The following is a 107,309-nucleotide window of genomic DNA, read 5'->3' on the forward strand; positions in this document are numbered from 1 at the left end:
AGCACCAGCACCAGCACCAGCACCAGCACCAGCACCAGCACCAGCACCAGCACCAGCACCAGCACCAGCACCAGCACCAGCACCAGCACCAGCACCAGCACCAGCACCAGCACCAGCACCAGCGCCAGCGCCAGCGCCAGCGCCAGCGCCAGCGCCAGCGCCAGCACCGGCACCGGCACCGGCACCGGCACCGGCACCGGCACCGGCACCGGCACCCGCACCCGCACCAACGCCGCCACCTTCAGGCGCATTCCTGGCCAATGAGGGACAAAGCTTCACCGTCTCGGCCCCCACCGTCGTGAGGTACGGCGCGGACACGCGCTGGGTGGAGAAGACGGTCAACGGCACGGTGCCTTGCACCAATGCCTTCTTCGGCACCGACCCGGCGCTCTATGTCATCAAGTCGTGCCGCGTCGCCTGACGGTCAACAGAAAGCATTTGCCGGGGGTCAGCTGCGCACCGCAGGTTGGAGTGCACCCAGCTGCGTCCTGGCCGCTTCCTGCTCTAGCCAACACGTGCGATGCAACATCGTCAGCAACATCACCCCACCGAACAGTTGATACGACTGCAAGAAATTCATGGCGCTCGCAGCCGAGGCATTGACGACGGGCGATAGATTCACCGCGATCAGCAGATAGGAAAGCATCAGCACTGCGACCTGCCCCCAACGCCGCTCGCTGAACGCCAACCATCGCGGGAAAACAAGCGCCAGGATCGGCAACATCACCGCATAGTGATGGTCCCAGACGATTGGAGAAGCGAGTGTCAGCGTCGCAACGACCAGTGCGAGTGGCTCTGCGCGCCCGACTGTTGTGCGGGCGGTAAAGAAAACCGCCCCAAGCAGCGCGACCGAAGTCAGGGTGGTGGCAAGGTACACGGCAGGGTGGAACGGCGCGAAGGCATTGCCGAGCCACTCAAGGTTGTTCCCGTTGGACAGCAACCGATTCAGCAGGCCGTTGATGGATTGGTTGGCATAGAAGCTCTCACCGTGCAGTGCGACGTGCTTCAGCACGGGTAAGTAGTCGAAGAAGTTCTGGAATCCGTAGAGCAACATCGCCACCGCGCTGGAACAGGCGACCACTGCGGCCGCTGCGCCCGCAAAACGCCATTGGCGCGTCATGAGAGCCCAAAAAATGGCGAAGGCCCACTGGGGCTTGATGGTGCAACAAATCCCGATGAGTAGCCCCGCGGCGACGGGGCGCCCTCGCTGCTGCGCAAGCAACGCCAATGCCGCGACAAAGGTCAGGAGCGTTTGAATCTGCCCCAGGTGATCCCCGCGGGTTAGAGGATAGAAGAACAGCGCAGCGATGCCACCCAGCAGGAGAATGCTACGGGGAGGACGCGCCGTCAGCGCCGGCCAGGCCTGGGCAGTCGTGCGGGTTTGTTGTGCCCCGTACAGCAGAAGCACAGCAACTACCCCGGTCCCGATCACCGAGAATTTTGAGAGAAACCACATCACGCGAACCGGACTGACGCAGTTGCATGGATTCCTCACCAAGAGGTCGAGACTCAGCAGCGACGTCAGGGGGTACTGAAACTTGACCTGTTCCTTGAAGAACAGCTCGCCGTAGACATTGGCAGCCGACGGTCCATGGAGATGCCCCAGCGCACGCAGCATCGGCCCCCAAGAGTCCATGCCAACCGTCATGGAAAAGAAGTGCGCCGCGTACCCCAGCGTGCTCTCGGAAAACGTGCCAGCTGCCAGCGCGAACACCGCGTCGACCACGACGCAGGCGCCCATCATGAGAAACCAGCAATGCTGCACCTCCAGATGCCTGAAGAAGCCGGGAACTCTTCGCTGCAATCCGTCGCTTAGCTGCTGCCCGATTTCGGTGGAGGGCATCATCTAGACCGCTATGTCGCCGAAGACGGTATCGCTGGAATGATCGCGGCTTTGGTAGTCCGCAATCCACGCCAGAGCCTTGGTCAGCAGCACCTCGCGGATCTGCTCCAGGGTCATGTTCCCGACCTGATGCGAGAGCCGACACACCACCCTTTTTTTGTAGGTGAGCTCGGCGGTGAGCAAGTTCCCGCACTCGCTGCCGAAGAAGCGCAAGCCCCACTGGAGAAGAGAACGCTCATCTGCCATCGACATGGCGCAGAAACTCGATTGCTTCGGACTGGGTCTCGAACAGATGCGCGGCTCCCTGACGAGCGGACAACGATGAGCCAAGCTTCATTCGCATGAAGGCACTGGTCGTATAGCGTGTCGCGGTGCTGTAGTACTGCTCGTGCAGTTCTTCGACCATCGCGAAGTACGAATCGCTCAGGGATTCGTCGATCAGAAATCCGTCGTAGTTGGCGACGAGTGCCATCTTGCAACCCGCTTTCTGGTACAGCGCGGCAAGCACCCGGCGCACGCTGTCGACCCCGTCCTGATCCCGTATGACGTGACCCTGAAAGTTGACGAAGAGAATGTTTCGCTCGCCGTCGTAGCTGAGGCGCTCAGTCAACTGGAGGTCGAGCAGCGCCGCCGACAGGCCCATCGGGCCGGCGCGGTACAGCCGCGCATCCATGCATTTGACTTGCGCGATCAACGGCCGGAAATCCATGTGCGCCAGGATGTCGCGGTCGATGTCGATGCCTGGCGCCACCTCGGTCAACTGAAGTCCGCCCGGCTGCAGCGTGAAGACGCAGCGTTCGGTCACATAGTGCACTGACTGCCGCTTGCCCACGGCCTGAGGCCCGCTGAACGTGATCTGCTCCACCGCTGCGACGAACTTTGGAGCCTGGCCTTCGGTCACGATGCGCAGCTTTCCGCCTTCAATGACAACATCGAGGCCCCCCGCCGTGAAGGTCCCCGCAAAGACCACGCGGCGCGCGTTCTGGCTGATATTGATGAAGCCGCCCGCACCTGCCAGCCGCGTGCCGAACCGACTGACGTTGACATTACCGGCGCAATCGACCTGTGCCATGCCAAGGCAGGCCAGGTCGAGGCCACCGCCGTCGTAAAAATCGAACTGCTGGTTCTGGTGCAGCAAGGCCTGTGTGTTGACAGCGGCGCCGAAGTCCAGGCCACCTTTGGGCATTCCGCCGATCACGCCGGGCTCCGCTGTCAGCGTCAAGTGGTCGAGCACGCGCTCTTCGGCGGCCACAGCGCCCAGAATCTCCGGCACGCCGATGCCGAGGTTGATGACGCCTCCCAGCGGCAGTTCGAAGGCACACCGGCGCGCGATGAGCTTGCGTTCGTCCAGTGCCGCAACAGCGATCCTGTCGGCAGGGACACGCATCTCGCCAGAGAAGGCAGCGTTGTAGGCGGTGCCGTAGGTCTGATGGTGGAGCTCCGGTGACGCAACTACCACGCAGTCGACCATGACGCCCGGCACTACCACGCTACGCGGGTCGAGCGTTCCTGCGGCAGCGATGCGCTCGACCTGGGCGATGACCAGCCCGTTGGCGTTGTGCGCCGCCATGGCTGCCGCCTGCGCGTCGAGCAGCAGTGCTTCGTGCTCCATCGTGATGTTGCCGGCCGGGTCTGCGGTCGTGCCGCGGATCAGCGCGACATTGATCGGAAAGGCCTTGTAGAAAAGCCATTCCTCGCCATCGATCTCCATGACACGCACGAGCTCTTCCTGAGTGCGCTGGTTGATGCGCCCGCCGCTTTGCCGCGGATCAACGAAGGTGCCGAGACCGACCTTGCTCAGAGTGCCGGCGCGGTGCGCAGCGGCGTCACGGTAGAGATGTGAAATGGTGCCCAGCGGCAGGTTGTACGCCTCGATCAGGTTGTCGGTGGCCAGCTTGGCGAGTTGCGGCACCAGCGCCCAGTGGCCGCCGATCGCGCGCTTGATGAGGCCCTCGTAGGCCAGGCGGTTGACGCCGCGCACCTTGCCATCTCCCGGTGCGGCCGCAAAGACCAGCGTCAGGTCGCGCGGGCTCTGCGTCGTCACGAAGCGCCTTTCCAAGGCGACGATCAGTTCCTCCGGCGTTCCAATGCCGACGAAGCCGGAGCAGCTCACGCTATCCCCATCGCGGATGAGCGCGATGGCCTCATCGGCAGTGACCACTTTGTCCCGGTTCATCGCCTTGTTCAATCGAAAACGACGACCTGCCTTATGGCTTTTCCTTCGTGCAGAAGGTCGAAGCCAGTGTTGATGTCTTCGAGCGCGATGCGGCCGGTGAGGAGCTTGTCGACCGGCAGGCGCCCCTGTCGGTACAAGCTGATGTAGCGAGGAACGTCACGAGAAGGCACGCAGGTTCCGATATAGCTGCCCTTGAGCGTGCGCTCTTCCGCAACGAGATTGACAGCAGCCAACGGAAGAGTCGCATTCGATGGAGGCAGGCCAGCGGTCACGGTGGTGCCGCCGCGACGCGTGATGCGGTAAGCCAGATCAAGCGCCGGGATGGAACCGGCGAACTCGAAGGAGTACTCGACGCCGCCCGCGCTGAACTGTCGAACCTGCTCGAGCGCGTCGGGTTGCCCGGCATTCACCGTGTGCGTGGCGCCCAGTGCGCGTGCCTGCGCCAGCTTGTCGTCCGACAGGTCGATGGCGATGATCTGCCGAGCGCCGGCGGCCTGCGCGCCGATCAACGCGGCCAGGCCGACGCCGCCCAGGCCGACCACCGCAACCGATGCGCCCAACGGAACCTTGGCCGTGTTGACGACCGCGCCGACGCCCGTCAAGACGGCGCAGCCGAACAGCGCTGCCTCGTCCAGCGGTACCGAACTGTCGATCTTCACGAGCGAATGACGGGAGACGGTGGCGTATTCGGCAAACACGGAGCAACCGAGATGATGATGGAGTGTCTGCCCGACCTGCGAGATGCGCCGTGCGCCGGAAAGCAGCGTACCCGCACCATTTGCGGCGGCACCAGGTTCGCACAAGGCCGGCCGGCCTTCGGCGCATGGCGCGCAATGGCCGCAACTGGGCACGAACACCACGACCACGTGGTCGCCAACCTTCAAATCGGTGACACCATCACCCAGGCTTTCGACGACGCCGGCGGCTTCGTGGCCCAGCGCCATCGGCATGGGCCGCGGACGATCGCCATTGATGACAGAGAGGTCCGAATGACACAGGCCCGCGGCGCCTATCTTGATCAAAACCTCCCCCGGCCCCGGTGGCGCCAGATCGACCGTCTCGATCGAGAGCGGCCTGGACAATGCGTACGGCGGCGCGGTGCCCATCTGCCGAAGAACGGCGGCCTTGATCTTCATCAGAATGCTCCTGGTTGGGCGGCAGTTGCCGCAACGCGATTGCGCAGTTCGTCGACCAATACCCGGGTGTTCTCGGAGTAGTCGATCGGCACGGCGATGATCTGCACGCCCCCTTCGGAGAATGCTGTTTCGAGTGCGGGTGCCAGTCCTTCGGCGGTCTCTACGCGGCGCCCCTTCGCGCCGTACGCGTCCGCATACTTCACGAAATCGGGATTCCCGAAAGTCATGCCCCAGTCGGGAAACTGGTCAACCGACTGCTTCCAGCGAATCATCCCGTAGGCGTTGTCCACGATGATCAACACCACGAGATCGAGATTGAGCCGAATGGCAGTTTCGAGCTCCTGCGAATTCATCATGAAGCCGCCGTCGCCGCACACCGCCAATACCCGGCGCCCCGGATACAGCAGCGCGGCCATCATGGCCGACGGCAGACCGGCGCCCATCGTCGCCAGCGCATTGTCGAGCAGCAGTGCATTGGCTGTCCGCGTGGGATAGCAGCGAGCGAACCAGATCTTGTACATGCCGTTGTCGAGCGCGACGATGCCGTCATCGGGCATAACCTGGCGCACGTCGAAGACGATGCGTTGCGGCGTCAACGGAAAACGCGACTCGGTGGAGCGGCTCATGGTGCGCGCCAGGATTCCCTCTCGCTGCGGCAGCAAGGCTCCGGCGTTTGGAAGGCGGCCTTCGACGCGATCGGCCAACAGCGTCAGGCTCGGGCCGACGTCGCCCACCACCTCCGCATGCGGGAAGTACACCTGCTCGACTGCAGCCGGCATGTAGCCGACGTGGATCACCAGCGGGCCGTTGGGACCCATGATGAACGGCGGCTTTTCGATGGTGTCGTGGCCGATGGCGAGAATCACGTCGGCCCTGTCGATCGCTTCGTGTACGTAGTCGCGCTCCGTGAGTGCGGCGGTACCCATCCAGAACCCGGTCCTGCCTTCGGCGATGCCGCCGCCGGCGACCGTTCCCTTGCCCATCTGAGTGTTGAAGAAAGGAATACCGACGCGGCGGATGAAATCGGCCAACTGGCCGTTCAGCCGGGGGCGATTGCTCGCAGCGCCAAACATGACGAGCGGTCGCTCCGCCCGCAACAGCATTGCGGCGGCGCGTGCGATAGCGGCTTCATGGGCCACCGGCAGATCGATCGGGTGCACGGGAATGACGTCCACGTCGTTGCCCACCTCTTCGGCGGCAACGTCTTCCGGCAATTCGAGATGCACCGGGCCGGGCCGCTCTTCGGCGGCGACTCTGAACGCGTCGCGCACTACGGTGGGGATGCTTGAGGCACTGACGATCTGCCGCGATGCCTTCGTCAGCGGCTTCATCGTGGCGACGATGTCGACGATCTGGAATCGCGCCTGCCGCGCTGTCATGATGGCCTTCTGACCCGTGATCAACACCATCGGCATGGCGCCGAGATGCGCATAGGCTGCGCCCGTAACCAGGTTGAGCGCACCCGGCCCGAGTGTGGCCATGCACACGCCGGGCTGTCCGGTCAGGCGTCCATGGGTCGCAGCCATGAAGGCGGCAGATTGCTCATGCCGTGTAAGCACAAGTTCGATGCTGGATCGTCGCAACGATTCGACGAGATCGAGATTTTCTTCGCCGGGTACAGCGAAGATGCGCGTGACGCCCTCGTTCTCCAGCGCCTTGACGAAGAGGTCGGATGCTTTCATGGCAACCTCCGAATGCGGCGGCAGATCTTCGGAGCGCAAGTCATCGGCAACGACGGGTTCGCAAGATCAAGCTTCAATCTTTGCAAGTGCATTGGACGAGCTTTGCGCGACTGTCTCGCCGACTTTCGTGGCGTTGGCGGTCAAGGTATCGGACAGCTGCTTTGACGTCGTGTCCAAGCCTTTGTAGGCGTTGTTCGAAGCATCCACGGCGGATTGCACCAGTGCCATGATCTTCTCGGAGCCGGGGGCGTTCTTGAAGAAGCTGTTCACGGCCTCGAGGAGCTTGGCTTGCGCATCGGCAACGCCATCTTCGTAGGCGGCACGCCGCGCGGCGTCGAATGTGGCGAAGACCTCCTGCACCTGGCGGCCATACGCCAACGCCTTCAGGGGCACGGCTTGCAACGTCTCTGCCTGGAGTTGGATCAACTGCGCCGGGCTTCGTGTGGAACTGGCGATCCGGCTGTTCTCGTGGCTTTCGGCCATCAAGGTCTTGAGCGTCTGCAGGTTCAGTGCGACAAGTGTTTCCGCCCCTTCGAAAGCCTTGCTGGCTAGGCCGAACATCGTGTTGACGGAAGTGTGGGTGCTGGTGGCGAGTGCGGTCATGATGGCTTTCTGTGAAGTTGGAATCCCGCCGCAATACTTGTTGCACTGCAGCATGATGAAGTGTGAGGTAGGGTGGGTTGGAGACACAAGCAAAATGTGTTGTGCCGAAAGGGCATTAGAGGAGCGCACTTAAAGAGCAGGTCTCCGGACGAGCAAATTCTTCGGAGAAACCTGCTGCGGACCTGGTTTGCGTACCGAAGCCTAAAGTCTCCGTCTGTGCGATATCGAACATAGCGATCGCGCGTTACCAGCGTTACCAAAGAGCTACGTGGAGGACAGGTTTCGGCCCACCCGTGCCGCCTCTATCGCAGCGATGTCGATCTTTCTCATGGTCATCATCGCGTCGAACACGCGCTTGGCTGTTGCGGGATCGGTGTCGGCGATGCCCGCGAGGAGGGCGCGCGGGGTGATCTGCCATGACACTCCCCACCGATCCTTGCACCAGCCGCACTCGCTCTCCTGGCCGCCATTGCCGACGACCGCGTTCCACAGGCGGTCGGTTTCGGCCTGGTCGTCTGTCGCGATCTGAAAAGAGAAGGCCTCGCTGTGCTTGAAATGCGGGCCGCCGTTCAGCCCGATGCAGGGGATGCCGGTGACGGTGAACTCGACCGTCAGAACATCGCCCTGCTTACCATCCGGATAGTCGCCCGGTGCGCGGAGGACGGCGCCAACAGCGCTGTCCGGGAATGTTTCGGCGTAGAAGTTTGCGGCGTCAACGGCGGCGCTCTCGTACCACAGGCAGATCGTGTTCTTGCTGGCCATCGCGTGTCCTGAAGCGTTGAGATCATGGCATCCGCCATGTGCAGAAAAACTCCGATAGTCCTCATCACGGCATCCCGGTCTGTCAGATGAGGCTGATACCGTTGTACGAATCCGCAGATGCCGCACAGTCCCGCGGCGGTACCGCCCAGACGCCTCAGGGCTTCTCCACCTCGATCGACGTCACCGTCAACGTACCGTCCACTTTGTCTGCCGTGAACTTCACCTTGTCCCCGGCCTTCACCTTCAGAAGCAGGGCCGGATCCTTGACGCGGAACACCATGGTCATGGCGGGCATGTCGATGTTGGGAATGTCGCCGTGCTTCAGCGTGATGTTGCTCCTGTCGGGGTCGACCTTGCGCACTTCGGCCTCCACCGTGGGGAGCGTGGCTTGGGCAAAGGCGGCGATGGCCAGTGTGGCGGCGGCGAGGGTGGTCAGCAGATTCTTCATGTCGATGTCCTTTCCAGGATCAGCCGCGCGCATAGCGCTGGTACACGCGCGTGCTGCCATCGGCCAGCACCAGCAGCACGTCATAGGCATCGCGCTGCCCACCATAGGCCGGGCCATCCATGCCAGGCGAGCCGACCGGCATGCCGGGAACGGCGAGGCCGATCGCCTGCGGTTTTTCTTTCAGCAGGCGCTGGATCTCGCGCGCCGGCACGTGGCCTTCGAGCGCGTAGCCGGCCACCAGACCGGTGTGGCAGGAGCCGAGCGCGGCCGGTATGCGCAGGCGGGTACGCGCGGCCGCGTTGTTGCCGTCGTCATTGATGCGCGTGGCAATGCCGTTCTTGTTCAGGTGCTTCACCCAGTCCTGGCAGCAGCCGCAGTTCGGGTCTTTCCAGATCTCGACCTGAGGCGCGGCGGCAAGGGCCGCGAGCGGGGTGGTGGTGGTGAAGGCGAGCAGCGGGGCTGCGCGCAGGAGTGTTCGTCTTTGCATGGTGGTGGTTCTCCAGGTTCTTTGTCAGTTGCGGGCCGCCAGCACGCGGATGCGGCCGGCCATGCCCAGTTCGTAGTGATCCTTCACCAGGCAGGCGAAGTCGAAGTCGCCCGCGCGGTTGAAGTGCCATATGACCTCGCCGGTCTTGCCGGGCTGCACATGCGTCATCCAGGGTTCGTCGTGTTCCATGGTGGGGTGCTTCTTCATCAGGGCCGCATGGGTCTCGATTTCGGCGAGTGTGCCCAGCACCAGTTCATGCAGATCCTTGCCACGGTTCTTCAACCGCAGGCGCACCGTGTCGCCCTCGCGCACCTCGATGACCGACGGCGTGAAGCTCATGTCGTCGGCGGCAGCGATCTCGATGGTGCGGCGCACGGCACGCGGCTGGCCGGCAATGCCCCAGGCCTTCTGCTCGGCCGGCATCGCGGAAGACGTCGCCTTGCGCGGCGGGTGCTGCGCTTCATGGGAAAAAGCGGATGCGGCGCCCGTCAGTGCGGCGCATGCGGCGATGAATTTGAAAGTGTTCATGAGAAGAAATATCTCCGTTCAATGGTTGTGGGCGCCGTGGCCCGAGGGTTTGCGCACGGTGCCGTCGCCGCTGCCGGCTCCACCGGGTGCGGCGGGCGCAGCGCGCGCGGTGGGCGGCACGGCGCTGCCGGGAACTTCGCGTGCCACCGTTCCGGCCGGGTGTTTGAACCAGCCGGGGTCGCGGTAGTCGCCCGCCTTCTGGTCGCGCCGCACCTTCAGCAGCGTGAACATGCCGCCCATCTCGGCCGGGCCGAAGGGGCCCTGGCCGGCCATCATCGGCAGCGTGTTGTCGGGCAGCAGCATTTCCATCGCGCCCATGTCGGCCATGCCCTTGTCGCCCATCACCATGTAGTCGGGCACGAGCTTCCTGATCCTGTCGGCCACGTCCTTGTGGTCGACGCCGATCATGGTCGGCACCTCGTGGCCCATCGGGCCCATGGTGTGGTGCGCCTTGTGGCAATGCAGCGACCAGTCGCCTTCCTCGTCCGCGATGAACTCCATCTGCCGCATCTGGCCGACCGCGACGTCGACCGACACTTCGGGCCAGCGCGCGCTGCGCGGCACCGGGCCGCCATCGGTGCCGGTGACCTCGAACTCGTGGCCGTGGACGTGGATCGGGTGGTTGGTCATCGTCAGGTTGCCGACGCGGATGCGCACGCGGTCGTTCCTGCGCACATTGAGCGTGTCGATGCCGGGGAACACGCGGCTGTTGAAGGCCCAGGTGTTGAAGTCGGTCATGGTGTTGACCTTCGGCGTCTTGCTGCCGGGCTCTACGTCGAAGCTGCCGAGCAGAAAGCAGAAGTCGCGCTGAACTTCGCTGATCTGCGGATGCTTCTCTCTCGGGTGGGTGACCCAGAAGCCCATCATGCCCATCGCCATCTGCGTCATCTCGTCGGCATGCGGGTGGTACATGAAGGTGCCGGGCCGGCGCGCGGTGAACTCGTACACGAAGGTCTTGCCCGGCGGGATGTGCGGCTGGGTGATGCCGCCCACGCCATCCATGCCGTTCGGCAGTCGCTGGCCGTGCCAGTGCACCGTGGTGTGCTCCGGCAGCTTGTTGGTGACGAAGATGCGCAGCCGGTCGCCCTCGACAACCTCGATGGTCGGCCCCGGCGACTGGCCGTTGTAGCCCCACATGTTGACCTTGAAGCCCGGCGCCATCTCGCGCACCACGGGTTCGGCGACCAGATGGAATTCCTTGACGCCCGCATTCATGCGCCACGGCGCCGTCCAGCCGTTGAGGGTGACGACCGGGTTGTAGGCGCGGCCGGTCGGTGGCACCAGCGGCGGCGCGGTGGCGGTGGAGCCCTGCGTCACCGGTTCGGGCAGGGCGGCCATCGCAACGCGGCTGACCGAGGTGGCGGCGACAGCCGTGGCGGCGCCCGCGAAAAAGTTGCGGCGGTTCATGTTGCGCTCCCGGTCAACGCCAGCTGCAGGTCGGTGTCAGCCAGCCAGAAGTCGCGCTGGGCCTCGATCGCGGCGTTGACGGCCAGCATCGAGGCCCGCGTTTCACCGAGCAGCTCCCACACGCTCGACAGCATGCCGTTGTAGCGCAGCACCATCTCATCGTTGACCTGGCGCCGCAGCGGCAGCACCTCGTCCTGGTAGCGGCGTGCGATGGCGTAAGCGGTGTTCCAGTGTGCGAGCGATTCGCGCGCCTCGCTCGCGGCGCGCACGCCGGTCTCGCGCACGCGCGCTGCGGACTGCAGGTAGAGCGCCTCGGCCCGTGCGTTGCGGGCCTGGCCCCAGTCGAACAGCGGGATCGGCAGTTCCAGCTCGAAGCCACGCTCCGTTGTGCGGGCGCGATCCGGGCCGTTGCCGAACACGGTGTTGCGGACGGCGCCGAGTTCCATCGCGTTCACGAGGCCGGTGGCGCGCGTGAGGCCGAGCGAATTGGCCGTGGCGGTGTTCTGCATCTGCGCAGAACGCACATCGAGCCGGTCGCGCAATGCCAGCGCCTGCACGTCGCCGGCATCGGGTGCGGACGCGGGCAGCGCAGGCAGTCGATCGGGCAGCGTGTACGACGCGGACCGGGCGCCGCTCAGCCCCATCAGGCGCGTGAGCTGCTCGCGGCTTGCCACGGCGGTTTGTTCTGCGCGGGCGAGCTGGGCCGCCGCGTCGGCCAGCAGCAACTGCTCGCGCGTGCGTTGCAGCGCGCTCCAGTTGCCCACCTGCGCCATGCGGTGCGCGAGCTCGGCGCCGGCTTCGGCCGCATCCTTTGCGTCGCGCAGGTAGTTCACGCCTTGCCGCGCGGCCACCGCGCGCACCCAGGCGCGGCGCGTGTCGGCGGCCAGCGTCAGCACGCTTTGCGCGGCCTGCAGCTTGGCGACCTCGTGGCGCTCGCCGGCCCAGCGCGCCTGCCACGGCAGCGCGATCAGGTTCAGCACGTTGAAGCGCAGGGCCCGGTCGATTTCGAGTGCGCTGCCTTCCCGCAGGCGACTGAAGGCGAACACCGGATTCGGCAGGCTCGCGGCCTGCACGCGCTCGGCGTCGCTCAGTTGGAGCGTGGCAAACGCGTCCTGCATGCGCGGGCCGTTGACGAGTGCAATGCGCACGGCGGCCTCGGCATCGAGCGGCCGGGCGAGCAGCGCGTCGACCGCATCGGCCGAGCGCGCGTCGGGCGCGCGCTGCGCCCTGGCGCCACCTGTCAGCGGGTTGCCGGCCACCAGCGCCTGCACGTCGGCTCCGCCGCCGTCAGGGGACAGGCTGGCGCAGCCGGCGAGCACCAGCGCACCGCTCAACGCCACAGCGGCTTTTTTTATGGGAACAAGAAATTTCACGATTGATCTCCGCAAGCGAGAAAGCGGCCGCCGCAAGCCAGCAGGCCAACGGCGGACGGACTACGGGCAGGGAGATCAGAAAATGGGCGGCTTGAAGCCGCGCCCCGGCTCGGCGCTCGCAAAAACGACCGGCCGGAACGACGGGGACTCGCGCGGCGCGACGCCGAGCAGCGCAAGCTGGGGCTGCACCGTCATGGCGACCGAGTGGCAGAGCTGGCAATCGGTGCAGGTGGTCTTGCAGTCGGGGTTGGCGGGCGCGTGTGCGGCTGGGGGGTGCGATACATCGTCGTGCGCGATGTCAGTCATGTCGGCCATGTCGTGCATCGCATGCATCGCATGCATCGCGGCGCTGCCAGCCTCAGCCGACATCGTTGGCTGCGGCTGCACGTTCTGCAGTGCCATCGCGTCGCCCAGCCAGCCGCGCATCGGCAGCAGCAAGATCGTAAGGGCGAGGACGAGAACGCGCATGCCGTGATTTTAGGCGCCGCCCCGGGGCAATGGGCGTCCGCGTTCGCGCATCGCGTCGCGCAGCACATCGGGGAAATCGGTGATGACGCCATCCACGCCCATGTCGAGCAGCCGCAGCATGTCGGCACGCTGGTTCACCGTCCATGGCAGCACCGTCATGCCGAGCGCCTGCGCCTGCCGCACCTGGGCCGGCGTGAGGTCGGCGAACGCGGGCGACCAGATCACGGGCGCCTTGCCGGCGTTGCCCGCAGCGGCTTTGACCAGCAGCGGCGTCGACGCGAAATCGCCGGCGTTCAGGCCTTGCGTCCAGCGACTGTCGCGCAGGGTTCGTGCGGTTGTGAGGTAGGCGCGCGGCAGTTGCGGCGCCAGCTCGCCAGCCAGCGCAAGCGTTCGCCAGTCGAAGCTCTGGAGCGTGACGCGCCGGGCCATGCCGGCCTTGTCGATTTCGGCGAGCAGCGCGCGCAGCATCGGCTCGGGCGCCGCGGTTTCGTCGGGCTTGCCGGGGTCGAGCTTGGTCTCGATGTTGAAGCGAACCTGCTCGTTGCCGCGCGCCTTGACCATGGCGAACAGCGCAGCCAGCGTCGGAATGCGCTCGCCGTCGCGCGGCTGCTGGCCGGCGAAGGGCTTGCCATAGTTGCTGGCCGGGTTGAGGCGGCCCACGTCGTAGCCTTGAACCTGCGCCAGCGTCATCGAACGGATCGTCGGGCCGGTGGCTTGCAGCCATGCGCCGCCGGCGTCGCGCGTGTGGTCGGGGTTGAGCGCCGTGTCGTGCGAGATCACGACCACGTTGTCGGCGGTGAGGCCGACGTCGAGCTCGAGCGTGGTCACGCCGAGCTCGATCGCGTTGGCGAACGCGGCGAGCGTGTTCTCGGGCGCCAGGCCGCGGCCGCCGCGGTGCGCCTGCAGGTCAAAGCCGCGCACCGGATCGCCCCCCGGCGCCGCGCAACCCGCCACCAGTGCGGTCGCGAGCAGAAAAGGCCCGCAGCGAGCGGCCAGCGGACGCAAGGCGCCGTCAAGAAGCGAGCGAACCATGGTGACCATCTCCATCCTTGGCTACTTGAGTTGCACCGTGATGCCGTTGTCCTGAACCGTGATCGCACCGATCTCGTAGGTCTTGCGGCCGACGGTCAGCTCTTCGCGCCTGAAGGTGTGCAGCGGGTAGTCGCGCAGCAACTCCTGCGTGACCACGGAACCGATCTGCTGCAGGCGCTCCGCATCGCGCCCGCCCACGCCCTGCAACTCGATGCGCTCGGCCCGGGGCTGGTCGAGCCGCAGTGCGAGCGCCGCGGGGTCGTACTTCAGCGCGCTGCTGACCGACACGATGCCGCCGACCGTCGAAGGCTGCAGCAGCGGGCTCGAGATCGTGAGCAACGCCGTGATGGCTGCACGGTTGCCGCGTGCATCGAACGCGAGCTGCGGATCGCGCAGGCTGACCGTAAAGATCTCGGCATAGCGCTGCTGCACCGGAAAGCGGCGCGCGATCTGCGCCTGCAGTTCGTCGCGGCTGGCGGTGTACTCGCTGGTGAAAAAGTTGAAGCCGGCGAAGGCGCTGGTGGCGGGCAGTGTGGCGGCCAGCAGGGCGCCGTGAAGAAAGAGGCGGCGGGGCAGCGGCGACAAGGTCATGGGCGGGCGCGATCGGTCAGGTCGTTGCGAAAGAAGGTGTTGAGTTCGTCGCCCGAAGCAGCCTGGGCGAAACCGTCGAAGCTGCCTTGCTCCGCCATCAGGCGCGCAGCCTGGTTGAACGCGCCCCATGCCGTGCGCGCGAGCGCCCCGCCGACGCTGATACGCCGCACGCCGAGCGCGGCAGCATCCGCCAGCGTCAGCCCGGTGCCGGCCGACCCGATCAACAGGTTGACCGGCTTGGGCGCTACCGCGGCCACCACGGCCGCAATCTGCTCGCGGGTGCGGATGCCCGGCGCGTAGAGGCAGTCGGCTCCGGCCTGCGAGTAGGCCTGCAGCCGGCGGATGGTTTCGGCCAGATCGGGCACGCCCACCAGAAAGCATTCGGCGCGGCCGACCAGCAGCGTGTCGCCCCCGGCGGCGTCGATGGCGCGGCGCGCGGCAGCCATGCGTGCCACGGCGGTGTCGAGCTCGAACAGCGGCTGCGTTGCGTTGCCGGTGGAGTCCTCGATCGACACGCCCGCAATGCCGGTTTCGATGGCCAGCCGCACGCTCTCGGCCACATCGGCCGGCTCGCGTCCGAAGCCGCTCTCGAAGTCGGCGTTCACCGGCAAGTCGGTCGCTGCAACGATCTCGTGCAAATGCGCGAGCACCTCGTCGCGCGACGCGGCGCCGTCGGGTTGGCCCTGCGACCAGCCGAAGCCGGAGCTAGTGGTGGCCAGCGCCTTGAAGCCGAGGCCTTGCAGAAAGCGCGTGCTGCCGACGTCCCAGGGGTTGGGGATGACGAAGCAGCCGGGTTCTTCATGCAGCTGGCGGAACAGGCGACGCTTGTCGGCGATGGTCGGGTGGGCGGACGTGGGCATGGGAATATGGTGCCAGAAGCGTGGCAGCGTGCCCGCGCTGCGCCGCTCAGCCCACCAACATCGGATTGCGGCGGGCCTCGTCGATGCGCCGCTGGCGCACCGCATCTGCGCACGAACGGCTGCGCCCCAGCACAGGCTGCGCGCACGCGTTGTTCATGCAAACGGCGCGCGAAATGAAGTTCAGGCTGCCGCAACTTGCGAGCTGCCCCCAGGTGCTGCGGTCGCGCCCTCGCGCCGCGACGGCAACACCCGTTTCCGCCGCAGGCGTGCGCGGCAGAGTGGCGACCGACGCGGATCGGACGCGCGCGCGCGCGCTGGACGCGACCGCGGAAGGCGTGGGCTCGATGGCCGCGGCCGCGCTCTCGATCGGGGTCAAGGCCGCAGCCACCACGGGTGCCGGACCAAGCGAGACCGAAGCGGATTGCGTGGCGGACGGGTGGGTGCCCGGCCAGGGTGCCAGTGCGACGCAAACCAGCAACAAGCAGGCGGACACCAGCACCGCGCTCGGCGCGCGCGAACGGGGGGCAGGAGGCTTTGGTGTTTCGGGCGGCGCCTGCGTGACGGGCAAGCCGGCACGTTGCTTGACCTTCATCTCGTAGACCGCGAGCCGCGCAAACACCTTCAGATCCGCATCGGTCGGGCCCGCTCCGTTGCCCTCCAGCGCGGCCCTGAACGACTGGACGATCGCCGTGTGCGCAGACTCCCGCAATTGCGTCGCGAACCCCTCCATGGCATGCGCGCCCGCTCTTTGGGAATCTGGGGAAGAGGCGTCCATTTGCTCGGCATTTTCAGAAGATGCCGTAGTGTTTGGCACTACCCCCGGTTCCGCTGTCGGACAGCGCCTACCCTTGGTGACGAATTGGTAACGCCGATGTGGCGCCTGCCCCTCAGTCGTGAAGCGACGAAAGAAACTGTTTCAGCTCCGGCGTCTGCGGATTGTTGAACACCTCGGCCGGCGGGCCCATCTCGTGCACGCGGCCCTGGTGCATGAAGATCAGGCGGTCGCTGACCTTGCGGGCAAAACTCATCTCGTGCGTGACCATCAGCAGCGTCATGCCTTCGTCGGCCAGCGACTCGACCACACGCAGCACTTCGCCCACCAGTTCGGGGTCGAGCGCCGAGGTGATCTCGTCGCACAACAGCACGGCCGGCTCCATGGCCAGTGCGCGGGCGATCGCCACGCGTTGCTGCTGGCCGCCCGACAGCTGGTCGGGCATGGCGTCGAACTTTTCCGCGAGGCCGACGCGTGCCAGCAGCTTCTTGGCCTGTGCGGTGGCTTCGGCGCTCGAGCGTCTCTTGACCAGCGTGGGCGCCAGCATCACGTTCTTGCCGACGCTGAGGTGCGGAAACAGGTTGAAGCCCTGGAAGATCATGCCCACGCGCTGGCGCAGCTCGCGCATGGCCATCGCGCTCTCGTGCAGCAGCGGCTTGCCGTCGACCGTGAGGGCGCCTTCCTGGAACACCTCGAGCCCGTTGATGCAGCGCAGCAGCGTGCTCTTGCCGGAGCCGCTCTTGCCGATGATGGCAATGACCTCGCCGCGCTTGACCTGCAGATCGATGCCCTTGAGCACCTCGTTGCTGCCGTAGGACTTGCGCAGCGCCGTGATCTGCACGATCGGGCCGGAAGGCGCCGCGGTCGACGGTGCGGCAGATGTAGCAGACGTGGCTTCAGCGACGGTTGACATTGATTTTCCTTTCGAGGTGCTTGGCATACAAGCTGATCGGGAAGCACAGCGCGAAGTACAGCAGCGCAACGCAGCTGAACACCACGAAGGGCTTGAAGGTGGCGTTCGAAATCATGCTGCCGGCCTTGGTGAGTTCGACGAAGCCGATCACCGATGCCAGTGCCGTGCCCTTGACCACCTGCACCAGAAAGCCGACCGTCGGAGCGGTCGCGATCTTCACGGCCTGCGGCAGGATCACATGGCGCATCTGCTCGCCGAAGCTCAGCGCCAGGCTGCCCGACGCTTCCCACTGGCCCTTGGGGATGGAGGCCACGCAGCCGCGCCAGATCTCCGTGAGGTAGGCGCTGGTGTAGAGCGTGAGCGCGACGGTGGCCGCGGTCCAGGCCGACACCTCGACGCCCAGCAGCGCAATGCCGAAGTAGGCGAGGAACAACTGCATCAGCAGCGGCGTGCCCTGGAACAGCTGCACATACACGCTGATCGCGCGGTCCAGCCACTTGCCCGCACGCAGGCGCGCGAACAGCAGCAAGCCGCCGACCACGCCGCCACCGATGAAGGCAATCAGCGAGAGCACCACCGTCCAGCGCAACGCCATCAGCAGGTTGCGCAGGATGTCCCAGAGGGTGAACTCATTCATTGGCAGACCTTGCTGGATAGCGGTTTTTTCGGGAGGTGCCGCGGCGCCGGCTTTGCCGGGCCGCTGGCGCCGCCCTCTGCAAGGGGGTTGGCGTAGCGACACGAAGTGCGCGAAGACTGGGGGTGTGCCATGACTAGCGCCCGAAGAACCAGCGGGGGCCGGCCCAGTTGAGCAGGCGGCGCAGGCCGACCGACAGCGCCAGGTAGATCAGCGTCGCGATGATGAAAGCTTCGAACGCGCGGAAGTTGCGGCTCTGGATCAGGTTGGCGGCGTAGCTCAGTTCTTCAACCGAGATCTGCCCGCACACCGCCGAGCCCAGCATCACGATGATGATCTGGCTCACCATGGCGGGCCACACCTTCTTGAGCGCCGGCGGCAGCACCACGCGCATGAACACCTGCATCCTGTTGAGCGCCAGGCTCACCGCGGCTTCGATCTGGCCCTTGGGCGTGGCGTCGATCCCGGCGCGGATGATCTCGGTGGCGTAGGCGCCGAGGTTGGCCACCATCGCGATGATCGACGCCGTCTCCGGCGTGAGCTTGACGCCCGCCGCTGGCAAGCCGAAGAAGATGAAGAACAACTGGACGATGAACGGCGTGTTGCGGATCAGCTCCACATAGCTGCCGACCACCCAGCGCAGCCACAGCGGCCCGCTCGCCCGCGCCCAGGCACAGGCCACGCCCACCGCCATACCGATGACGGTGGCAATGGCCGTCAGCCCGATCGTCCATGCGATGCCCTTGGCAAGCAGCCGCCAGTCGACCAGCACAGCCCAAAAGTCGAACTCCATATCAAAGACTCCTTGGCGCCGCGCGCCATTCTTCGCTAGGCATGAACCGGTCAGAGCCAATTCGTGAAACACCGCGGAACCGGCTTGGACGGGCCGCCGGTGTTGCCCCCGGCAGGGGGTTGGCGAAGCGACACGAAGTGCGCGCAGCCTGGGGGTGAGTCAATCAAACCGGCAGGTCGCCGGCGGCCTTGCCGAGCCACTTCTTGGCCATGGCGTCGAGCGTGCCGTCCTTCTTGGCGGCGGCAATGATCTCGTTGACCTTGGTCTTCAGTGCGGTCTCGCCCTTGGCGATGCCGACGAAGCAGGGGCTGTCTTTCAGCAGCAGCTTGAACTCGGCGCTCACCTTGGGGTTCTTGGCGAGCATGTCGCCGGCCACCGCCGCACTGGTCGCGACCGTTTGCGTCTGGCCGGCCACGAAGGCGGCGATGGTCGCGTTGTTGTCCTCGAAGCGGCGGTAGTCGACGTTCGGGGGCGCCACCTTGTTGAGTTCCTGGTCTTCCATGGCGCCACGCGTCACGGCGACGGTCTTGCCGGCCATGTCGGCGAAGCTCGTGAGCTTCATGCTCTTGGCGGCATACACGGCCTGGAAGAAGGGCGCGTAGGCGGAAGAGAAGTCGATGACCTTCTCGCGTTCGGCGTTCTTGCCCAGCGTGGAAATGACGAGGTCGGCCTTCTTCGTTTGCAGGTACGGAATGCGGTTCGCGCTGGTGACCGGCACCAGCTCGACCTTGACGCCGAGCTTGGTGGCGATGAGCTGGGCCATTTCGATGTCGAGACCCTGCGGCGTCATGGTCTTGTCGACCGCGCCGTAGGGCGGGTAGTCGGTCGGCACCGCGATCTTGATGGTCTTGGACTTGAGGATGTTGTCGAGTGCAGCCTGGGCGTGCGCACCACCGGCGGCGAGCAGCGTGGCCGAGGCCAGCGCGAGCATGGCGAAGTGGCGTTTCGAGAAGGATTTCATAGCAAGGCTCCTAGGTAAGTCGATGGATCGTCGGTGGAAGGTTTTTTCTTCTTGCGGGCGGCCGGTTGCAAGACCTGTGCCCTGCCGGCCGGGCTGGTCTGCATCGGCGCCAGCGCATCGCGCAGTTGCGCCAGCGGGTCGGTCGCGGTCTGCACGCGCAGCGCCGATTGCACCGAGCCGATGTGCGCGGCCATCAGGGCCTCGGCCGCCGCCGTGTCGCCGCGCTCGAGTGCCGCGACGATCTGTACGTGGTCTTCGCACGATTGCGCCGCGTCATGCGACGACTGGTAGAGCATCGCGATCAGCGTGGTGCGAGCGGTGAAGTCGCGCAGCGTGTCGGCCAGCAAGGTGTTGCCCAGGCACTCGGCCAGGCACACATGAAAGTCGCCCAGCAGAAAGCTGCGCGTGCCGATGTCGTTGTCCTTGAGGGCCGCCTTTTCGCGCTGCAGGTGCGCCTTCAATTGGCGCAGGGCGGGCTTGTCGATGCGCTTGGCGCTGAGGATCAGGCCGCGCTCGATGACGTGGCGCGCCTCGAAGGCTTCACGCGCCTCTTCGTGCGAGGGCTCGATCACGAACCAGCCGCGCCGCGCGCTCACCGTGACGATGCCGCGCGCCGCCAGCCGCGTGAGCGCTTCGCGCACGATGGTGCGGCTGCAGTCGAACAGCATGGCGAGCTGCTGCTCGCCGAGGCGGGCGCCCGGGGCGAGCTTTTGCCCCATCACCGCTTCGACGATGCGTGCACTGATTTCGGAGGCGGTGATGGACATGGCGCTGCATATCAGCAGGTTTCATGCCTGCTGGTATGCAAGATTGATGCACCAAAGTGGTGGCGGAGCGGCCGGATTGGCCGTCCTGTGCCGCTTGCGATTGGTGCAAAGAGGCGCTCAGCCGCGCGAGGACGGCATCGCTGCTGTCTGCGACGTCTTGCTTCGCGGTGCCGGCGCTCAACCGAGGAGCGTCGCTTTCATCGTGATCTCGGGCACGCTCGCGAGCGCCTTCGACAGCGGGCACCCGGCCTTGGCGCCCGCAGCGATCTTCTGGAAAGTGGCCTCGTCGATGCCCGGGATGGCGGCCTCCAGTTCGAGCGCGATGCGGTCGATCTTGAAGCCGTCGCCATCCTTTACCAGGCGCACCGCGGCCTTGGTGTCGATCTTCGTGGCGGCCAGGCCGGCGCCTTCGAGCGCGAACGCAAAGGCCATCGTGAAGCAACCGGCGTGCGCGGCGCCGAGGATCTCCTCGGGGTTGGTGCCCTTGCGGTCGTCGCCGAAGCGGCTGGCGAAGCCGTAGGGGTAGTCTTTCAGCGCGCCGGTCTCGGTGCTGATCAGGCCCTTGCCGGTTTTGCCGGCGCCTTCCCAGTGAACGCTTGCAAGTTTTTCGGGCATGTGAGTTCCTCGGTGGGTTGAACGACCTGCGGTTTTAGGCCGTAACGGCGGCGCTGTCTGTAGTCGTGCGGCGCGTGCCGCGCCTGCTGTGCCTGTCGCTGGCGGGTCGCCAAGGTGACGCCTTCGGGGCTTCCCCGATGCAGGGCGGCGGCACCGCGGCGTAGGCTCTCCCGCTCTCTGGAGACCCAATGAACCGCCCGCATCACAAGTTCTGGCCGCAGCGCCTGCCGCACTCGATCACCGTTCCCGCCACCTCGCTCTGGCACAACCTCGCCACTTCCGCCGCGCGTTTTCCCGACAAGGCCGCGCTGGTGTTCTTTGGCAGCGTCATCACTTACCGCGAGTTCAAGGCGCAGACCGAGCGCCTGGCCGGCACCCTGCACGCGCTCGGCGTGAAGCGCGGCGACCGCGTGGTGCTGGACATGCAGAACTGTCCGCAACTGGTGATCGCCCATTTCGCGATCCTGCGTGCCAACGCGGTGGTGGTGCCGGTCAACCCGATGAACCGGGCCGAAGAGCTCAAGCACTACATCACCGACCCCGACGCGAAGGTGGCGATCACCACTGGCGACCTCGCGCCCGAGCTGGCCAAGGCCAGCAATGCGCTGGATGCGAAAGACCGGCTGGCACATCTGATCGTGACCCAGTTCACCGACGCCTTCGATGCCGGCGTGACGGGGGACGACGCGCCCGCCGCGGCCTGGCGCGACTGGCTGCTTGCGCGGCATCCGCTGCCCGAACTGGCTGACGGCCAGGTGATGCACTGGGCGGACGCACTGAGCGCCGGCCACACGCCGCCCGAGCACGTGGTCGGCGCCAACGACATGGCGCTGCTGCCCTACACCAGCGGCACCACCGGCCTGCCCAAGGGCTGCATCCACCACCATTCCAGCCCCAACCACAACGCCTTCGCGGGACAGCTCTGGGGCATGGGCTCGTCCGAGGCGGTGGTGCTGGCCGTGGTGCCGATGTTCCACATCACCGGCACGGTGAGCACGATGCACACGACGATCGTGCTGGGCGGCACGCTGGTGATCATGCCGCGCTGGGATCGTGATGTGGCCGGCCGCCTGATCTCGCGCTGGAAGGTCACGAGCTGGACGAACATTCCGACCATGGTGATCGATCTGCTGGCGAGCCCGAACTTCGCAAGCTACGACCTGCGCAGCCTCACCTACATCGGTGGTGGTGGCGCGGCAATGCCGCAGGCCGTCGCGCAGCGGCTGCTGGAGCAGTACGGCCTGAAGTACCTCGAAGGCTACGGCCTCACCGAAACCGCGGCGCCGTCGCACGCCAATCCGTTCGAGAACCCGAAGCAGCAGTGCCTCGGCATCCCGTACATGGGCACCGACTCGCGCGTGGTCGACCCCGACACGCTGAAGGAACTACCGCCCGGAGAATCCGGCGAGATCATCACGCACGGGCCCGAGGTGTTCCAGGGCTACTGGAAGCGGCCCGATGCCACGGCCGCGGCGTTTGTCGAATTCGAAGGCAAGCGCTTCTTCCGCACCGGCGACATGGGCCGCGTGGACGAGGACGGCTACTTCTTCATGACCGACCGCCTGAAACGCATGATCAACGCGAGCGGCTTCAAGGTCTGGCCGGCCGAGGTCGAGCTGCTGATGTTCAGGCACCCGGCGATCCAGGAAGCCTGCGTGATCTCGATGAAGGACGACTACCGCGGCGAGTCGGTCAAGGCCGTGGTGGTGCTGCGTGCCACGCACAAGGACACCACCGAGCAAGAGATCATCGACTGGTGCCGCGAGAACATGGCGGTCTACAAGATCCCGCGCAAGGTGCAGTTCGTCGACACGCTGCCCAAGAGCGGCAGCGGAAAGGTGATGTGGCGGCTGCTGCAGGAGGCCCAGGACACAGCGCCATCAAAGGGTTGAGCCCTCACCACTTGTCGTCGCTCTTTGCCTCTGCTGCGGGGGAAGGCCGAACGGTTGCGGCGGGCCGGGTTTGTGCCGGCCGAGGGGCGACATTTGCAGTCTCGGCTCCCGCAGCGGCTGTTTGAGCCTTCGCGATCGCGGCCACCTTGAGTTCTTCGCGCAGTTGCAGGGCACCGGCGGGAAGCTGTTCAAGATTCGAACGCATGTTTTCCAGCCGTCCGTACGACAGGTTGGGGGTGACACGTTCGACCACGAGTTCGCAGCAGGGAGACTCGACGCGTCCGAGGCTCTGACCCGTCTGCGGATCCTTCATCTCGGCACCCATGGTCGCCATTGCGTAGCGTGCGCCTTCCTTGAGCGCCTGGCCGCCCTGGCTCAGGATGACGTTCGTTCCGTCTTTCGACACGACAGTCACGGGGAACGTGCGCCGCAGAACCGAGGTCACGACCTGGTTGACCAGATCCGAACTCATGTCTTCGAGCACCTTGCCGCCGTCGACGCCACGTCCGAGCGTGGTCGGTTCGGTCGACGGTGCCGTCCCACGCAGCGCGCCGGACGACATCACCTGGCGCGTTGCCACGTTCACCAGCTTTTCGGTCAACGCCCATCCGCCGGAATAGCTCACCAGCTCGCGGTCGCTCGTCTTCAGTTGGCGGGCCTGCTTGTTGTAGGCAAGCCTGCTCACGCGCCCACTCCAGACGATGTCCGCGCTCGCCGCCTGCGAGAGTTTCGCGAGTTCGGCGCTCGGGGCCTGGCCGGATGAAATCATGTCGAGCTCGTCCTGGACATCGGGGCTCAGCTCACGGTCGAGCACCGCGAAACGACCCGTCTGTACGAGCGCGTCGCTGATGCGCTGGCGCAGGGTCGAACCCACTTCCGCCGCTGGAACCGAGCGGTCGCCCATCGCCAGGGTGGGGCTGTCAAAACGAATCTGGCCGATGACGAGCTTGACCTTCTGCATGTCCGCTGACGGCTGGAACTTTGCAATCTGGGCCTCGATGGTGGCCTTGTATTGCCTGCCGGGCAGCACGCCCGGTTCCTGCAGCTCCACGAGCTTGAAGTTCTGGATGACGCCGCCCGACTTCTGCGCGACGGCTTCTGCAAATGCACTCCCGCGCAGCGAAGCAGAGTCTTGGCCCAGACTGACGTCGAGGCCGTACTTGATGTTGACGCTCGCGGACTGAACTGCGGCGCCGTTCACCTGGAGGATGGCCAGCTTCATGGCTTCGCCGACAGCTTCGCCGGCAGAGGCGCCATACCCCAGTGCAGTGGTCTGCACATTCGAGACCTTGCCGACATCCGGCACTGGCGCCGCGACGCTCGCCGGCGCCGCCGGGGCTGTTGCCTTTTCAGGCTCGGGTTTGTTGCAGGCTGCCAGAAGCGCCGCGGATGCCACCGCGGTCACGCATAGAAGTTTGCGCATGTGTTTTCAGTCGCCGTTCACAGGGCCTTGAGCGCGTCGTTGGCATCCGTGGGAACCGGGATGTCCTGGCTCTGTGCGAACGCAATCGCGTTCTTCAATGCGCCGGTGACGTTGGTCATCGAGGTCGGGAAGTTCGAGACGATGTAGACCGCGGATTGCAGCTTTGGCAGTTGCAGCGGCGATGCGCTCTTCAGGCTCGAGCCCATGGTGGACACGTTCTTGCCCACGCCGGTGAACTTGTTGACGCCCGAGGCCAGAAGAATCAGGCCTTTGCCGTAGAGGGCCTTCGAATTCGCGTCCAACACGGGCTTCTTCGCCATCTCCGCGGCGACGGCGCTGGTGGATGCAGCGACGGCCTTGTTCGATTCCTCGAGGTTGTCCTTGGTTGCGCCCTCGGTGAGGGAGGCCGACGTTGCAGCGGACGTGGCCGCAGCCGTCTTCAGGCCCAAAGCGTTGGCCATGAGGCTGTTCGCGTCCAACACGTCCTTGTTCGCCGCCACATAGCCGCGAACCAGCCCGTCCTGCTGGCCGGTGAGGTCAGGGGCCGAGTTGGTTGCGCCGCCCAAGCCCTTGACGCCGGGGATCGAAGGCATGGAGAACTGCGCGTGTGCGGCGGTGCTGGCACCCAGTGCAAGGATGGCGCAGGCGATGGCGGTCTGAAATTTGTTCATTGTTCTGTCTTTCGGGAGATGCACGAGAAGGGGAGAGAGAAAGTCGATGGATGCAGGGGCTGCGCTCACTGCACCCGTTGCGATGTCAGCTGGCTGGTGAGTTCACGCGCAGCGTTGTTGGCAGCGAGCTTGAGTGCGCTGCCCCGTGCGGAGGCTTCGTCCGGACCGACGCCGGCAAACTGAACCGGGCCCACTGCGGCCTGCGTCGATGGAATGGCCTTGGAGACGTTGTAGACCTTGGCGTTGACCGTGACGCCGACGCGCACCAGACCCGTCGCCGGATCCGTGCCCGGAGCACCGATGTCCAGCGTGCCAAGCGCAACATAGGGAACGCCGGCGGCGCGCATGCCCGAGGCGATCGATTGCAGCGTGGCGGACTTCAAGTCATTGCCCGCCTGGTAGTCCTGCTCGACCTTGGCCACCGAGAAGCGGCCGCCGGTGCTCGGTTCGGCCATGCCGGCCTCAATCACCTCAAAGCCGGCTCGTGCGAACATGCCGGTGAACACGACGTTGAGGTCCGCGCTCGGATAAAGGCGATAGGTCGCCTCGCTGGATCGCTGCGTGGTGCTGCCTCCGGTTTCGATGCTTCGAGTGCGGTTGGCAGAGAGGTTGGCCTGCGCCGACATGGATTCGCTGGTGCGGATCTGGTTGCCGCGGATCGACTCACCCTCCGAGCCCGTGTTCGCGCTCGAGCCGCGCACATCGACACTGGCCTTTTCGTCGACCCGCTTGTAGACGCGATCGTCGAAGGACTTGACCGACGCCACCTGGCGCGACACGAAGACGAAAACGAGCTGGGACTTCTCGGTCGCACCGGCCTTGGCAACAGCCGAGTTCGCCTTGACCAGGTTGCGCAGGTTCGCGACGTTCAGGGCGATGCGGACGGCGACGGTGTACTGGCGCTTTTCAGGACTGTCCTCTTCGCCGAGCACGGTGGACTCCAGGATGTAGCGGTCCGGGTTGGCGAGGATCTTTTCGCGCACGGCGTCGAAGTTGTCGCTCTCGGATTCGCCCGCTTCGGCATAGAAGAACTCGACGGCCTTCAACTGTGCGGCCTGGGTCGCCTTGGCCTTGTCGTCGGCCGAGGCGGATCTGCCCTGGTAGGTCACCGACGCCTTGCCGCGGGCCTGCTGGACTTGAGCGAAGGACGTGGCTGCGAGGCATGCCAGGACGACGGCGATGAGGGAACGAGCTATTTGCATTGGGAAATCAGGACGTTGGTTTTCAGGATCTGTGCTTCGATGTCGGGCGCTGCGGCAGCCGCTTTCACCCAGGTCATCTCCTTGCTGGAGATGGCGGTCGCGAGCCGGGTGAAGAGGCCGTTCCACGAGTCGTAGTACGCGGGGAAGTCGTCGACGTAGGTCTGCGTCGACGGCACGACCTTGGTCTCGCCGTTCTTCAAGGCGGTGTTGAGGTAGGCTGTGCCCATCTGCGGCTGCTCGATCTTGACGGTCGCGTAGGTGCCGTAGATGAAGCTGTCGCCGGCGGCGACAGAGCCAAACTTGACCTTCTTGATGCCAGTGAGGTCGACCGAGATGGCGTAGTCGGGCTCCGGCAACTTCAGGCTGAAGACGGTGCCATCGGAGACCCACATCGGAAAGACGTTGCCCACGGCATAGCCTTGCGTGAACGGAATCAGCGGCACGCCGGCACGCGTGGAAATGGCCTCGCTCACCATGTCGGCCGCCCACGACTCCGCCATGCCCGGCTGGTCTTTGAGGTAGGCAGGAAGGCTCGCCACGACCGCAGGGTCAAGCGAGACCTTCGTGACCTTCAGCAAACGCGGCACCTGCGCCGGAATGGTGGCGACAGAGAGCACGTTCGCGTAGCGCCCGAAGATGCCAGGCTTGTTGGCGGCACCTTCGTAGACGCCTTGCACCCGGGCAAGGATTTCTGCCTTCGTGGGCTCGCGGTCGAACACGTCAATGTAGGCAAAGCTCAAGGGATACGACCGTATGACGGTCATGCTCTTGAAGTCGAAGAAGAGCGCCTGGGCCCGGATCAGGACGAACAGCTTGCGAAGGCTCCCGAAGCTCTCGACCGACACGGTTTCGGAATTGACGACCAGCGACGTCACCAAAGCCTGGTCGCGACCCTTGAGCTCGTCGATCATTCCTGCCGCAAGCTGGATGTTGCGCGGCGGAGCGGCTGCGATGGCTCGCTGGATGCGTGCGTACGCCCTGTCTCCAGATTGCTCGAGGCGCCTCTCGTATTCACGAGAAAAGGGGAAGCGTTGCTCCAGGCTTGCCGCGTCTCCGGAGAACGCGAGGCCGGCCAATGTGACCTGCGTCTCCTGGGCTTGGGAATAGGCTGGCAGCAAAAAGGCGAGCAGCGACAGCACACCGGGCGCCAAGGCCCGTACGTAGAACTTCAAGAGGACTCCCTAGAGTGGGCGGGTCTGATCGACACGCCGCGTGTTTTTATTAGCTACGCAGGTCAATGCGAGAGGTGACAGCTTCAGCGCCGCTGAATGTCAATCGTCAATTTAACGAACGTTTCCAAATGTACAAGAATTTTGTTGCGCACTTTGCGACAGACGAAGTTGTTCTCGACCGGGCAGCGGCGGCCCGTGCAGCCGGCGGGGCGGTCGCATAGACTGTCGGCCAGCCCCCTCACAACTGCCACCACCGCTCCACTCCGTTGAACGCTTCAGACCAACTCCGCTTCCGGGCCATGGTGGTCCACTTCAACAACCCCGAATCGATGGCGGGCACCGTCGCCCATCTGGCGCAGGTCGGCTTCGGCCGCGATCGCATCGTGGTCTACGACAACGGCAGCCAGGCCGCAAAGCGCGAGCAGGCCCGCGAGGCTTGCGCCGCACTGGGTTGTGAATTCGTCGCCTCGGCGGTGAATCATGGCTGGGGCGGGGCCATCAACGACTTCCTGCGCAGCCGCAGCTGGCAAGACGATGACCTGCTGCTCATCGCGGCGCACGATGCGCGCATCCTCGCCATCGACTTCGCCGAGATCGAACGCGAGTTCAGCCGGCCCGAGCGGCTGTTCGTGAGCCCCTGCACCGTCAACGACATGGAGGGCCTGTACAGCGCCGCCCGCGCCTTCTGGTTCCGCAAGGCTGCGCCGGACGCGGTGAGCGAGGTGCAGGTCGGCCATGCCACGGCCTGCTTCGCGCGCCCCTCAAGGCTTGGCGAAATTGGCTTCGACGAGGAATATTTCATCTACGGCTGCGAGTCCGAAGTGTTCCTGCGCGCGAACGACGCGGGCTACGTCACGACCATGCTGCGCAGCTTCGTCGTCGACAACGCCGCCACCGACAGCAGCAGCGATTTCTGCACCCGCGCATTTGCAATCAACAGCATGTACACGGCTTGGAAGCGGCATGGCCTCGGCGGTGCGCTGCAGCGCGCCGGTGCGCTGGCGGGCTCCGCACTGCGCCTGCGCCTGGCGGGCGACAGCAGCGGCAGCCGCATCAAGCTGGCTGCGGCGCTCTATGGCGTGACGCACCCACGCGTCGGGCTGCGAACCTACCTCCGGCAACGCGGGCGCGGCTGAGCGACGCGACTGCCCCTGGGGGTCGTCAGGATTCTTCCTTCCCCGGCACATCGGCCACCACCCGCGCGTGCCGCTGGAAACTCCAGTAGGCGCTGGCCCAGTCCATCAGCACCACGATGCGGTTGCGAAAACCGATCAGGAAGTACGCGTGCGCGAACAGCCAGAACAGCCATGCCAGCCGGCCGCTGAAACGCAGCGGGCCGAGCGGCGTGCCGAGGTCGACCACCGCCGAATTGCGGCCGATGGTGGCGAGGTTGCCGTAGTCGCGGTAGCGGAACGGCAGCGTGGGCCGGCCGGCGATGCGGCGCAAGACGTTGCCGGCCGCGGCGCGGCCCATCTGCTTGGCGCCGGGGGACACGCCCGGCACCGGCTTCGGCGCCTTGTCCGGCGCGTGGCTCATCGCGGCGGCCAGGTCGCCGACCACGCTGATCTCGGGGTGCCCGGCAAGGCTCAGGTCAGGCTGCACCTTGATGCGGCCCGCGCGGTCGACGTCGGACGCTGGCGCGCCGACCGCCCGGGCCAGCATCCGCCCCAGCGGCGACGCGGCCACGCCGGCGGCCCAGACCACGCAGTTGGTGTCGATCCGGTAGCTGTCCACGCTCGTCGCGTCCGCGCTGGAGGCCGATTCGACCTGCAGGCCGGCAGCATCGATGGCGGTCACCTTGGCGTTCAGCCGCACCTTGACGCCCAGCTTTTCCAGTTGCTCCAGTGCCTTGCGGCTCAGGCTTTCGGGCATGGCCTGCAGCACGCGCGGCCCGCCCTCGATCAGCAGCACCTCGGCGCTGCCGGGGTCGATGCGGCGGAACTCGCCCTCGAGAGTGTGGCGCGCAATCTCGGCCAGGGTACCGGCCATCTCGACGCCGGTGGGGCCGGCGCCGATCACGCAGAAGGTCAGCAGGGCGCGGCGCCGCGCCGGGTCGGCTTCGTTCTCGGCCGCCTCGAAAGACATCAGCACGCGCCGGCGGATGTCGAAGGCGTCGGCCAGCGTCTTGAGGCCGGGCGCCGATGCGGCCCATTCGTCGTGCCCGAAGTAGCTGTGGGTTGCACCGGCGGCCACGATCAGGTGGTCGTAGCCGATGCGGGTTCCGTTCGCGAGCTGCACCTCGCGGGTGGCGGGCGCGATATCGACCACTTCGCCCAGAAGTGTCGTGATGTTGGGCTGGTGGCGGAACAGCAGGCGCACCGGCGCCGCGATCGAAGGCGCCGCCAGTCCGGCCGTTGCCACCTGGTACAGCAGCGGCTGGAACAGGTGGTGGTTGGTCTTCTCGACCACCGTGACGTCGACGTCGGCCCGCTGCAGCGCGCGGGCCGCCTCGAGCCCGCCGAAGCCGCAGCCGATGATCACGATGCGGGGACGCGCTGCGGGGGAGGGAGAGGTGCTCATGGGCGGATTATCCGCAGCACCGGGTGGCCGCGGATTTGTCCTACGAGCAGCGATCGCCGCAATCGGCTAAAACCACGGTTTGCCCCGCAATGGAGACCGCATGAATCTGGACAGGCCTATCGCGCAGGCGGCAGACACGTTGCGCGAGCGGTACCGTGCGGTGCGGGCGCACAGCTTGGCGCTGGCAGCGCCGCTTTCCCCGGAAGACCAGTGCATCCAGTCGATGCCCGACGCGAGCCCGACCAAATGGCACCTTGCGCACACCACCTGGTTCTTCGAGACGGTGCTGCTGCAGCCGCACGCCAGCGGCTACGCGCCCTTCGACACCCGCTTTCACTACCTTTTCAACTCGTACTACGAAGCGCTCGGCCCGCGCCATCCGCGGCCGCAGCGCGGCCTGCTGACGCGGCCATCGGTCGACCAGGTGCATGCCTACCGCGCGCATGTGGACGAGGCCGTGCTGGCGCTGCTCGACAGTGCCAGCGGTTCGCTGTGGGCGCAGATCGAGCCGATCGTGGCACTCGGCCTGCAGCACGAACAGCAGCACCAGGAATTGCTGGTCACCGACATCCTGCATGCACTCTCGTGCAACCCGCTGCTGCCAGCCTACCGCCCGGCACCGGGCCCGTCGCTGCGGCTGGCGGCGCTGCCCGCGCCGGTGCGATGGCTCGCGCATGCCGGCGGACTGGCGCAGGTCGGCCACGCGGGCGAGGGCTTCGCGTTCGACAACGAGACGCCGCGCCACCAGCTTCTGCTGCAGCCCTTCGAGATCGCTGATCGGCTGGTGAGCTGCGGCGACTATGCACAGTTCATCGCCGACGGCGGCTACCAGCGCCCGGATCTCTGGCTCTCGGACGGGTGGGCCGCGGTGCAGGCGCAGGGCTGGCGTTGCCCCGCCTACTGGCTCGCGCCCGAGGATCCGCGCCTCGGAGTGCATGGCAGCAGCCACAACGCAGCCGGCTGGCAAGTGTTCGGCGTGCATGGCGTGCGGCCGCTGGAGCCGCACGTGCCCGTGGCGCAATTGAGCTTCTATGAAGCCGCGGCCTTTGCCGAATGGGCCGGCACGCGCCTGCCGACCGAGTTCGAATGGGAAGTGGCCAGCGCCATGCCCGGCCTCACGCAGGCCACCGGCCACGTATGGCAATGGACGCGCTCTTCGTACGACCCGTACCCCGGCTTCCGGCCGTTGCCCGGCATTGCGGCCGAATACAACGGCAAGTTCATGGTGGGCCAACTGGTGCTGCGGGGCGGCAGTTCCGCCACGCCCGACGGGCACACCCGCCCGAGCTATCGCAACTTCTTTCCGCCGGCCGCGCGCTGGCAATTCAGCGGGCTGCGGCTCGCGCGGGACATCTGAACCATGCGCAATCCCTCCTTCACCATCGACACGCCGCTGGCCAGGCAGGCAATTGGCCTGTCGGGATTCGCTTCGGATCTGCTGGCCGGCCTGTCGCGCCGACCCCGCAGCATTTCGCCGAAGTACTTCTACGACGTGGCGGGCTCTGCGCTGTTCGACCGAATCTGCGAGCTGCCCGAGTACTACCCCACGCGCACCGAACTTCGCATCCTGACCGATCGCGCCGGCGAGATCGCGCACCACATCGGGCCGGGCGCCGAGATCGTCGAATTCGGCGCCGGCTCTCTCACCAAGGTGCGCCTGCTGATCGATGCGCTGCACGCGCCACAGCGCTACCTGCCGATCGACATTTCGGGTGAGCATCTTGAAGGCGCGGCAGCGCGCCTACGGGCCGACTGCCCTGGCCTCGTGGTTCAGCCGATCGTGGCCGACTACACCCAACCCTTCGCGCTGCCGGCTGTGGCCGCCGGCGGGCGCCGCGTCGGCTTTTTTCCGGGCTCGACGCTCGGCAACTTCAACCCCGACGAAGCGCTGGCCTTTCTGCAAGGCGCTGCGCGCATGCTCGATGGCGGCGGGCTGCTGATCGGCGTCGACCTGATCAAGGATCCGGCGTTGCTGCATGCGGCCTACAACGACGCGCAGGGCGTGACGGCGGCCTTCAACCTCAACCTGCTGCAGCGTGCCAATGCCGAACTCGATGCCGACTTTGTGCCCGACCGCTTCGCGCATGCGGCGTTCTACAACGCGCCGATGCAGCGCATCGAGATGCACCTGGTGAGCCGACGTGCGCAGGCCGTGCGCGTGCAAGGCCAGCGCTTCCTGTTCGCCGAGGGCGAAACCATCCACACCGAGAACTCGCACAAGTTCAGCATCGACGGGCTGCGCACGCTCGCCGTCAAGGCCGGCTTCGGCATCGGCCCGGTATGGACGGATCCGGAGCGTTTGTTCAGCGTGCACTGGCTGCCCGTGGCGGCGGCACAATAAGGGCTGCCCGCACATTGCGGGCCCCCGGAGAATCCCAATGAAAGCAACCTGGAACGGCGCCACCATCGCCGAGAGCGACGACACCGTCGTCATCGAAGGCAACCACTACTTTCCGATGAGCGCGCTGAACCGCGATCACGTCACCTTCAGCAACCACAAGACTACCTGCCCCTGGAAGGGCTCGGCCAGCTACTACTCGCTGCTGGTCGAAGGCGAACTCAACGCCGACGCCGCCTGGTACTACGCCGACCCGAAGCCCGAGGCCGAAGAGATTCGCGACCGCGTGGCGTTCTGGAAGGGTGTGAAGGTCGCGCCCTGAGCTGGCGATGACCGATTTCGCACCGCGCTTCGTCTCCCCCGCCCAACTCGAGATTGCACTGCGCGAAGACGGCTATGCCGTGCTGAGCCCGCAAGGCGTGGCCGACTGGCTCGGCAAGCCGGTGGCGCAACTCGACGCGCTGCATCCCGACTGGGACGGACTCCCGCCCGACGACTACCTGAAAGACGGCGGCCGCTATCGGCAACGGCGCCACGCCTGCTTCACGGTGAACGGCCACGAGCTGCATCAGGTGCCGCACCGCGCGCACTGGCAGCCGGTGGAATACAACGCGCTGCATGGCGGCATGCAGCGCTTGTTTGCGCCGATGGAGGCGGCCACCGTGGTGCAGCCGGTCTGGCAGCAGCTGATGCGCAGCCTGGCCGGGGCTGCCAGCGCCTTGCGCGGCCCGCAAGCGTGGTTCGTCGAGGCGCACCAGTTCCGCATCGACACCGCAGGCGGCATCGGCCGCCCCACGCCCGAGGGCGCGCACCGCGACGGGGTCGACCTGGTCGCGGTGGCGCTGGTCGGGCGCCACAACGTCAAGGGCGGCGAGACGCGCGTGTTCGAGGCCGGTGGCCGGCGCGGCGAGCGCTTCACCATGACCGAACCCTGGAGCCTGCTGCTGCTCGACGACGCACGCGTGATCCACGAGTCGACGCCGATCCAGCCGCTGGCCGAAGGTGAGGGCGGCTGGCGCGACACGCTGGTCGTGACCTGTCGCGCCCATTCATTCCAGGGAGACGAAACATGAGCACGAGCGCCGCGCCGGGCCGCCCCAAGCAAGCTCGCTCCCGCTTGGCGGGAAGGCGCGCAGCGCCAAGGGTGCATCCATGAAGCGTCCATTGTTCAGTGCCACCATCGCCGGCAGCCTGCCGAAGCCGGCATGGCTTTCGGAAACACAGAAGCTCTGGCCGCAGTGGAAGGCCGAAGGCGCCGAACTGGCGCAGGCCAAGGCTGATGCAACGCTGCTCTGGATCAAGGCGCAGGAGGACGCAGGCCTCGACGTGATCGGCGACGGCGAGCAGTCGCGCCAGCACTTCGTGCACGGCTTCCTGGAACAGGTCGAAGGCATCGACTTCGATCACAAGGTGAAGATGGGCATCCGCAACAACCGCTACGACGCGATGGTGCCGCAGGTGGTCGCGCCGCTGCGTCTGAAGGGTCGCGTGCACGCGACCGAAGCACAACTGCTGCGCGCCCACACCGACCGCAAGATCAAGTTCACCTTGCCGGGCCCGATGACCATCGTCGACACCGTGGCAGACCGCTTCTACGGCGACCGCGTCAAGATGGCGATGGCCTTCGCCGAACTCCTGAACGAAGAGGCGTTGGCACTGCAGGCCGACGGCGTTGACATCGTGCAGTTCGACGAGCCGGCCTTCAACGTCTACATGCAGGATGCGGCCGATTGGGGCGTGCAGGCGCTGGAGCGCGCGGTTCAGGGGCTGACCTGCACGACCGCCGTGCACATCTGCTATGGGTACGGCATCAAGGCCAACACCGACTGGAAGGCCACGCTCGGCGAGGAATGGCGCCAGTACGAAACCGTGTTCCCCGCGCTCGCGAAAAGCAGCATCGACCAGGTCAGCCTCGAGTGCTATCACTCGCACGTGCCGCCGCACCTGATGGCGCTGCTCGAAGGCAAGGATGTGATGGTCGGCGTGATCGACGTGGCGAGCGACGAGATCGAAACACCCGAGCAGGTGGCCGACACCATCGGCGCCGCGCTGCAATACGTATCGCGCGAACGCCTGTTACCCTGCACCAACTGCGGCCTCGCGCCGATGGATCGCGACATTGCATTGCGCAAGCTGCAGGCGCTCGCGCAAGGCGCGGCGCTGGCCCGCGAGCGCTACGCCTGACTCGCGTCCTACAACCGGTTACGCACCCGCGCGGTACATTGGGGCATCGGCCCGACAGCGGCTCAACTTTGGTGAAGGAGGCCCGTCATGTTCAATCACATCATGGTTCCGATCGACGGTTCCGAGACTTCGATGGTGGCGGTCAGCAAGGCCAGCGGACTGGCCCTGGCCTTCGGCAGCCGCATCACGCTGATTCATGTGATCGACAACTACCCCTTCATCGGCGTCGGCGCGGACTATGCGCTGGGCCAGAACGAATACCTGGCCGCCGCGACCAGCAGCGCCAATGCAGCGCTCGCGCGCGGCGTGGCCGCGCTTGCAGCCGAAGGGCTGCACAGCGACCAGCGCGTGATCGATGGGCATGTGGTGCATGAAGGCATTGTCGACACCGCCGACGCGATCGGCGCCGACCTGATCGTGATGGGCTCGCATGGCCGCTCGGGCATCGAGAAACTGCTGCTCGGCAGCGTGACGCAGCGCGTGCTGCAGGACGCGACGATGCCGGTGCTGGTGGTCAAGGGCTGATACGGTCTTGCGTTCGCAGAGTCCGACGTTGCTCTGAGCGCTGAGGGTCGGGGCGGATCAAGGCGCTGAGATTCCGGGGACTGGATCGGGGCGCTTCGGTTCCGGGGCGGGCTCAGGGCGGCGGGGCACGCTGCTCCGCGAATGTCCCCCGGCCTGCGGCCTCCTCCTTTATTTCGCTGCGCAGCGTGCCCCACCGCCCTGATCCTGGACGCGGCGTGACTGTTCGCGCTGAACATGCAGAGCGTGCCCTAGGCCGATGGTGGTGGGTGGCCCCTGCAGCGAAATAAAGGAGGAGGGCGAAGCCCGGGGGACATTCGCGGAAGGGGCCACCCGCCGCCAGCGGCCCGCCCCAACCGTCAAGCATCAATCCGCAAGTCTCAATCCCCAAGCATCAAGCGAACGGTGCCTCGCTCACAAAGCGCATGCCCTGGAGCGTTGCCGGATGCGTGAAAGCCAGCACAGTGGCATGCAGCATCAACCGCGGGGCACGCGCCTGCACCGCCTCGCTCGCATACAGCGCATCGCCGAGGATCGCGTGGCCGATCGACGCCAGATGCACGCGCAGCTGATGCGAGCGGCCGGTCAGCGGCTCCAGCAGCACATGGGTCGCCTGCCGTTGCGGCAGTTGCCGCAGCACGCGCCAGCGGGTCTGGCTTGGTTTACCGGCGGCATCGATCTTCTGCAGCGGCCGGCGCGGCCAGTCGGCGATGAGCGGCGCGTCGATCAGGGCCCATTCATCCGACGGCGGCATCAATCCGTCGACCACGGCCTCATAACGCTTCTCCACCTGCCGTGCGGCGAACGCGTCCCCGAGCGCGCGCTGCGTTGCAAGGTTGCGCGCCATCAACACCAGCCCGCTCGTGGCCATGTCGAGCCGGTGTACGACCAGCGCATCCGGCCAGCGTTGCTGCGCCCGCGCGCTCAGGCAGTCCTGCTTGTCGGCCCCGCGGCCCGGCACGCAAAGAAGGCCGGCAGGCTTCTCGAGCACCAGCAGGTCGGGGTCTTCGTGGATTGCGTGCAAGGGGGCCGTCATCGGGGGCTCAGTTTAGGTCGGCGGGTCTGCGCTATCCTCGACGCGATGCCCGCTTCTGCTGCCGCCGCCCCCGGCTTTTCCGACCTCACGCGCGAGCGGCCCTTCATGCAGATGTGGATGGCGCGCCTCTTCGGCACGGCCGGCAGCCAGATGCTGATGGTGGCGATCGGCTGGCACATGTACGAGCTCACAGGCAGTGCCTGGGATCTGGGCCTGGTCGGGCTCTATCAGTTCGTGCCGGCACTGCTGCTTGCGCTGTATGCAGGCCACATCGTCGACCGGCACCATCGTGGCCGCATCGTGGCGGTCTGCTTTCTTGTGCAGGCACTGGTTGCGCTGGTGCTGCTTGCCGCCGGCTATGCGCAGCGCGATTCGCGGGCGCTGTTGCTGGGCCTGTCGCTGGTGCTGGGCGCGGTGCGCGCGTTCCAGATGCCGGCGCAGCAGGCGCTCACGCCGATGCTGGTGCCGCCGATCATGCTGCCGCGCGCCATGGCCTTTAGTTCGGCCGGCGCGCAGGGCGCGATCATCGCGGGGCCGGCCATCGGCGGGCTGCTGTTCGTGGCCGGCATCGGCGTGGTCTACGCGGCCAGCATGCTGCTGTTCGTGACCGGCGGCGTGCTGGTGGCGCGGCTGCGCTATGCCCATGCGCCGCCGCCCCGGGCACCCGTCACGCTGCAGACGCTGTTCGCTGGCGTGGATTTCATCTGGCGCCGCAAGACGGTGCTCGGTGCCGTGTCGCTCGACCTGTTCGCGGTGCTGCTGGGTGGCGCCGTCGCGCTGCTGCCGATCTATGCCAAGGACATCCTGCACACCGGCCCGTGGGGCCTGGGCCTGCTGCGCGGCGCGCCAGCGGTGGGCGCGCTGGTGATGTCGATAGTGCTCACGCGACGCCCGATCGAACGCCATGTGGGCCGCACGCTGCTGGTGGCGGTGGCTGCTTTCGGGCTTTGCATGGTGGTGTTCGGGCTGTCGCGAAGTTTCCTCGTGTCGTTGGTCGTGCTGGCGGTCTCGGGCGGTGCCGACATGGTCAACGTCGTGATCCGCCAGACCCTGGTGCAACTCGAAACCCCGGACGAGATGCGCGGCCGGGTTAGTGCGGTCAACTCCATCTTCATTGGGGCCAGCAACCAGCTCGGCGAGTTCGAATCCGGCGCCACCGCGGCGCTGCTTGGGCCGGTCGGCTCGGTGGTGGCGGGCGGGGTCGGCACGGTGCTGGTGGCGGTGGCCTGGTTCAGGCTCTTTCCGTCGCTGGCGCAGCGCGACCGGATCGTCGGGCAGAAGATCTGAGGGCTGAGGTTCCGGGGCGGGCTCAGGGCGGCGGGGCACGCTGCTCCGCGAATGTCCCCCGGCCTGCGGCCTCCTCCTTTATTTCGCTGCGCAGCGTGCCCCACCGCCCTGATCCTGGACGCGGCGTGAATGTTCGCGCTGAACATGCAGAGCGTGCCCTAGGCCGATGGTGGTGGGTGGCCCCTGCAGCGAAATAAAGGAGGAGGGCGAAGCCCGGGGGACATTCGCGGAAGGGGCCACCCGCCGCCAGCGGCCTACCCCGAAACGCGCCCGAAACCGAAACCGAAACCGAAACCGAATCCGATCCGGAGCCAGAGCCGGAGCCGGAGCCGGAGCCGGAGCCGGAGCCTTCAGATCAGCGCATACGCAAACGGCACGTCGAGCGACACATCGCTGACCGGCTCGGCAACGCAGGGCAGGATCCAGCCCTCGGCCTTTTCGTCGGCACTGACGCCGGGCCAGTCGATCCGGTAGCGGACGCTGCCGCTCACCAGCCGGCAGAGGCAGGTGCGGCACGTGCCGTTGCGGCAACTCGTCGGCAGTTCGATGCCAGCGCGCAGGCCCGCTTGCAGCAGGGTCTCGCCGGGCGCGGCTTCGAAGGTGTAGCCCGACGGCTCGATGCGCACCGACAGCGGCGCCGCCGCTTCAGTCACACATCACCCGGCTCCGTGAGCCGGTTGCGCCGCTGGTCGCGCAGCATGAAGAGATAGAGGCTCTCGACCTTCTCTCGCGCCCAGGGCGTCTTGCGCAGAAACTTCAGGCTGGACGGGATGCTGGGGTCGCTAGTGAAGCAGCGCAGCGCGATGCGTTCGCCCATGCCAGCCCAGCCGTAGTACGCCACCAGCGCAGTGACGATGGCCTCCAGCGTCAACCCGTGCAGGGGATTGCGTGCCTGGCTCGGCACGGCTCCCGGAGCAGGAGGCGCGCTCAACGCAAACTCACTTGTTCTTGAGCTTGCCACGCGGAATGACCGCCGTTGTCACGGTGGGACGGATCAACTCGCCGCCGGTGATCGGCTTGGGCGGCGAAGTGTCCTTTTTGGGCTTCTTGGCTTCCTTGTTGGTTTTCTGCTGACCTTTGGCCATGGTGAACTCCGAGTGAATGCAGGGGCTTGCGAACTGCGCAGTTTAGCGGCGCGGCGACAATACGCCCCCGATTCCGTCTGTTGTTGATTCAAGTCCGTCATGTCCGATTACCAAGTCCGCCCCGCCGAAATGAGCGACTCGCGCGCCGTTGCCGAAGTCCACGCCGCTGCCGCCCGTGCCGCCTACGAGGGCCTGCTGCCCGAAGATCAGCTGCGCGCGCTCGCGCCCAGCACCCGTGAAGCGAAATGGCGCGAAGCCATCGAGTTCAGCGAGCCGCAGGTTCATGTGGCCGAGCTCGACGGCGAAATCGTCGGCTTCGTCGGCTTCGACCGCTCGCGCGATCCCAAGACGCCGTCCACGACGGGCGAAATCTGGGCCATCTACGTCAAGCCCGAGCACTGGGACAAGGGCGTGGGCGTTGCGCTGTGGGATGCCGCACGCGATGGCCTCGAAGAAGAGGGTTGCACCGTCGTCACGATCTGGGTGCCGCTGCGCAACGACCGCGCGCTGCGCTTTCACGAACTGGCCGGCTTCAAGCGCGAGATGAAAACCGCCAAGACCTCGATGCTGGGCGACGTGAAGATCGAAGAAGTGCGCCTCAAGCGCAGCGTTGCCTGATGGCGGCCAGCCTTTTCCTGCTGCTGGACGACATCGCCACGGTACTGGACGACGTCTCCATCCTCACCAAGGTCGCCGCCAAGAAAACCGCCGGCGTGCTGGGCGACGATCTGGCGCTCAACGCGCAGCAGGTGTCGGGCGTCAAGGCCGACCGCGAGCTGCCGGTGGTTTGGGCGGTGGCGAAGGGGTCGTTCGTCAACAAGGCGATCCTGGTGCCGGCCGCGCTGCTGATCGGCACCTTTCTGCCCTGGGCCGTGACGCCGCTGCTGATGATCGGCGGTGCGTTCCTGTGCTTCGAGGGCGTCGAGAAGCTCGCCCACAAATTCCTGCACAAGGACGAGCACGACGCCGAGGTCCGGCAACACGTCGCCGCCGTTGCCGACCCTACGGTCGACGTGGTGGCGGTCGAGAAGGAGAAGGTCAAGGGTGCGATCCGCACCGACTTCATCCTCTCGGCCGAAATCATCGTGATCACGCTCGGCACCGTGGCCGGGCAACCCTTCGGCACCAAGGTGGCGGTGCTGACCGGCATCGCGCTCATCATGACGATCGGTGTCTATGGCCTGGTCGCCGGCATCGTCAAGCTCGACGACGCGGGCCTGTGGCTGAGCCGCCGCGCGAGCGCGGCACAGCAGGCGCTGGGCCGCGGCATCCTGGCGTTCGCACCCTGGCTCATGAAGGCGCTGTCGGTGGCCGGTACGGCCGCCATGTTCCTGGTCGGCGGCCAGATCCTGGTGCACGGCGTGCCGGCCTTCGGCCATGCGGTCGAAGCCTGGGCCGCAGGCGTCGGCGGGCTGTTCGGCACGCTGGGCTCGATGGGGATCGACGCCGTCGTCGGCATCGTGGCGGGCGCGGTGGTACTGGGCGCGGTCGAGCTGGCGAAGAAGGTGCTGAAGAAGAAGGGCTGAGCCCGCTTCAAACGCCGCGCGCTCAGCGCGGCTTTTTTGCGCGCTTGACCAGATCGACCACCACCAGCGCCACGCCCAGCACGACGCCGAACCAGCCTGCGAGCTGCGCGCCGCCGACCATCTCGCGGTAACCCGGCGATTGCAGAAAGTACGGTGCGAGCAGCACCGCGGCGCCGATGACGATGCAGGCGATGCCGCGCACCAGCATCTGCGAGCTGTTGGAAAAAAGTTGGGCCATGGGCCGACCTTTTAGCAGATGCGATGCCGGGGGCGGGTCAGGCCCCGGTGCCCAGGCGGATCTGGTCGCGCAGGCTGAGCATCCAGTAGCGCGCGCGACGATGATCCTCGTAATCGCGTCAATGCGTCACCCGCCCCCGCATCGACGCGGGGTGCCCCTGCAATGCGAACGACTTGCCCGTGGCCACCAGCGTGTCGCCGTCCAGGCGCAGGATCGTGATGTCCTGGTCGATGAAGTTGCCCACGTAGAGGTACTTGCCGTCGGCGCTCCACACTGCGCCTTCGGGCAGGCCGCGCACTTCGACCTCGTTGCCGCGCGTGACCTTCTTGCCATCGATCCTGAGCAGCACCACCGAGCCGTTGCGGTTGTAGAAGAACGCGGTCTTCGCCGCGTTGCTGCCGCGCAGCAGCACCGCCACGGCGTGCTTGCCGGTCGGGCTCACGGCCAGGCCTTCGGGGCCATCGCCGACCACCACCTTGTCGACCACCCGCGGCGGATTGGCTTCGAGGTCGATCACGCTCACCGTGTCGACCTGGCCGTCGGCCGCCCCCGAGTTGCCGTTGTCGGCCGTCAGGGCGAGCTTGCCATCGGGCGTCACGTCCACGTTGTACGGCCAGAGCCCTGCGGCCAGGTCGACCTTGTTGTAGGTGACCTTCTCGCCATTCACGTCGAGCAGTGCGATCTTGTGGTTGGGGAACTTGGCCGCCAGGGCGCGCTTGCCGTCGGGCGTAAAGCGCACGTGCGCTACCGATTCGCCGATGGCCACCGTGTCGATCAGTGTCACCTGCTTGCCGGCGATGCGCAGCACGCTGATGGAGTTCTCGGCGCGGTTGGCCACCAGTGCGAGGTTGCCGGCCTTGTTGATGGACAAGCCCGAAGGCTGCTTGCCGATGCGCAGCGTGTCGATCAGTCGGGGCGGTGTAGTGGTGAGGTCGATGACGAAGAGACGGTCGTCCGGCACCTGCCGGCGCACGCCGTTTTCTTCCACCACGTTGACCGAGTTGGCCACCAGCGCCAGCGTTTCGCCGGGCGTGATCGCAAGGTTGGTCGGCGGCCCGGCGATTGTGTTCGGCAGTTCGAGCGAGCCGACCGCCTTGGGCGCGAGCGGATCGGTGCCGATGTCGAGGATCTGCACCGTGTCTTTGCCCGGTGCACCGAGGATGACTTTGCCGGTGTCGTCCCAGGCCTGCTTTTCGTCGTTGGCCACGATCATCAGCTCGCGCTGCGGCGGCGTTCGCTGGCCCATGCCGGTGCAGGCGGTGGCGAGTACGGCAAATGTCAGGGCCGCGAGCGGGCCGAATCGATGGGGCTGCATGGGTTGTCTCCTCGGCGCTGGTGTTGAAAGAAGGGTGCGCGCCAGCCGCATCGTAGCGACAGCCCGGGGGCGGCGGCGACCTGTTGGACAATGCCGGGCATGCCACCGAGTCGAGACCCCATGAACCGAACCGCTTACCGAACTGCCTCCCGCGTCGCGCTGTCGATTGCCGCCGCGCTGGCGGGCCATGCCACTGCGCAGCCCACAGCCGCCGACCAGTTTCCCGCCGCGGCCACGTCCTTTCTGGGCGCGGAACTGCCGCAAATGGAGGCGGCCGTGGCCGCGCGGGATCGCGACTACTTCGAGGCGGCGATGGGGCGAACGCTGGAGTTCTCGGACAACTGGGGCTTCAAGACGCGCGCGAACCCGGCGCTGGCACGCTATGCCAGCTGCACCGAAGCGGTGAGCGACTTCACGATCGTCGGGTTGTGCCGGCTGATGCCGAAAGGTGACGTGTGCGAGCCGGGCCTGGCACCGCGCTTCGACGCCAACCTCAAGCGCTGCCGGGATCTCGCGGCCAAGCCCTGATTTCCTGCGCGTTGCTCAGGCCGGCGGAAACGCGACGCCGGTTTCACCGGCTTTCCACGCCGGGTACTTCTGTGTGGCGCTCGCCCACACCACCGATTCGACGAGCGCGCTGAGCCAGGCTCGCAGCGCGGGCCAGGGCTGCAGCTCGAACCAGCCGATGTCGGTTTGCGCGAACTGGCGCACGAACGGCGCGATCGCCATGTCGGCGAGTGCAGGGCGGTTGCCGTACAGGTGACTCGTGCGCGCCAGTCGCTCGTTCAGGTCTTCCAGAAAGTGCGCACCGTTCAGACGATGCGCCGCAGCGTCGGCGCCCTCGAAGCGGTTTGGGTACTTGTAGCGGTCGAGTTGCTGCTTGAAATCGCCGTCGCACGCCGCGACTAGCGCGAGCATGTCGTCGACGCTGCCGCGCTCGGGCTGCAACCAGCGCGCAGGGTCATGCCGCAGCAATGCCCAGCGCATGATGTCCAGGCTCTGGTCGATCACCGTGCCGTCCACATCGACCAGCACCGGCACCGTGCCCTTGGCCGATGCGGCCAGCAGCGCGGGCGGCTTGTCGCGCAGCAGCACTTCGCGCAACTCGCAGCGCTGGCCGCTCACCAGCAGCGCGAAGCGCGCACGCATCGCGTAGGGGCAGCGGCGAAAAGAGTAGAGAACCGGGTCGGCCACGCTATCGGAACGATGTCGTCAGGTGGGACGCGAAGGCGGAAACATCGGCTTCGTTGCGGACTTCGGCCGCGAGCGGCTGCACCTTCGCGCCGATGGCCATCAGCGCCATCGCCTTCTTCGGACAGAGGCCGAGGCAGGACGACTCGACCACGCGCAGCTTGAAGCGCGCGTCGCCGAGCGAGTGCTTGAGTTCCTTGCGCACCTCCCGTGCGCGCAGCTTTTTCGGGCCGCTGCTGCGTTCCTCGCAATCGCCGCAAACCAGCACGGCGCCCGAGAACTTGACGGAAACCAGCGGGGCGGTGTCGTGAGGAAGGGACATGGCGCCAGTGTGGCACTGCGGCGCGCGCGGCGTCGTCAGCCGGCACGCCGGGGCCGCGCGGTCAAAATCGGGCATCCTCTGATCTCTTTCAACAAGGCCCAGCGTCCATGTCCCTCGCTCCCATCGAAATCGAAACCGGCCCGAACCCGACCGCTTCGGTGATCCTCATGCACGGCCTCGGCGCCGACGGCAACGACTTCGTGCCGATCTGCAACGAGCTCGATCTCGGTGCCGTCGGCCCGGTGCGCTTCGTGTTCCCCAATGCGCCGGTGATGCCGGTCAGCATCAACAACGGCTATCCGATGCCGGCCTGGTATGACATCTATGGCGCCGACCTGGTCAAGCGCGAGGACGAGGCCGGCCTGCGGCGCTCGATGGCCGCCATCGAAGGCCTGATCGCCGCCGAGAAGGCACGCGGCATTCCCGCGAATCGCATCGTCGTCGCCGGTTTCTCGCAGGGCTGCGCGATGGCGCTGCTGACCGGGTTGCGCCATGCCGAACGGCTGGCCGGCATCGTCGCGCTCTCGGGCTACCTGCCGCTGGCCGCCAGCACCGCTGCCGAGCGCAGCGAGGCGAACCGCGATGTGCCGATCTTCATGGGCCATGGCCAGCGCGACGGCGTCGTGGTGATCGCCCGTGCCACCGCATCCCGCGATGCGCTCACATCGCTCGGCTATGCGGTCGACTGGCACACGTACCCGATGGAGCACTCGGTGTGCATGGAAGAGATTGCTGACCTCGGCAAGTGGCTGCAGCGCGTGCTGGCCTAGCCGCAGCGCCCGCAGACCGGTGCGCTCAGTTCGGGCAGCGGGCTTCGAGCGCGTCGATGAAGGATCGATCCCATCGGCCTTCCTTCATGGCCCGTATCGTCTCGGCTTCGGTCTCCAGGTGGGCGCGTGCCTGCACGATCAGCAGTTCGGCCTCGTCCGGCGAGAACGCCATCAGGCCGTCCTGGTCGCCGACCACGATGTCGCCCGGGTTGACCACCATGCCGCCGACGGACACCGGCACGTTGATCTCGCCCGGGCCGTCCTTGTACGGGCCGCGATGGGTGACGCCGCGCGCGTAGACCGGGAACTCGCGTGCCCGGATCTCGGCCACGTCGCGGATGGCCCCGTCGACCACCACGCCCACGACCCCGATGTGGGCCGCGTAGAAGGACAGGATGCCGCCGACCACTGCGTTGTTGAGGATGCCCCCGGCATCGATCACCAGCACATCGCCGGGGCGGCAGAACTCGAGGGCACGCAGATACGTGAGGTTGTCGCCGCCACGCGAGCGCGCCGTGACGGCCGTGCCTGCCATGGTTGCTGCGACGGGGAGGTGGTAGGGCTGCAGGCCCGTGGTGCCGATGTTGCGATGCATGTTGTCGCTCAGCGCGGCGACGGGCAGCTCGCGCAGCGCGGCCAGGATCTTCGGGTCGACCGGCGCGGCCGAGGGGTTCTTGCGGATGGCTTTGTAGGGCATGGGGTGCGTGTCCTTGGTGGAGGAGATGGTTGGTGCGCTCAGCGCAGCTCGGCCACGGCGCGGGCGATCCTCGCGCAGCCTTCTTCGAGGTTGTCGATCGAGGTGGCGATGGACAGGCGGAAGTAGGGCGAGAGGCCGTAGGCGGTGCCTGCGACCGTGGCCACGCCGGCGTTTTCCAGCAGGTACATCACGACGTCGCCGTCTTCATTCAGTAGCTTTCCCGCGGGCGTGGCCTTGCCGATCAGGCCGGCGCAGCGGATGTAGAGGTAGAAGGCGCCGGGCGGCGTGGCGCAGCCGAGGCCCGGGATCGCATTGATGAGTGCAAGCGTGCGGTCTCGCCGCTGTTTGTAGACCACCACGCTCTCCGCCACGAAGCTCTGGTCGCCATTGAGCGCCGCAGCGGCGGCGGCCTGGCTGATCGAACAGCAGTTGCCGGCGGACTGCGAGAGCAGGGTGTCCATCGCCGTGATCAGGTCCGAGGGCCCTGCCGCGTAGCCGATGCGCCAGCCGGTCATGGCATAGGTCTTGGAGACGCCGTTCACGACCAGCGTGCGCTCGCGCAAGGCGGGCTCGACCGCCAGGATGTGCGGCGTCGACTGGCCGTCGAAGCGGATGTGTTCGTAGATGTCGTCGGTCATCACCATCACATGCGGATGCCGCTTCAGCACCTCTGCGAGCGCCCGGTATTCGTCGGCCGTGTAGCTCGCGCCCGTGGGATTGCTCGGCGAGTTGATCAGCAGCCAGCGCGTGCGCGGCGTGATGGCGGCCTCCAGCTGGGCCGGCGTGAGTTTGAAGCCATTGGCCTCGGGGCAGGCGACGATGACGGGTGCGCCCTCGCAGGCCAGCACCATGTCGGGGTAGGACACCCAGTAGGGCGCGGGGATGATGACCTCGTCGCCCGGCTCGAGCGTGATGGCGAAGGCGTTGTAGATCGCGCTCTTGGCGCCACTGGTGGCGATGATCTCGTTCATCGCGTAGGTCAAACCGTTCTCGCGCTGCAGCTTGGCGACGATGGCCTGCCGCAGTTCGACCGTGCCGGCCATCAGCGTGTAGCGCGTCGCGCCCTTGTCCATCGCTTCGGCGGCGGCGCGCCGGATGTGCGCCGGAGTGTCGAAGTCGGGTTCGCCCACGACCAGGTTGACGATCGATTTGCCCTGCCGGCGCAACTCGTTGGCACGGTCCGCGGCGGAGGTGCTGGGTGAAGGCTTGATGCGCCGTACGCGGGCGGCGATGCGGGAGGGGGTCACGGATCTTCCTTGGACTGCTGCTGGATGCACGAGGCCCAACAGTACGCACATCGTTCGGCCTCGGCCAAGACGAGATCGCTCTGGTTCGATAGGGAGAGCTTATGGTGGCACGGCGGCTCTGCTCGTTGGGACGAGCGCCCGGTATGCGGTGCGGGCTGGGCGACCCCGCTGCGCCGGCCCTTCGGGCTGCCCTGCGGTGCTCGCGTTTCGCGGGGTCTCGCAGAACTCGCCTGCGGCTCAAACAGCTGCGAGCCCTGATCCGCGAAACGCTGCGCTCCTCGGCGGCGCAGAGGGGATCGCCCAGCCCGCACCGCATACCGGGCTTGGTGGGTGTTCGATGGCAGAGGGAGCAACCAGCAGCGCTTCCACACCGCCTGCCATCGCACCCACGGACACATCGCCCGCCATCGCACCCCCGGACACATCGCATCTAGGCGCCCCAGTTGCCCAGTGCTAGGCTCGCCTTTTGCATGGAGACAAGGCGTGAACCTCCGACGCCTCAAATATTTCGTGAAGATCGTCGACATCGGCAGCCTGACGCAGGCCGCCGAGGTGCTCTTCATTGCGCAGCCGGCGCTGAGCCAGCAGCTCGCCACGCTCGAAGGCGAGGTGCGCCAGCAATTGCTGGTGCGCACCAAACGCGGCGTGACGCCCACCGAGGCCGGCAAGGTGCTGTACCGGCATGCGCAGATCATCCTGCGCCAGTGCGAGCAGGCCCGCGTGGACATGGAGGCGGCGGGCGAAGGCCTATCGGGACAGGTGTCGGTGGGGCTGGCGCCGGGCACTGCGGCCTCCGCACTGTCGCTGCCGCTGCTGCGCACTGTGCGTGCCCGGCATCCCGGCATCCTTCTTTACCTGAACGAGAACTACGGCACGACGCTCAGCGAGCTCATCATGAACGGCCGCATGGATCTGGCCGTGCTCTATGGCGACAAGGCCATCCACGGGCTGTCCTTCCTGCCCCTGCTGAACGAGCCGCTCTACCTGGTCGGGCCGGCCACCACGCCACCGCCGGCCGAGCCGGTAAGGCTGGTTGACCTGCGCGAAATCGAGCTGTTGCTGCCGCGCCCCTACAACGTGGTGCGCAAGCTGGTCGACGCGGCCTTCGTGCGCGCCGGCATGGTGCCGCGCGTGGTGGCGGAGATCGAATCGGCCTTCACCCTGACCGCCGCGATCGCCGACGGGTTGGGCGCCACCATCCTGCCGGCTTCGATGGCGCGCGAAGTGGTGGCGGCCTGCGGCGCCTGGCAGTTCGCCATCGTCGATCCGGTGATCGAGGCGCCGCTGGCCCTGTGCCAGTCGGATCACCTGCCCCTGTCCGAGCCGGCGCAGGCGGTGAAAAGCATCCTGCTTGAACTGGTCGTCGACCTGGCCGGCGCGGTTCCGTCGACACCCGCGCCCGAGTTGACCGCCTTGTCATAAGCCGCCCTTATCGCGGCACAGCCATTCCGTCTTGGGCTTTGGCGCCGAGGCCCGTTACCTTTCATGCCTGCCGTCACGTGTTCTCCGAATGCGTCGGCCACCAGGATGTTCTGTCGCCAAAGACGGGCCCGGCATGAATCAGGATCAAATCAAGACGCTTATCGACGCCCTGGCCGCGTCGGACCTGTCCGAGCTGGAATACAGCGAGAACGGCTGCTCGCTACGGCTGGTCAGGCAGTCGGCGCTGGCCGCGGCGCCGGCTCGGCGCGAAGTCGCCATGGCGCACCAAGCGTCCGCGCCGCAGGCGCCCCACCCTGAGACGCCCGGCCCGGCCGTGTGCTGCGCCCCGCTGTACGGCGTGGTTCATCTGCAGCCCAGGCCCGGCGACACACCCTACGTGCAGGCCGGCCAGGCGGTGACGGCCGGCCAGACGCTGTGCGTGATCGAGGCCATGAAGGTGTTCAACGAAGTGCGTGCCGAGCGCGACGCCACGGTGCAGGCGGTGCTGGTCGAATCGGGGCAGGAGGTCGAAGCCGACCAGCCGCTGTTCCGCCTCGAGTGAGGTCGATGGCCATGTTCGATACCGTCCTGATCGCCAACCGTGGAGAGATCGCATTGCGCATCCAGCGGGCGTGCCGCGGTCTCGCCATCAAGACCGTGATGGTTCACTCCGAGGCCGACCGCGACGCGCGCTATGTGGCGCAGGCCGATCAGGCGCTGTGCATCGGCCCGGCGGCGCCGAAGCAAAGCTACCTCGACCAGGCTGCGATCCTGTTCGCGGCCGAGGTCAGTGGTGCCCAGGCCATCCATCCGGGCTATGGCTTTCTCTCGGAGAACGCGGGCTTCGCCGAACGGGTCGAGCGCGCGGGCCTCGTTTTCATCGGCCCGAGCGCGGAATGCATCCGCACCATGGGCGACAAGGTGGCGGCCAAGCGCGCGATGCGCCAGGCCGGCGTGCCCTGCGTGCCCGGGCCGGACGAAGGGCTGCCGGAAGACGGGGCTGCGATTCAGGCCCTGGCGCGCGAAGTCGGCTATCCGGTGATCGTCAAGGCCGCGGGCGGCGGCGGCGGCCGCGGCATGCGTGTGGTGCACGACGAGCATGCGCTTCTCGACGCGATGGCGCTGACGCGCGAGGAAGCGCTCCACGCCTTCGGCAACCCCGAGGTCTACATCGAAAAATTCCTGCTGCATCCGCGGCATGTCGAGATCCAGGTGCTGGCCGACAGCCACGGCAACGCCGTCTGGCTTGGCAGCCGCGACTGCTCGCTGCAACGCCGCCACCAGAAGGTGATCGAGGAGGCGCCCGCGCCGGGCATCGACGAGGCGTTGATCGCCGAGGTCGGCGAGCGCTGCGCTGCCGCGTGCCGGCAGATCGGCTACTGCGGCGTCGGCACATTCGAGTTTCTGTACGAGCGGGGTGCGTTCTACTTCATCGAGATGAACACCCGCCTGCAGGTGGAGCATCCGGTGACCGAGATGACGACCGGCATCGACATCGTGCAGCAGCAGTTGCGCGTGGCGCGCGGCGAGCGGCTGGCGTTCGGGCAGGCCGACGTGCGCTGCAATGGCCATGCGATCGAATGCCGAGTCAATGCCGAGCATCCCGTCACCTTCGCGCCGTCGCCGGGGCAGATCACCGGCTGGCAGGTGCCCGGCGGCTTCGGCGTGCGTGTGGACTCCCATGCCGGCGCTGGCTACCGCGTGCCGCCGTACTACGACTCGATGATCGCCAAGCTCATCGTGCACGGCAGCACGCGCACGGATGCACTCGACCGCATGCGCGTCGCGCTGGCCGAGATGCAGGTCGAGGGCATCTGGACCAACCTGCAACTGCACCGCGAGATCCTGGCCGACGAAGGCTTTGCCAACGGCGGCGTCGACATCCACCACCTGGAGCGCTGGTTGCAGCAGCGCAGCGCAGCATGATGGCGTCCCTCCCATCCGTGAGCCTGCTTGGAACCACGGCGCTGCTGTTCGAGGCGCCGGGCGAACTCGCGCTTTCATCGCAGCAGCGGATCTGGGCGCTGGCGCGCGAGACCCAGGGCTGGCCCGAGGTGTGCGAAGCGGTGCCGGGCATGAACAACCTCATGCTGACGTTCATGCAGCCGCCGCGCACCACGCAAGCGCTGGATGCGCTGGAGACGCGCCTGTACGCCGCCTGGGACGCAGCAGTTGCGCTGCCGCTCGAAGGGCGCGTGGTCGAACTCCCGGTCGTCTACGGCGGCGAGGGCGGGCCCCACATGGCCGACGTGGTGTCGCACACCGGGCTCAGCGTGGAAGAGATCGTCGAGCTGCACAGCGGGCCGACCTATCCGGTGTATGCGCTGGGCAGCCATCCCGGCTATTGCTATCTGGGCGGCATGGATCCACGCATCGCGACGCCGCGCCGCAAGGTGCCGGTGCTCAGTATTCCGGGCGGCGCCGTGTCGATCGGCGGCGCACAGACGGGTGTCTCGGCTTCGGCCGGGCCCAGCGGCTGGAACACGATCGGAACCACGTCGATGTCGTTCTTCGATCCCGCGCAAGATCCGCCTGCATTGCTGCAGCCGGGCGACATGATCCGTTTCAGGGTCGAAAGGGTCGTCCGATGATCGAAGTCCTTTCGTCCTCCGCGCTCGCCACGGTGCAGGACCTGGGGCGCAGCGGCAGTTTGCGCTGGGGCGTCGGCACGTCGGGCGCCATGGACAAGCTGGCGCTGGCGGCCGGCAACCTGATGCTGGGCAACGATGCCGATGCGGCCGCCATCGAAGTGCCGGTCTTTCCGTTCAAGCTGCGCTTCGGCGAAGACTGCGCGTTCGCGCTGTCTGGTGCCGACTGCGCGGCGCGGCTGGACGCGCAGCCATTGATGCCCTGGTGGGTCTATCAGGCGCGCGCCGGCCAGGTGCTGACGCTGGGCTTGCCGCAAGGCGGCGCGCAGCGCGGCAGCCGCGCCATGCTGTGCCTGGCCGGCGGGGTGGATGTACCTCGGGTGCTGGGCTCGCGCAGCACCCAACTGCGCGGCGCTTTCGGTGGGCACGAGGGGCGTGCGCTGCGCCGGGGCGACGTGCTGCGGGTCGCCGGCGCCGGCCAGGCCTGCGCGACCGGCTTTGGCCTCGTCCCCCCTGCGCTGACCCTGCCGCTCCAGGTCGGCGGCGTGCCCGCCGTCCGGGTGCTGCCGGCGGCGGAGTACCAGGGGTTCGAAGAGGCCTCGCGCGCCGCGTTCTGGGCCGGCGAATGGAAGATCACCGCGCAGAGCGATCGCTACGGCTACCGGCTGGCGGGAGAGGCCCTGCGACCGCTCGCACCGATGGAAATGCGCTCGCATGGCATCGTGCCCGGGGTGATCCAGGTGCCCCACAGCGGGCAGCCCATCATCCAGATGCGCGACGCCCAACCCTCGGGTGGCTACCCCAAGTTCGGCACCGTGATCGAGGCCGATCTCTGGCGCCTCGGCCAGGCTCCGATCGGCAGCCGCATCCGCTTCGTCGAAACCACCTGGGACGAAGCCGTCGCTGCGCTGGACGAGGCGCAGGCCTGGCTTGACAAGGTGGGGCGACTGGTCGAGTTGCATCGCAGCGCACCGCGCAAGAACTGATATGCGAACGGCCGATCAACTCCAGCAACTCGCGGCATGGCTGGCCGACACCGACATCGGCCTGCTGGAACTGCGCACGCCCGAAGGGATGGTGCGGCTGGGACGCGGCCGCGTGCCATCCCGGGCGATCGTGCAGCTCGATGCGGACGGCGATGGCAGCGCGCCCGCACCAGCGCCAGCGCAGGACACCGCAATGGCCGTCGCATCGAGCGTGGGAGTGTTCCTGCACGGACACCCCTTGCACCCTGCGCCCCTGGTGCGCGTCGGCGACCGGGTGGCGGCGGGGCAGCCCGTGGGCCTGCTGCAGATCGGGCCGCTGCTGCTGCCAGTGGCCGCGCCGCTGGCGGGCGTGATTGCGGCCGTGTGCGTGGCGGCCGGCTGCACCGTGGGTTACGGCACCGCGCTGGTCGAATTGCAGCCGTTTGGATGAGGAGTAGCAGCATGGACATCGATCTGAACGCAGACCTGGGCGAGGGCTTCGGCCCGTGGCGCATGGGCGAGGACGAGGCGCTGCTGGAACTCGTCTCCTCTGCCAACGTGGCTTGCGGTTTCCACGCCGGCGACCCCGTCATCATGGATCGCACGGTGCGGATGGCGCAGGCCAGAGGCGTGGACGTGGGCGCCCATGTGGGTTTTCCCGATCTGCAAGGGTTCGGACGCCGCCCCATGCAGATCGACACAGGGGAGCTCGTCACCTACGTGATCTACCAACTCGGCGCGTTGGCCGGTATCGCGCGCACAGCGGGCCACCGCATGACGCACATGAGCTTTCACGGGGCGCTGGGCAACATGGCCGCCGCCGATGCGGCGCTGGCGGAGCCGCTGGTGCGCGCGGTAGCGGACTTCGATCGCGGGTTGATCATCAGTTCCTCGGCCAGCCGCGCCATCGAGGATGCGGCCGAACGCTGCGGGCTGCGCGTGGCCACCACCTTCCTGGCCGACCGCGCCTGCGACCGCGAAGGCCTCCTGATACCGCGCAAGCTGCCCGGGGCGGTCATCCACGACCGCGACACCGTTCTGGCGCGTGTGCGCCAGTTGCTGGAGGAGGGCACCGTGAGCACGTACGACGGCAAGACGATTCCGATGAAGGTGCATTCCATCCTGCTGCACGGCGATACGCCGGGTGCGGTGGCGTTGGCCCTCGCAGTGCGCGGCGTGGTGGAGGCGGCGGGCCGGATCGTGCCCATTTCCAGGCAGCTCGCATGAAGGCCGGAGCGGCACGCACTTGGTGCTAACCCTGAGTCGCGTGCACGAAGGCGGGGCAACATAAGGGCGGCTTATCTCTCCACAGCCAATCCGTCTTGGCGCCAAGGCGTTGTGCTCGATACAGTGAATTTTCCTTAACGAAAGAGGCAAAGATGCCGTTCTCCGACTACAAGACCGCGCTGGTGACGGGTGCCTCCTCGGGCATCGGTGCCGCGGTCGTCGAGCGTCTCTGCAAGGAAGGCCTGCAGGTTCATGCGCTCGCGCGCAGCGCCGACAAGCTGGCCGAACTGGCCGCGCGCACGGGCTGCATCCCGCACGCCATCGACGTCAGCGACCTCGAAGGCATCACCCGCCTGTCGCAGGAAATCCCGTTCGACGTGCTGGTGAACAACGCCGGTGTCGACCGGCCGGGCTCCATCCTCAAGGCCGACGCCGAGGGCATCGACCTGCTGGTGGACGTGAACCTGCGCGCAGTGCTGCATCTGTGCCGGCTGGTCGTCCCCGGTATGGCGGCGCGCGACCGCGGCCATGTGATCAACATTAGCTCGATCGCCGCGGCCTACAACTTTGGCGGCAACAGCACCTACCACGCGACCAAGGCGGCCGTGAGCATGCTGTCGCGCCAGTTGCGCATCGACGTCTTCGGCAAGCGCGTGCGGGTGACCGAAATCTGTCCGGGGCGCGTCGCCACCGACATCTTCGCCCACGTGCACGGCGATTCCGAAGAAACCTACAAGCGCTTCGTCGAGGGCTATGAACTGCCGCAGGCCGAAGACATCGCGAATGCCATCGCCTTCGCGGTTGCCGCCCCGGTCGCGGTGAATGTCGGCCACATGGAAATCACGCCGACGCTGCAGGTGCCCGGCGGGCTGTCCACCGCTCGGCCGGAAGCGCCGCAGGCCTGAGACCAGAGGAACGGCCCATGAAAGACTTCGACTTGATGGCCGTCCTGCTGAAGCCCGAGTTCGGCGCGATGCTGCTGCACGGCCTCGAGATGACGCTGAAGATCGCGGCCGGCTCCTGGCTGCTCGCCATGGCCATGGCGCTCGTGCTGCTGGTCGTGCGGCTGACAACCAACCGCATCGCCGAGCGCGTGGTCGCGGCCTATGTTTCGTACCATCGCAACGTGCCGACACTGGTTCAGCTGATGCTCTGGTACTTCGGCATCTTCAGCCTGCTGCCAGAGGTGCTGCAAAGCTGGCTGTCCGAGCACAACGCGGAGGCGCTTCTTTCGATCGTCGCGCTCGGCCTTTGCCAGGCCGCCTACTTCAGCGAAGACATGCGCTCGGGCCTGCGCTCCATTCCGGGCGGGCAGGCCGAGGCGGCACGCGCCCTCGGCCACAGCTACATCGGGTCGATGCGCCACGTGCTGCTGCCACAGGCCGTGCGCAACGCAGTGCCGGCGCTCGTCAACCACAGCGTGTCGCTGTTCAAGAACAGCAGCCTGGCGATGGCCATCGGCGTTGCCGAACTGACGCACGCCGTCAAGGAAGTGGAAAGCCAGAGCTTTCGCGCGTTCGAAGCCTACAGCGTGGCGACGGTGCTTTATCTGGTCTTCTCGTTGTTCATCATGGCCGCAGGTGCCTGGCTGGCGCGGCACTACCGCATCGCAGAGGCGAGGTGAGCGCGATGTTCAGCGTCTTCGAGATCCTTCGCGACAACTGGCTGCTGCTGCTGGTCGGCCAATACCCCAGCGGCCCGCTGGGCGGCATCGTCGCCACGCTGATACTGTCGGTGCTGGGCATCGTGCTGGCATTCCCGTTGTCGGTGCTGCTGGCGCTGTGCCGGCTGTCGCCCTGGCGGCTGCTGCGCTGGCCGGCGACGGTGCTGGTCTACGTGGTGCGCGGCGTGCCGCTGCTGATGGTGATTCTGTGGGTTTACTTCCTCGTGCCACTCGTCATCGGGCGCGAGGTGTCGGGCTTCACCACCATGCTGTGCACGCTGGTGATCTACGAAGGCGCCTACCTGTCGGAGGTGGTGCGCGCCGGCATCCTGGCACTGCCAAAGGGGCAGACCGAAGCGGCACGCGCGCTCGGCCACAGCCATCTCGGCACGATGTGGTTCGTAATCCTGCCGCAGGCGCTCTACAACATGCTGCCGAGCATGCTGAGCCAGTTCATTTCCACCATCAAGGAAACGACGCTCGGCTACGTGATCAACGTTCAGGAGCTCACCTTTGCCGCGAACCAGATCAACAACCAGCTGCTGACCAAGCCGTTCCAGGTGTTCTTCATCCTGGCGATGACCTACTACGTCGTCTGCTTCAGCCTGACCCAGCTGGCGCAGTGGCTGGAGCGGCGGATTGCCCATAAGCGGCTGGGCGTCACGCTGGCCAGCCTGCCCGAGGGCGCCGCGTCGTTGCCGCCGCAGGTGGCAGCGAACCCCTGAGGCCGCGCAAGACGGCCACCGAGAACTCAAGGAGACAGAACCATGACCCCCGTTTCAGACCGGGCCGCCTCACCGGCGGCCGCAGAGGATGTTCCGATGATTCTGTTTTCCAGCATCAACAAGTGGTACGGCGACTACCAGGCGCTGACCGATGTCAACGCCGAGGTGAAGAAGGGCGAGGTAGTGGTGGTTTGCGGGCCTTCCGGCTCCGGCAAATCGACGCTGATCCGCACGGTCAACCGGCTCGAGGAAATCAAGTCGGGACAGCTGCTGTTCGACGGCCACGACATCCACGCACCCATGAGCAGCGTGGCGCTCAACAAGCTGCGCAGCCGCATCGGCTTCGTGTTCCAGAGCTTCAACCTGTTCCCGCACCTCTCGGTGCTGGAGAACATCATGCTTTCGCCGATGCGCGTGCTGGGCGTCAAGCGAGCGGCTGCGCGCGCCAAGGCGATGCAGTTGCTCGAGCGGGTCGGCCTGGCCAACAAGGCGGGGGCCTACCCGGCGCAGCTCTCGGGCGGCCAGCAGCAGCGTGTTGCCATCGCGCGTGCGCTCGCCATGGAGCCGCCGGCCATGCTGTTCGACGAGCCCACCAGTGCGCTCGACCCCGAAATGGTGGGCGAGGTGCTCGCGGTGATGCGCGGCCTGGCCAACGACGGCATGACCATGATGTGCGTCACGCACGAAATGAACTTCGCCCGTGAAGTCGCGGACCGCGTCTGGTTCATGGACGCCGGCCAGATCCTCGAGAAGGCCGAGCCCGAGACCTTCTTCAAAAGCCCCCAGCATCCGCGCGCGCAGCGCTTCCTCTCAGACCTGCGCGCACATTGAGTGAAACACCCGTCCCAGTCCTCACCAGGAGTTCATCATGTCGAAGAAGACCGTTTTCCGTCTCGCCGCCATCGGCTGTTGCCTTTCCACCTTGACCGTCCTGGCGCACGCCGACCAGTGGGACGAGATCAGCCAGCGCAAGGAACTCAAGTGCGGCACCTTCGCCGACGTTCCGCCGTTCGCCGCGCCTGATCCAAAGACCCGCGAGATGGTGGGATTCGATGTTGACCTTTGCAGCGCGCTGGCCAAGCAGCTCGGCCTCACGGCCAAGGTCACTCCGCTGTCGGTCGAAGCGCGCGTGCCTGAGGTCAAGCTGGGCCGGGTCGATGTGACGGTTGCCAACCTGGCCTACACCAAGAGCCGCGGCGAGCAGATCCAGTTCAGCGATCCGTACTATGTCGCCAAGGAAATGCTGGCCGTGAAGGCGTCGGATCCTGGTACCACGAAGGCCGATTTCAAGGGCAAGCGCCTGAGCTCGACCAAGGGTTCGACCTCGGAGCTGTCGATCAAGATGAACGGCTCCGAGCCGGTGACCTTCCAGGACACGGGCTCGGCGTTCATGGCGGTGCAGCAGAACAAGTCGATGGGGATGGTGGCCAACACCATGACCATCACCAAGCTGGTCAACCAGTCCAAGACCGAAGGCGTCCCGCTGAAGATGATCAAGGAGCCGATGGTGCTGCAGCCGATCGGCGTCGGCATGAAGAAGGACGAGCCGGTGCTGCTGGCCAAGGTCAACGCCGCCCTGATGGCACTGGACAAGGCCGGCGAGATCGACAAGATCTGGGCCAAGTGGCTCGGGCCGAACACCGAGTACAAGATGACGCGCGATGAAAAGGTGATGCCCTTGTCGGAACTGAAGTTCGAACTCCTGCCGTAGGCGTTCGGCGTCCTCAGGCCCGCTCAGGCCCGGTCAGGCCCGCGCCCACACCAGCATCAGGTTGTTCGCGGGCATCGACACCGTTTCTCTCAGCAGCAGGCCGGCCCGTGCGGCCTGCAATGCCACGTCTGCGACGCGGCGGATACCCCAGGCCGGATTCCGCGCCCGCAGGCTGGCGTCGAACTCGACATTGCCGGGCGCCGTTTCGACACCGTCCTGCAGGTAAGGCCCGTACGTGACGAGCTGCCCCGTCGCAGAAAGCTGCAATGCGGCGCCCCGCATCAGCGCCGCACAGGTCTCCCACGGCGAGATGTGCAGCATGTTGGCGCAGAACACGGCATCGAAGGTCATGGACATGGGCCAGGGCACTGCCATGACATCGAGCACCATGGCAGGCCGAACGTTCGGCTGATCGGCACACCAGGCGTCGATCGAGGGCAGGGCGGCCAGGTCGTGGTCGCTCGGCTGCCAATGCCAGCGCGGCATGGCCGCGGCGAAGTACGCCGCATGCTGGCCGGTGCCGCTGGCGATCTCGAGCACGCTGGCTTCGGCGGACAGCAGGCGTTGCAGCACTGCCAGAATCGGTTCGCGGTTGCGGTCGGCAGCGGGGCTGCGTTGGCGGACAATGGGCATGGGCCCGCACTTTAGCCGGGGCGTCCCCGGCGCGTGTCCCGGGCCGCCATCCGGCCAAAAAGCCGGCCCGAGCGGGCATTGCCGGCCCGTGCTACCTTCCAGCCCCACAAAAGAGCGAGATGGGCAGAACGATATGAGCAAATTGACGGAGCGGCTGAATGCGCTCTCGCCTGCGCGGCTGAAGGGAATCCGGCGCGGGATCGAGAAAGAGAGTCTGCGGGCCCAGCCCGACGGCAAGCTTGCGCTCACGCCGCATCCACTGGCGCTCGGCTCGGCGCTCACGCACCCGCACATCACCACCGACTTCAGCGAGTCGCAACTCGAGCTCATCACCGGCGTGCATGCCAGCCCGGAGGCGGCGCTCGAAGAGCTGGTGCAAGTGCACCAGTTCACCTACCGCGTGCTGGCCGAGGCCGGCGACGAGCGGCTCTGGGTGTCGAGCATGCCCTGCGGCCTGCCGACCGACGAGACCATTCCGATCGGGCGATATGGCTCGTCGAACGTGGGCCGCGCCAAGAGCGTCTACCGCATGGGCTTGAGCCATCGCTACGGCCGGCGCATGCAGACCATCTCGGGCATCCACTACAACTGGTCGCTGCCCGAGGTGTCGAGCGAGCAGTACTTCGCGCTGATCCGCAATTTCCGCCGCCATGCTTTTCTGCTGCTCTACCTGTTCGGCGCGTCGCCAGCGCTGTGTTCGAGCTTCGTGGCCGGTCGGCCGCACGAGCTGCAGCCGCTGGGCGACGGCGGCAGCATGTACATGCCGCACGGCACCTCGTTGCGCATGGGCCGGCTCGGCTACCAGAGCGATGCGCAGGCGTCGCTGGCCGTGAGCTACAACAGCCTCGACGGCTACGGCGCCTCGCTGCAGGACGCGCTGACGCGGCCCTGGCCGGCCTACGAAGCCATCGGCATCCAGAACCTCGGCGGCGACTACAACCAGCTTGGCACCAGCCTGCTGCAGATCGAGAACGAGTTCTACGGCACCATCCGGCCCAAGCGCGTGATCTATTCGGGCGAGCGCCCGCTGCATGCGCTGCGCGAGCGCGGCGTTGAATACGTCGAAGTGCGGCTGATGGACCTCGACCCGTTTGAGCCGGTCGGCATCACCGCGCAAACAATGCGCTTCATTGACGTGTTCCTGCTGCACTGCCTGCTGGACGACAGCCCGAACGACACGCCGCAGGAAATCGCCGAGCTCGCCCACAACCAGCACCTGACCGCCGCACGCGGCCGCGAGCCGGGGCTCAAGCTGCAGCGCGATGGCCGCGAGATCGGCCTGGCCGACTGGGGTGCGGCACTGGTGGTGCAATTCAAGCCGATCGCCGCCGCACTCGATGAGGCACATGGCGGCAACGCGTACGGCGAGGCCGTGCGCGCCGCCGCGGCAGCGCTCGAAAATCCCGACAGCCTGCCATCGGCGCGCGTGCTTGCAACGATGGCCGGCGAGCACGACAACTCCTTCATCGGCTTCGTGCGCGCACAGTCGGAGCAGACGCGCCAGGCCCTGCTCGGCCTGTCGCTGGAGCCGCACGAGCTCGCGCACTTCGAACAGATGACGCAGGACTCGATCGACGCGCAGAAGGCCATCGAAGCGGCCGACACCATGCCCTTCGAAATCTACCGCGAACAGTACGTGTCGCCGGCCCGGCTCGGCATCCGCAGCCGCGCAACCGCCACCGTCTAGAAGGCACCCTGGCCGTGGCGCAAGATCTCCCTGCGCTGCCCCTGCCTCCGGGGGTGCGCTCCCGCATGGCCGACAACGGCAACGGTCTTGAAGTGCACTGGCTCGAAGCCGGGTTCGAGCAGCCCGGCCGGCCGCTTCTGTTGTTGCTGCACGGCTTCCCCGAGCTTGCCTTCAGCTGGCGCCATCAGATGCTGCCGCTCGCCGCCGCCGGCTTCCACGTGGTGGCGCCGGATCAGCGCGGCTACGGGCGCACCACCGGGTGGGATGCGCGCTACGACGGCGACCTCGATTCGTCCCGCATGCTGAACCTGGTGCGCGATGCGCTGGGGCTGGTGTTCGCACTGGGCCACCGCTCGGTGGCGGCCGTGGTCGGGCACGATTTCGGTTCGCCCGTGGCTGCATGGTGCGCGTTGCTGCGGCCGGACGTGTTCCGCTCGGTCGTGCTGATGAGCGCGCCGTTCGCCGGCCCGCCGGCGTTGCCCTTCGATACGGTGAACCGGGCTGCGCCCGCGGGTGCGTCCATTGCCGAGATGCTGGCCGATCTGGCCGCGTTGCCGCGCCCGCGCAAGCACTACCAGTGGTACTACGCCACGCCCGAGGCCAACGCCGACATGCACGGCGCACCGCAGGGCGTGCACGATTTTCTGCGCGCCTACTACCACCACAAGAGCGCCGACTGGCCGCACAACCAGCCACACGCCCTGGCCGGGCTGACCGCCGCCGCGCTGGCAGAACTGCCGACCTACTACGTGATGGACGCGGCGCAGGGCATGGCCGCAACCGTCGCCGCCGAAATGCCCGCGGCCGATGCCATTGCCGCCTGCGCCTGGCTGCCCGACGCCACATTGCGCGTCTACAGCAGCGAGTACGCCCGCACCGGATTTCAGGGTGGGTTGCAGTGGTATCGCTGCGGCACCGGCGCGCGCTTCGCGGCCGAACTGCAAACCTTCGGCGGCAAGACGATCGATGTGCCCGTCTGCTTCATCGCCGGACGGCAGGACTGGGGCGTCTACCAATCACCCGGCGCCTTCGAGGCGATGCAGGCCAAGGCCTGCACCGACATGCGCGCCGTGCACCTGATCGACCGCGCCGGCCATTGGGTGCAGCAGGAGCAGCCGGAAGCCGTGAGCCGGCTGCTGCTGGACTTTGTGGCGTCCGTGGGATCTGTTATTCCGGAATGACGTCGACGCCCTTGCGGATCGATTCACGGTCGCGCTTGTGGTCGAGCTTGGCCAGCGTGTGCTCGATCAGCCGCTTGAGCTTGCCCGCCGCGCCGCGGAACGCCTCGTCCAGCATCGGCGCGTCATGGGTCACGGCCACGGGTTGATGGTGCGCGAGGCGCGCTTCCATGGTGCAGCGCTTGTCGCCGCCGCCGCTCTTGCCGGTTGTTTCGTCACTGAGGTGCACTTCGACCCGCGTCACGTCTTCGACGAAGCGCGACAGGTTGTCCTTGATCTCGGCATCGGCCCAACGCTCGAGCGCTTCCTTGTTCTCGATGCCGTTGCTGGCGTTGACTTGAATTTGCATAGAGGCAGTCTCCTTGGATGTCGAACAATCGAGCCTCCATCATGAACCTCTGCGAGTGCGTAGGACGGGCGCCTGCTCGCCGGCTCGGGGATTGCCGTTAAATTCGGCGCCTGCCTTCAAGGCGCAACCCGACCACAAGGATTCATTTCATGACGCTCGATTTCACCGGCCGCGTGGCCATCGTCACCGGCGCGGGCGGCGGACTGGGCCGCCAGCATGCACTGGCGCTCGCGGCGCGCGGCGCCAAGGTGGTGGTCAACGACCTCGCTGCCGCACAGGCCGTGGTCGACGAGATCAAGGCCGCTGGCGGCGAGGCGATCGCCAACGGCGCCTCGGTTACCGACTTCGTGGCGGTGCAGGCCATGGTGCAGCAGGCCGTCGATGCCTGGGGCCGGGTCGACATCCTCGTCAACAACGCGGGCATCTTGCGCGACAAGAGCTTCGCCAAGATGGAAGTGGCCGACTTCCAGCTCGTGGTGGACGTGCACCTGATGGGCGCTGTGCATTGCAGCAAGGCCGTCTGGGCGCTGATGAACGAACAGAAGTACGGCCGCATCGTGATGACCACTTCGTCGTCGGGCCTGTACGGCAACTTCGGCCAGAGCAACTACGGCGCGGCCAAGATGGCGCTGGTGGGCCTGATGCAGTCGCTCAGCATCGAAGGCGCGAAGAACGACATCCGCGTCAACTGCCTGGCGCCGACGGCGGCCACGCGCATGACCGAGGGCCTGATGCCGCAGGCCGTGCTGGATGCGCTCCGGCCCGAAGCCGTGGTGCCCGCCATGCTGGTGCTGGCCGCGCAGGATGCGCCCACGCGCACCATCCTCTGCGCCGGTGCCGGCACCTTCGAGGCGGCGCACGTCACGCTGACCAACGGCGCCTTCATTGGCATCGGTGCCGATGCGCCCGAGCAGCTCGCCGCGCGCCTGGCCGAGATCACCGACCGCACCGGCGAACAGGTGCCGCAAAGCGGCTCGGCGCAGGGCACCAACGAAGTGGGAAAGGCGATGGCGGCCGCAGGGCGGTAAACCCTGTTGCCGTGCGTTGACGGCGGGCGCAAAGATCGGTGCCCTGTTCGTCACCGGAGACCGCCATGCACAACGTCCTTGCCCGCATCACCGTCAAGCCGGAGGCGGCCGGCGTCGCACGCGACCTCCTCATCGACCTCGCCGCCAAGTCTCGGCTGGAAAGTGGTTGCGTGGCCTATGCGCTGTACCAGCAGGCCGATGCGCCGCACGTGTTCCAGACCGTCGAGCAGTGGACCGAAAAGGCCGATGCCGACGCCCACATGGCCACCGAGCACGTGGGTGCAGCGATCGCTGCGGCCACGCCGTTGTTCGCGGCGCCACCCGAGATCCTCGCGTTCACCAAACTGGCCTGACGGCGGTTGCAGGCGCGCGGGCGCAAAATCGCCACCGGACTACAAGGCCGGTCGCGTTGGCCGCGTTAAGGTGCGGGCGTGCCGCTTCGCGTACACATCGGGAAACTTCAACATGAAAAACACCCTGCTCGCACTCGCCGCCCGCGTTGTTGCCGGTGCTGCCCTGGCGTCATGAACATCCGGCATCTGTCCATAGGCCTGCTGGCCTGTGCCGCACTGCAGGCGTGCACCACTGCAGCGCCGCCGGCCGCGCCACCGCTGCCGCCGCCCGTGTCGCAGCCTGCGCCACCACCGCCCGTGCCGATGCCGCCGCCGCCACCACCGGCGGTTGCGCCACCACCGCCGCCGGTGGTCGAGGCGCCACGCGATCCTGCGGTGGATCCGCGCGGGCTGTGCGACGGCCGGGCCGAAGGTGCGCGCGCGCAGATGACGGGCCCGCGCGGCGAGACGATCGCCGGCGTGTGCCGTCGTGGCGCCAACGGCTGGCTGCAGTTCACCCCGGAGCCGCGCCGCTGAAATCGATCGGTCAGCTCTGGATGTAGGTGGTCAGCTGCTCGATGGTCTGTTCGTGGTCGGCAATGATGTCGTCCATCAGGTCGCGAATGGAGATCATGCCGACGACCTTGTCGCCGTCGACCACCGGCAAATGCCGGATGCGCTTCTGGCTCATCAGGTTCATGCAGTCGCGCGTGCGCGTGGCCGGGCTCACGGTGACCACGTTGGCGGTCATGATGTCGGCCACCTTGACCTCTTTCGAGTTCTTGCCCAGCAGCGCAATCTTGCGCGTGTAGTCGCGCTCGGAGAGCACGCCCACCAGCTTGTCGTCGACCATCACCATGAGTGCGCCGACTTCGTGGCGGGCCAGCACCTGCAGCGCGTCGAACACGGTGGTGTCGGGTGACGTATGGAACAGGGCCGGGTCGCGATGCTTGAGCAGCTCGGAGACGGGTTTCATGAAATGCACTCCTCTGGTTGCGTTGGTGGCGGCACACGCAAGGGCCGCGCCTGCCAAATCATAGGCGCGACGCACGGCAGACCCAATGCAATACATTGGTTTGCAGTTTCACTTTGTCAGCTGGCGCAGCAATGCCACTGCGAGCACGGCCATCGTCGTGCCCCATGACCAGCCCGAGGGTGAGGCCGAAGCCGGTGGTGAAGGTGGGCAGGAAGGGGTCGACAGGTGACATGGGCGCGGATGATGGCGGCCGCGGCACAATCCGTCGATGGAACTCTGCTGCTGCCGCTGAAGCGCTTCTACATCGCATGCTCGACCACGTTTCGTTCGCGACGGCGCTGGCCGCGCGTTTTGGCGACATGGCGGCGAGCGACATCGCCGCTCTGGCCGCACATGGCCGCTGCGTGACGCTTGCGCGCAACCAGACCCTGCTGGCCGCCGGCACCTTCTGGCGCGAGGCCTTCTGGGTCGAGCGCGGCCTGCTGCGGCTCTACTACATCGACCGCGACGGGCGCGAGGCCAACAAGAACTTCCATGCCGAGGATGCATTCCTCTGGCCCGTCACCGAATGGCTGCGACGTGCACCGGCCGCGTTCTTCATGGCAGCCCTCGAGCCGAGCCGTGTCTGGTGCCTGCCGTTCGCCGCGCTCGATGCCGCTGCGGCGCCGCTGCCATCGTGGACGGCGCTGCAACTGCGGGCGCTGTCCGGCCTGCTGGAAGACAAGATGCGGCGCGAGCAGAACTTTCTGCAGTGCACCGCCCGCGAACGCTACGAGGCCCTGCTGCGCGAGCGGCCGGAGTGGACGAACCGCATCGCCCTGCGGCATCTCGCCTCCTACCTCGGGATGACCGACGTGTCGCTGTCGCGCCTGCGCGCGGAGATGGGTCTTATCGACGGTTAAGGCAGCGCGCGTGCTGAAAGGCGACAGTGCGTTCTTTGCAGGAGAACTCGATGCCCCGCTTTTCCCTCGGCCTGCAACGCGGCCTGCATGCGCTCGCGATCCTGTGGCTCGGCCTCATGGCCGGATTTTTCTGGGCCTACAGCGCCAATGTCAGCGTCGCGATGCTGCAGATGGACGGCGCCACCTATGCGGCGGTGCAGTCGGCCTTCAACCGCAACGTGCGGCACACCCTGTTCTTCGTCTTCTTCTTCGGGCCGCCGTTGTGGTGCGCGCTGGCACTGCTGGCGGCCTGGCCCCAGGTGCGCAGGGTCTGGTGGTGGTGTCTTGCCATCGCCGGCGTGCTCTACGGCCTGGGCATCGTGGTGTTCACCGCGCAGGTCAACTTGCCGCTCAACGCCTACACCGAATCATGGAACCCGCAGGCGTTGCCGCCCGACTGGGCTGCGACGCGCGATGCCTGGAATGCGGCCAACCTCTGGCGCACCTGCGCCAACGCCGTGGCTTTCGCCCTGGCGGTCATGGCACTGGCGCTGCGCAGCGATGGATTCACCGCGATGAGATCTGCGCATCCTTCGGATAGCTGATGGTGTAGTCGGCAGCGACGCGTGCGCTCTGGCCGGCCGCGAGCTCGAAGCGCCAGAGCGCCATTCCGGGCTGCTTGTTCCACTCGCGCTCAGCCGGCTGTGGCGCAAAGACGGCCGCCACCCGCACCTTCTCGTCGACCGACACCGGCGCTGCTTCGAGCACCTGCACCGCGATCGGCGTGCGATGGCGGTTCTCGACCACGTAGCCGCGTTGCAGCTTGCGCTCGGCCCGCACGCCGACGAAACCGGTTTCGCCGCGGTTGTCGCGCTCGGGCTCGGCCTGCACGCGCACCAGCTCGTCGCGGCCGAAGGACAGCGTCACGCGCGCGTCGCCGGGGGGTGCCCACTGCCCGTTGCCGACGAAAGCGCCATCGCGATAGAGCTGCAGCGGCCCGGCCGGCCACACGCCTTCGGGCGGCGCCATGTCGGCGATAAGGAACGCGCTGGCATCGACCTGCGGGCTGGTGCGCACCGCGAGCTTGACGGTGTCTTCGGTCTGGCCCAGCGCCATGCTCACGCGCTGGCCGCTGGAGGGCACGTCGATCGCATTCGGCACGCTGAATTCGGTGGCAAAGCTGTTGTTGAAAACGCTCACGTCGAACAGCGGCTCCTGGCGCTTGGCCATCTCGGCGACCATGGCCGGCGCGGGCGCGGAGGCCGGCATCGGAGCACCGCCATAGGCGCGGCGTTCTGGTTGCTGCTCGACGATGCCGATGCGCCAGGGCATCGGCAGGCGGCCTGTGGTTTCGCGCCGCGGCTGGCCCGTGGAGAGCGTGAGCTTCACGCCGCGCCAGTCTTCGCCGGTGGCCTGTGCCACCAGTGCCTGGCGCTCCATGCGCAGCTTGCGCGTGCCGGTGTCGAGCATCGCGCGGTAGGCCGGCGTCCAGCCCGGGCCGTTGACCTGGTAGCTGAGCCGGACATCCGCATCGCGCGCGGTGGCCAGCGTGACGGTCACGCTGACGACGTTGCCGCCGTTGCCCTGCGAACGCGCGCGCTCGGCCAGCATGGGTGCGAGCTGCCTGTCGAGTTCGGCCTGGCGGCGCTTGAGCAGGTGCTGCTTCTGCAGCGAATCCTGGCCGGTGCGGCGCAGCGCATCGGCCATGGCGGTGACGCTCTTCGCATCGGGCGCGGCACGCAAGGTGGGCGTCGCGTCGCTGCCGCCGCCATTCGTGGAAATGCCCTTGAGGTAGCCCGTGACCAAGTCCAGCGCATCGGTCTCCGATTGCAGCGCCGCCTTTTGGTCTTCGAGCTCGCGGATACGGCCGTCGAGCACGCTGGTCGCGCACGCGGCCGACTGGACGCGCGGCATGGTCAGCACCGCCGTCTCGCCCACGCGCACCGAGGCGTCGGCCGATACCTGCAGGCTCTGCACGTCGAGCCCGGCCGGCAGGCAGCTGAAGGTGAGCGTCTTGCTGCCGGCCGCCACACGGGCCATGCGTTCCACCGTGGCGCTGCCGGGGTAGACCTTCACCTGGGTGATACGTGACTCGGGTGGCGGTACGGCGGCCGTCGGCAGCGTGCTGGCCTGCACGCCAAGCGCGAACAGCGACAACAGCCCGAAGGCCATGGGACGGAGGTGGGGCAGTGGGGGCATGGGAGTTCCCGGAGGGGCTCGTGAAGTGATGACCCCTGCTGATACGGCAGGCCGGCGCAAACCGGGTTAAGCCGCTGGCTGTCGCGCATGCAACTGCAATCGCCGCGGGCGTCGCGCCAGTGACGCGGCACTGCGTCGTCGCTGCGTAGAGTGGCCAGTGACCGTCACCCTCTTCAAGGAGCGCCCATGCTCGACACCCTCAAAGCCATCAACCAGAGCGCCGCCTTCAACCGCTGGGCTGGCTTCGAGGTCACGCACGCGGGCCAGGGCGAGGCCGAACTGCGCATGGCCTGGCGCGCTGAAGACATGGGCCAGTACGCAGGCTTCCTGCATGCGGGGCTGATCGGCGCCATGCTCGACACCGCCTGCGGCTTCGCAGCGGCCAGCGTGTCGGGCCGCGTACTGGCGTCGCACTTCTCGGTCAACTGCCTGGCGCCGGCCGTGGGCCGTGCGTTCGTGGCGCGCGGCCGCGTGGTCAAGGCCGGGCGCAAGCAGGTGTTCGCCACCGCCGAGCTGTTCGCGGAAGGCGAGGGCGATGTCGAGCCCAAGCTGGTGGCCACCGGCAACGCGATTCTGGTGCCGGTGGAGGCGTAGCCGGCTGCTAAGCCTTGAGGCCGAACAGCGGCCGCAGCCACCTCACGCGGCGGATCAGCCCATCGGTCAGCGCCCAGCAGCCCAGCACCGTCAGCGCCACCAGCAGCAGAGGCTCCCGCACCGGGCCGAGCTGCAGCGGCGCCAGAGCCACCACGGCCACGATGATCAGCGTCTGGTGCAGGATGTACCAGGGGTAGACGGAGTCGTTCGCCCATGCCAGCCAGCGCCAGGGCCGGTTCAGGTGGTGATGCGCGAAGCCAAGGATCGCGGCGATCGCCGTCCACAAATAGAACGCACGCAGGACGCGCGTGACGATGGCAACAGCCGGGAGCCCGCTGCCCGCCGACCGCCATAGCAGGTACGCGCCGACGCAGGCTGCGGCGAGCAGCAACGCCGGGCGGCGCAGCCGGGCCAGTTCATGCCAGATGCCGCTGTCCACGCCGATCCAGCAGCCGTACAGAAACACCGTGAAGTAGAGGCTATGCAGGTACCAGTCGCCGACCAGTGCGTGCGTGGCGGGGAAGCGCGGTGCGAGCAGCACCGTGTAGAGCGCGAGCGGCAGCGCCGGCAGCAGCAGCAACCGCCAGCCGCGCAGTGCCGTGAAGCGATCCCTTAGGCTCCGGCCGCCCTTCGCGTCGAGCAACGGCCGCAGCAAGGCCAGCAGCGCCGTGTACACGAACAGGTAGGCCAGGTACCAGAGATGGTTCCACGTCATCGGAAAGTCGGATCCGTCGAACGCATGCTTCGGCCAAGGGCCGCCGGTCCAATAGCGCAACATGAACGCCCCGAAGCCGGTTGCGACCAGCCCGTTGGCCACCCCCTGCGCGTAGGCCTGGTACGGCACCACGACAGCCATGCCGAAGGCGAGCGGCAGCAGGAGCCGCAGCGCCCGCTGCCGGATCAAACCGGCGACCGTCTGCCCGCGCGCGAGGAAGCCGAACGCCACGCCTGACACCAGGAACACCAGATCCATGCGCCAGATGTTGACCACCAGCATCGGCCAGCGCAGCCATTCGGCGGCGTGCGGGCTCTTGAGGTGCCAGGGCCAGCCGGCCACGTAGGCCATGCCGACGTGGTAGAGGATCAGCAGCCCGAAGGCCAGCGCGCGCAGCGCGTCGATGTCGTGTCGTCTGGAAGAGGTCATGGTGGTTCGGCGTGAGGAGATTCGGCCATGCTCGTGCCGGGGGCCGTTCCAGGCGCCCCCGATGGGACGGCCGCGCGCCGCTTCGTGACGAGCGGTGGCGGAGCGGGACGAAAATCCGCGCGCGCCCGGGCGGGCCGGTCAGAATCCCGGGCATGAACCCGGCGACCGACGCACCCCGAAACCTGTTCGAGCGCTACCGGCCTTACCAGCGGCGCGTGCTGGTGGCGGCGTGGATCACCATCATGGCGCTGCAGGGGGCGTTCAACAGTGCGGTGGCCGTGATCGATGCACGCGCCGCCCGCCGCGGGCTGCCCGCCTGGCAACCGGTGACCTGGGAGCTGTCGAGCCAGCTGGTGCTGCTGTTGCTGGTGCCGGCCGTGATCGCGTTCGAGCGCCGGTTTCCGCTCGGCCTGTCGACTTTGCGGAGCAACCTGCCCTGGCACCTGGCGGCCAGCGTCGTGTTCAGCCTCGTGCACGTCGCGGCAATGGTCGGGCTGCGCCATCTCGTCCATGCCGGGTTCGGCGCGCCCTACGACTTCGGCGACTGGCTGGCGCGCTGGCCCTACGAATACCTGAAAGACGTGCGCACCTATGCGCTGTTCATCGCCGCAGTGCTGGCCTACCGGCTCTTCATGCTCAGGCTGCAGGGGGAGGCGCGCGTACTCGATGCGCCGGAGCCCGCCCGCGACACACCGCCAGCTTCCGTGCCGCCGCAGCCGCCGCAGCGGCCGGAGCGCTTCCTGGTGCGCAAGCTGCGGCGCGAGTTCCTGATCGCCGCCGCCGACATCGACTGGCTACAGGCCCAGGGCAACTACGTCGGCCTGCACGTGAACGGCCACGACTACCTGCTGCGGGCCACCCTCTCGGACTTCCTGATACAGCTCGATCCGTCGCGCTTCGCGCGCGTGCACCGCAGCCACGCCGTAAACCTCGACCGCATCCGCGAGATCGAGTCGCTCGACGGCGGCGATGCCCGCCTGCACATGCACGACGGCACGGTGGTGCCGTGCAGTCGGCGCTACCGGCCGGGCCACAATGCGGTGTCGGGCCGATAGCGCGCGGCCGAAGCAGCAACAACGAAAGAAGAACGTCGATGGCCATCCAGTGGTTCCCCGGTCACATGCACGTGACACAGAAGGCCATCAGCGAGCGCGTGAAAGACATCGACGTGGTGATCGAGCTGCTCGACGCGCGACTGCCGGGCTCCAGCGCCAACCCGATGCTGGCCGAGCTCACCGGCCACAAGCCCGGCCTGAAGGTGCTCAACAAGCAGGATCTGGCCGACCCCGGGCGCACCGCGCTCTGGCTGGCGCACTACAACGCGCTGCCCGATACGCGCGCGATCGGCCTCGACGCGAGCCTCACCACGCCGGCGCAACGCCTCATCGCGGCCTGCCACGAACTCGCGCCGAACCGCGGCGGCATGGCCAAGCCGATGCGGGTGCTGATCTGCGGCATCCCGAACGTCGGCAAGTCCACCCTGATCAACACGCTGACCGGCAGCAAGAAGGCCAAGACCGGCGACGAGGCCGGCATCACCAAGCTCGAACAACGCATCGTGCTGGCCGACGATTTCTACCTCTGGGACACGCCCGGCATGCTGTGGCCGCGCATCATCGTCGCCAAGAGCGGCTACAACCTCGCGGCCAGCGGGGCCGTGGGTCGCAATGCCTACGACGAGGAGGAAGTGGCGCTGGAGCTGTTGAACACGCTGAAGCAGCACTACGCCGGGCTGGTGGAAGCGCGCTTCAAGCTCGCGGAATCGATTGCACCGTTGACTGACGAGGAAGCGCTGGAAGCCGTCGGCCGCAAGCGCGGCGCGTTGCTCGGCAAGGGCAAGATCAACCTGCAGAAGGCCGCCGAGATCGTGATGCACGAGTTCCGCAACGGTAGCATGGGCCGCATCACGCTCGAGACCCCCGAGGAGTTCGCGCAGTGGCTCAGCGCAGGGCAGCAGGCCGATGCCGAGCGGGCGGCGAAGAAGGCTGCACGCACGCAGAAGAAGCGGCCGCAGCGTGGCGCCGAAACGCCGCCGACGGCGGACGAGGTGCCCTGAGAAACCCGGCAAAACCACGCGCTGAAACCGGCGCCCGACGCACGACAACACCCACCCAATGCAACGACTTCCGCTTTCTTTTTTGCTGGCCCTTGCTGCCTTCGCCACAGGGTGTGCATCGCACCCTGTTCCCCGCGTCACCCGGCTTGGCGACGGCGTGTACCAGTCGCCCACCGCGCAGGAGGCGGAGGCCTACTGCCGCAACTTTGGCGCACCGATGCGATTTTGGGGGCCCAAAAGGCTCCCCACCCAGACCGGGGACGTCACTTTCCGCTGCGATTGACAGCGGCCGCACGCCTATTTCTCCATCACGATCTTGCCGTCTTCCACGTACTCGTCGAACTGGATGCGCGGGATCGCGGTGAGCCCGACCACGTCGCGCTCTTCTTCCCAGCTCAGCGTGGCGCTGTCCGGTGCCAGTTCGATCTCGACGCGGCTGCCCTTCGGGATCGGGATGGGGACGCCGTCGCCTGGGGTGTAGGTGACATGGCCTTGGATGGTGGCGTACTGGGGCATCGAATTTCCTCTCCGTTGATTTCCGCCCATTAGAAGCGCGAAGCGCGGTAGCGCGTGTCAGAAGACCGGCCGTCAGCACACCTTGGGCGCGTGTAGCAAACTCTTGTACACATCCAATACAACAATGCCATGACAACCAACCCGGGCACCGCCATCGAAGTCGTCCAGGGCGACCTTTCCCCCTACCGCCAGGGCAACATCGGCGTCGACTACGTGCACCGCTTCGAATCCGGCCAACCGGGCCCGCACGTGCTGGTCAACACGCTGACGCACGGCAACGAAATCTGCGGCATGGTGGCTGCAAGGCACCTGCTCGACAACGGCGTGCGCCCGCGGGTCGGCACGCTCACGGTGAGCTTCGCGCATGTGGAGGCCTACAACGCGTTCGACCCGACGAAGCCGTTCGAGAACCGGCAGATCGTGCACAACCTCAACCGCATCTGGTCGGAAGAGCTGCTCGGCGGCACCGAAGAGAGCCCCGAGCTGCGCCGCGCGCGCGAACTGCGGCCGGTGGTGGCCGCAGCCAACCACATCCTCGACATCCACTCCACCAGCCAGGACGTGGCGCCGTTCTGGGTGTATCCCGACTTCGCGCGCAATGCCGATGTGGCGCTGGCGATCGGCCTGCCACCGGTGCACCTTGTGATGCCCAACGGCCTCGGCTCAGGCACGCCGCTGATCCAGCACGGCGCGCACGCGGGTGCTGACGCGCCGGGCGCCGCGATGGTGGTTGAGTGCGGGCAGCACTTCAAGTGCGCTACCGCCGATGTCGCCACCGAGGTGACGCTGCGCTTTCTGGCGCACTTCGGGCTGATCGAGCGCGCCGCGCAGTCGGCACCGGCGCCGCAGCGCCGCTTCGAACTGCTGCAGACGCTGATGGTCAAGACGCCAGAGTTCGCCTTCACGCGCCCGCTGGTCGGCTTCGAGACTTTTGCGAAGGGCGAGCTGATCGGCACCGACGGCGCCGACGAGATCCGCGCGCCCTGCGACGACTGCACCGTCTTCATGCCGACGCTCGCCCCGATCGTCGGGCGCGAGGCTGTCTACCTGACGCGGCCGCTGTGACTCGCCTGCAGCCGGCCAGTCAGACCGCGCCCAGGACGCTGTTCAGCGAGGGGTCGATCTGGATCCCATCGGCCAGTTTCAGCGTGAACCGCGTGCCGCGGCCCTCCACCGAGTCGACCGCGATGCGGGTGTTCAGCAGTTTCGCCAGTCCCAGCACGATCGACAGGCCCAGTCCCATGCCGTCGATCGCCTGGGCCGTGCCGCGGTCGATGCGGTAGAAGTCCTGGAACACCTTGCCGATTTCATTGCCAGCGATGCCGAAGCCCTGATCCCAGACCTCGACGCAGAGGCGGCCGCCGCGCAGCCGCGCGGCGAGCAGGATCTTCTTGCCCGGCGGGCTGTATTTGATCGCATTCCCGATGACGTTGCCGATCATGCGGCGCAGGCGCACCGGATCCGAGCGCACGGTGGCATCGGCTGCGCGCAGGCGCAGTTCGAGGCCACTGGCGTGTGCCAGCGGTTCGTACTGGTTGTGCAGATCGTGCAGCACCTCGGCCAGATCGACGTCCTGCAGGTGCAGGGCCAGTTCGCCGCTCTGCAGCGTCGACAGGTCGAACAACGAATCGAACAGCCGGTTGATGGCCGTCGTCGTCGCCGCGATCTTTGGCGCCAGTTCAAGGTGCATCTCCGGGTGGTTGACGAGATGTTCCGCATAGAGCGACAGTGCGGTCACCGGCTGCCGGATGTCGTGCGTCGCCGCCACCAGAAAGCGGTTCTTCACGTCGACCGCCGCCCGTGCTTCCTCTTCCTTGCGCGCCAGGTCGAACTGCAGCGCGTACTGGGTTTTGTGCGATCCGTAGATGCTGCGGCCAAGCCAGTTCAGCAGCCACCAGTGTGCTATCGGCAGCGCCAGGAACAGGTGGTTGGCAATGGGTTGCCGGTCATCTCGCGCCGCCACGCTGAGCAGCAAGGCGATCATCATCACGGAGAACTGCGTGTTGGTATAGCAGCGCAGCAGGGTCGGCACCAGCGAGACGCTGGTGAGCGGCGCCGAGGCCACGCAGGCGACGATCAGCCAGCAACCGAACTGGTCGTAAACCGGAATCCGGTCGAAGAACAACAGCACCGATGAACCCCATATCGCGCCTTGCACGATATAGGCGGGCGCCATGGCCTTCACGAAGGCGCGTTGCGCCGCCAGCGTGGTAAACGCGCCGCGGCCGAGGCAAGCGGATTCCATCCGGGTGCGCAACGCCTGCACGCCCAGGCCGCAGACCAGCCACGTCAGCAGCGGGGCGGGGTCGACATGGCGCCAGCAGAAGGCCGCGAAGACCAGCATCAGCCCCGCTCCGATGCGCTGGCGAATCCGCGTCGCGCGCATGAAGTGACTCATCATGTCGGCGCGCACCGCGATCTCCCTGCGTTCCGGTTCGTCCTCGGGGTTGACCTCCGCGGCCGATGGCGCGCGAAGCGGAAGCGAGAGCGCTGCGGTGCGGTGCGATCCTGCGGCGAGTGGGGTGGGTTCCGGAAGGCTCACTTGAACATGCGATGGGGGCGAAATCGCATCGTAGAGGCGGGCCGCCGAATGTCGAGCGATGTTCTGCAATGGCAGCTTGCATTCGTGACAAGTTTGCTGCTGACCGATGTTGCCGTACGCCGGCGGGCCTTCAGCCGACCGGCAGCGCGCCCGGTTCGTACTGCTGCGCGAAAGCGGGGCTGGGCGGAATCGGCTTGATCACATCGATCAGCACCCCGTTCGGGTCGCTGGTGATGAAGTGGCGCTGTCCGAATGGCTCGTCGCGCAGCGCCAGCAGCACGGGTAGCCCGGCCGCCTGCACGCGGGCGTACACGGCATCGGGGTCTTCCACCTCGAAATTCAGGATCAGGCCCGAGGCTCGGCCGCGCGCCTGCAGCGGGATCGTGTCGTGCTGCCCGTCGAGCACCGCCAAGTTGACCGCAGGGTGCGCCAGCGATTGCAGGTGCACGTACCAGTCGCTGGTGAAGAGCGGCTTGAAGCCGAAGTGCGTGCGGTAGAAGCCGGCCGTGCCGGCGACGTCGCCGGTCATGATCACGGGGTAGTAGCTGGTGATGTTCATGGTACGCGTCCTTTGCAATTAACATACAGGCTGTATGTATTCATGAGATTAACGTACAGGCTGTATGTATGCAAGAAATCTTCACTCCCCGCAGCAACCGCGACCGCACCGAGGCCACGCGCCATGCCCTGATCGAGTCGGCTCGCGCCCTGTTTGTGCGCAAGGGCTTTGGCGACACCTCGACGCCCGAGGTGTCGGCTGCCGCCGGCACCACACGCGGCGCGCTGTACCACCACTTCGCGGACAAGCGCGACCTGTTCCGCCAGTTGCTGATGCGCGAGATGCAGGCTGTCGCGGCCGACATCCGCGCCGCTGCGTCCACTGAACTCCCTGCGGGCGAGGCGCTGGCGGCCGGCAGCGACGCGTACCTCACGGCGATGACAGTGCCCGGCCGCACCCGTCTGCTGCTGATCGACGGCCCGGCCGTGCTCGGCATGGCCGAGATCATGGCGATGGACGAGTCCAGTGCCGCCGCCACCCTGCGCGAGGGGCTCGCAGCGGCGCGGGTCGGCCTGGACGGTGGCGCGCTCGATGCCCTGGCCGGCCTGCTGTCTGCCGCTTTCGACCGCGCGGCGCTCGAGATCGACGGTGGTGCCGACGCCGCCCAGGTGCGCGCCGCGATGCGCTGGCTGCTGGCGCGCGTGGTCGATCCGGCGCGTTGAATCTCAGGCCGCGATGAACAGCGCCGGATCGACCATCGCGCGGTTCAGCATCACCGACCAGTGCAGGTGCGGCCCGGTCACGCGGCCGGTGGCGCCCACCGCGCAGAAACGCTCGCCAGTCTTGAGCACATCACCCGTCTTCACGTCGACTGCGCTCAGGTGGCAGTACATGCTCAGCAGCCCGCCGCCATGATCGAGCCAGACCGTGCCGCCGTTGAAGAAATAGTCACCGGTGTCGATCACGCGTCCCGGCAGCGGTGCGAGCACCGGCGTGCCGGTACCGGCGGCGATGTCCATGCCGCTGTGCGGATTGCGCGACTGCCCGTTGAACACGCGCCGCAGCCCGAACGAGCTGGAGCGCCGCCCCGGCACCGGCACGCGCATGCGCAGTTCCTGCAATCGGGGCTCGGTGAAGGTGGCCATGACGGTGGACAGGTGCGCGCGCTCGCGGTTGTAGCGCGCCTCGTCCTCGGGCGACAGATCCACCGTGCCGGGTGCGACCTTGAGGCGCTGCTCGCTGTACTGCTTGGGCGCCACCATGTAGGCGAGTTCGCGCGCGGCACCGCCTTCGGCCTGCTGCACCGAGATGCGCGCCTCGCCCGGGGCGGCGGCCAGCGGGATGCCGACCAGGGCCGTCCATTCGATCGCATCGCCGAGCACCAGCAGGGGCAGTTCGCCATCGCGCGCCAGCGGCCGCGCCGCTGCGGGGCCCAGCGACAGCCGCGCGATGCCGCCCGGTACCTGCGCCGCGCGCGGCCACAGGGCAGGCGGCGGCGGGGCCGCTTGCGCCTTGGCGCGCGCCACGGGCAGCGCCAGCAGCGCCGCTGCGCCGAGCAGGGCAGAGCGGCGGTTCAGAGGGGAGGGGGGCAGGGTGAGGGGGGCGCGCTGACGGGACATGCCAGCAGTCTAGCGAGCCGCCTTCGCGGGCTAGCCGACAATAGCCGCTGTTTGCGCCTGTCGGCGCCAGGAGCAATGCCATGATCACCCACCCCACCGCGGCCCCGGCGCCGCGCAGAAACCCGCGGGCTTGAGTCGGCGTGCGCCTTGCAGAATTCATCCTCGCCAACCGTGAAGCCATCCTGGAAGAGTGGACGGCGTTCGCCCGCGCCAACCAGCCGGCCGACCGGAACCTGAGCGAACAAGCGCTGCGCGACCACGCGTCCCAGATCCTGACCGAGATCGTCGCCGACATGGGTCGGCCGAAAGAGGACGCGCGCCAAGGCGCGAAGGATCCACTCGTGCCCGAAGCCAGAGGCTCGGAGGGGCCCGCGCGTGCCCACGCGAAGCAGCGCGCGCGCAACGGCTTCGAGATCAGCCAGATGGTGGCCGAGTACCGCGCCTTGCGCGCAACCATCCTGCGCCTCTGGGTTGCAAGCCACACGGCGTTTTCGAGCCACGATGTCGAAGACCTGACGCGCTTCAACGAGGCCGTGGACGAGGCACTCGCCGAGTCGCTCAAGTTCTTTCTGGTGGAGGTCGACCACGCGCGCGACCTGTTCCTCGGCGTGCTGGGGCACGACCTGCGCGGGCCGCTCAGCATCATCGCGAGCTGCGCCCAGCTGGAGGCGCGCAGCCGGCCCGAAGCCGACCCGAAGAGCAGGGCCACCATCACGCTGCGCAGCGTGGCCCACATGAAGGCGCTGCTGGACGACCTGGTCGAATACGCCCGCAATCGCCTGGGCGCCAAGGTCGCGATCCAGCCCGACACGGTCGAGCTCGACAATTTCACGCGCGAGACCATCGAGGAGATCCTCGCCATCCATCCGGAGCGCGTGATCGATCTGGACGCCCGCGGCAACCTGCGGGGCTACTGGGATGTCCACCGGCTGCACCAGGTGGTGGCCAACCTGATCTTCAATGCACTGAAGTACGGCAAAGCCGATAAACCGATCACCATCACCCTGGACGGAACCGGCACCGACACCGACGAGGTGGTGCTCGCGGTGCACAGTATCGGCGCCACGATCTCCCCCGGGGTCCTGCCCACCATCTTCGAGCCGCTGGTGCGCGACGTCGACGACGTGGCTTGGCAGGCTTCGGGCGCCAACATGGGGCTCGGCCTCTATGCCGCCCACGAAATCGTGACCGCACATTCGGGCGTCATCAGCGTCACGTCGACCGACGAAGACGGCACGCGCTTCGAAGTGCGGCTGCCGCGCGGCGCTGCTCAGGCGTAGTCGAGCGGCAGCGCGGTGGTGTACTTGATCTGCTCCATCGCGAAGCTCGAACTCACGTCGGACAGCTCGATCTCCCGGATCAGCCGCTGGTAGACCGCGTCGTAGCCCTTGATGTCGGGCACCACCACGCGCAGCAGGTAGTCGACATCGCCGCTCATCCGGTAGAACTCGACGATCTGCGGAATGGCCGCGACCACGGCTGTGAAGCGCTGGAACCAGCGTTCGTTGTGCTCGCTGGTGCGCACTGAGACGAAGACGGTGACGCCCACGTTCAGCTTGTCCGGATCGAGTAGCGCCACCCGCTGCCGGATGTAGCCCTCGCGCTCCAGCCGCTGGATGCGGCGCCAGCAGGGCGTGGCCGACAGGCTGACGCGCTCGCTGATCTCCTGCAGCGACGCACCGGCGTTGATCTGCAACATTTCGAGGATGGATTTGTCGACTTTGTCCATGAATGGCGTATCTGTTCGAAGAATCTGGAGCTGAGAGCAAGATTTTGCTACGACGGCGCCATTCGAGGCAATTTCAGCAAAACAAACCCAGCCCCGGTTTTCTAGACTGGCTTCGTTCACAACAGCGATTGCGCGAAAGTCCGGTGCCTTGACCCTCTTCGAATCCGAAACCTGCCTGGTGCGTACCGGGCGCAGTTCTTCCAGCCACCACGGCATGGTCAACACGCCGGTCTTTCGCGGCTCCACCATCCTGTCGAGTTCGCTCAGCGAGTGGGAGTCGCGCAAGCTGCCGGGCAACCCCTATGCCTCTTACGGCCGCTTCGGAACGCCAACCACCCGCGCGCTCGAGACCGCCATCGCCGAACTGGAAGGCGGCCACCAGGCCATCGTGTTCCCGTCCGGGCTGGCGGCCTGCACGCACAGCCTGCTGGCCTTCCTGAAGCCCGGCGACCACGCCTTGATCACCGACAGCGTGTACGGCCCGACGCGCGCCTTTGCGCTCACCGTGCTTCAGCGCTTCGGCATCGAGGTCGAGTTCTTCGACCCCCTGGCCGGCTCCGACATCCGCCGGCAGATGCGGCCGACCACGCGCGTGGTGTTCGTCGAATCGCCGGGCTCCACCACGTTCGAGGTGCAGGACATCCCGGCCATCGCGCAAGAGGCGCACAGGGTCGGTGCCTTTGTGGTGATGGACAACACCTGGGCCAGCCCGCTGTTCTTCAAGCCGTTCGAACACGGCGTGGACGTGTCGATCCAGGCCGCCACCAAGTACATCGTGGGCCACTCCGACGCGCTGCTCGGTGTGGTGACGGCCAACGAGCGCGCCTGGCCCCTGTTGCAGCAGACGGCCCACGATTTCGGCCAGACCGCGGGGCCCGACGACCTGTACCTGGCGCTGCGCGGCCTGCGCAGCCTGTCGGTGCGGCTGCACCGGCACTGGGAGAATGGCGTGTTGCTCGCGGAGAGCATGGCTCGCCATCCGATGGTGGCGCAGGTGCTGCACCCGGCGCTGCAGGACGACCCGGGCCATGCGCTCTGGCGGCGCGACTTCAAGGGCGCAAGCGGCCTGTTCGCAGTAGCCCTGCAACCGGTAGGCCGTGCGGCATTGGGTATCTTCTTCGACAGCCTCGAATTGTTCGGCATCGGCCTGTCGTGGGGCGGCTTCGAGAGCCTGGCCCTGCCGATGGATCCGCCGTCCCGCGCGGTTCGTCCGTGGACGCATGAAGGCCCGTTGCTGCGCATCCACGCAGGGCTGGAGTCGTGCAACGATCTGATGCGCGACATGCAATCCGCGCTCGACCGGATGCAGCGGCACGGCTGAAGCGCCGCGGCCCGCGCACGGACATTGCGTCGCCCGGTTATTCCTTCAACTTTCAGAGAGTCCAGATGAACGCCTTTCGCCACCCTTGCCAGCGCGCCGCACTGTACCTGGCCTTTGCCGCTTCGCTCGTCGTGCCAGCCATGCCGGCTGCGGCCGAAGAATGGCCGACCAAGCCGGTCACGATGATCATGGGCTTCCCGGCCGGTTCCGGCGTGGACGTCGTCGCCCGCGCCATCCAGGAGCCGCTCGGCAAGCAACTGGGGCAGCCCGTGGTCATCGACTACAAGTCCGGCGCCGCCGGCAACATCGCCAGCGAGTACGTGGCCAACTCGAAGCCGGACGGCTACACCCTCGTCTTCGGCACGGCCGCCACGCATGGCAGCAATGCCGCGCTCTACAAGAAGCTGCCGTTCGACGTGGAAGCCGACTTCGTGCCGGTCGCGCCGGTGCTCGACGTCTCGAACGTGCTCATGGTGAATCCCGAGGTCATCGACGCGAAGACGCTGAAGGAGTTCGTCGACCTGGTCAAGGCCAACCCGGGCAAGTACAACTACGCCTCCACCGGCAACGGTGCCGGCACGCACATGGCCTTTGCCGAGTTCAATTCGCGGCTGGGCCTCAACATGATCCACGTGCCCTACAAGGGCGGGCCGGAAGCCATCCTGTCGGTGGTGCGCGGCGAGACCTGCTGCATCATGAACCAGGTGCAGACCGCGCTGCCGCAGCTCAAGGCCGGCAAGGTGCGGCTGCTGGGCGTGACCACCGTCAAGCCGGTGGCGGCCGTCAGCGACGTGCCGACCATCGCGTCGAGCGGACTGCCCGGCACCAAGGGCTTCGACAGTGCCATCTGGTTCGCCGTGTTTGCGCCCAAGGGAACCGACCCGGCCATCGTCAACAAGCTCAACGCCGCCATCCGCACGGTGATGGAACAGCCCGAGCTGCGGGCCCGATTCGAAAGCCAGGGCAACACCGTGCGCATCGAAACACCGGCGCAGTTCAAGCAGACCGTGCATGCCAACCGGCTGAAGTGGGCAGAGGTTGCCAGGACGGCCAACATCAGCCTGGACTGAACCCATCATCCTCCCCATGAATCCCGATCCTTCTTCCTTCTCCTCACACGACGGTCTGGCCGCGCTCGAACGGCGCCTTGCCAAAGACCTCGAATGGCTCGGCTGGCCGGCGCGCGACTGGATGCCGCCGCGCCTGCATGCCGGTAAAGCAGTGCTCGACGTGGTGATCATCGGCGGCGGCCAGGCCGGCCTGGCTGCCGCCGTCGGCCTCGCGCAGCTGGGCATCCGCGCCGTGGTGTTCGACCGTGCCAGCGCCGGCTTCGAAGGCCCCTGGGCCACCACCGCGCGCATGGAGACGCTGCGCTCGCCCAAGGAACTCACCGGACCGGCCATGGGCCTGCCGGCACTCACGTTCCGCGCCTGGTTCGAAGCGCAGTTCGGGCTGGACGCCTGGACGGCGATGGACAAGATTCCGCGCCTGCAATGGATGGACTACCTGCGCTGGTACCGGCGCGTGATGGCGGTGGACGTGCGCAACGACACGCAGGTGGTCGCCATTCATCCGCGTGCCGACGCGCTGGTGGGCCTCGACTTGCAGACGCCCGATGGCGCCCGCCGCGTGCTGGCGCGCCGCGTCGTGCTGGCCACCGGCCGCGACGGCCTGGGCGGCCCGACGGTGCCGGCCTTCGTGCGCGGGCTGCCGCGCGACAGGTGGGCCCATTCCTCGGACGAGATGGACTACGACAGCCTCGCCGGCCTGCGCGTCGGCGTGATCGGTGCCGGCTCGTCGTCGATGGACAGCGCCGCCACGGCGCTGGAGGCCGGTGCGCGCAGCGTCGACCTGCTGATCCGGCGCGACGACCTGCCGCGCGTCAACAAGGGCAAGGGCGCTGGCGTGCCGGGCCTCACGCAGGGCCACTACGACCTGCCCGATGAATTCAAGTGGCGCGTGCGCCACTACATCAACGTCGCGAACGTGCCGCCGCCGCGCGGCAGTACCCAGCGTGTTTCGAGCCACTCCAACGTGCGCTTCAATTTCGGCTGCCCGATCCGCGGTGTCGGGATGGCGGGCGATGCGCTGGCCATCTCCACGCCCAGGGGCGATTTCGAGGTCGACTTCCTGATCGTCGCCACCGGCTTTCGCATCGACTGGTTCAGCCGGCCCGAGTTCGCGGCCATCGCGCCGCACATCCGCGCCTGGAAAGACCGCTTCGTGCCCGCGCCGGGCAACGAAGACGAAGAACTGGCCGACTCGCCCGACCTGGGGCCGGCCTTCGAGCTGCAGGAAAAATCCGCCGGCGCATGCCCGGGGCTCGACCGCATCCACTGCTTCTGCTACCCGGCCGCGCTTTCGCATGGCACCGTATCGGGCGACATCCCCGCCATCAGCGACGGCGCAAAGCGCCTGGCCAGCGGCCTGGCCAGCCTGTTCTACCGCGAGGACTTCGAGCAGCATTTCGCCAACCTCGAGGCCTACGACGAACCCGAACTGCTCGGCGACGAATGGGTGCCGGCGCCACCGCCTACCGCGCGCACCGTTTCTCTTGTTTGACCACAGCCCATCCACACAACGAAATGACATCTTCTGCATCGACGCCTGACGACGTGATCGACGTGATCGACCAGGCCGTTCCGCTGGCCCCGGATCACCCTCTCTACGCACTGCGGCGCCAGCGACCCAAGGTTGTCGCATCCACGCAGGGCAGCTACGAGGGCATGTTTTCACCGGCGGTGCAGGGCATTTCGGTCACCGAGCGGCTGCTGGTGGCGCTGCATGCGAGCCGGCTGTCGAAGGCCGACAGCCTCGCCGCGCACTACCGCATCCGCCTGATGGCCGACGGTGCCGATGCTGCCCTGGTCGACGCCATCGCCAGCGGGAACGTAGCGCCGCCGGCCGATGCCCGCCTGAAGACGATCCTGGGCTTCACCGCCAAGCTTATCGACCGCCCGATCGAGGGCGACCGCGCGGCGATCGATGCGCTCTTGCGCGCCGGCCTCAGCACTCCCGCCGTCGTCGCGCTGGGCCAGCTGATCGCGTTTCTGTCGTACCAGATCCGCGTGGTTGCCGGCCTGCAGGCCATGGCCGAAGCAGGAGCCGCAGCATGAGCGCCGTACTCGCAAGCACGCCGATCCGCAGCCACGGCTTCACCAACGAGGTGCTCGGCTGGAAGGCCTGGCTCGAGACGGTCGACCTCGCCACCGCGAGCCCGGAGCAGATCGCCGCGCTGGAAGAAATGAGCCCGCAGGCCAAGCAGTCGGCCTACTTCCTGCTGCTGGCGCACCAGCCCGAAATGCTGCTGCAGCGCTCGATTGCCTTCAACGCCATCATGTTCGCGCCCGGCGGCATGCCGCGCGCCGAACGCGAGCTGGGTGCCACGGTGGAATCGCGCCTCAATGGCTGCGTCTACTGCGCGTCGGTGCACGCCCAGCGCTTCGAGCAACTGGCCAAGCGCAACGACGTGATCGCGCAGTTGTTCGAAGACCCTCTATCGGCCGGCACCACGCCGCGCGAGCAGGCCATCGTCAGGTTCTCGGCCGAACTCGCGCTGAAGCCCGATGCACTTTCGGCCGAACACGTCCGCGCGCTGCGGCAGGCCGGGCTGGGCGACATGGAAGTGCTCGACCTGGTGCACGCCGTGGCACTTTTCGCATGGGCCAACCGGCTCATGCTCAACATGGGCGAGCCGATTTTTCCTGAAGCGGCGGCAACGGTCGCGGCCTGATCCGCGCGGGCGCGCAGGTTCAGCGCGTCAGCGCCTCAGCGCATTAGCGCATCAGTGCATCGGTGCATCAGCGCAACCGCGCCTGCAGGCCCGCGACCGTTTCGGCCACGAGGCCGAGCGGCTCGAGAAGGTCGTTGTCCAGCGCATGGTCGCGGCCGGCCACCAGTGCAGCACTGTCCACCATGGTGCGGGTCGCCGGCATCGGCACGCCCGCCACGCGGCCCAGCGCCTGCAGAAACACCAGCCCGTACGGAATGTCTTCGGTCAGAAAACGCGTGTCCAGGCGGGTCGGCCCGGGCGGGCCGCCGCGCTGCGCGTGCAACTCGTCCGCAATGTCCTGCAGTCGCGTGGAGGTGGTGCCGAACGATCGCGCGAAATGCGCCTCGACGCTGCCGACCTCGATGCCGAAGGCCGCGGCCAGCGCGCGCCGCTCGGCGTCCAGCGTCTCGATAACCCGCGCCACGCCCGGCGTAAGGCAGTGGTACTGCGGCCAGGCCTCGGCGCGTTCGATGCGCGTCCAGTTGAACAACGCCAGCGGCACATGGGTGCCGGGGTTGACGTTGGACAGGGCACTGGCCAGCGCATTCGGCTGCGCCGAGAAGCCGTCGCCGAACAGCGCCGTGCACAACGCCACCGCCGCATCCGTCTGCGCCTGCGGCAGCGCCGAGACGCCCACCGCGCTGCGCCGCATCATGATGTGCACATGCCCGGGCGACGCGCGGCGCGCGGTCAACACCGTGGTGCTGAAGCTGACGACCGTCACCCGCCTGCCGGCGCGCAAGGCGCTCTCGTGCAGGTAGAGGGCCGAAAGCGAGGCCATCGAGCTGACGATCACCACCTGCCCGTCGCGCAGCCATGGCAGCAGCGCATCCATCACGCGGCGGTGGCCGTTGGCCGGCACGGCGACCAGCAGCACGTCGCTCTCGCGGCAGAGCCGGGCCGGGTCGTCCGCCACCTGCACCGCGAGCGTGCCCTGGTGCAGCCCTTCGGCATGCAGCGGGTTCGTGCGCAATGCTTCGGTACCGGTGCCGCCGGGCGACCACAGCATGGCGCCGTGCCCGGCCCGCATCAGCCAGGCCGCACTGGCGAGCGCGATGGCGCCGGCGCCTGCGATGCCGACGCGATGGCGCTGCGCTGCTTCTTCAATCAAGCTTGATGCCGCCGAGCTTGACGACGTTGGCCCAGCGCTGGTTGTCTTCGGCAATGACCTTGTCGAGCTCTGCGCTGCCACCGCAGGTGCTGACCGCGCCGAGCTGGGCAAAGTGCTGCTTCGTCTCGGGCAACTGGCACACCTCGAGCAGCGCGGCCGAGAGCTTTTTCACCTGCTCGGCCGGCATGCGGGCCGGCGCCATCACGCCCACCCAGATCGGCACCTCCATGCCGCGCAGCTTGGCGGCTTCGCCCACCGTTGGCGGATTGCCGAGCGAGGGCAGGTGCGCCTTCGAGAAGGTGCCGAGCACGCGGGCCTTGCCGCTCTGGACCATCGGATCGATCGACGCGGCGCTGGTGACGATCAGGGCAACCTGCCCGCCCATCAGGTCGGTCAGGGCAGGGGCGGCACCGCGGTAGGGAACGTGCAGCAACGTGACGCCGGCGGCCTGGCCCAGCAGCGCGCCGGTGAGATGCGACACCGTGCCGTTGCCGGTGGAGGCGTAAGTCACCTGGCCGGGGCGTGCCTTCGCATCGCGCAGCGCATCGGCCAGCGTCTTGTAGGCGCTGTCCGAGCGCACCGCCACCGTCATCGGTGTGTCTGCGATCAGGGCCACCGGCACCAGATCGTGTCGCGGGTCGTAAGGTAGCTTGGACTGGAGCTGCGGCGCGACCGTGATGGCGCCGCCGGTGGCCATCAGCACCGTGGCGCCATCGGTGGCCTTGGCCACCGCATCGGCGGCCACGATGCCACCCGCGCCCGCCTTGTTGTCGACGATGACCGTGCCGCCCATCTTGCCGGTGAGCTTGGCGCCGAGGTAGCGCGCGATCACGTCCTGTGCACCACCGGGCGCAAACGGCACCACGATGCGCAGCGGCTTGCTGTCGGTTTGCGCCATGAGCGGCGAGAGCGGCGCGAGGGCCAGGCAGGCAGCCAGCCCGAGGGAAAGTTTTTTCAAACGCAGCTTCATGGTCACTCCAGACAAAAACAGAAGCCCTGCGAATTCCGGGCCCGATGCCTCCAGCTTAGAGCGCCCGGCGCAAACGGTTTTCCAATTGCATGCCTGCTTTCACCCAAGGGGGAGAAAATTTTGCCAAACGAAAGCGCATGTTCAGGGCATGGCGGCGTCGTCTGCCCAGCTACCGGGCGGCAGCCCGTCCAGCGTATGGGGCCCGATCGCGGCACGGATCAGGCGCAGGGTCGGCAGCCCCACGGCCGCCGTCATGCGCCGCACCTGGCGGTTGCGGCCCTCGCGAATGGCCAGTTCCAGCCAGGCCGTGGGAATGCTGCGGCGTTCGCGGATCGGCGGCTGCCGCTCCCACACATCGGGTGGCGGATCGAGCAGGCGCGCACGGGCCGGGAGTGTCATGCCGTCGTTGAGCTGAACGCCGGTGCGCAAGGCGGCCAGCGCCGCATCGGTCGGCACGCCTTCCACCTGCACCCAGTAGATCTTTTCCATCTTGAAGCGCGGATCGGCGATGCGGGCCTGCAGCTTGCCGTCGTCCGTGAGCAGCAGCAGACCCTCGCTGTCGGCATCGAGTCGGCCGGCCACGTAGACGCCCGGGATGTCGATGAAGTCCTTCAGCCCGCGCCAGCGGCCTTCCGGCGTGAACTGGCTCAGCACGCCGTAGGGCTTGTTGAAGCGGATCAGGCGGCTCGCGGGGGCAGGTGTCATGGCGGGTCAGCATAGCGTCGAGCCGTCGCCCACGACGCGCCTTGCCGGAGGCGACCGCACGGGTCATCGGCTTCGCGATCGAGCAACCCGCCGACGTGGACGTCGGCGAGATCGTCGTCCGTCCTACTGCACAGGGCTAGCCTTTCGGGCCAGCCAGGTCTCAAGGGTGATCGCGCCGAGCCGCGGGTTGTCGCCCGGCGTGAGCGACTGGTCGTTCAGCAGCGCGCCGAAGTACAGCGCCTTGGCATCGGGCACCACGGTGCGCGGGTCGTTCGTGGCGCGGAGGTAGCGCTGCACCATCGTGGAGAGGCTCGCGCGCTCCGGGCCGGCGAGCTCGACCATGGCGTTGACCGGTGCGCCCAGCGCGCAGTCGGCCATCGCCGCGGCTACGTCGTCGGCCGCGATCGGCTGCAGGTGCGCGGTCGAGAGCCGCGTCGTTTGCCCCTCCGTGCCCGACTGCGCGATGCCGCGGAGGAACTCCAGGAACTGCGTGGCCCGCACGATCGTGTAGGGGATGTTGCCGGCCTCGATCAGGGCCTCTTGCGCCAGCTTGGCGCGGAAGTAGCCGCTGCTCTGCAGCCGCTCGGTGCCGACCACCGACAGCGCCACGTGGTGCTGCACCCCCGCAGCGGCTTCTGCCGCGAGCAGGTTGCGGCCCGAGGTCTCGAAGAAGTGGAGCACGGCCTTGTCTTCGAACGCGGGCGAACTGGTCACGTCGACCACCACCTGCGCGCCCGCGAGCGCTTCGGCCAGGCCCTCGCCGGTGAGGGTGTTGACGCCCGTGCTGGGCGAGGCCGCCACGGCCTCGTGGTCGCGCAGTTGCAGAAGCTTGACAAGCTTGCTGCCGATGAGGCCGGTGCCGCCGATGACAACGATCTTCATGAGGATTCCTTTGCGCATCTGCGTTTTGATGCCGTCATTGTGAAAGCGAACTCATCTGGCGGAAATGACGAAGACCCCTGAAATACTGCCAAACGCAGCGCCGAAGCGCCAGCACGCGCGCACCGCGTCGGTGTGCAGCGCGCCTTCTTGCTGGCCGCGGCGTCGCGGGACTACCGGCGGCGGTTTGCGAAGGGAGCTGAGCTGCCGGGCCGAAGCGTTGTTGTGCCTTTTGCGCTTCATTTTTGAAGCGTAAATCCATAGAATACGCTTCATGTGGATCTGGCAAGCCCCCGATTGGCCGCGCTGGCAAGTGGACGCACAGGTGCTTCAGCCTGCGCTCACGGCAGCGCGCCTGGCTCAGGGCCGCATGCTCGGCATGGTCAGCGGCATGCAATTGATCGATGTCGGCGAACTGCAGACGGCGGAGTGGACAGACGAGGCCATTGCCACGGCGCAGATCGAGGGCGAGACATTGCAGATCAATTCTGTCCGAGCCTCTGCCGCTCGCCGCCTCGGCCTGACGCAAAGCGGTCGCGCCCAGTTGAAGCAGCGCGAGCCCCGCGTGGAAGCGACCCTGGATGTCATTGAGGCGGCAGTCCAGCGCTGGCAAGAGCCTCTGAGCGCCGAGCGCCTGTTCGACTGGCACGCCGCCCTGTTTCCGACGGGGCGCAGCGGCGTGACGCGCATCGTGGTCGGAGGCTGGCGCACGCACATCGAGCCGATGCAAATCGTCACGCCCCGGATCGGCAAGCCCGACGTGGTGCACTACCAGGCCCCCGCCTCGACTGACGTGCCGGCGCACATGGCACAACTGCTTGCCTGGTTCAACGACGATGCCGTGCGTGCGGGCCTCGACGGCATTGCGCGGGCGGCCATCGCGCATCTGTGGTTCGAAACAGTTCACCCGTTCGAAGACGGCAACGGCCGCATCGGCCGCGCGCTCTCCGACCTGGCCATGGCGCAAGACATGCGCAGTGGCGCGCGGCTGTTCAGCCTGTCGCGCCAGATGTGGCTGGATCGCACCGGCTACTACCGCGAGCTGCATGCTGCCTCAAGCCAGCCCGTGCTCGATGTCACGCCATGGGTGCTCTGGTTTGCCGCTTGCGTGGAAAGGGCTTGCACCGCCACCGTGGCCCAGGTGCAGGGCGCAGCGCGCAAGAACAGCTTCTGGGCCGCACTGCTGAGCCAGCATCCGCAACTCACTGCGAGCCAGCGCAAGGTGCTCAACAAGCTCTACGACGCAGAACCCACGGGCTTTGCCGGCGGAATGAGCACCGAGAAATACACCGCCATCGCGCAGGTGTCGCGCGCAACCGCGTATCGGGAACTGACCGACCTGGCGGCGCTGGGCCTGCTGGTGCGAACCGGGGAGGGCAGGGGGACGCGGTATGCGTTCGTTACGGGTGCAGACGCCCTCAGGCCGCCCCGCGAAAGCACGACAACCCCCACGGCGTGAGCTTGACCGGCAGGTGGTAGTGCTGCGAAGCGTCGGCAATGCCAAAGCGGAACACCTGCACCTCCATGAAGGCCGGCTGCGGCAACGACGGCGTGCCGCGCGTGCGGTAGTAGTCGGCCACATGCAGCCGCAACTCGTACACGCCGACGTCGAACAGCCGCTCGCGCCCCTCGATGCCATCGACCACGCCATTGCGCCCGACCTTGCCCGTCGCCAACGGTGTCCAGCACTCACCCTCGGCAGCGCCCGGCGTGCCGTCAGCGCGCACGATGTCGACCCGCATGCCCGTGGCAACGACCCCGTTGGCGACATCGACCACATGGATGGAAACGGCTTGCATGAATGAAGGCTCCTGCGCTGAGGTGAGTGAAGAAGGAATGAGAGACGGGGTGTGCGACCCCGTTGTCACTCCCCTCACAAAAAGCCGACAGGATAGCGGCGCGAACAGACGGGAAGCTGAACGGCATGATGCCGCTGGCAACGCGCTGAGCTTTTTTCAGCGTGCTACGTAAATGGACTGCTACTTACCCCAGCTGTCCCGCATCCCCGCAGCCCGATTGAACACAAACTTCCCATCGCCGGCCGCCTTCGCATCCACCACAAAGTACCCATGCCGCTCAAACTGAAACCCCGCGCCGCCCGCCGTCGCGGCGGCCAGTGACGGCTCCACGAACGCCGCGCAGGTCACCAGGCTGTCCTTGTTCAGCTCGTCCAGCAGTTCCCCGCTGCCCGGCTGCGCGGTCGCAAACAGCCGCTCGTACAGGCGCACTTCGGCCGGCACCGCGTCGGCCACGGCCACCCAGGTGATGTTGCCCTTGACCTTGATCGCGTCCGCGCCGGGCGTGCCGCTCTTGGTGTCGGGCACCAGCTTGGCTTGCACCTCCATCAGCTTGCCGCTGGCGTCGCGCGTGCCGCCGATGCATTCGATGGTGTGGCCGTATTTCAGGCGCACCTTGTTGCCGGGGAACAGGCGGAAGAAGCCCTTGGGCTGCACGTCTTCGTAGTCGGTGCGTTCGATCCACACCTCGCGGCCGATCTTGAAGCGGCGCAGGCCGCCTTCGGGGTCGCGCGGGTTCACGGGGGCGGTGCAGTCGTCGAGCAGGTCGTCGCCGCCCATCAATTCGCCCCAGTTGGTAATGACGAGCTTGACCGGGTCGAGCACGGCCATGGCGCGCGGGGCGATGGGGTCGAGGGTGTCGCGCAGCGCGGCTTCGAGGCTCGCGTAGTCGATCCAGCCGCCGGACTTGGTCACGCCGCTGCGTTCGCAGAACAGCTGCAGCGCCTCGGGCGTGTAGCCGCGGCGGCGCAGGCCGGCGAGGGTGGGCATGCGGGGGTCGTCCCAGCCGTCGACGTGCTTTTCTTCCACCAGCTGGCGCAGCTTGCGCTTGCTGGTGATGACGTGGGTGACGTTCAGGCGCGCAAACTCGTACTGGCGCGGGTGCGGGCTGGCGACAAGGCCGCCTTCGGCCAGGCGATCGAGCAGCCAGTCGTAGAAGGGGCGCTGGTCTTCAAACTCCAGCGTGCAGATGCTGTGGGTGATCTGCTCCAGCGCGTCTTCGATCGGGTGCGCAAAGGTGTACATCGGGTAGATGCACCACTTGTCGCCGGTGTTGTGGTGCGTGGCCCGGCGAATGCGGTAGAGCGCCGGGTCGCGCATGTTGATGTTGGGGCTCGCCATGTCGATCTTCGCGCGCAGGATGGCGGCGCCGTCTTCGAGCTGGCCGTCGCGCATGGCGCGGAAGCGGGCGAGGTTTTCGTCGGGCGTGCGGGTGCGGAACGGGCTGTCGGTGCCGGGCGTGTTGAAGTCGCCGCGGTTGTGGCGGATCTCGTCGGCGCTTTGCTCGTCCACGTAGGCCAGGCCGGCCGTGATCAGGTACTCGGCCGCGCGGTACATGAAGTCGAAGTAGTCGCTTGCAAAGTATTCGTGCGGCTGCATCGTGCCGGGCGCGCTCGGGCGGTCGGCCAGAAAGGTTTCGTAGCCGAGCCACTTCACCGCGTCGCGGATGCTGTCGACGTATTCCTGCTCTTCCTTCTCGGGGTTGGTGTCGTCAAAGCGCAGGTGGCACACGCCGCCGTATTCCTTGGCCAGCTCGAAGTTGAGCCAGATACTCTTGGCATGGCCGATGTGCAGGTAGCCGTTGGGCTCGGGGGGAAACCGCATGCGCACCTTGGCCGGGTCTTCCATGCCTTGGGCATGGTGTTGCGCGTCGCCGGGGCTGCCGCCCCATTTGCGCGCTGCGTAGGCGCCCTGTTCGAGGTCGTTTTCGATCACGTGGCGCAGGAAATTGCTCGGCTTGGCGGTATCTTTGTCAACGGGAGAAGTCATCTGTTCATTCTAGGGGGCAGGTTTGTGCGGGTTACTTTTGGCAACTTTCTTCACACAAGGGCGTGCACCTGATTTGCACCTGACGCGTTCAATACCCACATCGGCGGAAATTCCGCCTGTAACCGGAGATCCCACCATGAGCTTCAACCGTTCAACCTTCTTCAAATGGTCTGCCGCCGCCGCCGTGGCCGCAGGTGCCTTGTTCACGGCTGCATCGGCCAACGCGAGCGGCGTGAGCTGGTCGGTCGGCGTCAACGCCCCTGGCATCGCTGTCGGCGTGGCCCAGCCTGGCTATTACGCCCCGCCGGCACCCGTCTACTACAACCCGCCGCAGGCCTACTACGCGCCCCCGCCGCCGGTCTACTACCGTCCGGCCCCCGTGTACTACGCGCCGCCGCCGGTGTATTACCGTCCGGCCCCCGTCTACTACGGCGGCCGCGGTCACGGCTACTACGGCCGCGGTGACGGCTACTATCGCCATCACCACCGTCGCGACTGGCGCTGAGGCAGCCAGGCGGCAGGGGGCCACCCTCGCGACCGCCTGTTGTCACCGCCCCACGATCGCCCAAGGCCGGCTCCGGAATCGGAGCCGGCTTTTTTCATGGAAAAACGGCGGCGCGCGGACGGCCCCGCCACCTACGCGCAGGGCGGTGTGTGGTCGCTAAAACCGTGGTTTCCGATTTCTTTCGCAACATCCCGGAGCCAACGTATGAACACCGCCACCATGACCGAGAAGCAGCAGGCCGTGAAGCCCGACCTGGACCAGCCAAGCCACGAAACGCAGAAGTACGGCGAAATCGTCAAGCTGCCGAACGGCCTGTCTGAAAAGGTGTGCAAGGAAAGCGTGGCGCTGCTCAACCAGTGCCTGGCCGACACCATGACGCTGCGCGACATGTACAAGAAGCACCACTGGCAGGTGGTGGGCCCCACGTTCAACCAACTGCACCTGATGTACGACCAGCACTACGAAGCCCAGGTGCTGCTGGTCGACATCCTGGCCGAGCGCATCCAGTTGCTTGGCGGCATCGCGCTGGCCATGGCGGCCGACATTGCCGAAACCACGAAGATCGAGCGCCCGCCGCGCGGCCGTGAGCCGGCTGCGGTACAGATCAAGCGCCTGGCCAAGGCGCACGAACTCATCATCGTCGAGGCCCGCAAGGCAGCCAAGAAGGTCGACGAAGCGGGCGACGACGGCAGCAACGACGTATTCGTGAGCAACGTGCTGCGCACCAACGAACTCCAGGTGTGGTTTCTGACCGAGCACCTGGTGGCGGCGTCGCCCGTCGGGGCCTGAGCCGCGCCGGCGCCGGCTGACCGGCTACATCGCGCAACTTCGCGCTACATCGCGCGGAAGAGGTGCGCGAAGAGCCGGCTCACCGCCAGCCGCTCCTTGCGGGCGCGCAGTTGCAGATGCAGCTTGCCGGCCTCGTCGCGGTGCACCGATTCGATCGCCTCGGTGTTCACCACCACGGCGCGGTGCACTTGCCAGAAGGCGTTGGCATCGAGCTGCGGCAGCAGTTGCTTAAGCGGCGTGCGGATCAGGTATTCGTGGCCCGCGGTGAGCACGCGCACGTATTTGTCGGCCGCCTCGAAGTACAGCACCTCGTCGACCGGCACCATGCGCACGGTGGCGCCCGCGCTGCCGGCGTCGCTGGCAGCGATGCGCTTCAGCGGAGCCGGCTGCCCGGGCAGGGCGCCGTTGCCGGCCGCCGACAGCATGCGGCGCCATTGCGCCAGGGTTTCTTCCAGCGCGGCGCCGGCACCGTTCGGCACGGCTTCGCGCGGTGCGCGGGCGGCCAGCGCGGCCTGCAGTCGGGCCGTGGTCTTGCGCAGGCGCTCGGGCTGCACCGGCTTCAGCACGTAGTCGACCGCGTGCTGCTCGAATGCGCGCACGGCGTACTCGTCGTAGGCGGTCACAAACACAAGTTGCGGCAACGGCGCGCGCTCCAGCGGCCAGGCGTCGGCCAGTTCGGCCGCGGCAGCCAGGCCGTCCTGGCCCGGCATGCGGATGTCGAGAAACAGCACGTCGGGCAACAGGCGCAGCGCTTCGCTGACCGCGCTGCCGCCGTCGCCGACCATCGCCAGCACGTCGAGCTCGGGCCAGGCCTGCGCGAGTTCGCCGCGCAGCGCCTGCGCCAGCAGTTTTTCGTCTTCGGCGATCAGGGCGGTGGGGCGGGTCATGCAGGGGTTTTCAAGGGGAAGGTGGCGGTGGCGAGCGTCCCGCCTTCGGGGGCGGCGATCAATTCGATGGCGCCGCGCGTACCGTAGGCGCTGGCCAGGCGCTCGCGCACCTGCGTCAGGCCGAAGCCGCGGCCGGGCTCGTCCAGGGTGTTGACCTGTGGTGCCAGGCCGATGCCGGTGTCCGCGACCTGGATGACCAGCAGCGCGCCGCCGTCGCTGCCGCGCTGCGACGCGCGCACCGTGATGCTGCCGCCGCCGACCTTGGGTTCCAGCCCGTGCTGGATGGCGTTTTCGACCAGCGGCTGCAGCAGCAGTGGCGGCACCGATGCATTGCGGAGGGCCTCGGGCAGGTCGAGCGTGTAGTGCAGGCGGTCGCCCATGCGCACCGACATCAACTCCAGGTAATCGCGTAGCAAATCGAACTCGGCCGACAGCGGATGCACCAGCGCGCGCGAGCCGCTCAGGGTGGCACGCAGGTAGCTGTTGAGCCGGTCGAGCATCGCCACGGCGCGCTGCGGATCGGTGGTGATCAGCACGCGCAGGTTGGCCAGCGTGTTGAACAGCATGTGCGGCTCGAGCTGCGTTTCGAGCAGCTTGAGCTTGGCTTCGCTGGCGTCGCGTTCGGCGGCGCTGATCTTGGCGGCCATGTTCGCCGCCTTGCCGCGCGCATGAAAGTAGAAGCTGGCCACGCCGCCGGCCACGATGGTGATGGCCAGGCTGATCTTGTTGTCGCGCGGCGTGTTCACCAGGCCGGTGCCGAAGAAGAAATCGCCCAGGCGGTCGCCGAAGATGAAACCGAAGGCGATGCCGGTGGAGGTCAGCAGCACCCCGCGCCAGCCCTTGGGCCAGCCATGGCCGCCGGTATGGCTGGTATGGCAGTTGCGCTCGTCGACGAAGTAGCGGCCGAACTCGATCACGACCCAGGTGATGGTGCCCACCGAGGTGGCATAGCCCACCTGCACGAAGTAAGTCTTGGCCGGCCAGATCAGGGTGGTGAGCACCGCGACCACGCAGCAGAACGCAACGACCTGCAGGTAGTGGCGGGCGGCATCGCCCCATTGAATCTTCATGGCGCCAGATTCTGGACGAAGAAGCGGGTGATGGCGGTGTAGGCCTGCGGCACGGCAGCGCGGTCGAAGCCCGGTGGGTCGTCCAGCAGGCGGGCGGCGCGCGCCGGCAGGCCGGTCAGTTGCGGGGAAAGGATGGAGCCGTGCCCGGCCGTGCTCATGTCGGCGAGCAGCACGCAGCCCTTGCATGCCTCGCGCACCGCATCGATGTGCCATTGCGGCGCCAGCCAGCCGTCCTTGCCGGCGCGCACCAGGCCGAGCGGGATGCGGGGCTGCACCAACGAGGCCATGTCGACTGGCGCCGCCATGGGCACGGACGCCACGGCCGCCTTGATGCGCGGCTCGTCCCAGCCCTGCGGGGCGGTGTCGTCAGCAAACTTGAAATGGATGATCCAGGTTGCGATGGTGCGCTTCAGCGCGTCGAACGGACCGCCGTTGAGTTCGGTGGTGAGTCCCACGCAGGTCGGAAAGTCCTCGGTCAGGTGCGCATCGCAGTGCTTCGACAGCCTGGCCGGTGACCAGCGCGCGCCGGCCAGCGTCAGCGCGGTGAGACCGCCGGCCGACATGCCGTAGACACCGACGCGCTGGAAGTCGAGCAGCGGTGCGAAGCGCGCGTCGGCGGCCATCGCGTCGATCGCCTGCGACACCTCCTTGGGCCGGTGCTTCCAGGTGGCGGGGCCGACGTCGCGCATGTCGTGCCAGTTGTCGCCGGCGTGTTCGGGCATGGCGACGGTGAAGCCCGCGTTCACCAGCGTCTGCGCCAGGTCGGCCTGCGGCCAGGGCGAACCGCCCGAACCGTGCGACATGACCACAAGGCGGCCGTTGCCGCGCAGCGGCGCTGCGTTCAGCGTGGCATCGATCGAAAAGGCGCCGCGCTGGAGTTTGCTGGTGGCCGCGGTGCTGGTGGGATAGAACACCGTGACCGGCCCGCTGTCCGGCGGCGCCGGCAGCACGGTGACCCCGGTGGCGGCCGAGGCCAGGCCGGCGGCGGTGCCGAGGGCTGCCAACGCCAGCAGGCGCCTGAACCGGCCGCTCACCACGGCTGGCCCCTGGTCGCGTCCAGCTTGGCACGCTCGCGCTGCACCATGCCCTCCAGCAGGTTGCCTCCCGGCGCGAACACCCAGACCGCGATGCCGTGCATCAGCAGGCCGAGCCCCCAGCCAAGCAGCGGGAAGATGGCCCAGGCCCGGCCGTTGGCGAGCGAGAGGGTGATGAGCCCGGCGTTGACCGCGAGGTACACCGCGGCATGACTGAACCAGCCGAGCTTGGCCTTGGCGCGGCGGCGGGCCAGCTTGTCGAGGGAGGTGTCGTTGGTTTCCATGATGATCTCCTGTTGGGCGATGGATGGCTCAGGCCGGCTGGCCGTCGGCGATGGCGCGATCGCGGCGGATCGCCAGCTTCCACAGGCGAAGCGTCCGGCCCGCGAAGATGCCGCTGAAGGCGCCGTACAGGGTGCCGATGGCCAGCGCAAAGTTGTGATGGTGGGCCAGCTCGGGGTGCAGGGCAATCTGCACGCCGACCACGTACTTGGTGAAGAAGATGCCCATCATCAGCGCCAGCGGCACCGCGCTGCCGGCCACGTGAAAGGTGCGCGTGTCGGGGTCGTAGCGGGTGGCCGCCGGCAACGGGCGCTGCAGCACCAGTGCCACCGCAACCGCCGCCGCCACGGCCCAGCCGGCCAGCGCCATCGGCGCATCGCCGAAGGCCGACAGCACGCCGTAGACCGACAGGCCGGCCATGGCGATCGGCAGGATCGTCACACGGGTCAGGCTCACGCGGCCGGCCAGCAGCTGCTTGCTGCCGAGCCATACCAGCAGGGCGAACACGACAAACACCCAGCGGGGCGTGTGGGCGATGATTTGCAGCAGCATGGTGGAACTCCTTGGGGGTGGGAAAAACAGGGTTGAAGAAGCGATGGGCGAACTGTGCCGATGCCCCGCCGCCACCGCGACCCGGATGCGACGAAATGCAGCAAAACGGCGCCAGATGCAGCCCGCAGCGATGAAGACCGCCCCGCCTTGCGTGCTTTACAGAGCCTTTACGGCGTCGCAGGATGCCCGTCGCAATGCCCGCGGGGTCGCGCGCTACGATCGGCCGCGGCGAGCGCTCCGGCGTCGTCGAACGCTTTGCACAGTTACCAGGACGACCCATGGATTCCCGCCCGCCCGAGCCCCAGCCCCAGCCATCGACCCCCCAGGTGCCGCCGCGGCGCCGGCGGCGCTGGATCGGTGCCGTCGTGGCGCTGCTGCTGACGGCCGGTGTGGCCGGTGCGGCCTGGTACCTGATCAACCGGCCGCCGGCCGAGACCGCGACGGGCGGCGGGCGCGGCAGTGGCGGTGGCCCAGGCGGTCCTGGCGGCCCCCGCGGGCCGGGCGGCGCACGCGGCGGTGGCGGCCCAGCCATCACGGTCGGCATGGCGGTCGCGGCGCGGGCCGACATCCCGGTGATGCTCGATGCGCTCGGCACTGTCACGCCCGTCACCACCGTCACGCTGCGGCCGCAGGTGGCCGGCGTGATGACCGACGTGCTGTTCAAGGAAGGGCAGATCGTGAAGAAGGGGGAGGTGCTCGCACGCATCGACCCGCGCCCCTATGAGCAGGCACTGATGCAGGCGCGGGGCACGCGCGTGCGCGACGAGGCACAGCTGCAGGCCGCGCGCGTCACGCTGGAGCGCTACCGCACGCTGCTGGGCCAGGATTCGATTGCGCGGCAGGACGTGGACACCCAGGCCGCGCTGGTCAAGCAGCTCGAAGGCACCGTCATCACCGACAAGGCGGCCGAAGACAGCGCCAAACTGAACCTCGACTTCACGCGCGTGGCCTCGCCCGTGACCGGCCGTGTCGGCCTGCGCACGGTCGACCCCGGCAACTACGTGGCCGCGGGCGCCACCACCGGAATCGCCGTGATCACCCAGATGACCCCGATCGACGTGCAGTTCTCGGTGCCGCAAGACCGCGTGCCCGAGATCGAGGCCCGCATGATCCAGGGTGCGAAGCTGGTGGTGACGGCGCTCGACCGCACGCGCGCCGTCACGCTCGACACCGGCACCTTTTCGACGCTGGACAACATCGTCGACACCACCACCGGCACGGTGAAGGCCAAGGCGCGCTTCGACAACGCCAGGAACACGCTGTTCCCGAGCCAGTTCGTCAACATCAAGCTGCAGCTGCGCACCATCGACGGCGCCGTGGTGGTGCCGGTGACGGCGCTGCGCACGGCCGGCACCGGCAACTATGTGTACGTGATCAACGAAGACCGCACCGTGAGCATGCGCAACGTGAAGCGCGGCGATGCGTCGGTCGAGTCGGTAGTGATCACCGAAGGCCTGAAAGACGGCGAGCGCGTCGTCACCGAAGGCGGCGACCGGCTGAAGGATGGCTCGACCGTGCAATTGCCGACCGACGCGCCGCGCCAGCGCGGCTCGGGTGCCGGCGCTGGCGGGCGCAGGCAGGGCGCATCGGCGCCGCAAGGCGCGGCCTCGGCACCGGCACCGGCTGCATCGTCTGCGCCTGCGCCTTCCGCCGCGGCACCTTCCACCGCTGCACCGTCTGCCGCCGCACCCGCCGCGGCCCCACCTTCCGCGGCCCCACCTTCCGCTGCACCGGCTGCGCCGGGCGCAGCGCCTGCCGCGCCCGCAACGTCGGCAACGCCGACAGCGCCGCGCCCGCTGCCGACCGCGGCAGAGCGCCAGCGCATGCTCGACGCGGCCAAGGACGACCCCGAACAACTGGAGCGCCGCAAGCGCTTTCTCGAATCGCTGGACAAGGGCGAGCCGGCCGCGCTGGAGCGCTGGCAGCGCATGGGCGAACAGCGGCCGCGGCGTGAAGGGGGCGCCAGCCAATGAGTCCGTCGCGCCCATTCATCGAGCGGCCCGTCGCGACGGCGCTGCTGATGGTCGCGATCGTGCTCGCCGGCCTGGTGGGCTTCAAGTTCCTGCCACTGTCGGCCTTGCCGCAGGTCGACTACCCGACCATCCAGGTGCAGACGCTGTACCCCGGCGGCAGCCCCGAGGTGATGAGCCGCACCGTCACCGCGCCGCTGGAGCGCCAGTTTGGCCAGATGGCGGGGCTCAACCGCATGAGCTCGACCAGCGCCGCGGGCGTGTCGATCATCACGCTGCAGTTCGGCCTGACCGAAACGCTCGACGTGGCCGAGCAGGAGGTGCAGGCCGCCATCAACGCCAGCAACTCGCTGCTGCCGGCCGACCTGCCCGCGCCGCCGGTGTACGCCAAGGTGAACCCGGCCGACGCGCCGGTGCTCACGCTCGCGATCAGCTCGAAGACGATGCCGCTCACCGAGGTGCAGAACATCGTCAACACCCGGCTCGCGCAGAAGATCAGCCAGGTGTCGGGCGTCGGCCTGGTCACCTTGTCGGGCGGCCAGCGGCCGGCGGTGCGCATCCAGGCCGACACGCGCGCGCTGGCGTCCTACGGCATCGGCCTCGACGCGCTGCGCACTGCGATTTCGAACGCCAACGCCAACAGCGCCAAGGGCACCTTCGACGGGCCGAAGCGTTCCTACACCATCAACGCCAACGACCAGCTGGTGACGGTCGACGACTACAAGAGCCTGATCGTCGCGTACAAGAACGACGCGCCGGTGCGCATGACCGACGTGGCGCAGGTGGTCGACAGCGCCGAAAACACCAAGCTGGGTGCCTGGTCGGGCCTGACCGGTGAACTGACTCCTGCGATCATCCTCAACGTGCAGCGCCAGCCCGGCGCCAACGTGATCGCCACGGTCGACGCCATCAAGAAGCAGCTGCCCGATCTGCAGGCCGGCCTGCCCGCGGCGATGGACGTGGCGGTGCTGAGCGACCGCACCACCGGCATCCGCGCGTCGGTCTGGCATGTGGAAATCGAGCTGGTGCTGGCCGTGGTGATGGTGGTGCTGGTGATCTTCTTCTTCCTGCATAGCTGGCGCGCCACCCTGATCGCGAGCCTGGCCGTGCCGATCTCGCTGATCGGTGCCTGCGGCCTGATGTACATGATGGGCTACAGCCTCAACAACCTGAGCCTGATGGCGTTGACCATCGCGACCGGCTTCGTGGTGGACGACGCGATCGTGATGATCGAGAACATCTCGCGCTACCTTGAGGAGGGCGAGACGCCGTTCGCGGCCGCGCTCAAGGGCGCGGCGCAGATCGGCTTCACCATCATTTCGCTCACCGTGTCGCTGATCGCGGTGCTGATTCCGCTGCTGTTCATGGGCGACGTGGTGGGGCGGCTGTTCCGCGAGTTCGCGGTGACGCTGGCCATCACGATCCTGATCTCGGCCGTGGTGTCGCTCACGCTGGTGCCGATGATGTCGGCGCGCATGCTCAAGACCGAACCGCACAACGCCTCGCGCGGCCTGGCGGGCAAGGTGCAGGCCTTCTTCGACCGCGTGATCGCGCGCTACGACGTGTGGCTGAGCTGGGTGTTCCGCCGCCAGGGGCTCACGCTGGTGGTGGCACTGCTGACGCTGGTGCTCACCGTGCTGCTCTACGTGTTCATTCCCAAGGGCCTGTTTCCGACGCAGGACACCGGCCAGCTGCAGGCCCGCATCGAGGCCGCGCAGGACGTGTCGTATGTGCGCATGGCCGAGCTGCAGCAGGCCGCGGCGCGCGCCATCCTGGCCGACCCGGACGTGCAAAGCCTGAGCTCGTTCACCGGGGTCGATGCCGCCAACAACACGATGCTGAACACCGGCCGCATGCTGATCAACCTGAAGGCCGATCGCGGCGACCAGGAAGACACCATGAACCGGCTGCGCGACCGCGTGCGCGAGGTGGCCGGCGTCACGCTGTACCTGCAGCCGACGCAGGACTTGACGATCGACGCCGAAACCGGGCCGACTGAATACCGCCTGTCGATCGAAGGGGTCGATTCGGCCACCGTCACCGAGTGGGTCAAGAAGCTGATGGCCCGGCTCGAGAGCGAAAAGAACGTGCGCAACGTGACCAGCGATGCCGGCGCGCAGGGGCTCTCGGCCTACGTCGACATCGACCGCAACACGGCGTCGCGCCTCTCCGTGACGGCCAGCGCGGTCGATGACGTGCTCTACAGCGCGTTCGGCCAGCGCATCGTGTCGACCATCTTCACCGAGACCAACCAGTACCGCGTGATCCTGGAGGCCAAGTCCGATTCGATCGAGACGCCGCAGCAGCTCGGCACGCTGAACCTCAAGACCGGCTCGGGCTCGCCGACGCCGCTGTCGGCGGTCGCGACGATCCGCGAGCAGCTCGCACCGTTGCAGATCACGCACGTGGCGCAGTACCCGGCGGCGACGGTGGGCTTCGACACGGCGCATGGTGTGTCGCTCGGCAAGGCGGTCGACTCGATACGCCAGGCCGCGAAGGACATCGGCATGCCTGCGAGCGTGACGATGACGTTTCTGGGCGCTTCGGGTGCCTACGAAAAATCGCTGTCGAACCAGCTGTGGCTGATTCTGGCGGCGGTGGTTTGCGTCTACATCGTGCTGGGTGTGCTGTACGAGAGCTACATCCACCCGCTGACGATCCTGTCGACGCTGCCTTCGGCCGGTGTCGGTGCGCTGCTGGCGCTGATGGTGACGGGCAACGACCTCGGCGTGATCGGGATCATCGGCATCATCCTGCTGATCGGCATCGTGAAGAAGAACGCGATCATGATGATCGACTTCGCGATCGACGCCGAGCGGCAGCAGGGCAAGTCGGCGCAGGAGGCCATTCACCAGGCGGCGCTGCTGCGGTTCCGGCCGATCCTGATGACGACACTGGCGGCGCTGTTCGCGGCAGTGCCGTTGATGCTCGGTTTCGGCGAAGGCGCCGAGTTGCGCCGGCCGCTCGGCCTGGCGATCTTCGGCGGGCTGATCGTGAGCCAGGTGCTGACGCTGTTCACCACGCCGGTGATCTATCTGGCGTTTGACCGGTTGGGGCGAAGGTTCGGGCGCAAACCTGCGGGCGAGGTGGTTGCGTGATGCCGGGCGCATGCTTTTCTCCCTCCCCTCCCGGGGGAGGGCAGGGGTGGGGGCCAGCGGCGTGCCCCAATCGGGCAGCCCCCATCCCAGCCTTCCCCCGGAAGGGGAAGGAGTCTGACCGATGAACCTATCCCGCCCCTTCGTCGAGCGCCCGATCGCCACGGTCTTGCTGACCATCGGCATCGCATTGGCCGGCATTGCCGCGTTCTTCGTGCTGCCGGTCTCGCCGCTACCGAACGTCGACTACCCGGCGATTTCGGTCACGGCCAGCTTGCCCGGCGCCAGCCCCGACACCATGGCCAGCAGCGTGGTGACGCCGCTGGAGCGGCGGCTCGGCACCATCGCGGGCGTCAACGAAATGACGTCGAACAGCTCGACCGGCTCGGGCCGGATCAACCTGCAGTTCGACCTCAAGCGCAACATCGACGGCGCGGCGCGCGAAGTGCAGGCGGCAATCAACGCGGCGCGGGTCGACCTGCCGGCCACGCTGCGGCGCAACCCGACCTACCGCAAGGCCAACCCCGCGTCGTCGCCAGTCATCATCCTGGCGCTCACCTCCAAGACCAAGACACCCGGCCAGATCTACGACGCGGTGTCCAACATCGTGAGCCAGCGCATCTCGCAGGTGCCGGGCGTCGGCGATGTCGAGATCGGTGGCGGCTCGCTGCCGGCGGTGCGGATCGAGCTGCAGCCCTTTGCGCTCAACCAGTACGGCATCAGCACCGAGGACGTGCGTGCGGCCATCCAGGCCAGCAACGCGAACCGGCCCAAGGGCGCGATCGAAGGCGAGGGCCGACGGCTGCAGATCTACACGCCCTCGCCGGGGCTGCGCGCGTCCGACTACCGCTCGATGATCATCGCGTGGCGCAACAACGCCGCCGTGCGCCTGTCGGACGTGGCCAACGTGGTCGATGGCGTCGAGAACCGGCGCACGCTCGGCCTGTTCAACGGACAGCCGGCCATCGTCGTGCTCATCACGCGCGAGCCCGGCGCCAACATCATCGAAACCGTCGACGGCGTGCGTGCGCTCATCCCCGAACTGCGGGCCCAGTTGCCACAGGACATCGAGGTGCAAGTGGCCTCGGACAGCACCAACTCGATTCGCGCATCGCTGCGCGAGATCGAGGTCACGCTGATGATCTCGATCGTGCTGGTGGTGCTGGTGGTCGGGCTGTTCCTGCGCCGCGCGCGCGCGACCATCGTGCCGGCCGTGGCCACCGTGGTGTCGCTGCTCGGCACCTTCGGCGTCATGTACCTGCTGGGTTTCAGCCTCAACAACCTGAGCCTGATGGCGCTCACGGTGGCCACCGGCTTCGTGGTCGACGACGCGATCGTGGTGCTCGAGAACACCCAGCGCCACATCGAAGCCGGCATGGAAAAGTTCGAGGCTGCGCTGCGCGGCGCGCGTGAAGTCGGCTTCACGGTGCTGTCGATCAGCCTGTCGCTGGTGGCGGTGTTCATTCCGCTGCTGTTCATGGACGGGCAGGTCGGGCGGCTGTTCCGCGAATTCGCAGTCACGCTGTCGGCCTCGGTGCTGATCTCGCTGGTGATCTCGCTCACCACCACGCCAATGATGTGCGCCTGGCTGCTCAAGTCCGAGCCCAAGCCTGACCCCGATGCGCCGCCGCGCAGGCGCCCCTGGCCGGTTCGCTGGGCCGAGGCCAGCTACGACTTCAGCCTGCGCACCTACGAGCGCAGCCTCGACTGGGCCCTGGCCAGCAAGACCATCGTGATGCTGGTGCTGCTGGCCGTGGTCGGGCTCAACTACTACCTGTTCACGCACATCCCCAAGGGCTACTTTCCGCAACAGGACAACGGCCAGCTCAACGGCGGCCTGCGCGCCGACCAGAGCATCTCATCGGCGGCGCTCGGCGAGAAGCTGAAGCAGGCGGTCGACATCATCCGCGCCGATCCGGCAGTCGACACCGTGGTCGGTTTTTCGGGCGGCAGTCGTGCCGGCGGCGGCTTCATGTTCGTCAACCTCAAGCCGGTGGGACAGCGCGACGCGACCAGTCCGCAGGTCATCGCGCGGCTGCGCCCGCAGCTCGACAAGCTCACCGGGCTGCGCGTGTTCCTGGGCCAGGTGCAGGATCTGCGCATGGGCGGGCGCTCCAGCAACTCGACCTACCAGTACACGCTCAAGAGCGACAACATCAAGGACTTGCGCACCTGGGTCGGCAAGCTCGCCGACCGGCTGAAGCAGGAAGACGCGCTCACCGACATCGACAGCGACCAGTCCGACAACGGCGTTGAAACCTACGTCACGGTGGATCGCGACAGCGCATCGCGCCTGGGCCTGAGCGCGAGCGCCATCGACAGCTCGCTCTACAACGCGTTCGGCCAGCGTTCTGTGGCCACCATCTACGACGAGCTCAACCAGTACGCGGTGATCATGGAATGGGCGCCGCGCTTCATGCAGGGCCCGGTCGAGCTCAAAGACCTGTATGTGCCGACCGACCCGACGGTGACGAGCGGCAACGTGGTCGCCACGACCTCGGCCAACCCGGGCCTGCGCGGCGCTTCGACCGGCTCGCCCTTGAGCAACACGGCGACGACCATGGTGCCGCTCAGCGCCGTCGCGAAGATCTCGGAGCGCGCCATTCCCACTTCGATTTCGCACGACGGCGGCGAGTTGTCGAGCACCATTTCGTTCGACCTGGCCCCCGGCACCTCGCTCGGCGACGCGCGCTCTATCGTCGATCAGGCCACGGCCGACATCGCGATGCCGATCAACGTGCGCGGCAGCTTCAGCGGCACTGCGGCGAGTGCGCAGCAGTCGCAGGGGCAACAGACGTTCTTGATCGTCGCGGCGATCGTGGTGATCTACATCGTGCTCGGCGTGCTGTACGAGAGCCTGGTGCATCCGATCACCGTGCTCACCACGCTGCCCTCGGCCGGCGTGGGCGCGGTGCTGGCGCTGCTGCTGTTCCGCATGGACTTCTCGATCATCGCGCTGATCGGCGTTTTCCTGCTGATCGGCATCGTCAAGAAGAACGCGATCCTGATCATCGACTTCGCGCTCGAAGCCGAACGCTCGCGCGGCCTGAGCGCGACCGAGGCGGTGCGTGAGGCGTGCATGCTGCGCTTCCGCCCGATCCTGATGACCACGATGGCCGCCGCGCTCGGTGCGTTGCCGCTCGCGATCGGCTTCGGGCAGGGGGCGGAGCTGCGCCAGCCGCTCGGCGTGTCGATCATCGGCGGGCTGATCGCCAGCCAGCTGCTCACGCTGCTGACCACACCCGTGGTCTATGTGCTGATGGACAAGCTGCGCCGGCGCCCCGCCAACGAACAACATCTGGCCCGCGCTGCGGGCGCCGAAACATGACCCCGAATCGCATTCCCTTTTTGCGCAGCACGACAACGGCGCTTGCACTGGCCGCGCTGCTGGCCGGCTGCGCGGTTGGCCCGACCTACGAACGGCCTGCCATCGCATCGCCGAGCGCCTGGAAGGAAGCGCCCGCCGCTGAAGGCTGGCTGCCCGCCGCACCGGCCGACGCACTCGATCGCGGCGAGTGGTGGCAGCTGTTCAACGACGCGGGGCTGAACGAGCTGGCTGCGCGCGTGCAGGTGTCGAACCAGAACATCGCAGCCGCCGTTGCCAACTACGCGCAGGCAACCGCGCTGGTGCGCGAACAGCGCGCGGGGCTGTTTCCGACCGTCGGGCTCTCCGGCAGCGTGGGCCGCAGCGGCGACCGCACGGCCGGCACGTCCAACGGCTCGTCGAGCGTCGCACTCGGGGTCGACTGGGCACCCGATGTCTGGGGCCGGCTGCGGGCGGCTGTGGGGAGCGCGCAGGCATCGGCACAGGCGAGCGCGGCCGACCTGGCCGCGGCCCGCCTGTCGGCGCATGGTGAGCTCGCCACCAATTACTTCTCGCTGCGCGAGGCCGATGCCGAGCTGGCCCTGCTGGCCGACACGATCGAGGGCTACGAGCGCAGCTACACGATCACGCGCAACCGCTACGACGCCGGCATTGCGGCGCAGAGCGACGTGCTGCAAGCGCAGACGCTACTGGTCAACACGCGCGCCGAACGCGTGGCGCTGGAGCGCACGCGCGCCACGCTCGAGCACGCCATCGCGGTGCTGGTGGGCGCGGCGCCGGCCGACTTCAAGCTTGCCCCACTCGCGGCCTGGACGCCGGCCGTGCCTGCCGTACCCCTGGGCGTGCCGTCGACGCTGCTGCAGCGCCGGCCCGACATCGCTGCGGCCGAGCGCGCCGTGGCGGTGGCCAATGCGCAGATCGGCATCGAACGCTCGGCCTACTTTCCGAGCCTGAACCTGAGCGGCTCGCTGAGCCGTTCGGCCAGCCGCGTGCAGGATCTGTTCAGCGCGTCCAACACGCTCTGGTCGCTCGGCCTCTCGGCGGCGCAGGTGCTGTTCGATGCGGGTGCGATCGGTGCGCGCGTCGATTCGGCCAAGGCGGGGCACGAAGCCGCCGTCGCACGCTACCGGCAGACCGTGCTCACCGCGTTCCAGGGTGTCGAAGACCAGCTCACCGCCACGGCCAGCCTGGCGCAGCAAGAAGCGCTGCGGCGCGAGGCTTCGGTCGCGGCCGACAAGACCGAGCAGCAGCTGCTGAACCGCTACCGTGCGGGCCAGGTCAGCTACACCGAGGTGGTGACGGCGCAGGCGTCGGCGCTGAACGCGCGCCGTACCGTGCTGCAACTGGTGGTCAACCGGCAGGTGGCGGCAGTCGGCCTGATTCAGGGCCTGGGCGGGGGCTGGGACGCAGCCTGGCTCAAGGACGCCACGCCGGGCTGACCGCGCACGCGGCGCAGCACCCGCCCGCGCAGCACCGCGACCAGCGCGGCCACATGCGCCAGGAAGACGACCACGGCGGCTCCGATCATCAGCAGCAGGTCGACGTCTTCGCGGGTCAGGTCATTCATGGCCGCGATGGTCTTCGCCGATCCGGGAGGAATGTGGGAGACCTTGCGTCGGCGGCCTCCCATTTGCCTCCCCATTCGCCGTTCAACATTCGCTCGCCGCCGCAGTGCAGATGCAGTGCAGCGGTTCGATGCAATCCCTTGAACCCGGAGAAAACTGAATGAAACGAACCCTCACGGCGATGGCCGCGCTGCTCGCTGCTGGCTTTGCCTCGGCGCAATCGTCCGTCACGCTGTTTGGCGTGGTCGACACGGCAATCAGCTACCAGTCGGCCACATCGCGCGATGCGCTCACGGGCCAGAGCTACAAGCAGAGCCAGTGGGCCCTGACCAACTCGGGCTACAACTCGAGCCGGCTCGGATTTCGCGGCACCGAAGACCTGGGTGGCGGCCTGGCGGCCAGCTTCTGGCTCGAGGCGCCGATCAGCACCGACGATGGCGGCACCGGCCTGAACTTCAGCCGTCGCTCGACAGTGAGCCTGTCGGGCGGCTTCGGTGAGGTGCGCCTGGGCCGCGACTACACGGCCACGTTCTGGAACGACACCGTCTTCGACCCGTTCGGCACAAACGGCTCGGGCACCAGCGTAATCTCTTCGGTGAGCGGCAGCAGCAACCTGGCCAACCCGAAGTACGTGCGCTCCAGCAATACGGTGGGCTACTTCCTGCCGCCGAACCTGGGCGGCTTCTATGGCCAGGTGCAGTACGGCCTGCACGAGAACGTCGACACCAGCACCAGCAGTACAACCACCGCCTCGACCAGCAGCAACGCGGGCCGCTATGTCGGCGGGCGCTTCGGCTATGCCAACGGTCCGCTGGACATTGCCGCCTCGTACGGCGAGAGCACGGTCGTCGACACCACTGCACTGACGCGCAAGATTCAAACGGCCAACCTCGGCGCCTCATACGACTTCGGGCCGGTCAAGCTGTTCAGCGAACTCTCGCAGGTGCGCAACAAGTTCGAGGGCGCCTCGCTGGCCTCGTACAACGACAACTACAACGGCTACCTGCTCGGTGCGACGGTGCCGGTGGGCGCGGGCCTGATCCGCGCGGCCTATTCGGCCGTGCGCTACGAGGAAGGCGCGACGGGCCTCTACGGCGAGCGGCCGCGCGTGCAGAAGCTGGCGATCGGGTACGTGCACAACCTGTCGAAGCGCACCGCGCTGTACACGACGGTGGCACGCGTGAACAACCGCAACGACGCGCTCTATACCGGCGCGCTGAGTTCGGCCATCACGACGGGCGGTTCGGTGGGCTACACGGGCATCCCGCGCTCGTCCACCGGCTATGACTTCGGCATTCGCCACGCCTTCTGACGCCCACCGGCGCGCAGGTTCCATGATGCCGAGTCCCTTGAGTCTTGCCATCGTCGCGGGCGCCGTCCTGCTGGTCTTCTGGCAGCTGCTGAAGGCCAGGATGGCGGCGTCGGACATGCGTTCGACGTCGACGCGTCGCGCCACGGCGGCGTTCCAGCCGGCCGGTGCCGGTGCCGGTGTCGTCGCCAGCGCCGTTGCGGTGGCTGAACCGCGCACCGCGGCCGACCTCGGGCAACTGCTGCTGGCGATGCCCGCTGCCTGCAGGTCGATGCTGCAGGGCAGGGGCATCGTGCTGGAGCATTGCCTGCCGCCGCACCCGCTCGCCGTGTTCGTGCAGCGGGAGGAGATCGAGCAACTGCTGATGCACGTGGCCCGCATCGCCTGCCGCGCGCTGAAGGACGGCGGCACGCTGCAGGTGTTGGCGCTCGCCGACGGCGCCAGGGCCGCGGTTCACTTCATGGACGTCGGCCCCGACGCGTCGGGCCTCGGTCTGGCGCATCTGTTCGAACGCGGGGCGAGGGAGTCCGACGCTGGCGTGCTCCATTGCCAGCGCATCGCCGGCGCGCACAACGGACGCATCTATGCGGCGCCTTCCGCCCTCGGTGCGCTCGGCATCACCTTCAGGCTGCCGCTGTGTGCGCCCGCTCCTGCAGCGGAGGGCCTGCGATGACGCCGTGCCGCAAAATGCGGCCCAGCGCCCGATTGAAACGATGTCCCGACTGACCCTTTCCAAGAAAATCTTCCTTGCACTGGCCACCTTGCTGTTGGGCGTTCTGCTCATCTTTGCAGGGTTTTCGATCTTCGGGCTTCAGCGCGGCCTCGGCCCCTATGTGGCCGAAATCGAGATCCGCCGCATGAACTGGCTGGTTCAGCTGCTGAAACAGCACTACGCCACCAACGGCAGCTGGGAGAAGCTGCGCCATGACGACGCCGCCTGGCACCGCTTGCAGATGGGCGACGCCGGCCTGGCGCAGACCGATGCGAGCGGCAAGACCGACAGCCGCCTGCCTTCGTGGTACGCGCGCCGTCCGCCCCCGGATCGGGGCGGCGAGCCACCACCGTGGCCGCAACTGGACACCCCGCCTCCGCCGTTCGGGCTGCCGCCGCCCTGGCTCTTTCTCGGCCTTCGCGAAGCGGCCGATTCCCTCATCCAGCGGCTCGGCGTGGTCGATTCCAAAGGTGCGTCGGTGGCCGGCATGGTGGGCGACCCCAAGGCCTCGGCCCGGCTGCCGATCCAGCAGGGCCACGTCGTTGTCGGCTATCTGGTGCTGGCGCCACTCGAGGGGCTCGAGAGCCAGGCCGACCGCGCGTTCGTCGCGCGCCAATCGGGCATCGTTGCGCTGACCGGGCTGGCCGGGCTTGCGTTCGCACTGGTGCTGTCGTGGCTGCTGGCACGGCGCTGGTTCCGCCCGATCGATGCGCTGACGCAGGCCGCGCAGGACGTGGCGCGCGGGCGCGCCGGCATCCGCGTGCCGGTGCACGGCTCCGACGAACTGGCCTTGCTCGGCAGCACCTTCAACGACATGGCCGAACGGCTCGACACGGTCGAGGCGAGCCGCCGCGTCTGGCTGGCCGACGTGGCGCACGAATTGCGCACGCCGCTCGCCGCCATGCGCGCCGAGATCGAGGCCCTGCAGGATGGCGTGCGCAGCTTCGACGACCGCACCGCACTGCGGCTGCATCGCCAGGTGATGCGCCTCGGCCATCTGGTGGACGATCTGCGCAGCAGCATGCGGGAGCCGCAGGACGCATTGCCGCCCCGCGCGCCGGCCTATCCGCTGGTGCTGTTGATGGACGCGGTGACGATGACGCGCGACCGCTTTGCCAAATGCGGCATCGAAGTGGACGCCACGGCCATCGAAGCCCTGGCCGCCAAAGTCCAGCCGATGGTGGAGGGCGATGCGCACCGGCTGCACCAGGTGTTCATGAACCTGCTCGAGAACACGCTGAGCTACACCGACGCCAACGGGGGGCTGAAACTGGGCGCGCGCACGGAAGCCATGGCCGGCGGGCAGCAGCAACTGGTGCTGCTGTTCGACGACAGCGCGCCCGGCGTCGCGGCCGAAGAGCTGCCACGCCTGTTCGAGCGGCTGTTTCGCGGCGAGGCATCGCGCAACCGCGAAACGGGCGGCTCGGGCCTCGGCCTGTCGATCTGTCGCGCCACCGTCGAAGAGCACGGCGGCACCATCGATGCGGCGGCCTCGCCGCTCGGCGGCGTGCGCATCGCGCTGACCTTGCCACTTTTGAACAAGGCGGTTCTGCCATGACGCGCATCCTCGTCGTCGAAGACGAAAAGGACATTGCCTCGGTGCTGCTCGACTACCTGCGGCACGCGGGTTACGAGGTCGACCATGCGGCCGATGGCCACACGGCGCTGGAAAAGATGATCGCCACGCCGCCGGATCTGACCCTGCTCGACGTGATGCTGCCGCGCCTCGACGGCATGACCGTGCTGCGGCAGGCCAGGGTGCACACGAGCCACCCGGTCATCATGCTCACCGCGCGCATCGAGGAGGTCGACCGGCTGCTTGGGCTCGAGCTCGGGGCCGACGACTACATCTGCAAGCCGTTCTCGCCACGCGAGGTGGTGGCGCGGGTGAAGGCGGTGCTGCGGCGCAGCCAGGTCGG

At 67.3% G+C, this 107,309-nt stretch carries 118 protein-coding genes (1 of these 118 running past the window's edge); 55 read left to right on the top strand and 63 right to left on the bottom strand.

What is annotated here, in order from left to right; all coding sequences use genetic code 11:
• A partial coding sequence (locus ACSFA8_RS18355) for a hypothetical protein (protein WP_435480916.1) occupies positions 1-251 on the bottom strand: 251 nt, incomplete at its 3' end.
• A 47-nt stretch (positions 252-298) separates the two neighbouring features.
• On the opposite strand from ACSFA8_RS18355, the gene ACSFA8_RS18360 reads away from it, so the two are divergent.
• Positions 299-421 carry a hypothetical protein gene (locus ACSFA8_RS18360; protein WP_435480917.1) on the top strand — a complete coding sequence of 41 codons (123 nt, stop codon included), beginning with the start codon at positions 299-301 and terminating at the stop codon, positions 419-421.
• Positions 422-448: 27 nt separating this feature from the next.
• On the opposite strand, the gene ACSFA8_RS18365 is transcribed toward ACSFA8_RS18360, so the two are convergent.
• The 23 genes from ACSFA8_RS18365 to ACSFA8_RS18475 form a co-directional block, all read right to left on the bottom strand.
• Complete coding sequence (locus ACSFA8_RS18365; RefSeq protein ID WP_435480918.1) at positions 449-1,846, bottom strand: glycosyltransferase family 87 protein; 1,398 nt, start codon at positions 1,844-1,846, stop codon at positions 449-451.
• Complete coding sequence (locus ACSFA8_RS18370; RefSeq protein WP_435480919.1) at positions 1,847-2,095, bottom strand: hypothetical protein; 249 nt, start codon at positions 2,093-2,095, stop codon at positions 1,847-1,849.
• On the bottom strand, positions 2,079-4,019 hold the full coding sequence (locus ACSFA8_RS18375) for an acyl CoA:acetate/3-ketoacid CoA transferase (protein WP_435480920.1): 1,941 nt from the start codon (positions 4,017-4,019) through the stop codon (positions 2,079-2,081). The genes ACSFA8_RS18370 and ACSFA8_RS18375 overlap by 17 nt, the downstream gene beginning before the upstream one ends.
• 8 nt (positions 4,020-4,027) lie before the next feature.
• On the bottom strand, positions 4,028-5,155 hold the full coding sequence (locus tag ACSFA8_RS18380; protein WP_435480921.1) for a zinc-dependent alcohol dehydrogenase family protein: 1,128 nt from the start codon (positions 5,153-5,155) through the stop codon (positions 4,028-4,030).
• Entirely contained in the window at positions 5,155-6,837 is a 1,683-nt protein-coding gene (locus tag ACSFA8_RS18385; protein ID WP_435480922.1) for an acetolactate synthase large subunit, read from the bottom strand. Before ACSFA8_RS18385 ends, ACSFA8_RS18380 begins: the two co-directional genes overlap by 1 nt.
• A 66-nt stretch (positions 6,838-6,903) precedes the next feature.
• A complete protein-coding gene (phaP, locus tag ACSFA8_RS18390) occupies positions 6,904-7,440 on the bottom strand; it encodes a TIGR01841 family phasin (RefSeq protein ID WP_435480923.1) in 537 nt (178 codons plus the stop codon).
• A gap of 264 nt (positions 7,441-7,704) precedes the next feature.
• The gene (locus ACSFA8_RS18395; RefSeq protein WP_435480924.1) at positions 7,705-8,202 is read right to left on the bottom strand and encodes a VOC family protein; all 498 of its coding nucleotides are present in this window, start codon (positions 8,200-8,202) and stop codon (positions 7,705-7,707) included.
• Between the two features lie 154 nt (positions 8,203-8,356).
• Positions 8,357-8,650 carry a copper-binding protein gene (locus tag ACSFA8_RS18400; protein WP_435480925.1) on the bottom strand — a complete coding sequence of 98 codons (294 nt, stop codon included), beginning with the start codon at positions 8,648-8,650 and terminating at the stop codon, positions 8,357-8,359.
• 19 nt (positions 8,651-8,669) lie between these two features.
• A complete protein-coding gene (locus tag ACSFA8_RS18405) occupies positions 8,670-9,137 on the bottom strand; it encodes a DUF411 domain-containing protein (protein WP_435480926.1) in 468 nt (155 codons plus the stop codon).
• 24 nt (positions 9,138-9,161) lie between these two features.
• Positions 9,162-9,665 carry a cupredoxin domain-containing protein gene (locus tag ACSFA8_RS18410; RefSeq protein WP_435480927.1) on the bottom strand — a complete coding sequence of 168 codons (504 nt, stop codon included), beginning with the start codon at positions 9,663-9,665 and terminating at the stop codon, positions 9,162-9,164.
• An 18-nt stretch (positions 9,666-9,683) separates the two neighbouring features.
• The gene (locus ACSFA8_RS18415; protein WP_435480928.1) at positions 9,684-11,072 is read right to left on the bottom strand and encodes a multicopper oxidase family protein; all 1,389 of its coding nucleotides are present in this window, start codon (positions 11,070-11,072) and stop codon (positions 9,684-9,686) included.
• Positions 11,069-12,445, bottom strand: coding sequence for a TolC family protein (locus ACSFA8_RS18420; RefSeq protein ID WP_435480929.1), 1,377 nt, complete (start codon positions 12,443-12,445; stop codon positions 11,069-11,071). The genes ACSFA8_RS18415 and ACSFA8_RS18420 overlap by 4 nt, the downstream gene beginning before the upstream one ends.
• Positions 12,446-12,520: 75 nt before the next feature.
• Positions 12,521-12,913 carry a hypothetical protein gene (locus tag ACSFA8_RS18425; RefSeq protein ID WP_435480930.1) on the bottom strand — a complete coding sequence of 131 codons (393 nt, stop codon included), beginning with the start codon at positions 12,911-12,913 and terminating at the stop codon, positions 12,521-12,523.
• 9 nt (positions 12,914-12,922) lie between these two features.
• Positions 12,923-13,945: a glycerophosphodiester phosphodiesterase gene (locus ACSFA8_RS18430; protein WP_435480931.1), complete on the bottom strand. Its 1,023-nt coding sequence runs from the start codon at positions 13,943-13,945 to the stop codon at positions 12,923-12,925.
• Between the two features lie 21 nt (positions 13,946-13,966).
• Positions 13,967-14,536, bottom strand: coding sequence for a DUF1439 domain-containing protein (locus ACSFA8_RS18435; RefSeq protein WP_435480932.1), 570 nt, complete (start codon positions 14,534-14,536; stop codon positions 13,967-13,969).
• Positions 14,533-15,396, bottom strand: a complete 864-nt coding sequence (locus tag ACSFA8_RS18440) for an isocitrate lyase/PEP mutase family protein (protein WP_435480933.1) — start codon at positions 15,394-15,396, stop codon at positions 14,533-14,535. The genes ACSFA8_RS18435 and ACSFA8_RS18440 overlap by 4 nt, the downstream gene beginning before the upstream one ends.
• 46 nt (positions 15,397-15,442) lie before the next feature.
• The gene (locus tag ACSFA8_RS18445; RefSeq protein WP_435480934.1) at positions 15,443-16,171 is read right to left on the bottom strand and encodes a hypothetical protein; all 729 of its coding nucleotides are present in this window, start codon (positions 16,169-16,171) and stop codon (positions 15,443-15,445) included.
• A gap of 112 nt (positions 16,172-16,283) precedes the next feature.
• Positions 16,284-17,081, bottom strand: a complete 798-nt coding sequence (locus ACSFA8_RS18450; RefSeq protein ID WP_435480935.1) for an amino acid ABC transporter ATP-binding protein — start codon at positions 17,079-17,081, stop codon at positions 16,284-16,286.
• Positions 17,065-17,718 carry an amino acid ABC transporter permease gene (locus tag ACSFA8_RS18455; RefSeq protein ID WP_435480936.1) on the bottom strand — a complete coding sequence of 218 codons (654 nt, stop codon included), beginning with the start codon at positions 17,716-17,718 and terminating at the stop codon, positions 17,065-17,067. Before ACSFA8_RS18455 ends, ACSFA8_RS18450 begins: the two co-directional genes overlap by 17 nt.
• A gap of 133 nt (positions 17,719-17,851) precedes the next feature.
• Entirely contained in the window at positions 17,852-18,508 is a 657-nt protein-coding gene (locus tag ACSFA8_RS18460; RefSeq protein WP_435480937.1) for an amino acid ABC transporter permease, read from the bottom strand.
• A 163-nt stretch (positions 18,509-18,671) separates the two neighbouring features.
• A complete protein-coding gene (locus ACSFA8_RS18465) occupies positions 18,672-19,469 on the bottom strand; it encodes a transporter substrate-binding domain-containing protein (RefSeq protein ID WP_435480938.1) in 798 nt (265 codons plus the stop codon).
• A complete protein-coding gene (locus ACSFA8_RS18470; RefSeq protein ID WP_435480939.1) occupies positions 19,466-20,236 on the bottom strand; it encodes a GntR family transcriptional regulator in 771 nt (256 codons plus the stop codon). The genes ACSFA8_RS18465 and ACSFA8_RS18470 overlap by 4 nt, the downstream gene beginning before the upstream one ends.
• A 177-nt stretch (positions 20,237-20,413) precedes the next feature.
• Positions 20,414-20,851, bottom strand: a complete 438-nt coding sequence (locus tag ACSFA8_RS18475) for an OsmC family protein (protein WP_435480940.1) — start codon at positions 20,849-20,851, stop codon at positions 20,414-20,416.
• A gap of 188 nt (positions 20,852-21,039) precedes the next feature.
• On the opposite strand from ACSFA8_RS18475, the gene ACSFA8_RS18480 reads away from it, so the two are divergent.
• Complete coding sequence (locus ACSFA8_RS18480; RefSeq protein ID WP_435480941.1) at positions 21,040-22,743, top strand: long-chain fatty acid--CoA ligase; 1,704 nt, start codon at positions 21,040-21,042, stop codon at positions 22,741-22,743.
• A 4-nt stretch (positions 22,744-22,747) separates the two neighbouring features.
• On the opposite strand, the gene ACSFA8_RS18485 is transcribed toward ACSFA8_RS18480, so the two are convergent.
• The 4 genes from ACSFA8_RS18485 to ACSFA8_RS18500 all read right to left on the bottom strand — a co-directional run bounded on the left by ACSFA8_RS18485 (position 22,748) and on the right by ACSFA8_RS18500 (position 27,211).
• Positions 22,748-24,166 carry a CsgG/HfaB family protein gene (locus ACSFA8_RS18485; RefSeq protein ID WP_435480942.1) on the bottom strand — a complete coding sequence of 473 codons (1,419 nt, stop codon included), beginning with the start codon at positions 24,164-24,166 and terminating at the stop codon, positions 22,748-22,750.
• A 17-nt stretch (positions 24,167-24,183) separates the two neighbouring features.
• Positions 24,184-24,837 (bottom strand): hypothetical protein, encoded by a 654-nt coding sequence (locus ACSFA8_RS18490; RefSeq protein ID WP_435480943.1) that lies wholly within the window; start codon positions 24,835-24,837, stop codon positions 24,184-24,186.
• Positions 24,838-24,902: 65 nt separating this feature from the next.
• Positions 24,903-26,039 carry a hypothetical protein gene (locus ACSFA8_RS18495; RefSeq protein ID WP_435480944.1) on the bottom strand — a complete coding sequence of 379 codons (1,137 nt, stop codon included), beginning with the start codon at positions 26,037-26,039 and terminating at the stop codon, positions 24,903-24,905.
• Positions 26,030-27,211 carry a hypothetical protein gene (locus ACSFA8_RS18500; RefSeq protein ID WP_435480945.1) on the bottom strand — a complete coding sequence of 394 codons (1,182 nt, stop codon included), beginning with the start codon at positions 27,209-27,211 and terminating at the stop codon, positions 26,030-26,032. Before ACSFA8_RS18500 ends, ACSFA8_RS18495 begins: the two co-directional genes overlap by 10 nt.
• 266 nt (positions 27,212-27,477) lie before the next feature.
• Here ACSFA8_RS18500 and ACSFA8_RS18505 point away from each other — a divergent pair, with 266 nt between their 5' ends.
• On the top strand, positions 27,478-28,347 hold the full coding sequence (locus tag ACSFA8_RS18505; protein ID WP_435480946.1) for a glycosyltransferase family 2 protein: 870 nt from the start codon (positions 27,478-27,480) through the stop codon (positions 28,345-28,347).
• A 25-nt stretch (positions 28,348-28,372) separates the two neighbouring features.
• Here ACSFA8_RS18505 and ACSFA8_RS18510 read toward each other — a convergent pair whose 3' ends face one another.
• A complete protein-coding gene (locus tag ACSFA8_RS18510; protein WP_435480947.1) occupies positions 28,373-29,731 on the bottom strand; it encodes an NAD(P)/FAD-dependent oxidoreductase in 1,359 nt (452 codons plus the stop codon).
• 100 nt (positions 29,732-29,831) lie between these two features.
• Here ACSFA8_RS18510 and egtB point away from each other — a divergent pair, with 100 nt between their 5' ends.
• The 6 genes from egtB to ACSFA8_RS18540 all read left to right on the top strand — a co-directional run bounded on the left by egtB (position 29,832) and on the right by ACSFA8_RS18540 (position 34,778).
• The gene (gene egtB, locus ACSFA8_RS18515) at positions 29,832-31,088 is read left to right on the top strand and encodes an ergothioneine biosynthesis protein EgtB (RefSeq protein ID WP_435480948.1); all 1,257 of its coding nucleotides are present in this window, start codon (positions 29,832-29,834) and stop codon (positions 31,086-31,088) included.
• Positions 31,089-31,091: 3 nt separating this feature from the next.
• On the top strand, positions 31,092-32,072 hold the full coding sequence (gene egtD / locus ACSFA8_RS18520; RefSeq protein WP_435480949.1) for an L-histidine N(alpha)-methyltransferase: 981 nt from the start codon (positions 31,092-31,094) through the stop codon (positions 32,070-32,072).
• Between the two features lie 37 nt (positions 32,073-32,109).
• A complete protein-coding gene (locus tag ACSFA8_RS18525) occupies positions 32,110-32,391 on the top strand; it encodes a DUF427 domain-containing protein (RefSeq protein WP_286546914.1) in 282 nt (93 codons plus the stop codon).
• 1 nt (position 32,392) lies between these two features.
• Positions 32,393-33,142 (top strand): 2OG-Fe dioxygenase family protein, encoded by a 750-nt coding sequence (locus ACSFA8_RS18530; RefSeq protein ID WP_435481090.1) that lies wholly within the window; start codon positions 32,393-32,395, stop codon positions 33,140-33,142.
• A 91-nt stretch (positions 33,143-33,233) separates the two neighbouring features.
• Positions 33,234-34,253, top strand: coding sequence for a methionine synthase (locus tag ACSFA8_RS18535; protein ID WP_435481091.1), 1,020 nt, complete (start codon positions 33,234-33,236; stop codon positions 34,251-34,253).
• Between the two features lie 87 nt (positions 34,254-34,340).
• Complete coding sequence (locus ACSFA8_RS18540; protein WP_286546916.1) at positions 34,341-34,778, top strand: universal stress protein; 438 nt, start codon at positions 34,341-34,343, stop codon at positions 34,776-34,778.
• A gap of 391 nt (positions 34,779-35,169) precedes the next feature.
• On the opposite strand, the gene ACSFA8_RS18545 is transcribed toward ACSFA8_RS18540, so the two are convergent.
• On the bottom strand, positions 35,170-35,811 hold the full coding sequence (locus ACSFA8_RS18545) for an RluA family pseudouridine synthase (RefSeq protein ID WP_435480950.1): 642 nt from the start codon (positions 35,809-35,811) through the stop codon (positions 35,170-35,172).
• A 105-nt stretch (positions 35,812-35,916) separates the two neighbouring features.
• On the opposite strand from ACSFA8_RS18545, the gene ACSFA8_RS18550 reads away from it, so the two are divergent.
• Positions 35,917-37,098, top strand: a complete 1,182-nt coding sequence (locus tag ACSFA8_RS18550; RefSeq protein ID WP_435481092.1) for an MFS transporter — start codon at positions 35,917-35,919, stop codon at positions 37,096-37,098.
• Between the two features lie 350 nt (positions 37,099-37,448).
• On the opposite strand, the gene ACSFA8_RS18555 is transcribed toward ACSFA8_RS18550, so the two are convergent.
• The 3 genes from ACSFA8_RS18555 to ACSFA8_RS18565 are packed head-to-tail and all read right to left on the bottom strand — an operon-like array spanning position 37,449 to position 38,183.
• Positions 37,449-37,751, bottom strand: a complete 303-nt coding sequence (locus tag ACSFA8_RS18555; RefSeq protein WP_435480951.1) for a 2Fe-2S iron-sulfur cluster-binding protein — start codon at positions 37,749-37,751, stop codon at positions 37,449-37,451.
• A complete protein-coding gene (locus ACSFA8_RS18560; RefSeq protein ID WP_435480952.1) occupies positions 37,748-38,029 on the bottom strand; it encodes a VF530 family protein in 282 nt (93 codons plus the stop codon). Before ACSFA8_RS18560 ends, ACSFA8_RS18555 begins: the two co-directional genes overlap by 4 nt.
• Before the next feature lie 7 nt (positions 38,030-38,036).
• Positions 38,037-38,183, bottom strand: coding sequence for a hypothetical protein (locus tag ACSFA8_RS18565; protein ID WP_435480953.1), 147 nt, complete (start codon positions 38,181-38,183; stop codon positions 38,037-38,039).
• A gap of 99 nt (positions 38,184-38,282) precedes the next feature.
• On the opposite strand from ACSFA8_RS18565, the gene ACSFA8_RS18570 reads away from it, so the two are divergent.
• A complete protein-coding gene (locus ACSFA8_RS18570; RefSeq protein WP_286546925.1) occupies positions 38,283-38,801 on the top strand; it encodes a GNAT family N-acetyltransferase in 519 nt (172 codons plus the stop codon).
• Entirely contained in the window at positions 38,801-39,709 is a 909-nt protein-coding gene (locus ACSFA8_RS18575; RefSeq protein ID WP_435480954.1) for a DUF808 domain-containing protein, read from the top strand. Before ACSFA8_RS18570 ends, ACSFA8_RS18575 begins: the two co-directional genes overlap by 1 nt.
• A gap of 22 nt (positions 39,710-39,731) precedes the next feature.
• On the opposite strand, the gene ACSFA8_RS18580 is transcribed toward ACSFA8_RS18575, so the two are convergent.
• A complete protein-coding gene (locus ACSFA8_RS18580; protein WP_435480955.1) occupies positions 39,732-39,947 on the bottom strand; it encodes a hypothetical protein in 216 nt (71 codons plus the stop codon).
• Positions 39,948-40,065: 118 nt separating this feature from the next.
• The gene (locus ACSFA8_RS18585; protein WP_435480956.1) at positions 40,066-41,262 is read right to left on the bottom strand and encodes a YncE family protein; all 1,197 of its coding nucleotides are present in this window, start codon (positions 41,260-41,262) and stop codon (positions 40,066-40,068) included.
• 120 nt (positions 41,263-41,382) lie between these two features.
• On the opposite strand from ACSFA8_RS18585, the gene ACSFA8_RS18590 reads away from it, so the two are divergent.
• Positions 41,383-41,790 (top strand): hypothetical protein, encoded by a 408-nt coding sequence (locus ACSFA8_RS18590; protein ID WP_435480957.1) that lies wholly within the window; start codon positions 41,383-41,385, stop codon positions 41,788-41,790.
• A gap of 15 nt (positions 41,791-41,805) precedes the next feature.
• On the opposite strand, the gene ACSFA8_RS18595 is transcribed toward ACSFA8_RS18590, so the two are convergent.
• Positions 41,806-42,456, bottom strand: a complete 651-nt coding sequence (locus ACSFA8_RS18595) for a glutathione S-transferase (RefSeq protein WP_435480958.1) — start codon at positions 42,454-42,456, stop codon at positions 41,806-41,808.
• Position 42,457: 1 nt separating this feature from the next.
• On the bottom strand, positions 42,458-42,775 hold the full coding sequence (locus tag ACSFA8_RS18600) for a hypothetical protein (RefSeq protein ID WP_435480959.1): 318 nt from the start codon (positions 42,773-42,775) through the stop codon (positions 42,458-42,460).
• Positions 42,776-42,882: 107 nt separating this feature from the next.
• On the opposite strand from ACSFA8_RS18600, the gene ACSFA8_RS18605 reads away from it, so the two are divergent.
• Positions 42,883-43,545, top strand: a complete 663-nt coding sequence (locus tag ACSFA8_RS18605; protein WP_435480960.1) for an alpha/beta hydrolase — start codon at positions 42,883-42,885, stop codon at positions 43,543-43,545.
• A gap of 25 nt (positions 43,546-43,570) precedes the next feature.
• Here ACSFA8_RS18605 and ACSFA8_RS18610 read toward each other — a convergent pair whose 3' ends face one another.
• Positions 43,571-44,242 carry an RraA family protein gene (locus ACSFA8_RS18610; protein WP_435480961.1) on the bottom strand — a complete coding sequence of 224 codons (672 nt, stop codon included), beginning with the start codon at positions 44,240-44,242 and terminating at the stop codon, positions 43,571-43,573.
• A 38-nt stretch (positions 44,243-44,280) separates the two neighbouring features.
• Positions 44,281-45,489 (bottom strand): aspartate transaminase, encoded by a 1,209-nt coding sequence (locus ACSFA8_RS18615; RefSeq protein ID WP_435480962.1) that lies wholly within the window; start codon positions 45,487-45,489, stop codon positions 44,281-44,283.
• A gap of 483 nt (positions 45,490-45,972) precedes the next feature.
• Between ACSFA8_RS18615 and nac the strand changes: the two genes are divergently transcribed.
• The 12 genes from nac to ACSFA8_RS18675 all read left to right on the top strand — a co-directional run bounded on the left by nac (position 45,973) and on the right by ACSFA8_RS18675 (position 55,790).
• Complete coding sequence (nac, locus tag ACSFA8_RS18620; protein ID WP_435480963.1) at positions 45,973-46,911, top strand: nitrogen assimilation transcriptional regulator NAC; 939 nt, start codon at positions 45,973-45,975, stop codon at positions 46,909-46,911.
• Positions 46,912-47,044: 133 nt separating this feature from the next.
• On the top strand, positions 47,045-47,473 hold the full coding sequence (locus ACSFA8_RS18625) for an acetyl-CoA carboxylase biotin carboxyl carrier protein (RefSeq protein ID WP_435480964.1): 429 nt from the start codon (positions 47,045-47,047) through the stop codon (positions 47,471-47,473).
• An 11-nt stretch (positions 47,474-47,484) separates the two neighbouring features.
• A complete protein-coding gene (accC, locus tag ACSFA8_RS18630; protein WP_435480965.1) occupies positions 47,485-48,837 on the top strand; it encodes an acetyl-CoA carboxylase biotin carboxylase subunit in 1,353 nt (450 codons plus the stop codon).
• Positions 48,834-49,502 (top strand): 5-oxoprolinase subunit PxpB, encoded by a 669-nt coding sequence (gene pxpB / locus ACSFA8_RS18635; RefSeq protein WP_435480966.1) that lies wholly within the window; start codon positions 48,834-48,836, stop codon positions 49,500-49,502. The genes accC and pxpB overlap by 4 nt, the downstream gene beginning before the upstream one ends.
• Positions 49,499-50,485, top strand: a complete 987-nt coding sequence (locus ACSFA8_RS18640; protein ID WP_435480967.1) for a 5-oxoprolinase subunit C family protein — start codon at positions 49,499-49,501, stop codon at positions 50,483-50,485. The genes pxpB and ACSFA8_RS18640 overlap by 4 nt, the downstream gene beginning before the upstream one ends.
• A 1-nt stretch (position 50,486) precedes the next feature.
• Complete coding sequence (locus ACSFA8_RS18645; protein ID WP_435480968.1) at positions 50,487-50,915, top strand: acetyl-CoA carboxylase biotin carboxyl carrier protein; 429 nt, start codon at positions 50,487-50,489, stop codon at positions 50,913-50,915.
• Between the two features lie 11 nt (positions 50,916-50,926).
• Positions 50,927-51,691: a LamB/YcsF family protein gene (locus ACSFA8_RS18650; protein WP_435480969.1), complete on the top strand. Its 765-nt coding sequence runs from the start codon at positions 50,927-50,929 to the stop codon at positions 51,689-51,691.
• Positions 51,692-51,843: 152 nt separating this feature from the next.
• A complete protein-coding gene (locus ACSFA8_RS18655) occupies positions 51,844-52,596 on the top strand; it encodes an SDR family oxidoreductase (protein WP_435480970.1) in 753 nt (250 codons plus the stop codon).
• A 17-nt stretch (positions 52,597-52,613) separates the two neighbouring features.
• Positions 52,614-53,315, top strand: coding sequence for an amino acid ABC transporter permease (locus tag ACSFA8_RS18660; protein WP_435480971.1), 702 nt, complete (start codon positions 52,614-52,616; stop codon positions 53,313-53,315).
• A gap of 5 nt (positions 53,316-53,320) precedes the next feature.
• Positions 53,321-54,079: an amino acid ABC transporter permease gene (locus tag ACSFA8_RS18665; protein WP_435480972.1), complete on the top strand. Its 759-nt coding sequence runs from the start codon at positions 53,321-53,323 to the stop codon at positions 54,077-54,079.
• Between the two features lie 96 nt (positions 54,080-54,175).
• Entirely contained in the window at positions 54,176-54,910 is a 735-nt protein-coding gene (locus ACSFA8_RS18670; RefSeq protein ID WP_435481093.1) for an amino acid ABC transporter ATP-binding protein, read from the top strand.
• Between the two features lie 37 nt (positions 54,911-54,947).
• Complete coding sequence (locus ACSFA8_RS18675) at positions 54,948-55,790, top strand: ABC transporter substrate-binding protein (protein ID WP_435480973.1); 843 nt, start codon at positions 54,948-54,950, stop codon at positions 55,788-55,790.
• Between the two features lie 33 nt (positions 55,791-55,823).
• Here the strand turns inward: ACSFA8_RS18675 and ACSFA8_RS18680 are convergent, their stop codons facing one another.
• Positions 55,824-56,423, bottom strand: coding sequence for a DUF938 domain-containing protein (locus ACSFA8_RS18680; protein ID WP_435480974.1), 600 nt, complete (start codon positions 56,421-56,423; stop codon positions 55,824-55,826).
• 133 nt (positions 56,424-56,556) lie between these two features.
• Between ACSFA8_RS18680 and gshA the strand changes: the two genes are divergently transcribed.
• Both gshA and ACSFA8_RS18690 read left to right on the top strand, forming a co-directional pair.
• Positions 56,557-58,110 (top strand): glutamate--cysteine ligase, encoded by a 1,554-nt coding sequence (gshA, locus tag ACSFA8_RS18685; protein WP_435480975.1) that lies wholly within the window; start codon positions 56,557-56,559, stop codon positions 58,108-58,110.
• Positions 58,111-58,175: 65 nt separating this feature from the next.
• A complete protein-coding gene (locus ACSFA8_RS18690; RefSeq protein WP_435481094.1) occupies positions 58,176-59,291 on the top strand; it encodes an alpha/beta fold hydrolase in 1,116 nt (371 codons plus the stop codon).
• Here ACSFA8_RS18690 and ACSFA8_RS18695 read toward each other — a convergent pair.
• Positions 59,278-59,637, bottom strand: coding sequence for an HPF/RaiA family ribosome-associated protein (locus ACSFA8_RS18695; RefSeq protein ID WP_435480976.1), 360 nt, complete (start codon positions 59,635-59,637; stop codon positions 59,278-59,280). The genes ACSFA8_RS18690 and ACSFA8_RS18695 overlap by 14 nt on opposite strands.
• Positions 59,638-59,786: 149 nt before the next feature.
• On the opposite strand from ACSFA8_RS18695, the gene ACSFA8_RS18700 reads away from it, so the two are divergent.
• The 3 genes from ACSFA8_RS18700 (at position 59,787) to ACSFA8_RS18710 (ending at position 61,534) form a co-directional block, all read left to right on the top strand.
• Positions 59,787-60,665 (top strand): SDR family NAD(P)-dependent oxidoreductase, encoded by an 879-nt coding sequence (locus ACSFA8_RS18700; protein WP_435480977.1) that lies wholly within the window; start codon positions 59,787-59,789, stop codon positions 60,663-60,665.
• A gap of 65 nt (positions 60,666-60,730) precedes the next feature.
• Positions 60,731-61,018, top strand: coding sequence for a putative quinol monooxygenase (locus ACSFA8_RS18705; protein ID WP_435480978.1), 288 nt, complete (start codon positions 60,731-60,733; stop codon positions 61,016-61,018).
• A gap of 171 nt (positions 61,019-61,189) precedes the next feature.
• Positions 61,190-61,534, top strand: coding sequence for a hypothetical protein (locus tag ACSFA8_RS18710; protein WP_435480979.1), 345 nt, complete (start codon positions 61,190-61,192; stop codon positions 61,532-61,534).
• Positions 61,535-61,544: 10 nt separating this feature from the next.
• Here the strand turns inward: ACSFA8_RS18710 and ACSFA8_RS18715 are convergent, their stop codons facing one another.
• On the bottom strand, positions 61,545-61,973 hold the full coding sequence (locus ACSFA8_RS18715; protein ID WP_435480980.1) for a CBS domain-containing protein: 429 nt from the start codon (positions 61,971-61,973) through the stop codon (positions 61,545-61,547).
• Positions 61,974-62,031: 58 nt separating this feature from the next.
• Positions 62,032-62,205, bottom strand: a complete 174-nt coding sequence (locus tag ACSFA8_RS18720) for a hypothetical protein (protein WP_435480981.1) — start codon at positions 62,203-62,205, stop codon at positions 62,032-62,034.
• 76 nt (positions 62,206-62,281) lie between these two features.
• Between ACSFA8_RS18720 and ACSFA8_RS18725 the strand changes: the two genes are divergently transcribed.
• Positions 62,282-62,875, top strand: coding sequence for a Crp/Fnr family transcriptional regulator (locus ACSFA8_RS18725; RefSeq protein WP_435480982.1), 594 nt, complete (start codon positions 62,282-62,284; stop codon positions 62,873-62,875).
• Between the two features lie 50 nt (positions 62,876-62,925).
• Positions 62,926-63,459, top strand: coding sequence for an anthrone oxygenase family protein (locus tag ACSFA8_RS18730; protein ID WP_435480983.1), 534 nt, complete (start codon positions 62,926-62,928; stop codon positions 63,457-63,459).
• Here ACSFA8_RS18730 and ACSFA8_RS18735 read toward each other — a convergent pair.
• Positions 63,422-65,053, bottom strand: coding sequence for a DUF4139 domain-containing protein (locus ACSFA8_RS18735; RefSeq protein WP_435480984.1), 1,632 nt, complete (start codon positions 65,051-65,053; stop codon positions 63,422-63,424). The genes ACSFA8_RS18730 and ACSFA8_RS18735 overlap by 38 nt on opposite strands.
• Positions 65,054-65,239: 186 nt before the next feature.
• Here ACSFA8_RS18735 and ACSFA8_RS18740 point away from each other — a divergent pair, with 186 nt between their 5' ends.
• Positions 65,240-65,647 carry a PaaI family thioesterase gene (locus tag ACSFA8_RS18740; RefSeq protein ID WP_435480985.1) on the top strand — a complete coding sequence of 136 codons (408 nt, stop codon included), beginning with the start codon at positions 65,240-65,242 and terminating at the stop codon, positions 65,645-65,647.
• Between the two features lie 7 nt (positions 65,648-65,654).
• Here the strand turns inward: ACSFA8_RS18740 and ACSFA8_RS18745 are convergent, their stop codons facing one another.
• Complete coding sequence (locus ACSFA8_RS18745) at positions 65,655-66,791, bottom strand: acyltransferase family protein (protein ID WP_435480986.1); 1,137 nt, start codon at positions 66,789-66,791, stop codon at positions 65,655-65,657.
• A gap of 152 nt (positions 66,792-66,943) precedes the next feature.
• Between ACSFA8_RS18745 and ACSFA8_RS18750 the strand changes: the two genes are divergently transcribed.
• The gene (locus ACSFA8_RS18750; RefSeq protein ID WP_435480987.1) at positions 66,944-67,846 is read left to right on the top strand and encodes a LytTR family DNA-binding domain-containing protein; all 903 of its coding nucleotides are present in this window, start codon (positions 66,944-66,946) and stop codon (positions 67,844-67,846) included.
• Positions 67,847-67,884: 38 nt separating this feature from the next.
• On the top strand, positions 67,885-68,847 hold the full coding sequence (ylqF, locus tag ACSFA8_RS18755; protein WP_435480988.1) for a ribosome biogenesis GTPase YlqF: 963 nt from the start codon (positions 67,885-67,887) through the stop codon (positions 68,845-68,847).
• Between the two features lie 297 nt (positions 68,848-69,144).
• Here the strand turns inward: ylqF and ACSFA8_RS18760 are convergent, their stop codons facing one another.
• Positions 69,145-69,363, bottom strand: coding sequence for a hypothetical protein (locus ACSFA8_RS18760; RefSeq protein ID WP_435480989.1), 219 nt, complete (start codon positions 69,361-69,363; stop codon positions 69,145-69,147).
• Between the two features lie 129 nt (positions 69,364-69,492).
• Between ACSFA8_RS18760 and ACSFA8_RS18765 the strand changes: the two genes are divergently transcribed.
• On the top strand, positions 69,493-70,428 hold the full coding sequence (locus tag ACSFA8_RS18765; RefSeq protein ID WP_435480990.1) for a M14 family metallopeptidase: 936 nt from the start codon (positions 69,493-69,495) through the stop codon (positions 70,426-70,428).
• Between the two features lie 19 nt (positions 70,429-70,447).
• Here the strand turns inward: ACSFA8_RS18765 and ACSFA8_RS18770 are convergent, their stop codons facing one another.
• Both ACSFA8_RS18770 and ACSFA8_RS18775 read right to left on the bottom strand, forming a co-directional pair.
• Positions 70,448-71,905 carry a sensor histidine kinase gene (locus ACSFA8_RS18770; RefSeq protein ID WP_435480991.1) on the bottom strand — a complete coding sequence of 486 codons (1,458 nt, stop codon included), beginning with the start codon at positions 71,903-71,905 and terminating at the stop codon, positions 70,448-70,450.
• A 130-nt stretch (positions 71,906-72,035) separates the two neighbouring features.
• A complete protein-coding gene (locus tag ACSFA8_RS18775; RefSeq protein ID WP_435480992.1) occupies positions 72,036-72,464 on the bottom strand; it encodes a VOC family protein in 429 nt (142 codons plus the stop codon).
• A 68-nt stretch (positions 72,465-72,532) separates the two neighbouring features.
• Here ACSFA8_RS18775 and ACSFA8_RS18780 point away from each other — a divergent pair, with 68 nt between their 5' ends.
• Entirely contained in the window at positions 72,533-73,126 is a 594-nt protein-coding gene (locus tag ACSFA8_RS18780; RefSeq protein ID WP_435480993.1) for a TetR/AcrR family transcriptional regulator, read from the top strand.
• A 3-nt stretch (positions 73,127-73,129) separates the two neighbouring features.
• Here the strand turns inward: ACSFA8_RS18780 and ACSFA8_RS18785 are convergent, their stop codons facing one another.
• The gene (locus tag ACSFA8_RS18785) at positions 73,130-74,023 is read right to left on the bottom strand and encodes a peptidoglycan DD-metalloendopeptidase family protein (protein ID WP_435480994.1); all 894 of its coding nucleotides are present in this window, start codon (positions 74,021-74,023) and stop codon (positions 73,130-73,132) included.
• Positions 74,024-74,163: 140 nt separating this feature from the next.
• On the opposite strand from ACSFA8_RS18785, the gene ACSFA8_RS18790 reads away from it, so the two are divergent.
• The gene (locus ACSFA8_RS18790; RefSeq protein ID WP_435480995.1) at positions 74,164-75,303 is read left to right on the top strand and encodes an ATP-binding protein; all 1,140 of its coding nucleotides are present in this window, start codon (positions 74,164-74,166) and stop codon (positions 75,301-75,303) included.
• Here the strand turns inward: ACSFA8_RS18790 and ACSFA8_RS18795 are convergent.
• Positions 75,294-75,752: an Lrp/AsnC family transcriptional regulator gene (locus tag ACSFA8_RS18795; protein ID WP_435480996.1), complete on the bottom strand. Its 459-nt coding sequence runs from the start codon at positions 75,750-75,752 to the stop codon at positions 75,294-75,296. The genes ACSFA8_RS18790 and ACSFA8_RS18795 overlap by 10 nt on opposite strands.
• 148 nt (positions 75,753-75,900) lie before the next feature.
• Between ACSFA8_RS18795 and metC the strand changes: the two genes are divergently transcribed.
• The 5 genes from metC to ACSFA8_RS18820 all read left to right on the top strand — a co-directional run bounded on the left by metC (position 75,901) and on the right by ACSFA8_RS18820 (position 80,806).
• Positions 75,901-77,073 carry a cystathionine beta-lyase gene (metC, locus tag ACSFA8_RS18800; protein ID WP_435480997.1) on the top strand — a complete coding sequence of 391 codons (1,173 nt, stop codon included), beginning with the start codon at positions 75,901-75,903 and terminating at the stop codon, positions 77,071-77,073.
• A gap of 140 nt (positions 77,074-77,213) precedes the next feature.
• The gene (locus ACSFA8_RS18805; protein ID WP_435481095.1) at positions 77,214-78,143 is read left to right on the top strand and encodes a Bug family tripartite tricarboxylate transporter substrate binding protein; all 930 of its coding nucleotides are present in this window, start codon (positions 77,214-77,216) and stop codon (positions 78,141-78,143) included.
• Between the two features lie 16 nt (positions 78,144-78,159).
• Positions 78,160-79,635 carry an FAD-dependent oxidoreductase gene (locus ACSFA8_RS18810; RefSeq protein WP_435480998.1) on the top strand — a complete coding sequence of 492 codons (1,476 nt, stop codon included), beginning with the start codon at positions 78,160-78,162 and terminating at the stop codon, positions 79,633-79,635.
• A gap of 23 nt (positions 79,636-79,658) precedes the next feature.
• Positions 79,659-80,189, top strand: coding sequence for a CMD domain-containing protein (locus ACSFA8_RS18815; protein WP_435480999.1), 531 nt, complete (start codon positions 79,659-79,661; stop codon positions 80,187-80,189).
• Positions 80,186-80,806: a peroxidase-related enzyme gene (locus ACSFA8_RS18820; protein ID WP_435481000.1), complete on the top strand. Its 621-nt coding sequence runs from the start codon at positions 80,186-80,188 to the stop codon at positions 80,804-80,806. Before ACSFA8_RS18815 ends, ACSFA8_RS18820 begins: the two co-directional genes overlap by 4 nt.
• Before the next feature lie 67 nt (positions 80,807-80,873).
• On the opposite strand, the gene ACSFA8_RS18825 is transcribed toward ACSFA8_RS18820, so the two are convergent.
• From ACSFA8_RS18825 to ACSFA8_RS18845, 5 genes are all read right to left on the bottom strand, one after another.
• The gene (locus tag ACSFA8_RS18825; RefSeq protein WP_435481001.1) at positions 80,874-81,956 is read right to left on the bottom strand and encodes an NAD/NADP octopine/nopaline dehydrogenase family protein; all 1,083 of its coding nucleotides are present in this window, start codon (positions 81,954-81,956) and stop codon (positions 80,874-80,876) included.
• Positions 81,949-82,926, bottom strand: coding sequence for a Bug family tripartite tricarboxylate transporter substrate binding protein (locus ACSFA8_RS18830; protein ID WP_435481002.1), 978 nt, complete (start codon positions 82,924-82,926; stop codon positions 81,949-81,951). Before ACSFA8_RS18830 ends, ACSFA8_RS18825 begins: the two co-directional genes overlap by 8 nt.
• A gap of 141 nt (positions 82,927-83,067) precedes the next feature.
• Complete coding sequence (locus ACSFA8_RS18835) at positions 83,068-83,631, bottom strand: pseudouridine synthase (protein WP_435481003.1); 564 nt, start codon at positions 83,629-83,631, stop codon at positions 83,068-83,070.
• A gap of 123 nt (positions 83,632-83,754) precedes the next feature.
• A complete protein-coding gene (locus tag ACSFA8_RS18840; protein ID WP_435481004.1) occupies positions 83,755-84,513 on the bottom strand; it encodes an SDR family oxidoreductase in 759 nt (252 codons plus the stop codon).
• 51 nt (positions 84,514-84,564) lie between these two features.
• Positions 84,565-84,786: a hypothetical protein gene (locus ACSFA8_RS18845; RefSeq protein WP_435481005.1), complete on the bottom strand. Its 222-nt coding sequence runs from the start codon at positions 84,784-84,786 to the stop codon at positions 84,565-84,567.
• On the opposite strand from ACSFA8_RS18845, the gene ACSFA8_RS18850 reads away from it, so the two are divergent.
• Positions 84,785-85,969, top strand: coding sequence for a Fic family protein (locus tag ACSFA8_RS18850; protein ID WP_435481006.1), 1,185 nt, complete (start codon positions 84,785-84,787; stop codon positions 85,967-85,969). The genes ACSFA8_RS18845 and ACSFA8_RS18850 overlap by 2 nt on opposite strands.
• Here the strand turns inward: ACSFA8_RS18850 and ACSFA8_RS18855 are convergent.
• Together ACSFA8_RS18855 and ACSFA8_RS18860 are read right to left on the bottom strand one after the other, a co-directional pair.
• Positions 85,929-86,309, bottom strand: coding sequence for a hydroxyisourate hydrolase (locus ACSFA8_RS18855; RefSeq protein WP_435481007.1), 381 nt, complete (start codon positions 86,307-86,309; stop codon positions 85,929-85,931). The two genes, ACSFA8_RS18850 and ACSFA8_RS18855, sit on opposite strands and share 41 nt — an antisense overlap.
• 180 nt (positions 86,310-86,489) lie before the next feature.
• Positions 86,490-88,295 carry a glutamine--tRNA ligase/YqeY domain fusion protein gene (locus tag ACSFA8_RS18860; protein WP_435481008.1) on the bottom strand — a complete coding sequence of 602 codons (1,806 nt, stop codon included), beginning with the start codon at positions 88,293-88,295 and terminating at the stop codon, positions 86,490-86,492.
• Between the two features lie 136 nt (positions 88,296-88,431).
• Between ACSFA8_RS18860 and ACSFA8_RS18865 the strand changes: the two genes are divergently transcribed.
• Both ACSFA8_RS18865 and ACSFA8_RS18870 read left to right on the top strand, forming a co-directional pair.
• Entirely contained in the window at positions 88,432-88,800 is a 369-nt protein-coding gene (locus ACSFA8_RS18865; protein WP_435481009.1) for a hypothetical protein, read from the top strand.
• Positions 88,801-89,004: 204 nt separating this feature from the next.
• Positions 89,005-89,589, top strand: coding sequence for a Dps family protein (locus ACSFA8_RS18870; protein ID WP_435481010.1), 585 nt, complete (start codon positions 89,005-89,007; stop codon positions 89,587-89,589).
• A gap of 44 nt (positions 89,590-89,633) precedes the next feature.
• Here the strand turns inward: ACSFA8_RS18870 and ACSFA8_RS18875 are convergent, their stop codons facing one another.
• The 5 genes from ACSFA8_RS18875 to ACSFA8_RS18895 are packed head-to-tail and all read right to left on the bottom strand — an operon-like array spanning position 89,634 to position 93,414.
• A complete protein-coding gene (locus ACSFA8_RS18875) occupies positions 89,634-90,476 on the bottom strand; it encodes a LytR/AlgR family response regulator transcription factor (RefSeq protein ID WP_435481011.1) in 843 nt (280 codons plus the stop codon).
• Entirely contained in the window at positions 90,473-91,546 is a 1,074-nt protein-coding gene (locus ACSFA8_RS18880) for a sensor histidine kinase (RefSeq protein WP_435481012.1), read from the bottom strand. The genes ACSFA8_RS18875 and ACSFA8_RS18880 overlap by 4 nt, the downstream gene beginning before the upstream one ends.
• The gene (locus tag ACSFA8_RS18885) at positions 91,543-92,580 is read right to left on the bottom strand and encodes an alpha/beta hydrolase family protein (RefSeq protein WP_435481013.1); all 1,038 of its coding nucleotides are present in this window, start codon (positions 92,578-92,580) and stop codon (positions 91,543-91,545) included. Before ACSFA8_RS18885 ends, ACSFA8_RS18880 begins: the two co-directional genes overlap by 4 nt.
• Entirely contained in the window at positions 92,577-92,864 is a 288-nt protein-coding gene (locus tag ACSFA8_RS18890) for a 2TM domain-containing protein (protein ID WP_435481014.1), read from the bottom strand. The genes ACSFA8_RS18885 and ACSFA8_RS18890 overlap by 4 nt, the downstream gene beginning before the upstream one ends.
• A 28-nt stretch (positions 92,865-92,892) precedes the next feature.
• A complete protein-coding gene (locus ACSFA8_RS18895) occupies positions 92,893-93,414 on the bottom strand; it encodes a DUF6622 family protein (protein WP_435481015.1) in 522 nt (173 codons plus the stop codon).
• Between the two features lie 278 nt (positions 93,415-93,692).
• Between ACSFA8_RS18895 and ACSFA8_RS18900 the strand changes: the two genes are divergently transcribed.
• From ACSFA8_RS18900 to ACSFA8_RS18915, 4 genes are all read left to right on the top strand, one after another.
• Positions 93,693-95,387: an efflux RND transporter periplasmic adaptor subunit gene (locus tag ACSFA8_RS18900; protein WP_435481016.1), complete on the top strand. Its 1,695-nt coding sequence runs from the start codon at positions 93,693-93,695 to the stop codon at positions 95,385-95,387.
• Complete coding sequence (locus tag ACSFA8_RS18905) at positions 95,384-98,482, top strand: efflux RND transporter permease subunit (RefSeq protein WP_435481017.1); 3,099 nt, start codon at positions 95,384-95,386, stop codon at positions 98,480-98,482. The genes ACSFA8_RS18900 and ACSFA8_RS18905 overlap by 4 nt, the downstream gene beginning before the upstream one ends.
• A gap of 121 nt (positions 98,483-98,603) precedes the next feature.
• Positions 98,604-101,807, top strand: coding sequence for an efflux RND transporter permease subunit (locus tag ACSFA8_RS18910; protein ID WP_435481018.1), 3,204 nt, complete (start codon positions 98,604-98,606; stop codon positions 101,805-101,807).
• Positions 101,804-103,243, top strand: a complete 1,440-nt coding sequence (locus ACSFA8_RS18915) for an efflux transporter outer membrane subunit (RefSeq protein WP_435481019.1) — start codon at positions 101,804-101,806, stop codon at positions 103,241-103,243. Before ACSFA8_RS18910 ends, ACSFA8_RS18915 begins: the two co-directional genes overlap by 4 nt.
• Here the strand turns inward: ACSFA8_RS18915 and ACSFA8_RS18920 are convergent.
• Positions 103,186-103,371, bottom strand: a complete 186-nt coding sequence (locus ACSFA8_RS18920; protein WP_435481020.1) for a hypothetical protein — start codon at positions 103,369-103,371, stop codon at positions 103,186-103,188. The genes ACSFA8_RS18915 and ACSFA8_RS18920 overlap by 58 nt on opposite strands.
• Before the next feature lie 158 nt (positions 103,372-103,529).
• On the opposite strand from ACSFA8_RS18920, the gene ACSFA8_RS18925 reads away from it, so the two are divergent.
• The 4 genes in view from ACSFA8_RS18925 to ACSFA8_RS18940 are tightly spaced (at most 40 nt apart) and all read left to right on the top strand, a layout consistent with a single transcriptional unit that may run on beyond the window.
• The gene (locus tag ACSFA8_RS18925) at positions 103,530-104,681 is read left to right on the top strand and encodes a porin (RefSeq protein WP_435481021.1); all 1,152 of its coding nucleotides are present in this window, start codon (positions 103,530-103,532) and stop codon (positions 104,679-104,681) included.
• Positions 104,682-104,718: 37 nt separating this feature from the next.
• Positions 104,719-105,351 carry a sensor histidine kinase gene (locus tag ACSFA8_RS18930; RefSeq protein WP_435481022.1) on the top strand — a complete coding sequence of 211 codons (633 nt, stop codon included), beginning with the start codon at positions 104,719-104,721 and terminating at the stop codon, positions 105,349-105,351.
• Positions 105,352-105,391: 40 nt separating this feature from the next.
• The gene (locus ACSFA8_RS18935; RefSeq protein ID WP_435481023.1) at positions 105,392-106,948 is read left to right on the top strand and encodes an ATP-binding protein; all 1,557 of its coding nucleotides are present in this window, start codon (positions 105,392-105,394) and stop codon (positions 106,946-106,948) included.
• Positions 106,945-107,309, top strand: the 5' portion of a protein-coding gene (locus ACSFA8_RS18940) for a response regulator (protein ID WP_435481024.1). 322 nt of this gene lie beyond the right edge of the window; only the first 365 of its 687 coding nucleotides appear in the window; its start codon is at positions 106,945-106,947; its stop codon lies beyond the right edge, outside the window. Before ACSFA8_RS18935 ends, ACSFA8_RS18940 begins: the two co-directional genes overlap by 4 nt.

The sequence above is a fragment of the Variovorax nitratireducens genome, from assembly GCF_051216545.1.
Classification (GTDB): Bacteria; Pseudomonadota; Gammaproteobacteria; order Burkholderiales; family Burkholderiaceae_C; genus Variovorax.

What these genes read in the sequence shown, in the direction of transcription:
- gshA (WP_435480975.1), top strand. Translation starts at nt 56,557, where the DNA reads ATGAGCAAATTGACGGAGCGGCTGAATGCGCTCTCGCCTGCGCGGCTG.
- ACSFA8_RS18925 (WP_435481021.1), top strand. Translation starts at nt 103,530, where the DNA reads ATGAAACGAACCCTCACGGCGATGGCCGCGCTGCTCGCTGCTGGCTTT.
- ACSFA8_RS18510 (WP_435480947.1), bottom strand. Translation starts at nt 29,731, where the DNA reads ATGAGCACCTCTCCCTCCCCCGCAGCGCGTCCCCGCATCGTGATCATC.
- ACSFA8_RS18865 (WP_435481009.1), top strand. Translation starts at nt 88,432, where the DNA reads ATGAGCTTCAACCGTTCAACCTTCTTCAAATGGTCTGCCGCCGCCGCC.
- ACSFA8_RS18645 (WP_435480968.1), top strand. Translation starts at nt 50,487, where the DNA reads ATGCGAACGGCCGATCAACTCCAGCAACTCGCGGCATGGCTGGCCGAC.
- ACSFA8_RS18750 (WP_435480987.1), top strand. Translation starts at nt 66,944, where the DNA reads ATGAACCCGGCGACCGACGCACCCCGAAACCTGTTCGAGCGCTACCGG.
- ACSFA8_RS18605 (WP_435480960.1), top strand. Translation starts at nt 42,883, where the DNA reads ATGTCCCTCGCTCCCATCGAAATCGAAACCGGCCCGAACCCGACCGCT.
- ACSFA8_RS18435 (WP_435480932.1), bottom strand. Translation starts at nt 14,536, where the DNA reads ATGACCTTGTCGCCGCTGCCCCGCCGCCTCTTTCTTCACGGCGCCCTG.
- ACSFA8_RS18815 (WP_435480999.1), top strand. Translation starts at nt 79,659, where the DNA reads ATGACATCTTCTGCATCGACGCCTGACGACGTGATCGACGTGATCGAC.
- ACSFA8_RS18540 (WP_286546916.1), top strand. Translation starts at nt 34,341, where the DNA reads ATGTTCAATCACATCATGGTTCCGATCGACGGTTCCGAGACTTCGATG.
- ACSFA8_RS18395 (WP_435480924.1), bottom strand. Translation starts at nt 8,202, where the DNA reads ATGGCCAGCAAGAACACGATCTGCCTGTGGTACGAGAGCGCCGCCGTT.
- ACSFA8_RS18880 (WP_435481012.1), bottom strand. Translation starts at nt 91,546, where the DNA reads ATGAAGATTCAATGGGGCGATGCCGCCCGCCACTACCTGCAGGTCGTT.
- egtD (WP_435480949.1), top strand. Translation starts at nt 31,092, where the DNA reads ATGCGCAATCCCTCCTTCACCATCGACACGCCGCTGGCCAGGCAGGCA.
- ACSFA8_RS18725 (WP_435480982.1), top strand. Translation starts at nt 62,282, where the DNA reads ATGCTCGACCACGTTTCGTTCGCGACGGCGCTGGCCGCGCGTTTTGGC.
- ACSFA8_RS18375 (WP_435480920.1), bottom strand. Translation starts at nt 4,019, where the DNA reads ATGAACCGGGACAAAGTGGTCACTGCCGATGAGGCCATCGCGCTCATC.
- ACSFA8_RS18860 (WP_435481008.1), bottom strand. Translation starts at nt 88,295, where the DNA reads ATGACTTCTCCCGTTGACAAAGATACCGCCAAGCCGAGCAATTTCCTG.
- pxpB (WP_435480966.1), top strand. Translation starts at nt 48,834, where the DNA reads ATGATGGCGTCCCTCCCATCCGTGAGCCTGCTTGGAACCACGGCGCTG.
- ACSFA8_RS18465 (WP_435480938.1), bottom strand. Translation starts at nt 19,469, where the DNA reads ATGAAATCCTTCTCGAAACGCCACTTCGCCATGCTCGCGCTGGCCTCG.
- ACSFA8_RS18730 (WP_435480983.1), top strand. Translation starts at nt 62,926, where the DNA reads ATGCCCCGCTTTTCCCTCGGCCTGCAACGCGGCCTGCATGCGCTCGCG.
- ACSFA8_RS18830 (WP_435481002.1), bottom strand. Translation starts at nt 82,926, where the DNA reads ATGAAGCTGCGTTTGAAAAAACTTTCCCTCGGGCTGGCTGCCTGCCTG.
- ACSFA8_RS18670 (WP_435481093.1), top strand. Translation starts at nt 54,176, where the DNA reads ATGATTCTGTTTTCCAGCATCAACAAGTGGTACGGCGACTACCAGGCG.
- ACSFA8_RS18875 (WP_435481011.1), bottom strand. Translation starts at nt 90,476, where the DNA reads ATGACCCGCCCCACCGCCCTGATCGCCGAAGACGAAAAACTGCTGGCG.
- ACSFA8_RS18915 (WP_435481019.1), top strand. Translation starts at nt 101,804, where the DNA reads ATGACCCCGAATCGCATTCCCTTTTTGCGCAGCACGACAACGGCGCTT.
- ACSFA8_RS18470 (WP_435480939.1), bottom strand. Translation starts at nt 20,236, where the DNA reads ATGTCCATCACCGCCTCCGAAATCAGTGCACGCATCGTCGAAGCGGTG.
- ACSFA8_RS18445 (WP_435480934.1), bottom strand. Translation starts at nt 16,171, where the DNA reads ATGGACGCCTCTTCCCCAGATTCCCAAAGAGCGGGCGCGCATGCCATG.
- ACSFA8_RS18425 (WP_435480930.1), bottom strand. Translation starts at nt 12,913, where the DNA reads ATGCGCGTTCTCGTCCTCGCCCTTACGATCTTGCTGCTGCCGATGCGC.
- ACSFA8_RS18745 (WP_435480986.1), bottom strand. Translation starts at nt 66,791, where the DNA reads ATGACCTCTTCCAGACGACACGACATCGACGCGCTGCGCGCGCTGGCC.
- ACSFA8_RS18780 (WP_435480993.1), top strand. Translation starts at nt 72,533, where the DNA reads ATGCAAGAAATCTTCACTCCCCGCAGCAACCGCGACCGCACCGAGGCC.
- ACSFA8_RS18765 (WP_435480990.1), top strand. Translation starts at nt 69,493, where the DNA reads ATGACAACCAACCCGGGCACCGCCATCGAAGTCGTCCAGGGCGACCTT.
- ACSFA8_RS18665 (WP_435480972.1), top strand. Translation starts at nt 53,321, where the DNA reads ATGTTCAGCGTCTTCGAGATCCTTCGCGACAACTGGCTGCTGCTGCTG.
- ACSFA8_RS18895 (WP_435481015.1), bottom strand. Translation starts at nt 93,414, where the DNA reads ATGCTGCTGCAAATCATCGCCCACACGCCCCGCTGGGTGTTTGTCGTG.
- ACSFA8_RS18365 (WP_435480918.1), bottom strand. Translation starts at nt 1,846, where the DNA reads ATGATGCCCTCCACCGAAATCGGGCAGCAGCTAAGCGACGGATTGCAG.
- ACSFA8_RS18650 (WP_435480969.1), top strand. Translation starts at nt 50,927, where the DNA reads ATGGACATCGATCTGAACGCAGACCTGGGCGAGGGCTTCGGCCCGTGG.
- ACSFA8_RS18690 (WP_435481094.1), top strand. Translation starts at nt 58,176, where the DNA reads ATGGCCGACAACGGCAACGGTCTTGAAGTGCACTGGCTCGAAGCCGGG.
- ACSFA8_RS18820 (WP_435481000.1), top strand. Translation starts at nt 80,186, where the DNA reads ATGAGCGCCGTACTCGCAAGCACGCCGATCCGCAGCCACGGCTTCACC.
- ylqF (WP_435480988.1), top strand. Translation starts at nt 67,885, where the DNA reads ATGGCCATCCAGTGGTTCCCCGGTCACATGCACGTGACACAGAAGGCC.
- ACSFA8_RS18460 (WP_435480937.1), bottom strand. Translation starts at nt 18,508, where the DNA reads ATGGAGTTCGACTTTTGGGCTGTGCTGGTCGACTGGCGGCTGCTTGCC.
- ACSFA8_RS18920 (WP_435481020.1), bottom strand. Translation starts at nt 103,371, where the DNA reads ATGAATGACCTGACCCGCGAAGACGTCGACCTGCTGCTGATGATCGGA.
- ACSFA8_RS18585 (WP_435480956.1), bottom strand. Translation starts at nt 41,262, where the DNA reads ATGCAGCCCCATCGATTCGGCCCGCTCGCGGCCCTGACATTTGCCGTA.
- ACSFA8_RS18455 (WP_435480936.1), bottom strand. Translation starts at nt 17,718, where the DNA reads ATGAATGAGTTCACCCTCTGGGACATCCTGCGCAACCTGCTGATGGCG.
- ACSFA8_RS18710 (WP_435480979.1), top strand. Translation starts at nt 61,190, where the DNA reads ATGAACATCCGGCATCTGTCCATAGGCCTGCTGGCCTGTGCCGCACTG.
- ACSFA8_RS18660 (WP_435480971.1), top strand. Translation starts at nt 52,614, where the DNA reads ATGAAAGACTTCGACTTGATGGCCGTCCTGCTGAAGCCCGAGTTCGGC.
- ACSFA8_RS18870 (WP_435481010.1), top strand. Translation starts at nt 89,005, where the DNA reads ATGAACACCGCCACCATGACCGAGAAGCAGCAGGCCGTGAAGCCCGAC.
- ACSFA8_RS18705 (WP_435480978.1), top strand. Translation starts at nt 60,731, where the DNA reads ATGCACAACGTCCTTGCCCGCATCACCGTCAAGCCGGAGGCGGCCGGC.
- ACSFA8_RS18570 (WP_286546925.1), top strand. Translation starts at nt 38,283, where the DNA reads ATGTCCGATTACCAAGTCCGCCCCGCCGAAATGAGCGACTCGCGCGCC.
- ACSFA8_RS18575 (WP_435480954.1), top strand. Translation starts at nt 38,801, where the DNA reads ATGGCGGCCAGCCTTTTCCTGCTGCTGGACGACATCGCCACGGTACTG.
- ACSFA8_RS18720 (WP_435480981.1), bottom strand. Translation starts at nt 62,205, where the DNA reads ATGTCACCTGTCGACCCCTTCCTGCCCACCTTCACCACCGGCTTCGGC.
- ACSFA8_RS18740 (WP_435480985.1), top strand. Translation starts at nt 65,240, where the DNA reads ATGCTCGACACCCTCAAAGCCATCAACCAGAGCGCCGCCTTCAACCGC.
- ACSFA8_RS18410 (WP_435480927.1), bottom strand. Translation starts at nt 9,665, where the DNA reads ATGAACACTTTCAAATTCATCGCCGCATGCGCCGCACTGACGGGCGCC.
- ACSFA8_RS18935 (WP_435481023.1), top strand. Translation starts at nt 105,392, where the DNA reads ATGTCCCGACTGACCCTTTCCAAGAAAATCTTCCTTGCACTGGCCACC.
- ACSFA8_RS18775 (WP_435480992.1), bottom strand. Translation starts at nt 72,464, where the DNA reads ATGAACATCACCAGCTACTACCCCGTGATCATGACCGGCGACGTCGCC.
- ACSFA8_RS18810 (WP_435480998.1), top strand. Translation starts at nt 78,160, where the DNA reads ATGAATCCCGATCCTTCTTCCTTCTCCTCACACGACGGTCTGGCCGCG.
- ACSFA8_RS18850 (WP_435481006.1), top strand. Translation starts at nt 84,785, where the DNA reads ATGTGGATCTGGCAAGCCCCCGATTGGCCGCGCTGGCAAGTGGACGCA.
- ACSFA8_RS18565 (WP_435480953.1), bottom strand. Translation starts at nt 38,183, where the DNA reads ATGGCCAAAGGTCAGCAGAAAACCAACAAGGAAGCCAAGAAGCCCAAA.
- ACSFA8_RS18625 (WP_435480964.1), top strand. Translation starts at nt 47,045, where the DNA reads ATGAATCAGGATCAAATCAAGACGCTTATCGACGCCCTGGCCGCGTCG.
- egtB (WP_435480948.1), top strand. Translation starts at nt 29,832, where the DNA reads ATGAATCTGGACAGGCCTATCGCGCAGGCGGCAGACACGTTGCGCGAG.
- ACSFA8_RS18610 (WP_435480961.1), bottom strand. Translation starts at nt 44,242, where the DNA reads ATGCCCTACAAAGCCATCCGCAAGAACCCCTCGGCCGCGCCGGTCGAC.
- ACSFA8_RS18760 (WP_435480989.1), bottom strand. Translation starts at nt 69,363, where the DNA reads ATGCCCCAGTACGCCACCATCCAAGGCCATGTCACCTACACCCCAGGC.
- ACSFA8_RS18485 (WP_435480942.1), bottom strand. Translation starts at nt 24,166, where the DNA reads ATGCGCAAACTTCTATGCGTGACCGCGGTGGCATCCGCGGCGCTTCTG.
- ACSFA8_RS18480 (WP_435480941.1), top strand. Translation starts at nt 21,040, where the DNA reads ATGAACCGCCCGCATCACAAGTTCTGGCCGCAGCGCCTGCCGCACTCG.
- ACSFA8_RS18695 (WP_435480976.1), bottom strand. Translation starts at nt 59,637, where the DNA reads ATGCAAATTCAAGTCAACGCCAGCAACGGCATCGAGAACAAGGAAGCG.
- ACSFA8_RS18840 (WP_435481004.1), bottom strand. Translation starts at nt 84,513, where the DNA reads ATGAAGATCGTTGTCATCGGCGGCACCGGCCTCATCGGCAGCAAGCTT.
- ACSFA8_RS18440 (WP_435480933.1), bottom strand. Translation starts at nt 15,396, where the DNA reads ATGCCCACGTCCGCCCACCCGACCATCGCCGACAAGCGTCGCCTGTTC.
- ACSFA8_RS18675 (WP_435480973.1), top strand. Translation starts at nt 54,948, where the DNA reads ATGTCGAAGAAGACCGTTTTCCGTCTCGCCGCCATCGGCTGTTGCCTT.
- ACSFA8_RS18785 (WP_435480994.1), bottom strand. Translation starts at nt 74,023, where the DNA reads ATGTCCCGTCAGCGCGCCCCCCTCACCCTGCCCCCCTCCCCTCTGAAC.
- ACSFA8_RS18400 (WP_435480925.1), bottom strand. Translation starts at nt 8,650, where the DNA reads ATGAAGAATCTGCTGACCACCCTCGCCGCCGCCACACTGGCCATCGCC.
- ACSFA8_RS18655 (WP_435480970.1), top strand. Translation starts at nt 51,844, where the DNA reads ATGCCGTTCTCCGACTACAAGACCGCGCTGGTGACGGGTGCCTCCTCG.
- ACSFA8_RS18430 (WP_435480931.1), bottom strand. Translation starts at nt 13,945, where the DNA reads ATGGTTCGCTCGCTTCTTGACGGCGCCTTGCGTCCGCTGGCCGCTCGC.
- ACSFA8_RS18580 (WP_435480955.1), bottom strand. Translation starts at nt 39,947, where the DNA reads ATGGCCCAACTTTTTTCCAACAGCTCGCAGATGCTGGTGCGCGGCATC.
- ACSFA8_RS18835 (WP_435481003.1), bottom strand. Translation starts at nt 83,631, where the DNA reads ATGACACCTGCCCCCGCGAGCCGCCTGATCCGCTTCAACAAGCCCTAC.
- ACSFA8_RS18385 (WP_435480922.1), bottom strand. Translation starts at nt 6,837, where the DNA reads ATGAAAGCATCCGACCTCTTCGTCAAGGCGCTGGAGAACGAGGGCGTC.
- ACSFA8_RS18905 (WP_435481017.1), top strand. Translation starts at nt 95,384, where the DNA reads ATGAGTCCGTCGCGCCCATTCATCGAGCGGCCCGTCGCGACGGCGCTG.
- ACSFA8_RS18640 (WP_435480967.1), top strand. Translation starts at nt 49,499, where the DNA reads ATGATCGAAGTCCTTTCGTCCTCCGCGCTCGCCACGGTGCAGGACCTG.
- ACSFA8_RS18700 (WP_435480977.1), top strand. Translation starts at nt 59,787, where the DNA reads ATGACGCTCGATTTCACCGGCCGCGTGGCCATCGTCACCGGCGCGGGC.
- ACSFA8_RS18405 (WP_435480926.1), bottom strand. Translation starts at nt 9,137, where the DNA reads ATGCAAAGACGAACACTCCTGCGCGCAGCCCCGCTGCTCGCCTTCACC.
- accC (WP_435480965.1), top strand. Translation starts at nt 47,485, where the DNA reads ATGTTCGATACCGTCCTGATCGCCAACCGTGGAGAGATCGCATTGCGC.
- ACSFA8_RS18380 (WP_435480921.1), bottom strand. Translation starts at nt 5,155, where the DNA reads ATGAAGATCAAGGCCGCCGTTCTTCGGCAGATGGGCACCGCGCCGCCG.
- ACSFA8_RS18415 (WP_435480928.1), bottom strand. Translation starts at nt 11,072, where the DNA reads ATGAACCGCCGCAACTTTTTCGCGGGCGCCGCCACGGCTGTCGCCGCC.
- ACSFA8_RS18715 (WP_435480980.1), bottom strand. Translation starts at nt 61,973, where the DNA reads ATGAAACCCGTCTCCGAGCTGCTCAAGCATCGCGACCCGGCCCTGTTC.
- ACSFA8_RS18910 (WP_435481018.1), top strand. Translation starts at nt 98,604, where the DNA reads ATGAACCTATCCCGCCCCTTCGTCGAGCGCCCGATCGCCACGGTCTTG.
- ACSFA8_RS18855 (WP_435481007.1), bottom strand. Translation starts at nt 86,309, where the DNA reads ATGCAAGCCGTTTCCATCCATGTGGTCGATGTCGCCAACGGGGTCGTT.
- ACSFA8_RS18795 (WP_435480996.1), bottom strand. Translation starts at nt 75,752, where the DNA reads ATGGACAAAGTCGACAAATCCATCCTCGAAATGTTGCAGATCAACGCC.
- ACSFA8_RS18450 (WP_435480935.1), bottom strand. Translation starts at nt 17,081, where the DNA reads ATGTCAACCGTCGCTGAAGCCACGTCTGCTACATCTGCCGCACCGTCG.
- phaP (WP_435480923.1), bottom strand. Translation starts at nt 7,440, where the DNA reads ATGACCGCACTCGCCACCAGCACCCACACTTCCGTCAACACGATGTTC.
- ACSFA8_RS18370 (WP_435480919.1), bottom strand. Translation starts at nt 2,095, where the DNA reads ATGTCGATGGCAGATGAGCGTTCTCTTCTCCAGTGGGGCTTGCGCTTC.
- ACSFA8_RS18475 (WP_435480940.1), bottom strand. Translation starts at nt 20,851, where the DNA reads ATGCCCGAAAAACTTGCAAGCGTTCACTGGGAAGGCGCCGGCAAAACC.
- ACSFA8_RS18600 (WP_435480959.1), bottom strand. Translation starts at nt 42,775, where the DNA reads ATGTCCCTTCCTCACGACACCGCCCCGCTGGTTTCCGTCAAGTTCTCG.
- ACSFA8_RS18805 (WP_435481095.1), top strand. Translation starts at nt 77,214, where the DNA reads ATGCCGGCTGCGGCCGAAGAATGGCCGACCAAGCCGGTCACGATGATC.
- ACSFA8_RS18495 (WP_435480944.1), bottom strand. Translation starts at nt 26,039, where the DNA reads ATGCAAATAGCTCGTTCCCTCATCGCCGTCGTCCTGGCATGCCTCGCA.
- ACSFA8_RS18490 (WP_435480943.1), bottom strand. Translation starts at nt 24,837, where the DNA reads ATGAACAAATTTCAGACCGCCATCGCCTGCGCCATCCTTGCACTGGGT.
- ACSFA8_RS18890 (WP_435481014.1), bottom strand. Translation starts at nt 92,864, where the DNA reads ATGGAAACCAACGACACCTCCCTCGACAAGCTGGCCCGCCGCCGCGCC.
- ACSFA8_RS18550 (WP_435481092.1), top strand. Translation starts at nt 35,917, where the DNA reads ATGCAGATGTGGATGGCGCGCCTCTTCGGCACGGCCGGCAGCCAGATG.
- ACSFA8_RS18525 (WP_286546914.1), top strand. Translation starts at nt 32,110, where the DNA reads ATGAAAGCAACCTGGAACGGCGCCACCATCGCCGAGAGCGACGACACC.
- ACSFA8_RS18845 (WP_435481005.1), bottom strand. Translation starts at nt 84,786, where the DNA reads ATGAAGCGTATTCTATGGATTTACGCTTCAAAAATGAAGCGCAAAAGG.
- ACSFA8_RS18590 (WP_435480957.1), top strand. Translation starts at nt 41,383, where the DNA reads ATGAACCGAACCGCTTACCGAACTGCCTCCCGCGTCGCGCTGTCGATT.
- ACSFA8_RS18545 (WP_435480950.1), bottom strand. Translation starts at nt 35,811, where the DNA reads ATGACGGCCCCCTTGCACGCAATCCACGAAGACCCCGACCTGCTGGTG.
- ACSFA8_RS18680 (WP_435480974.1), bottom strand. Translation starts at nt 56,423, where the DNA reads ATGCCCATTGTCCGCCAACGCAGCCCCGCTGCCGACCGCAACCGCGAA.
- ACSFA8_RS18900 (WP_435481016.1), top strand. Translation starts at nt 93,693, where the DNA reads ATGGATTCCCGCCCGCCCGAGCCCCAGCCCCAGCCATCGACCCCCCAG.
- ACSFA8_RS18735 (WP_435480984.1), bottom strand. Translation starts at nt 65,053, where the DNA reads ATGCCCCCACTGCCCCACCTCCGTCCCATGGCCTTCGGGCTGTTGTCG.